This is a genomic window from Actinocorallia aurantiaca, assembly GCF_039533685.1.
In the GTDB taxonomy this organism is placed as follows: Bacteria; Actinomycetota; Actinomycetes; order Streptosporangiales; family Streptosporangiaceae; genus Actinocorallia; species Actinocorallia aurantiaca.
Genome location: NZ_BAAATZ010000018.1, coordinates 15,812 through 129,751, shown reverse-complemented (window position 1 = coordinate 129,751; position 113,940 = coordinate 15,812). Strand labels below are relative to the sequence as shown.

Sequence of the window (113,940 nt, the reverse complement as noted above, 5' to 3'; positions counted from 1 at the left end):
TCCCCGGCCGGGGACACCGCCGGCCGGGCCGCGGGATCTCGGTGGTCACTTCTGGAGGAAGGCCAGCAGGTCCTTTTCGAAGGCGGACCTGTAGTCGCCCGTGATGCCGTGAGGGGCACCGGGGTAGATCTTGAGTGTGGCGTCCTCGAGTAGTTCGGCGGTCTTCGGGGCGGCGGCCTGGACCGGGACGATCTGGTCGTCCTCTCCGTGGGCGACCAGGACCGGGATGTCGATCTTCTTGAGGTCCTCGGTGAAGTCGGTCTCGGAGAACTGGGCGACGCAGTCCAGGGCGGGCTTGAGACCCGCCTGCATGCTCATCAGCCAGAAGGCGTCGCGGGTGCCCTGGGAGACGGTCGAGCCGGGGCGGTTGGCGCCGTAGAAGGCGGCGCTGAGGTCGCGGTAGAACTGGGACCGGTCCTTGCGCAGGCCCTCGCGGATCTGGTCGAACACCTCGATGGGCTGCCCCTCGGGGTTGGCGTCGGTCCGCAGCATCAGCGGCGGGACCGCGCCGGCCAGGACGGCCTTGGCCGCGCGGGACGTCCCGTGCCGGGCCAGGTACCGGACGACCTCGCCCCCGCCCGTCGAGTGCCCGACGTGGACGGCGTCCCGCAGATCGAGCTCCTCGACGAGCCGGGCCAGGTCGTCGGCGTAGGTGTCCATGTCGTTGCCGGTCCATGTCTGGGTGGAGCGGCCGTGCCCGCGGCGGTCGTGGGCGACGGCCCGGAAGCCGTGCTCAGCGACGAGGCACATCTGCTCGTCCCACGCGTCGGAGCTGAGCGGCCATCCGTGGCTGAACACCACGGGCTGCCCGCTCCCCCAGTCCTTGTAGTGAATTCGGGTACCATCAGCAACCGTTATGTAACTCATGGTGACGACTCTAGATCATGCTCGTCCCGGGCCTTGAGCAGGGTGTGGAAATGCTCCGCGGCCCAGGCGCGGGAGGCCTCGATGAGGTCGAGCAGGCTCCGTCCCAGCCCGGTGAGCTCGTACTCCACGCGCGGCGGATTCTCGTCGTGGACGGTGCGGGTGAGGAGCCCGTCGCGCTCCATCGAGCGGAGCGTCTCGGAGAGCACCTTCGGGGTGACGGCGGGGAGGGCGTTCCGCAGTTCGGTGAACCGGCGCGGGCCGTGTTCCAGGCACCGGATCAACATCCCCGTCCATTTGCCGCCGATCTGGATCGGAAAAGCGCTGGACGGACACATCGGGTCGAACATCTCGGGCGACAGCGGCTCCCTCATATCCGCAGGGTAGGCCCGATACCGTTGAAGTAACCGGCGTTCCCGCGGTTACCGTCCACTCCGGATCACGATCACAACGGAGAAAGGGCGGGCCATGAGCAGGATCATCGTCTTCGGGGCGGGTGGCAGGGCGGGACGCGCGGTGACCGGGGAGGCCCTCTCCCGCGGCCACGAGGTGACCGCCGCGGTGCGGAACCCCGATGCCCACCGAACGCTCGAGCGCCCCGGCGTCACCCTCGTACGCGGCGACGTCACGGCACCCGGGGAGGTCTCGTCGCTCGCGCCCGGGCATGACGCGGCCGTCCACGCCGTCTCCCCGTTCAGCGGCCCCGAGGCGGACTTCTCCACGCTCGACCCCGAGTTCTTCGTCAAGAGCGCCGACGCGCTGCTGGCGGGCCTGGAGGCGGCGGAAGCCCCCTCACTGCTGCTCGTCGGCCTGTTCGCCAATCTCGTCACTCCGGACGGCGTCCCGGTGATGGACGATCCCGGCCTGTTCCCCGAGCACATCCGCCCGTTCGCCCTCGCCCACACCGCCGGCCTCGAACGGCTGCGCGCCGCCGGCGCCGGGGTGCGCTGGCTCATGCTCACTCCCCCGGCCGCCCTGGACCCGGACGGCCCCCGCACCGGGCGCTACGCGTTCGGCGGCGAGACCCTGGTCGACGCACCCCTGTCCTACGCGGATCTGGCCGTGGCGATCGTGGACGAGATTGAGTCGCCCACGCGCCGGGGCCGGGTGTCCGTCTTCACCCCGGCCGCCGAAGCCGGGCGCACCACCTGAACCGGACGGGTCGCGCCCGCATCTCAACCGGAGAAGCCCTGACGGCGAGAGAACGGCGGGCGGCCATGAACGACCTCACCTTCCTCTTCTTCCTGATCCCCGGGGTGGTGCTCTCGATCAGTGCGCTCACCCTGGGGCTGGCGCTGCGCTCCCACCGCAGATTCCGGCGCGAGATGTTCGGCGAGGAGAACCTCTCGCTGTTCGCGCCCTTCTTCCCCACCTCGAGCCGCGGACCATGGCACCACCCGGGCGACCACGGCGGCAGCGGCCCGCACCACTTCAGCGGCTCCGCGGACCACGGCGACGGCTCCTCGTACTCCGGGCACGAGACGTCGCACCACGGACACGGGCCGAGCCACGACTACAGCAGCTCGTCCCACGACAGCGGCAGCAGTAGCAGCAGCGACTCCGGATCCAGCAGTTCGTTCAGCAGCGACTCGGGTTCCAGCAGCAGTTTCTGAAGCCCCGCCCGGTGCTCAGGCCTCGCCGTCCTGCTCGGCGAGGAACTGCTCGAACTGGGCGGCGAGCTCCTCGGCGGTCGGCATCGGGGTGTCCTCGGCCAGCAGGGACTCGCGGTCGGCCGCGCCGGTGAAGGCGTCGTACTGCTGCTCCAGGGCGCGGACGACCTTCTGGACCTCGTCGGAGCCGTCCACCTGGGCGGCGATCTCCTTGTCGGTCTCGGCGGCGGCCTCGCGCAGGGCGTCGCCGGGGATCGCCAGCCCGGTCGCGTTGATCAACGTCTCCAGGGCGGTGACGGCGGCCGTCGGGTAGGACGACTGCGCCAGGTAGTGCGGCACGTGGACGGCGAAGCCGATCGCGTCGTGGCCCGCCTCGCCCAGGCGCAGCTCCAGCAGCGCCGCGGCGCTGCCGGGCACCTGGACCTTGCCGAACGGCGACTTGGGCCAGCTCAGCAGCTCGGGCCGGGTGCCGTGCGCGGTCAGCCCGATCGGGCGGGTGTGCGGCACGCCCATCGGGATGCCGTGCACGTTCACGCTCAGCCGGACGCCGAGCCGTTCGATCAGCTGCTGGACGGCGGTGGTGAACCTGTCCCAGGCGCGGTCGGGCTCGGGCCCGTCCAGCAGCAGGAACGACTGGCCCACGGAGTCCTGGACGAGGTGCAGCAGCAGTTCGGGCTTCTCGTAGGACTCCCAGTGGTCCCCGTCGAAGCTCATCATCGGCCGGCGCGCCCGGTAGTCGATCAGTTCGTCCAGCTCGAAGGTCGCGACCACCCGGTGCTCGAGCGTCTCCAGGATGTGATCCCGTACCAGCCTGCCCGCGGATCCGGCGTCCATGAAGCCTTCCAGGCGATGCAGCAGTACCGGACGGTCGAGCTCGGGCAGCCCGTCCTCGAGCCGGTACAGATCCTCGGGGCGCAGCGGACCCACCTCCCAGTCGGCGTATGTTCATATGCCTTTCAGGGACCAACATAGTGCAGGCCGCGTTTCATCCCGGCTGGTGAACGCTCCTCATGTGGACGGCGTGTGAACGGCCCCGTGCGCCGGGGGCGCGCACGGGGCCGTGTCCGAGGACGGTCAGGACGCCACCCGGACCCGGTCGGCGTTGATCAGGTGGTAGAGCAGCAGGAGCTGGGTGATGGCCACCGGGTCACTGCGGTTGCCGTCGTTGAGCCGTCCGAGCCCGTCGGGGAAGGGCGTGTCCACGTCGAGCCGCTCCCAGACGGCCTTCTTGACGATCTCCGCCTCGTCCGGCGGGACGTTCCCGTGGACGTGCAGGGAGTCCACCGGGCGCCCGTCCGTGTCGCGCAGCAGCCGCAGGTGCAGGGCGTCCGCTCCCCGGACGATCTCGTCCAGCTCCGGGTGGTCGATGGTCGGCCGCAGCAGCAGTTCGGCCGACAGCGGCGAGCCGGCCGGCTCGTCCCGTCCGGCGAGCGATCCGAACCGCACGACGATGTCGGCGTGCCTGCGCTGGGGCCGGATGAACGCGGCGCTCTCCAGTTCGCGGCGCCGCAGCTCCTCCAGCACCTGTTCGGGGGCGTAGCCGCGCTTGGTGGTGTCGCGCTGGATCTTCCAGGCGTGCCGCTGCTCCTCGGGGGGGTCGAGGTAGACGGTGATGTCGAAGCAGGCGCGCGCCATCTTGCTGTAGAGCGGCAGCAGCCCCTCCACGATGACGAAGTCCCTCGGCTCGACCAGTTCCGGCCGCACGAGCCTGCCGGTTCCGTGGTCGTAGACGGGCTTGAGGATGGGCTCGCCCATGGCCAGCAGCTGCAGGTGCTGCTCCATCACCTCGATGTGGTTGCAGTCGGGGTGCAGCGCGGTGAACGGTTTGTTCTTGCGCTCCTCCCTGTCGTAGCGGTGGTAGTCGTCGACGCAGACGGCGGTCATGCGGTCCTCGCCGAGGCACTCGACCAGCCCCCTGGTCAGCGTCGTCTTTCCCGCCGCGCTGTCTCCCGCTATCGCCAGCATGACCGGACGCCGTCCGGTGCCGCGGGCACGCAGCATGTGCACGATCCGATGGGGCACGCTGTCTCCTCGTCTCCTCCTCGACTGCGTCTCTCACCGCGAAGGTAGGCCGATGGTGAGAAGTGTTCGTCCCCCGAGCGTGGGAAGCCGGGGGTGAAGGTCGCCCCCTCTTACTACTCGCCGGTAGCCAAGCTTGTTATGTTGCGGGGATGGCCGCCCCCGTAAGGGTCGTGCTCGTCGACGACCATGAAATGATCCTGGCCGGGCTGCAGGCGATGCTCTCCGGTTTCACCGGCAGAGTGCGCGTCGTCGGCCAGGCCGCCGAGCCTTCCGAGGCGACCCGGCTGGTCACGTCGCTGCGGCCGGACATCGTCCTGCTGGACGTCCGGCTCGGACCGCACAGCGGCCTCGACCTGTGCCGCGCCCTGTCGGCGTCGGCGCCCGACTCCAGGGTCGTCTTCCTGTCCGTCTACGACGACGAGCAGTACGTCTTCGAGGCGCTGCGGGCGGGAGCCGCGGGCTACCTGCTCAAACGGGTCGACGGGATCGAGTTGGTGCGCCGCCTGGAGGAGGTCTCCGTCGGCGAGACGGTCGTCGACCCCACCCTCGCCGGGCGGATGGCCGCCAGCGCCGCGCGCCTCAACCGGGGGGAGTTCTGGCCCGGCGCCAACCGGGGCCTGACCCAGCGGGAGAGCGAGGTGCTGTCCCTGCTGGTCGGAGGCCTCTCCAACCGGGCGATCGCGGCCCGCCTGCACCTGTCGGAGGAGACCGTGAAAAGCCACCTGCGCACGCTCTACCGCAAACTCGAGGTGACCGACCGCTCCGCCGCCATCGCCGTCGCGCTGCGCGAGGGGCTCTTCCGTTGAACGGGCGGGCCCGCGCCCTGAGCCTGCTCGCCGGGAGGGACGTGACCCTGCTGACCCGCGTCGTCGGCGTGGCCTGCGCCGACCGCGAGCTGAACGGCCTGGCCTCCGACCTGGCGGCGCTCACGCTGTCGGCCACCCGGTTCGCCTCGTGCGAGCTGTACGTCCTGGACGACGAGGGCCGGACCCTGGAGTGGACGGGCGGAGCCCCCCGTCCGCAGGACGTCCCCGCCCCCGTCCTGCTCGGCGAGGGCTTCGTCGGCTGGTGCGCCGCGCACGGGATATCCCGGACGTATGAGAACGGCCTGGTCTTCCCCGTCCGCGATGAGAAGTCCCGCACCCTCGCGGTCATCCAGGTGCGCGCCCCGGACGGCGAGCGCCGCACCGAGGACGACGTCGCCCTCGTCAAGGCGCTGGCCGCGCTGTTCTCCCCGGTCGTGTGCTCGGCGCGGCGGCTGCGGATGGCGCGGGAGCGCGAGCACTCCGCCGAGGAGTTCGCCGAACGCGCGGTGGAGGCGCAGGAGGCCGAACGGGGGAGGCTGGCCCGCGAGATCCACGACGGCATCGCCCAGCGGCTGGCCAGCCTGGGGTTCCACCTGTCGGCGGCGCTGCGCGGCCTGCCCGTCGACGATCCGTCCATCGACGAGGCCCGGCGCCAGATCCTCGTCGCCCGAAACCTGTGTGACCTGGCTTCGGCCGAGACCCGGGCCGCGATCGGCGGCCTGCGCCCGCCCGTCCTGGACGATCTGGGCCTGTCCGCCGCGCTGGCGGGCCTGGCCCGCGAGGCGGACGCCCGCAGGCCCTCCCTGGACGTCACCGTCACCGTGGCGGGCGAACTGGACGCGCCGCTGCCCGACCACCTGCAGACCGCCCTGTACCGCATCGCCCAGGAGGCCGTCGGCAACATCCTGCGCCACGCGGACGCGATGTCGGCCGACATCCTGCTGGAGTACGAGCGCGACAGGGTGCGGCTCAGCGTCAGCGACGACGGTTGCGGGTTCCACCCGCACCGGCCCGCCCCCGGCTCGTACGGGCTGCGCGGCATGGCCGAGCGCGCCGAGCTCCTGGGAGGCCGGATGACCCTGCAGTCCCGTCCGGGAGAGGGCACCATGGTCCGCGCCGTCCTGCCTCTGCGTTAGGCGCCGGGCGTCCAGCCCGAATCCACCAGATGCCGCACGAACAGCCTGGTCGTGGCGGCGGGCGCCGGCCCGGCCACCGCGTGCCAGGGCCGGGGCAGGGGGGTGCCGGGCGCGTCCACCACCCGCAGCCGTCCCGCGGCCAGGTCGTGCCGGACCGCGTCCCGGTGGACGAGCGCCGCGCCCAGCCCGGCCGCCGCTCCCGCGATCACCGCCCCGTTGGAGCCCAGGACGAGCGTGGGCGGGGCCGCCTCGTACTCGGCCAGGTAGGCCTCGGCCGCGACCCTGGTGCCCGAACCGGGCTCCCGCATGACCCACGGGGTGGTGCGCAGGTCGAACGGGACGCCGGGGGCGGCCACCAGGACCAGTTCGTTGGAGCGGGTGGCCAGGACCGTGGCCCGCGTGCCCGCGGGAGGCCGTCCGCCGAGCACCAGATCCGCCTCGTGGGCCGACAGCGCCGCCCAGATCCGGCGGCTGGGCCCCACCTCCAGGGCCAGTTCCACCCGGGGCCACGAGCGCCGGAAGTCGGCGAGCAGGCCGGGCAGCACCTGGTCGGCCGCGGTCGTGACGGCGGCCAGCCTCAGCCGTCCCGTGCCCGGTTCGTGTTCGCCGCGCGCAGCGGCGCGCGCCTCCTCGTGCAGGCCGAGCAGCTTCCTGGCGTAGTCGGCGTAGACCCGTCCGGCGGGGGTCAGCACGACGCCGCGACCCGCCCTCTCCACCAGCGGGACGCCCAGGTCGCGGGCGAGCGCGGTGACGGACGCCGAGACCGCCGACTCCGTCACGTAGAGCCGTTCGGCGGCGGCGCGGACCGAGCCGGTGTCGGCGAGCGCAACGAACGTCCGCAACCTGGATTCAGTCATCGCTTGATATTCACCCCGAAACACTTGATGGACGCCACAAGTGTCGAGCCCACATGCTTGCCTCGTCAACGAGAGGAGCTACCGATGGGCAGATGGTCCGCGGGCGTGATCCCCTACGCGGAGATGGGCTACTGGCGGCCCGACTACGTGCCGAAGGACAGCGACATCCTGGCGGCCTTCCGCATCAGCCCCCAGCCGGGGGTGCCGCCGGAGGAGGCGGGCGCGGCGGTCGCCGGAGAGTCGTCCACCGCGACGTGGACGGTCGTATGGACCGACCGGCTCACCTCGTACGAGAACTACCAGGCCAAGTGCTACAAGGTGGAGCCCGTCCCCGGCACCGACGACCAGTTCATCGCCTACATCGCCTACGACCTGGACCTGTTCGAGGAAGGCTCCATCGCCAACCTCACCTCGTCCATCATCGGCAATGTCTTCGGTTTCAAGGCCCTCAAGGCGCTCCGTCTGGAGGACATGCGCATCCCCACGCACTACGTGAAGACGTTCCAGGGGCCCGCGCACGGCATCGTCATGGAGCGCGAATACCTGGGGAAGTTCGGCCGTCCGCTGCTGGGCGCGACCGTCAAGCCCAAGCTCGGCCTCAGCGCCCGCAACTACGGACGCGTCGTCTACGAGGCGCTCCGGGGCGGCCTGGACTTCACCAAGGACGACGAGAACATCAACTCCCAGCCGTTCATGCGCTGGCGTGACCGCTTCCTGTACTGCATGGAGGGCGTCACCCGCGCGCAGGCGGCCAGTGGCGAGATCAAGGGCCACTACCTGAACATCACGGCCGGGACGATGGAGGACATGTACGAGCGGGCGGAGTTCGCCAAGCAGCTCGGCAGCGTCGTCATCATGATCGACCTCACGATCGGCTACACGGCCATCCAGTCGATGGCCAAGTGGGCGCGTGCCAACGGCGTACTGCTGCACCTGCATCGCGCGGGCCACTCCACGTACACGCGGCAGAAGAACCACGGCGTGAGCTTCCGCGTCATCTCCAAGTGGATGCGCCTCGCCGGAGTCGACCACATCCACGCCGGGACGGTCGTAGGCAAGCTCGAAGGCGACCCGTACAGCGTCGCCGGGTTCTACGACACCCTCCGCAAGGACAAGATCGAGGCCGACCCGCGCAAGGGCCTGTACTTCGACCAGGAGTGGGCGTCCATGCCGGGCGTCATGCCGGTCGCGTCCGGAGGCATCCACGCCGGGCAGATGCACCAGCTCCTGCACTACCTCGACGAGGACGTCATCCTCCAGTTCGGCGGCGGCACCATCGGCCACCCCATGGGCATCGCGGCCGGCGCGAGCGCCAACCGCGTCGCCCTGGAGGCGATGATCAAAGCCCGCAACGAGGGCCGCGACTTCCTCCAGGAGGGGCCCGACATCCTGCGGGCCGCCGCCAAGCACAGCCGCGAACTCGACGTGGCGCTGGCGACCTGGGGCGACATCACCTTCACGTACGCGTCGACCGACACCCCCGACGTCCTGGAAACCCCGGTGGTGAGCTGATGAGGATCACGCAAGGCGCCTTCTCCTACCTCCCCGACCTCACGGACGAGGAGATCACACTGCAGATCGCGTACGCGCTGGACAACGGCTGGCCGTGCTCGGTCGAATACACCGACGACCCGCACCCCCGCAACAGCTACTGGGAGATGTGGGGCCTGCCGATGTTCGACCTGAAGGACCCCGCCGGGGTGCTGATGGAGCTGAACGAGTGCCGCAGGACGTTCCCGAACCACTACGTGCGGCTCAACGCCTACGACGCGCGTTACGGACGCCAGACGACGGCCCTCCAGTTCATCGTCCAGCGGCCCGGAAACGAGCCTGGTTTCCGCCTCACCCGTGAGGAGACCGCCGACCGTCAGGTCCGCTACACCATGCACGCCTACGCCACCGACCGCCCCGAAGGCGAGCGGTACTAAGACGAGGAGTTCCGGCAGTGACACCCTTCGGTATGCGCCCTCCCGCCCCCGGGGAAGAAGAGTCGCCGCCGGAACTCCTCCCCCGCGACGCGGTGGTGGACCTGGCGCGGGAACGCGCGGAGTCGAAGATCGACGAGATCCTGGACGCCCTGGACTCCGAGCTCGTCGGCCTCGCCCCGGTCAAGACCCGCATCAGGGAGATCGCCGCGCTGCTGCTCGTCGACCGGGTCCGGGGCCGCTTCGGCCTGGAGGCGGCCCGGCCCAGCCTGCACATGTGCTTCACCGGCAGCCCCGGCACCGGGAAGACGACGGTCGCCGTCCGGCTCGCCGAGCTGCTGCACCGCCTCGGCTACCTGCGCAAGGGCCACCTGGTCAGCGTCACCCGCGACGACCTCGTCGGCCAGTACGTCGGGCACACCGCGCCCAAGACCAAGGAGGTCCTCAAACGGGCGATGGGCGGGGTCCTGTTCATCGACGAGGCCTACTACCTGTACCGGGCGGAGAACGAACGCGACTACGGGCAGGAGGCCATCGAGATCCTGCTGCAGGTGATGGAGAACCAGCGCGACGACGTGGTGGTCGTCCTGGCCGGCTACGCCGACCGGATGGACTCGTTCTTCTCCTCCAACCCCGGCATGAGCTCGAGGATCGCCCACCACGTCGACTTCCCCGACTACACGGCCGGGGAGCTGGAGGAGATCGGCCTGCTCATGCTGGCCCGCGAGGGCTACGGGCTCGCGGCCGAGACCGGGCCGGTGTTCCGCTCCTACATCGAGCTCAGACGCGACCAGCCGCGGTTCGCCAACGCCCGCTCCATCCGCAACGCCATCGAACGGGCCCGGCTGCGGCACGCCAGCAGGCTCATGGCCACCGCGCCGAAAGTCGACCTCGCCGCGCTGACCACGCTCCTGCCCGAGGACTTCCAGGCCTCCCGCGTCTTCGCGGGACAGTGACCGGTTCGGTGACTTTCCCTCGGTGACCGAGCGAATGCGGTTAGCCTCCGACCATGCGAGAGCTTCCGGTGGCGGCGCGGGCCTACGTGATCGCGGTGATCTCGTGCGCGGCGCTGCTCCTGGCGGCGACGCGCCGGGTCGACTGGTCCACCTACGCCGTGCTGGCCACGCTGTTCGTGGTCTGCGACGCGATGTCGGCGCGATTGTGGGTCAAGAGCGCCAGGGTCTCGATGAGCTACGCCGCGACGCTCGCCGCGGTGGTCCTGCTCGGCCCCGACGGCGCCGCGCTCATCGGGTTGTGCGCGCTGGCCAGCCCGCAACGCATCTCCCTGGTCAAGCGCGTCTTCAACGCCGCGCAGTTCGCGCTCTGCGGCTGGATCTCCGGGATCGTCTTCCACTCGATGGACGCCTCGTACCGCGAGTCGCGGTTCGAGGAGCTGATCCTGCCGTTCGCGCTGGCCCTCGTCGTCTTCGTGGCGGTCAACCTGCTGCTCATCGCGGGGGTGCTGCTGCTGGCTGAACGCACCGGCGTGCGGGAGCTGCTGCGGGACGCCGGGACTCTGTCCGCGGGCTGCCTGGGGTTCGGCTGGTTCGGCCTGCTCATCGCCGGCGGCTGGGACACCCTCAGCGTCGCGTCCCCCGTCCTGGTGCTGCTGCCCCTGTTCACGGCGACGTGGGCGATGGCCCAGACCTCCGAGAAGAAGGCGGCGCAGGAGGCCACGCTGGCGGTCCTGTGCCAGGCCGTGGAGACCAAGGACCTCTACACCCGCGGCCACAGCGAACGGGTCTCCCGCGGCTCGATGATGATCGCCGAGGAGCTCGGCATCACCGGCGCCCGTCTGGAGGCCGTCCGCTTCGCCGGGATGCTGCACGACGTCGGCAAGCTCGGCGTCTCCACCCGCGTCCTGCAGAAGGACGGCAGGCCCACCGAGCTGGAGTTCATCGAGATCCAGCTCCACCCGATGCGCGGCCTGGAGATCGTCGGCCACATCGACTTCCTGGACGAGGCGCTCGGCGGCATCATGTACCACCACGAGAAGCTCGACGGGCGCGGCTACCCGCTGGGCCTCGTCGGCGCCGAGATCCCCGAGTTCGCCCGCATCATCGGCGTCGCCGACACCTTCGACGCCATCACCTCCAACCGCTCCTACCGCCGCGCCCGCACCCTCGAGGAGGGCGTCGCCGAGCTCAAGCGCTGCTCGGGCACCGAGTTCGACCCCCGCATGGTCGAGGCGTTCCTGCGCGCCCTGGACACCAGGGGCTGGCAGCCCCCCGCCGCCCCTCCGGTCCTCCCCGTCCCCCTGTCCGCCCCCGTCCCCCGGGACCACGACGACCCCGTCCTCCGCGACCACGACGATCCCGAGGAGCCCGACGCCCCCTGATTTCTTCCACCATGGCGGATATTTCGCTTATCCCCTCCCGTGGCAGGATGGTCGAATGGGCATCGCACGGGAGTTGGAAGAGACCGGCCGTGAACTGCTCGCGGCGCAGCTGGAGCACCCGACGGTGCGCGGCATCGCGGAAGGCACCCTGGACGAGCGGGTCTTCCGATCGTGGCTGGAGCAGGACTACCTCTTCCTGCTCGACTACGTCCGCGTCTTCTCCCGGCTGGCCTGGCAGGCTCCCCCCGCCCACCTCGGCGACCTGGTCGGCCTGGCCCACTCGACGTTCCACGAGGAGCTGAGCCTGCACCGGAGCCTGGCGGCCGAGTTCGACGCCGACCTCGACGGCGCCGTCAAGGGCGCCCCCTGCACCGCCTACACGGCCTTCCTCCTGGAGTCGGCAACGCGGTACTCCGACGGCCTCGCCGCCCTCTACCCGTGCATGTGGGGCTACTCCGAGCTCGGCCGCGTCCTCGCCGAGAACCCCCCGGCCGACCCGCGCTACAAGCGCTGGGTGGACTCCTACGCCGACCCCGCCTTCGCCGCCCTCGCCCGCCGCTGCGCCGCCATGCTGGACGAGGCCGCCCCCGACCCCGCCCGCGCCCGCACCCTCTTCACCGAGGGCATGCGCCACGAACTGGCCTTCTGGTCAGTCCCCTGACCACTCGCCGCACGCACTCCGGCCATGGCTCCAGCGGCTCGCCGCTGGAGAGAGCATCCGTCCCGGGGCGCCGGACCGTCTGAGCACGATCTTCTCCCGACCCGGGGCGGACGGATCGGTTCCAGTATCGGCGGTCCGCTACCCGAGAGACACGAAGCGTCCTGCGCTCTGGGCCGTACCCCATCTCACCCGTTTCTCCCGTCCCGGGGAGGACGGATCAGTCCCTCGCCTCAGCGGTCCGCCGTCAAGGGAGCGGCGAAGTGCCGGCCACGGGCGAGGAGGGCGTCGACGGCCTCGACCGCCCGGGCCAGGCGGGTCTCGGGCGTGCCCTGGACGAGGAGGTGCGGCAGGTTCCGGACCGTCAGTTCCTCGGTGAAACGGGCGTGCATGGCATGGCGGATCTTCTCTCCGTCACGCCAGCCGTCCTGCTCGAACGGGACGTCGCGGACGTCGGTGAGGATCCAGAGGTCGTGGCGGGCGCGGGACGGGACGGGCGGGACGCCGCCCAGGTAGCGCTCGTGCCACAGGGCGGTGGCGAACGCGTCGGTGTCGCAGACCAGGAGCGGCGAGGAGACGCGGGCTGCGGCCTCCTCCCAGGCGAGCTGCCGGTCGGTGATCAGCGCGAACTCCTCCGGCGCCCACTCCAGGTCCTCCAGCCGGGCCTCGGAGTCCCTCTGCCGGACGGCGGCGAGCTTCTCCTCGCAGTACGTGCGCCCGTACTCCGGCACCCAGCGGGTGTCCGCCCAGACACCGCCGCGCGCGGCGAAGGCCCCGGCGAGGTCGCGTGCGAGCGTGGTGGTGCCCGACGACTCCGCCCCCACCACGACGACCCGCTTCACCAGCGCCGCCCGCACGGCCGGGGACAGGAAGCCCCAGTTCCCGGCGGGATCGTCGCGGACGGCGGTGCCGCTGACGGGCACGCGCTCGCGTGCGGGGTCGACGGCGACGGACACCGCGCCGAACCGGCGTGCCAGCTCCGCCCCGTAGGGCTCGGAGCTGAAGACGGCGTCGATGCCCGGCTCGCTGCCCCAGTACTGCCGCAGCCCGTGCCGGAACACCTCGACGTGCCGCGCCCACACCTCGTCCGAGCCGTAGTCGATCTCGACGTCGTCGACGACCGGCGCGAAGTGCACCCGCGCCTGCGGATGGGCCTCCCGCAGCCACGCCGTCCGGTCGGCGAGCGGGATGCTCTCCACACTGGCCGCCGCGACGACGACCGTCACCCGCTCGCACGCCTCGGCCGCCGCGTCGATGAGGTGGTGGTGCCCGGCGTGCGGCGGATAGAACTTCCCGATGACCAGCCCGTGCCCGTACCTCATGCGGCGACCGGTACGCCGGCGCGCCCCGCCAGATCCCGCCACCAGGCCCGCAGCCCCGCGACGCACAACCCGAGAAAGATCACATACAGCGCCCCCGTCAGGTACAGCCCCTTGTAAGCGTAGAGCGGCACGTAGATGAGATCGACGGTTATCCACAGCACCCACGACTCGACGAGCTTCCGGCACTGCCCGTAGGTCGCCGCCAGCGACAGAGCCGTCGTCAGCGCGTCCCAGAACGGCACCGTCGACTCGGTGAAGGACACCAGCACCCAGGTCATCACCCCGGTGGCCGCGACGATCCCCACCGCGACGCCCGCCCACTCCCCGCGGGAGGTCCGCTGCACCAGCCGCTCGGTCCGGTTCTCGCCCCCGTACAGCCACGCCCACCACCCGTACAGCCCGAGCACCACGTAGACGATCTGCAGCGAGGCGTCCGCGTAGAGCCCGCCGTCCAGAAAGATCAGCCCCAGGATCACCACGTTGACGATCCCGACCCCCCAGTTGGCGATGTGCTGCCGCACCACCAGCCACACCGTCAGCACCCCGGTGACGAACCCCAGCACCTCTCCCCAGGACGTCGGCGTCTCCCCCAGCGTGAACGCCGGCTCCAGCAACGGCCCGACCAGATCGTGCAGCATTCGTCCTCCAGAAATCGGAGGAGTGACGATAACAGCCCCAGGGTGTCCGGTCTGCCCCCACTACGCCGCTTTCGCCCTTACTCGGCCAAAGCCCCTCACCCGACAACACAGCGAAGGCGTCGACATCCCTGCCACCTCTGTATTCGGCAGAACCTCGAGTCAGCCCGCCCTGAGATAGTCCTCGAACGCCTCCCGTGCCAGGGCCGAGACGGTCTTCCCCTCCCTCTCAGCCCGTTGCTGCGCCAGTTCGCGCAAGGAGTCCGGCACCCGGAAGGAGACCCGCGGCGAGCTTCCGGCCTCGCCGGTCAGCGAAGGGCGGCCTGCGGTCTTCCGTCTGGCGTCGGCGACGGCTCTCCGCACGTAGTCCTCGTCGATCCTGTTACCGAAGGAGTCCAGGACCTCTTCTGCCTCAAGGTCCACCTCCTCCACCACATACTCGAGGTCTTCCGGCCGGTAGGGCTCGCCGTAGTGCTCTTCGTATGGAACTCCCATCATCTCCTCCTCAAAGCGGTCGGCATGACGTGGATGACCAGAAGCATCTGAGGCAGCAGAAGAGCGATCACCTCAAGCTCGAGCCCACGCTCATCCGCCCCGATCCAGACCCACCGATCATCGAGTTCGCCTTCCGTCGGCGGAACCGCCACCGGCGGCCCCGAGCGCATCACGTGGAGAACATGCGCTTTTCCGATGCGGTGCTTGCGCGCCGATCAAGCGAAGACGAGCTTACGAGCCATGAAACAATTCTGTCCGACAGAATTCTATCCGCGCTGAGGCTCGAACAGACGTCCCATTTATTCGATACCTCCAATTCACCCGGAGACGGGTCCGGCCGGGTCGTCGGTGGACGGGCCCGGCCGGGTGGAGTGCGGGCCTACAGCGGGATGTTGTTGTGGCGGCCTCGGGCAGGGGTTGCTTCGGCGATGGCGCGGGCCAGGGCGGCGCGGGTGGCGGTCGGGGAGATGACCTCGTCGACGACGCCCAGGTCCATGGCGCGCTGCAGGCCGCCGGCGATCTCGGCGTGCTCGTCGGCGAGCTTCTGCTCGAAAGCCGGGCGCTCGGCTTCGGGGACGGCGGCGATCTTCTTGCGGTGCAGGACGCGGACGGCGGCGAGGGCGCCCATGACGGCGATCTCGGCGGTGGGCCAGGCGAAGACCCTGGTGGCGCCCAGGGAGCGGGAGTTCATGGCGAGGTAGGCGCCGCCGTAGGACTTACGGGTCACCAGGGTGACGCGCGGGACCGTGGCCTCGGCGAAGGCGTGCAGGAGCTTGGCGCCGCGGCGCACCACGCCGCCGTGCTCCTGGCCGACGCCCGGCAGGTAGCCGGGGACGTCCACCAGGACGACCAGCGGGACGCCGAAGGCGTCGCACATGCGGACGAAGCGCGAGCACTTCTCGGCGGACGGGCTGTCGAGGCAGCCGCCGAGGCGCAGCGGGTTGTTGGCGATGATGCCGACCGTGCGGCCGCCGAGCCGGCCGAAGGCCGTGACGATGTTCGGGGCCCACTTGGCCTGCAGTTCGATGACCTCGTCGTCGGCGATGCCCTTGACCAGCGGGTGGACGCTGTAGGCGCGGCGCACGTTCTCCGGGAGGATGCCGGAGAGGTCGCGCTCCTCGATCTCGTCGGGGCGGACATGGCCCTGGTGTCCGAGGAGGACGGCGAGCCTGCGCGCCGTCGTGATCGCGGACGTGTCGTCCGGGGTGGTGATGTGCGCGACGCCCGACTTCTTGCCGTGCGCCTCCGCGCCGCCGAGGCCGACCATGTCGATCTCCTCGCCGGTGACGGACCTGACCACGTCCGGGCCGGTCACGAAGATCCGGCCGTTCTCGGAGAGGATGACGATGTCGGTGAGCGCCGGGCCGTAGGCCGCGCCGCCGGCCGCCGGGCCGAGCACCACGGAGATCTGCGGGATGACGCCCGAGGCCCGGGTCTGCTGGGCGAAGATCAGTCCGACGGCGTGCAGCGACTCCACGCCCTCGGCCAGCCGGGCCCCGCCCGAGTGCCACAGTCCGATGATCGGCAGCCGCTCGCGCATCGCCAGGTCGTAGGCGGCGACGATGGCCTGGCAGCCCTCCACGCCCATCGCGCCGCCCATGACCCGCGGGTCGCTGGCGAAGGCGACCACCGGCAGGCCCTCGATCCGTCCCCGGCCGGCGAGTTTGCCGCTCCCCTCACCGCCGAAGAGGGGCCGGAAGCTCCCCTCGTCGAAGAGCGACTCGAGCCGGACCCGCGGGTCGCGCGGATCGGTCTGCGCGGTTTCCGCGGAGACGGCCTTCGCAGAAGCATCAAGGACGGTCACGTGGGCTCCTCAGGCTCTGGGGTCTGTTTCACAGTCACTGAAACAGTCCGGCCGGGCGAAAAATCGACCCGGCCGGGGCTCCCCTACAGTCCTACAGGAGTCCTACACAGAGCAATACCGCCAACACTTACAGTCGTCAAAGTTTTCCGTGACGACCTTCGGACCTGCTCTAAAGCGCCCGCTCGAACGCCAGGGTCACGTTGTGACCGCCGAATCCGAACGAGTTGTTGAGAGCCGCGGCCGGGCCGTCGGGCAGCTTGCGCGGCTCACCGATGACGATGTCGAGGTCGACCTGGTCGTCCAGGTTCTCCAGGTTCGCGACCGCGGGCACCAAGCCCTCCCGCAGCGACAGAATGGTGATCAGCGACTCCAGCGCGCCCGCGCCGCCCAGCAGGTGGCCGGTCATCGACTTGGTCGCGGTGATGCTGATGTTGCGGGCGTGCTCGCCGAGCGCGCCCTTGATGCCGTTGAGCTCCGCGATGTCGCCCTGCGGGGTGGACGTGCCGTGCGCGTTGATGTGGATGATCTGCTCCGGCTTCAGGCCGGCGTCCTTCAGGCAGCGCTGCATGGCCTTGGTCGCGCCGCGGCCGTCCTCGGGCGGCTGCACCATGTCGTGGCCGTCGGCGGAGTAGCCGACGCCGGAGGCGTAGGCGTGGATCCGGGCGCCGCGCGCACGCGCGTGCTCCTCGGACTCCAGGATCAGGACCGCCGAGCCCTCGCCGAGCACGAAGCCGTCGCGCGCCTTGTCGTACGGGCGCGAGGCGAGCTCGGGGGCGTCGTTGCGGGTGGACATGGCGCGCATCGCGCCGAAGGAGGCCATCTGCAGCGGGTGGATGCACGCCTCGGTGCCGCCCGCGATGACCACGTCGGCCCGGCCGTTGCGGATCATGTCCATGCCGTAGCCGATGGCCTCGGCGCTGGAGGAGCAGGCGGAGACGAGCGCGTGGATGCCGGCGGTGGCGTTGAACTCCAGGCCCACGTGTGCGGCCGCGCCGTTGGGCATCAGCATCGGCACGGTGAACGGGGAGACGCGGCGCCAGCCCTTCTCGCGGAAGACGTCGTAGCTGTCGAGGGCGGAGTGCAGGCCGCCGATGCCGGAGGAGATGACGACGCCGAGGCGGTCGGAGTCGATGGTCTCGCCCGGGGTGTCCTTGTGCGCGTAGCCGGCGTGCTTCATCGCCTCGGCCGCGGCGATCAGCGCGAACTGCTGACAGCGGTCCATCCGGCGCATCTGGGGCTTGGTCAGCAGCCCCGTCTCGGCGGGCTCGACCGCGGCCTGCGCGGCGAACTTGACCGGGAGCTCGTCGACGTTGTCCCAGGGCAGCGGACGCATGCCTGATTTACCGGTCAGAAGGGCATCCCACGTCGATGCGACGTCTCCCCCCAACGGGGTGGACGCTCCCAAACCGGTCACGACAATACGAGTCTTGCCCATTGCACTTGCTCCTCTTACCTGGGGGGGTTTCCGTGACGTGCGGGCCTCTGCAGCGGCCCGCACGTCACACAGGCTCGGGTTCCGGATCCCGGAGCCTCGGAATCAGGCTCAGGCCTTGGCGGCCAGGCCCCGGACGTAGTCCACGACGTCCTGAACGGTGCGCAGGTTCTTCAGCTCGTCGTCGGGGATCTCGACGCCGAACTTGTCCTGGGCGGCCACCGCGATCTCGACCATCGACAGGGAGTCGATGTCCAGGTCGTCGATGAAGTTCTTCTCGGGGGTGACGTCGGCGGCCGGGATGCCGACGATCTCCTCGACGATCTCGCCGAGGCCGTCGAGGATCGTCTGGGTGCTGACTTCAGCCATGCTAGGTACTCCTGTATCGGTTTTTCGGATGTTGTGCCCAGACCCTAAGGGATCTGGATGACCTGGGCAGCGTAGGTCAGACCTGCGCCGAACCCGATGATGAGGGCCGGTTCGCCCGAGGGTATGTCGCCGCGCTCGATCATGCGGGACAGTGCCATCGGGATGGAAGCGGCCGACGTGTTCCCGGCATTGACGATGTCCTCGGCGATCACCGCGTTGGGTGCGTTCAGCTTCTTCGCTATGCCGCGGATGATCCGGAGGTTCGCCTGGTGTGGCACGAAGGCGGCGAGTTCCGACGGGGCGACACCGGCCCGTCGGCATGCCTCCAGTGCCACCGGGTGCAGCGCGGTGGTCGCCCACCGGAAGACGGCTTGGCCGTCCTGGTGGAGGAAGGAGTTGCGGTCCTCCACCTTGATCTTGTCGGCGTTCTCGCCGTCGCTCCCCCACACCACCGGGCCGATCTCCGGCACGTCGGCGCCCGTCACCACCGCGGCACCCGCGCCGTCGGCGAAGATGATGCAGGTGGTGCGGTCGGTCCAGTCGATCCAGGGGGAGAACTTCTCGGAGCCGATCACCAGCACGTTCCGCGCCGAGCCGGCCCGGATCGCGTCGCTGGCGGCCGAGAGCGCGTAGGCGAAGCCCGCGCAGGCGGCGTTCACGTCGAACGCGCCCGGGGCCTTGATGCCCAGCCGGAACGCCACCGTCGCCGAGGCGTTCGGCACCTGGGTCTCGGCGGTGCAGGTCGCGACGATCACCAGGTCGATGTCCTCGGGGACCAGCCCGCTGGCGGCCAGGGCCTTGCCCCCCGCGGCGACCGCGAGGTCCTCCATGGACTCGTCGGCCAGGGCCAGGCGCCGTTCGGCGATGCCCACCCGGGAGCGGATCCACTCGTCGTTGGTCTCCACCCCCTGGGCCTGGAGGTCCGCGTTGGTGACGACGTTGTCCGGCTGGTAGTGGCCGAAGGCCATGATGCGGGCGCCGGGGCGTCCGGCCGCGAGCTGGATGCTCATGATGCCAGCTCCCGTGCCTTCTCGAGGTCCTCGGGAGTCTTCAGGGCGAGCAGCTGCACGCCCTTCAGCTCCCGGCGGGCCAGGCCGACGAGGGTGCCGGACGGGGCCAGCTCGATCATCGCGGTGACGCCCAGGCCGGCGAAGGCGCCCATGCACAGGTCCCAGCGGACCGGGGCGCTCACCTGGCCGACGAGCCGGCGCACGAACTCCGCGCCGGAGTCGACGACCGCGCCGTCCTTGTTGGACACCAGCTTGATCTTCGGGTCCCGGGGTTCGACCGACGCGGCCGCGGCGTCGAGCGCGGCGACGGCGGGGGCCATGTGCTCGGTGTGGAAGGCTCCCGCGACGGCCAGGGGCCGCAGCCGGGCCTTGGCCGGAGGCTCCTCGGCGAACTCCGCGAGTTGCTCCAGCGTGCCGGCGGCGACGATCTGGCCCGCGCCGTTGATGTTGGCGGGGGTGAGCCCGTGCTTGTCGATCGCGGCGAGCACGTCGTCGGTGTCGCCGCCCAGGACGGCCGTCATGCCGGTCTCGGTGACCGCGGCGGCCTCCGCCATGCCCCGGCCGCGGACCGCGACCAGGCGCATCGCGTCCTCGGGCGTGAGCACGCCCGCCATCGCGGCGGCGCCGAGCTCGCCGACGCTGTGGCCGGCGACCGCGCCGGGCGTGAGCCCGAGCGCCTCGAACGTCACCAGCGCGGCGGCCACCAGCAGCGGCTGGGCGACGGCGGTGTCCTTGATCTCGTCCGCCTCCGCGGTGGTCCCGTACCGGACCAGGTCCAGGCCGGCGATGTCGGACCAGGCGGTGAGCCGGTCACGCACACCGGGGACCTCGAGCCACGGGGCGAGGAAGCCTGGAGTCTGGGCGCCTTGGCCGGGAGCTGTGATGAGAAGCACGGTCTAACCATGCCGTCCGCACCCCTGTCGGAGTCATGCCGAGAGGGACGAAGTTTGATCGCTCCCCTTTGTAGGACTCTCACAACAGTGACGTGCGCCGCTTCGCCCCGCGCCCCCCGTCCTCATCCCGAATGAGGACGTTCGGCGAACCTTCCCAGCACCAGCGCGATGCGGAGCGTGAACGCCCCCCGGCCGTCCGTGGGCGTCAGGCCGGTCAGCTCCGCCACCCTTCTCAACCGGTAGCGGACCGTGTTGGGGTGGACGTACAGCAGCCGGGCCGTGGCCTCCAGCGAGGAGCCCTGCTCGAGGTAGGTGGTGAGGGTGTCCAGCAGCGGCGCGCCGGCCGCCTGGGTCGGCGCGTAGACCTCGTTCACGAGGTACTCGCGGGCGGCGAGGTCGCCGTCCAGCGCGCGCTCGGGCAGCAGCTCGGACGCGAGGACGGGGCGGGGCGCGTCCGGCCAGCCGACCGCCGAGCGCAGCCCGGCCAGCGCGGCCTTGGCCGACGTGGTGGCGCCGTACAGGTCCGGCGCCTCGGGGCCGACGACCACCGGCCCGTGGCCGAACTTGGAGGACAGCAGGTGGGAGGCGGCCAGCGGGTCCTCGGCCCCGCCGACGATGACGATCAGCCGGTGCCCCTGCACCCCTGACAGCACGTCCACGCGCAGCCGCCGCGCCGACAGCCGGATCTGGTCGGCGATCGACTCCGGGTCCTCCTCGGGAGCGTGCCCGGCCAGCACGTAGACCGGCTTGGTGGTCCAGCCGAGCGCCGCGGCCCAGGAGTGCAGCCCGTCGTCGCCGTCGCCGCGCAGCAGCGAGTCGACGACCAGCGCCTCCAGCCGGGCGTCCCAGGCGCCCCTGGTCTCGGCGGCGCGCGCGTAGACCTGGGCGGCGCTGAAGGCCACCTCGCGGGTGTAGCGCAGGATCGCCTCGCGCAGCTGGGCCTCGCCGCCGGGGGCGGCCAGGTCGTGCAGCCGGGTCTCCACCACCTCGCTGATCACCCGGATCATGTCCACGGTGTGCTGCAGCCGGATGGTGCGCATCATCTCGCGCGGCGCGGTGGCGAAGACCTCGCCGCCGAGCGCGACCCGGGTCTTCTCGCCGTGGCGGAACCAGTCGACGAACGCCGCGATGGAGGTCTGGGCGACCAGGCCGATCCAGGAGCGCTGCTCGGCGGGCATGCGCCGGAACCACGGCAGGCGCTCCTCCATCCGGGTGAGCGCGGCGTTGCCGAAGGTGCTCAGCGCGGTCTCCAGCCGCCGGGTCGTCTGCTCTCGCAGGTCCCGGTCCCTTCCCACGGCGTCGTTGCTCACGGAACAAGAGTGCCATCCCCCGCCCGTTCCCCGAACACCTCCACCGGTGCTCTTCGCCGGTGTCGCGCGCTCAGAGCGCTCCCGCGACCGCCGCATCAGGCCAAGGGAGGGTCAAATCTTTCCCAGCTGCCGTCACAATGGGCATTCGGGCCGTGACACTCCGACATCTTGGGGAGGCGCGTATCAGAAGGGAACGGAATGGAACGGCCGATCTTCGTCGTCGGATGCCCTCGTTCGGGCACCACCCTCCTGCAGCTCATGCTGCACGCCCATCCCAGGATCGCCATACCCCCGGAGACCCGTTTCCTGCTGCCCGCCTACTACCGGCGCGCCGAGTTCGGCGACCTGCGGGTACGGGCCAACCGCCGCGCGCTGGGCGAGTGGATCACCGGTACCCGCGGTCACAAGTTCCCCGACCTGGGCCTGGATCCGGCCGAGACCGTGCGGCGGATCGAGGCGGCCCCGCCCACGCTGGGTTCGGCGCTGGGCACCGTCCTGCAGGAGTACGCGCGCCGCCACGGAAAACCCCGCTGGGGGGACAAGCGGCCCGCCTACATCCAGTACCTGCCCGAGATCTTCCGCCTCTTCCCCGACGCCCAGATCGTGCACCTGATCAGGGACGGCAGGGACTGCGTGGGCTCCCTGAAGGGCATGAAGTGGTGGGAGCACGACAGCCTCCACTCCGTGGTCACCTGGGCCAGCGCCATCGACGCCGGGCACGAGGCGGCGCGGCACTGCCCCGACGGCTCCTACTACGCGCTGCAGTACGAGCACCTGGTCGCCGACCCCGCCCCGCAGCTCTCGGCCCTGTGCGAGTTCCTGGGCGAACGGTACGACCCGGCCATGCTCCACCCCGAGACGGTGGCCTCGGTGAACCCCAAGCGCAAGAAGCACCACGCCAGGACGCACAAGAACGTCGACATGGCGGTGGTGCGGGCCTGGGAGGAGCGGCTGGAGCCGTGGGAGGTCCAGCTGTGCGAGTACGTGCTGGGCGAGCGGCTGCGGGCCTACGGCTACCATCTGTCGGGCCTCGGGCGGCCTCCTGCCGCCGTCCTGGGCCGGTACGCCCGCACCCTGGCCCGGTACAGGCAGGCGGCTCTGCGTCGCGGTTTCAAGGACGGCTGGCACCGGCTGGTGTCCGACGACGACCTGGCCTGCCGGCCGGGCGGCAGCGACCACGGCCTCCTGACCGCCAACTGACCCGGTTCCGCCGAGGACCGACAAGGCCGAAGGGGCCGGTGACCGTCACGGTCACCGGCCCCTTCGCCGTTCGTCGAGGCGGGAGCGTCAGGCGGCTCCGCCGGACTCCTCCGGAGCGTTCGAGCCGGAGACGGCGGCCACGCCCTGGTCGAGGCCGTAGCGGGAGACGGCCTGCTGCAGCACCTCGTGCTTGAGCTCGCCCCGCTTGACCAGGATGGTGAGCACCGCCAGCACGATGGACTGGGTGTCCACGTGGAAGAAGCGGCGGGCCGCGGCGCGGGTGTCGGAGAAGCCGAACCCGTCCGCGCCCAGGGAGGTGTAGTCACCCGGCACCCACGGCGCGATCTGGTCCTGCACCGCGCGCATGAAGTCGCTGACCGCCACGATCGGCCCCTGGACGTCCGCGAGGCGGCGCGTCACGTACGGGACCGTCTGCTCCTTCTCCGGGTTGAGCATGTTGAAGGTGTCGCAGTTCATGGCCTCCCGGCGCAGCTCCGTCCAGGACGTCGCCGACCAGACGTCGGCCGACACGCCCCACTCCTCGGCCAGGATCTGCTGGGCCTCCATCGCCCAGCGGCCCGCGACGCCCGAGGCCAGGATCTGGGCGCGCGGGGCGTCCTCCTCCAGAACCGGGCCGTCCGCGAACTTGTAGAGGCCCTTCAGCAGGCCCTTGACGTCCAGGTCCGCCGGCTCGGCGGGCTGGACGTAGGGCTCGTTGTAGATCGTCAGGTAGTAGAAGATGTTCTCGGACTCGGGCCCGTACATCCGCTTCAGGGCGTCCTTGACGATGTGCGAGAGCTCGAAGGCCCAGGACGCGTCGTAGGCGACGCAGGCCGGGTTGGTCGAGGCCAGCAGCGGGGAGTGGCCGTCGGCGTGCTGGAGGCCCTCTCCGGTGAGGGTGGTGCGGCCCGCGGTGGCGCCGAGCATGAAGCCCCGGCCCATCTGGTCGCCCATCGCCCACATCTGATCGCCGGTCCGCTGGAACCCGAACATCGAGTAGAAGATGTAGATCGGGATCATGTGCTCGCCGTGCGTGGCGTACGCGGTGCCCGCGGCGATCGTGGAGGCCATGGAGCCGGCCTCGGTGATGCCCTCGTGCAGGATCTGGCCCTGCTCGGACTCGTTGTAGCTGAGCATGAGCTTGCGGTCGGCCGACTCGTACGTCTGCCCGTGCGGCGAGTAGATCTTCGCCGTCGGGAACATGGCGTCCATGCCGAAGGTGCGGGCCTCGTCGGGGACGATCGGCACGAAGCGCTGGCCGATCTCCTTGTCCTTCATCAGGTCCTTGAGCAGCCGCACGAAGGCCATGGTGGTGGCGACCTTCTGCTTGCCCGAGCCCCTCTGGAGCTCCTTGTAGACCTCGTCGCCGGGCAGCTTGAGCGCCTTGGCCCGGACGACGCGCTTGGGCAGGAAACCGCCGAGGGCCGCCCTGCGCTCCCGCATGTACTGGATCTCCTCGGAGTCCTCGCCCGGGTGGTAGTAGGGCGGGAGGTCGGCCTCCAGGGCCGAGTCGGGGATCTCCAGGAAGAGCCGGTCGCGGAACTCCTTGAGCTCGTTCTTGGTGAGCTTCTTCATCTGGTGGCTGGACATGCGGGCCTCGAAGTCCGGCCCGAGCGTCCAGCCCTTGATGGTGTGGGCCAGGATCACGGTCGGCTGGCCGGTGTGCTCGCGGGCCGCCTTGAACGCCGCGTACAGCTTGCGGTAGTCGTGGCCGCCGCGCGAGAGCTTGGTGAGGTCGTCGTCGCTGAGGTGCTCGACGATCTTGCGCAGTCGGGGGTCGTCGTCGAAGAAGTGCTGGCGGATGTAGGAGCCCGGCTCGACGGAGAAGGTCTGCATCTGGCCGTCGGGCATGGTGTTCATCTTGTTGACCAGCACGCCGTCGACGTCCTTGGCCAGCAGCGGGTCCCAGTCGCGGCCCCAGATGACCTTGATCACGTTCCAGCCGGCGCCGCGGAAGAACGACTCCAGCTCCTGAATGATCTTGCCGTTGCCCCGTACCGGCCCGTCGAGCCGCTGCAGGTTGCAGTTGATCACGAAGGTGAGGTTGTCGAGCTCCTCGCGCGCGGCCAGGCCGATCGCGCCGAGCGACTCGGGCTCGTCCATCTCGCCGTCACCCAGGAACGCCCACACGTGCGAGCGGGAGGTGTCCTTCATCTCGCGCGACAGCAGGTAGCGGTTGAAACGGGCCTGGTAGATCGAGTCGATGGCGGTCAGGCCCATCGAGACAGTGGGGAACTCCCAGAAGTCCGGCATGAGCCGGGGGTGGGGGTAGGACGACAGGCCGCCGCCGGGGTGGGAGACCTCCTGGCGGAAGCCGTCCAGCTGCCCCTCGGACAGCCGCCCCTCCAGGAAGGCGCGGGCGTAGATGCCGGGGGTGGCGTGGCCCTGGATGAAGACCTGGTCGCCGGACTCGCCGTGGTCCTTGCCGCGGAAGAAGTGGTTGAAGCCGACCTCGTAGAGGGACGCAGCCGAGGCGTAGGTGGCGATGTGGCCGCCGACGCTGAGCTCCGGGCGGTTGGCGCGGGAGACCATGATCGCCGCGTTCCACCGGATGTAGGCGCGGATGCGACGCTCGATGTGCTCGTCGCCGGGGAACCAGGGCTCCATCTCCGGCGGGATCGTGTTGATGTAGTCGGTGCTTCGCAGGCCGGGCACGCCGACCTGCTGCTCACGGGCTCGTTCCAGCAGGCGGAGCATCACGTAGCGGGCCCTGGTACGGCCCTCGGTCTTGATGACCGTGTCCAGTGATTCGAGCCATTCCCGAGTTTCGTCAGGGTTGATGTCCGGGAGCTGACTCGGCAGGCCGTCGCTAATGATCGAGAAGCGTTGGCGTCCGGAAGGCACTGGGGTCCCCTTGTCACGCGCGGGTTTCATCGACTGTTTGTCGATGCTCGTCCTCCATCCTCCTCCCTGGCGAGCGTGCTCGCATCTCTACTGTTGAGTAACAAACCGCAGGTCACGACGGTTTCCAGCCTGCTCAACAACGCCTTCGTGGCACGGTAAATTCCCGCCCCCGGCGATTCAAGGAATCCCACACCCCTCCCGGCGCTGGCCGCGGTGGTCTGGACCTGTGATGATCGTCTCATGAAGAGCACGGTGATTTCCGTCTCCACCGGCCGCGAGGAGGCCGTTCTCGACCTCACCCGGCACTGCGCCGACTTCGTCGAGGGAGAGGGGGACGGGCTGCTGCACGTCTTCGTCCCCCACGCCACCGCCGGGGTCGCGATCATCGAACTCGGCGCGGGCAGCGACCGGGACCTGCTCGGCGCGCTGCGCGACCTGCTCCCCGCCGACGACCGGTGGATCCACGCGCACGGATCACGCGGACACGGGCGCTCCCACGTGCTTCCCGCGCTCGTCCCGCCCTATGCTTCGGTGCCCGTCCTGGGAGGGCGGCTCGCCCTCGGCACCTGGCAGTCGATCGCCCTGGTGGACCTCAACCTCGACAATCCCGACAGGCAGGTGCGGATGTCCTTCCTGCGGGGAACGTGAACACCATGGGGGCCATCCAGGGCCATACGGATGAGGCATGGCACTTGCGCAGGGGCCGTCCTTTGTGTGGACTGTCCCGCAATACCTTGGGGTACGCCGGAAAGACAGTACGGTGCATTCCATGAAGACGACACAGGGAGGACGTCAGTGAGCGCGACCGCGGGTCAGGCGCAGACGGAGCGCGGCCTGGCCGAACGGCTCGGTTTCAAATCCGGCCAGGTGGTGCAGGAGCTCGGCTGGGACGAGGACGTGGCCGAGGAGCTGAGGGTCTCGATCGAGACCGTCACCGGCAACGAGCTGGTCGACGAGGACTACGACGAAGTCGTGGACGTCGTGCTGCTGTGGTGGCGCGAGGACGACGGAGACCTGGTCGACGGCCTGGTCGACGCCCTCACCTCGCTGACCGGCGGCGGGCACATCTGGCTGCTGACCCCTAAGGCCGGCCGCGAGGGGCATGTGGAGCCGAGTGACATCGGCGAGGCCGCTCCGACCGCGGGGCTCTCCCAGACCAGCAGCGTCAGCGCGGCGCCCGAGTGGTCGGGCACCCGCCTGGTCGCACCCAAGGGCCGCAAGTAGCCGCGGGCAGCAGGGCGGCCGAGGCGTTCGGCCGTGCCCTGCCGGGTGGCAGACTGGAGGCGCCCGAGGTTTCCAGTCTCCTCCGAAAGGGAACAAGACATGGCCGTTGAAGTCGGCGACAAAGCCCCTGACTTCGAACTGAAGGACCAGCACGGTACGCCCGTCAAGCTGTCGGACTTCGCGGGCAAGAAGGACGTCGTTCTGGTCTTCTACCCGCTCGCGTTCAGCGGGATCTGCACCGGTGAGCTCTGCGCGATCCGCGACGAGCTCCCCACCCTCGGCGGGGACGACGTCCAGGTCCTGGCGGTCTCCGTCGACTCCGTCTTCGCCCTGCGGGCATGGACGGAGCAGGAGAAGTACCAGTTCCCGCTGCTCTCGGACTTCTGGCCGCACGGCGGCGTCGCCCAGTCCTACGGGGTCTTCGACGCCGAGAAGGGCCTGGCCCGACGGGGCACCTTCATCATCGACAAGGCCGGCGTCGTCCGCTGGAAGGTCGACAACGCCATCCCCGAGGCCCGCGACCTCGAGGCCTACCGCAAGGCTCTCACCGAGCTGTCCTGAGGCAACACCTTCTCCGGCCGGGCCCCGCGGGGCCCGGCCTCTCCTTTTCCGGCGCCCGGACGCGTTCGTCATCTGACGGCCCACGCCTCTTCACCGGGAGATCATCGGACGTTCTCCTCTCCGGGGGAGCCTCGGCCGTCTGATGACCATGAGAAAAGTGCTCACCACGACCCTGGCCGCCCTGCTGCTGGCGGGCGGCTGCTCCTCCCCCGGCCCCGAAGGCGGGAAGGACGTGCTGCGGGTCCTGGCCGGCAGCGAGCTGGCCGACCTCGCCCCGATCCTGAAGGAGGCGCGCGAGGAGACCGGAGTGTCCGTCGAGCTCGACTACGCGGGCACCCTGGACGGCATCGACCAGGTGGCCTCGGGCGAGGGCGCCCGAGACCACGACGCGATCTGGTTCTCCTCCAACCGCTACCTGGAGCTGCATCCGAACGTCGAGATCGGCACCGCCACGCCGGTCATGTCCTCTCCGGTGGTGCTGGGCGTGCGGCCCGAGGCGGCCCGGCGGCTCGGCTGGGACGCCTCACGCCCGTCCTGGAGGCAGATCGCGGAGGCCGCCGCCCGGCGCGAGTTCACCTACGGCATGTCCGACCCGGCCTCGTCCAACTCGGGCTTCTCCGCGCTGGTCGGGGTGGCGATCGCGCTCAACGGAGGCAGCGACCTCGACCCCTCCGGGATCGAGGCGATCTCCGGAGACCTCCGGAGGTTCTTCTCCGCCCAGCTGCTCACCGCCGGCTCCTCCGGCTGGCTGTCGGAGTCCTTCGTCCGCAACGGCGCCGAGGTCGACGGGCTGGTGAACTACGAGTCGGTGCTGAAGTCGCTCAACGCCTCCGGGAAGCTCGCCGAGCCGCTCACGCTCGTCTACCCGTCCGACGGGGTGGCGACCGCCGACTACCCGCTCACCCTGCTGGGCACCGCCTCCCGGGAATCGCGGGAGAAGTACGGCGAACTCACCGCCTACCTTCTGAGACCCGAGGTACAGCAGCGGATCTCCGCGCTCACCCACCGCCGCCCGGTGGCCGCGGACGCCGGCGGCGACGGCCCCTCCGATCTGAGGGAGCTGCCGTTCCCCGGCGCGCTGGAGACGGTCGACCGGCTGGTCGCGGCCTTCTTCGACCGGCTGCGGCGGCCGTCCCGCACGGTCTACGTGCTGGACGTGTCGGGCTCCATGCGCGGCGACCGCCTGGACGACCTGAAGGCCGCGCTGGTCTCCCTGACCGGCGCCGACGAGGGGTTCCGGCGCTTCCACAACCGCGAGGAGGTCACGCTGCTGCCCTTCAGCACCAAACCGCAGCCCGCCCGGCGGTTCACGGTGCCCGACGACGAGCCCCGGCCCGCCCTGCGGCAGATCCGGCAGGTCGCCGAGGGGCTGCGGGCGGGCGGCGGCACCGCGATCTACGACAGCCTCGCCCAGGCCTACGAGGCGACGAAGCGGCAGGTGGCCGACGATCCCGATCGGTTCACCTCGATCGTCCTGATGACCGACGGAGAGAACACCCAGGGGCTGGAGTACTCCGGCTTCGAGGACCGGTACCGGAAAGGGCTGGCCGTCCCCGGCGTGCCGGTCTTCCCCGTCCTGTTCGGCGAGGCCGAGGAGCGGGAGATGAACGACCTCGCCTCGCTCACCGGGGGCCGGGCGTTCGACGCGCGCGAGCAGTCTCTGGAGACGGTCTTCAAGGAGATACGCGGATATCAATAGCCGATGCGACAGAATGTGAGACAGCCGACACCTAACGTAGGGGGAGCTGTTGAACATCGTGGTGACCGGCGGTGCGGGGTTCATCGGAGCGCACCTGTGCCGCGCCCTGGCCGCCCGGGGAGACCGGGTGACCGTGTACGACGATCTGACGGCCGGGTTCGCGGTCAGCCTCTCGGGGTCGGGCGCCTCCCTGGTGGTCGGTTCGACGTCGGACCGGGACCTGCTCACCGAGACCGTCGCCCCTGCCGACGCGATCGTCCACCTGGCGTCGCGGCCCTCGGTGCCCCGCGCCGTGGAGGACCCGGCGGCCGCGCACGAGGTGAACGTCACGGGCGCGCTGAACGTACTGGAGGCCGCGCGGCACTGCGGGGCGCACGTCGTCCTCATGGGCTCGGCGGCGGTCTACGGCGAGCACGAGGGCCCCTCCCGCGAGGACCTGCCGGCCCGCCCGCTCAGCCCGTACGGCGCGAGCGAACTCGCGGCGGAGGCGTACACGCTGGCGTACGGCCACAGCTTCGGTGTGCCGGCCCTGCCGTTCCGCCTCTTCAACGTGTACGGCTCGCTCCAGACGGCGGGACGCGCGCACAGCGCGGTCGTCCCGGCGTTCCTCGATGCGGCGCTGCGGAACAGGCCGCTGCAGATACACGGAGACGGGCGGCAGGTTCGTGACTTCGTCCATGTGAGCACGGTCGTGGCGGCCGTCCTCGACGCGCTCGACCGCCGCGTGACCAGTTCCGTGCCCGTCAACCTCGCGCTCGGCGCCGGCCGCACCCTGCTGGAGCTCGTCTCCCTGCTGGAGAACCTGCTGGGACGGCCCCTGGAGGTCGTGCACACCCACCCCCGCCGGGCGGAACCGCGTGTCTCACTCGCCGACCCCTCGCGGTTCCGCGCGCTGTTCCCCTCCGTCCCGTCCGTGCCGCTGGAGCACGGGCTGGCCGAGACGCTCGCCTGGTTCAGGTCCGAGGAGACCCTGCCCGTCTGAGTCCCTCGCCCCGATGAGTGCTTCGCCCTCCGGGTCTCCCCGGAGGGCGGAGTCGCGTTCGGACCGCCCCGAGCCCGCCGCTCACACCGCCGCGTGCAGCCAGCGCACCGGCGCGCCGTCGCCGGCCCGCCGGAAAGGCTCCAGCTCGTGGTCCCACGGCGTGCCCAGCAGACTGTCGAGCTCGTGCTCCAGAGTCGTCTTGCCCGAGGCCGCGTTGGCCATCACATGCCGCAGCCTGTCCTCGGGGATCATGATGTCGCCGTTCGCGCCGATCGTGGCCGAGAAGACGCCCAGGGACGGGGTGAAGCAGTAGCGGATGCCGTCGGAGCCGGGCGACGCCTCCTCGGTGACCTCGAACCTCGCCAGTTTCCAGGCGCGCAAAGAAGAAGTGATGGCAGCGGCGATACCGGGCTTGCCCTCCCAGCACAATTCAGCCCGCTGGCTGCCGGGAGCAGCGGGCTGATCGGTCCACACCAGCTTGACGGGTACGCCAAGCACACCCGCGGCCGCCCACTCGATATGCGGGCACAGCGCAGGTGGCGCGGAGTGGACGTAGAACACACCACGTACGGTCACTCGGTCCTCCTGGTAGTGCTGGTCGAGGCGCGTCTTCCCCTACGGCCTCTCGCTAGCCCTCTCAGGCGGTCCGTGCGTCCCTCATTGTGCCCGATGGGCATCCTCCACACCAGCGTGATTGACGAACGGAAACGCCCCGGCAACAATGCGCGACCTGTCCGTCCCGCGGCCGGCGCCGTCGTCGTGCTCATGAAATGAAAGCGCTCCCCCTGAGGTATCCGTCTATCTCGGCGGTAAGACGTTCTTTGCCCTCTTTCCCCATGAATGATGCACGAACGGCACTCTTCGCGAGTTCCCCGACCCCCTTTTCGTCCAGACCGAGCAGCCGGGCCGCGACGAGGTACTCGCGGTTGAGGTCGGTGCCGAACATCGGCGGGTCGTCGCTGTTGACGGTGACCGGCACCCCTGCCTCGACCAGCCGCGGGAGCGGGTGCTCGGCCAGGGTGGCGACCGCGCGGGTCGCGAGGTTGGAGGTGGGGCAGACCTCCAGCGCGATCTCATGCTCGGCGAGGTACTCCATCAGGCGCGGGTCCCGGACCGCCTGGATGCCGTGCCCGATGCGCTCGGCGCCCAGTTCGCGGATCGCGTCCCAGACCGTCTCGGGCCCCGTCGTCTCGCCCGCGTGCGGCACGCTGTGCAGGCCGGCCGCGCGCGCCTCGTCGAAGAACGGCTTGAACACCGGACGCGGCCAGCCGGCCTCGGGCCCGCCGAGCCCGAAGCTCACCAGGCCGTCGGGGGCCTGGTCTACGGCGATGCGCACCGTGCGCTCCCCCGCCGGCAGGCCGGCCTCGCTCGGGATGTCGAAGCACCAGCGCAGCACGACGCCCAGGTCGCGTTCGGCGCCGTGGCGCGCGTCCTCCAGCGCCTCGACGAACTCCTCGTCGCGGACGCCCTTGAGCAGCGTGAAGTAGGGCGTGACCGTCAGCTCCGCGTACCGGATGTTCTGGCGCGACATGTCCTCGGCGATGCCGTAGGTGAGCACCCGCACGTCCTCGGCGTCGCGGACCAGGTCGACCACCGAGACGTAGACCTCGATGAAGTGGTCGAAGTCACGGAAGGTGAAGTACTCGGCGAGCAGGGCGGGGTCCGCCGGGACCGGGGTGCTGCCCTCGTGCCGCGCCGCGAGCTCGGCCACGATCCTCGGGGAGGCCGATCCCACATGGTGGACGTGCAGTTCGGCCTTCGGCATTCCGGCGATGAAATCCTCAAGCGACACTCTGCTCCCCCTTGGTCATGGCCAAGATCCTATGTGTTCGGCGCGACCCTCGATCGGGGCTGTGGACGGGCCCTCACACTGGACCCATGCCCGATCCAGGTGCCCGGCTGCAGAGGCTGCTCTCCCGTCACGAGGACGCCCGCCTCGTCGAGCCGGGGACGCTGCTCAGACGCGACCAGCTGCTGGTCGCCGACCGCGACCTGCCCCGCGTCGAGGAACTGCTGCGGCACTGGTGGCGCTCCCGGGAGGCGGGGCCCGGAGTGACGCGGCTGCGGCTGGCCCCGTCCGCGGGCGTCGACGTGTGCGAGGTGAGCCTGCTGGCGCGCGCCCGCGGGCTGAGCGCCGGCCCCAACCACCTGGTGCACGGGCAGCCGATGTGGTGGGCGGGACCCGCCGACCGGCCCCGGCCCGCCCGCGCGGTTTTGCTGCCGCGGCGCGGTCCCGTCCGCCGGGAGGTCACGGTCGCGGTCCTGGACACGGGACTCGACCCGCACCCCTGGTACTCCGCCTCCGACTGGTTCGCGGGCCAGCGCGCCTCCGTGGGGGAAATGCTGGACGCCGACCTGGACTACGCGCTCGACGCGCAGGCCGGGCACGGCACGTTCGTCGCGGGCGTGGTGCTGCGGCACGCGCCGTCCGCCCGGATCCTGGCTCGGCGGGTCATCGGCGGGGACGGCGTCGGAGACGAGCTCACCCTCATCCGCGCGCTGCGCGGCCTCGGCCGGGTCGACCTGGTGAACATCTCCCTCGGCTGCCACACCTTCGACGACCGCCCCTCCCCTCTCGTGGAGGAGGCCGTCAACGCGCTCGGCCCGGACACGGTCGTGGTGGCCTGCGCGGGCAACACCGCCGCGGACCGCCCGTTCTGGCCCGCGGCGCTGCCGGGCGTCATCGCGGTGGCGGCCCTGGACGGGGAGGAGCGCGCCTGGTTCAGCAACCACGGGCCGTGGGTGGACGCCTGCGCTCCGGGGGTCGCGGTCCACAGCAGCTTCGTGCGGTTCGGCGAGTTCGACGGCTACGCCCGCTGGTCGGGCACCTCGTTCGCCGCGCCCGCCGTCACGGGGGCGATCGCGGTGCGCGCCGCGGCCGGAGAGGACAACGCCGGGGCCGCAGAGGCGGTGCTGGCGTCGGGTCCCGTGCGTCCGGGACTGGGAACGATCATCGCGATCTGATAACTCTGCGCGTTCCAACCATTACTTTAAGCACCTGCCCCTCTAGCGTCTGCGCGAGCGGCACGCAGGGGCACGGGAGGGGCGCGAAGTGAGAAGTGAGGTCGATGTCACCGCCGGGGAACTGGTGGTGCGCGCTAGAGAGGGAGACGCCGAGGCCTGGAACGCGCTCGTCGGGCGGTACACGCCGATGCTCTGGTCGATCGCGCGTTCCCGCGGACTGGACGGGCCCGTCGCGGAGGACGCCGTCCAGGCGACGTGGCTGCGGCTGGTCCAGCGGATCGACGCCCTCTGGGAGCCCGAGAGCGTGGGCGCCTGGCTGGCCACCGTCTGCCGCAACGAATGCCATGCCCTCTTCAGCGCGCCCTTCGCCCCGCCGCCGCGCACGCCCCAGGACGACGCCGACCCCTCCCCCGGCCCCGAGTCCCGGTCGGTCGACCGGGACCGGCTGGAGCGGCTGGCCGCGGCCCTGCGGGCGATGCCCGAACGGTGCCGCACCATGCTGCGGATGCTGGCCGTGTCCGCCACCTACACCGAGATCTCGGCCGCGCTGGAGCTGCCCGCGGGCAGCGTCGGCCCGATCCGGGCCCGATGTCTGAGACGTTTGCGGGGTTCCCTCGATGAATGAGGCGAATGAAGTGGATGAACTGCTGCACGAACTGCGGCGCGCGTTCGAACTGCTCGATCCGCCGCCGCGGGCGTTGTTCGAGGCCGCGCGGGCCGCGTTCGCCTTCCGCGACCCGGACGCCTCACTGGCCGAGCTGACCCGCGAGGCCACCCCGGCGGGAGCGGGACTGCGCGGCTCGTCCCGGCTGCTCACCTTCACCGGCGACGACGTCACGGTGGAGCTCCAGGTCTCCCCCGCCGGAGGCGTCCGGGTGCTCACCGGACGGCTGTCCCCGGCACGGCCCGCCACCCTGTGCGTCCGCCACAGCCGCGGCGAGACCCGCACCCACGTGGACGAGAGCGGGCACTTCGTCGCGGGGGACGTCCCTCCGGGCCAGGTGATGCTGCATTTCACCCTGCCCGACGCCACCACCGTCGTCACCAGCTGGAGCCGTCTGTGATCGACACCCTGCTCTCCGCCGCGCTGGCCGCCAAGGAGTCCGGCGAGCCGGCCCGCGGCCTGGCCGCCCTGGACCGGGCGCTCGAGCTGGGCCGGGACGACGCGCGGAGCACCGCCCGGGTCCGGGCCACCATGATCCCCCTGCTCACCGCGCAGGGCCGGACGGGGGAGGCGCTGCGGCTGGCCGCGCTGGCCGAACCCCATCTGGACGGCCCCGACCTGGAACGGCTGCGGATCAACCTCAGCTACGCCCGGGCCAGCCGGGGGCGGCTGGACAAGCCCGCGCCGCCGCGGCGGGGGGATCCGGCGGCCCGGGTCGGGCGGCTGATCGCCAACGGGCTCACCCACGCCTACTCCGGGCGCTTCGAGGACGCCGACAGCGCCCTGCACGCGGCGGCCGCTCTCGCCGCGCGGCACGGCCCGCGCGTCCTCGAGCTGATGGTCAGAAACAACCAGGCGTTCCTGGCCGCGCGCCGGGGCGACCTTCCGTGGGCGCTGAGCCTGTTCGCCGAGGTCGAGCCCGAACTGGTCGGCGAGCGGCTCGTCCAGTGCAGGCTGGACCGGGCCGAGGCCCTGCTCTCCGCCGGACTGGCCGGGGAGGCCAGGGAGCTGCTGGAGGCCGCGGTCCCGGCGGCGTCCGCCAGCGGTCTCGCCGCCGACGCGGCCAACGGCCTCTACCTGCGCTCCCTCGCGGAGCTGGCCTGCGGGGACGCCCGAGCCGCCGCCTCCTCGGCCCGCCGCGCGGGTGCGGACTTCGCCGAGCAGGAACGTCCCGGCTGGGTGCTCAAGGCCGAGCACGCCCTGGTGCGCGCCCGCGCGGCGGGCGGCGAGCGCTCGCCCTCGCTGCTGGCCTCGGCGCGCCGCACCGCCGACGGGCTGGAGCGGCTCGGCTGGCCCGAACCCGCCGCCCACACCCTTCTGGCCGCCGCCCTGGCCTTCCCCGACGAGGCCGGGGAGCTGCTGCCGCGCCCCACGGCCCGTACCCCCGCCTCCCTGCGGCTGGCCCTGGACCTGGCCACCGCCCAGGTCCGCGCCGCCCGGGGCGAGCGCGCCCCCGCCCTGCGCTCGGTCCGCGCGGCGCTGGAGACCGCGGACAGGCTCACCCGGGGCCACCTGTCCCTGGAGCTGCGCGCCCACACCGCCCGGACCTGCCAGGAGCTGATGGCCCTGGCGGCCGGCCTGGTCCGCGCCCCCCGGGAGCTGCTGGCCTTCGAGGAGCTGCGCCGCCGGATCCTGCGGCCCCCCTCTCCCCCGCGGCCGCCCGCCGGGGCGCCGGAAGGCGAACGGGAGCGGCGCGAGCTGGCCCGGACCGCGTCACTGGCCGAACCACGGGCGCACATCACGATGCCCGACCTGCTGTCGGCCCTGGACGAGACGGTCCTCGTGGAGTTCGTCCGGGCGGGTGACGGTCTCATCGCGGTCGTCGCCCGTGACGGCCGCTGCCACCGGCTGGAACTGGGTTCCTACCAGGAGGCCGTCAGGGAGGCGCGAATCCTGCGGTTCTCCCTGACCCGGGCGATGCTGGACGGAAGCACGCCCGAGCTCGGGCCCTCACGCGCCCGTTTCGCCGACGTCCTGGCCGCGGCGTCGGGCCGGGAGCTGGTCCTCGCCCCCGCCGGAGAGCTCTACGCGATGCCGTGGGCGGCCCTCACCGAGGTCCCGTTCACCGTCGTCCCCTCGGCGACGGCCTGGCTGACGGCCCAGCGGCGGCGCCCGGTCCGCGGCCACGTCGCCCTGGTCCACGGGCCCGGCCTCGCCCACGCCCGGGAGGAGATCGACGCCCTGGCCGGGCTCCACCCCGACGCCAGGATCGGGACGTCCTCCGAGCTCCTGTCCGGGGCGCGGCTGGCCCACCTCGCCGCCCACGGGACCTTCCGGGAGGACGACCCTCTGCTGTCGGCGATCGACCTGGAGGCGGGGCCCCTGTCGGGCTACGACCTCGATGCGCTCGCCCCGCCGCCCGAACTGGTCGTCCTGTCCGCGTGCGACGCGGGCCAGGGGCACGACCTCCTGGGACTGCCCGGCGTCCTGCTCTCCCTGGGGGTGCGCACGGTGATCGCCTCGGTCACCCCGATGCCGGACGCGTCCGCGGTCGCCCTGATGCCGGAGCTGCACCGCCTGCTGACCGAGGGCACGCCGCCCGCCGCCGCCCTGGCGGCGCTTCCCCGGGACGCCGCGGCCCTCGGCCTGCAGTGCTTCGGCGCGGGCTGAGCGCCCGCGGGCCCGGACCCCTCCGGGCCGGCTCAGAACCCGGTGGCCACCGGGTTCATCGCGTCGGCGACCCAGTTGGACCAGGACCCGACGTACAGGGCCGCGGGGACGCCCGCCAGGGCCAGGGCCAGGACCTCGTGGGCGGCCGTGACGCCCGAACCGCAGTACACGCCCACCTCGGCGGCGTCCGTGGCTCCCAGGACCGCGAACCGCTCGCGGAGGACCCGGCCGGGCAGGAACCGCCCGTCCACCCCGACGTTCCCCCAGGTGGGGGCGTTCACCGCGCCGGGGATGTGGCCGGCCACCGGGTCGACGGGCTCGATCTCGCCCCGGTACCGTTCGGCGGCACGGGCGTCCAGCAGGATCCCGGACTTGGCCACGGCCGCGGCGCCCTCGGCGTCCAGGACGGGCAGCCCGCCCGGCCTGGCCTCGAAGTCCCCGGGAACCGGGCTCGGCGCCTCGGTCTCCAGGGGCAGGCCCGCCTCCGTCCAGGCGCGCAGACCGCCGTCCAGGACCCTGACCCGCTCGTGGTGGAAGTAGCGCAGGCACCACCAGGCGCGGCCCGCGGCGGTGGCGTCGGCGTCGTCGTACACCACGACCTGGGAGCCGGAGTTCACGCCCGCCCGGCGCATCGCCGCCTGGAACGCCTCGGGTGAGGGAAGGGGATGGCGTCCCGGGGGGCCGGGCTCGCCGGCCAGCTCCCGGTCGAGGTCGACGAACACCGCGCCGGGCAGGTGTCCCGCCCGGTAGGACTCGATCCCCGGAGGACCGGTCAGCCGCCAGCGCACGTCGAGGATCACGAGGTCGTCGTTCCCGCGGGCGCGGGCCAGGGTCCGCGCGTCGATGAGAGGATGCACTCCGCCAGTCTGACCGCTGAATCCCCCTACGGGGAGGGGCTGGTGTCCCGGTTTCACCGTGTCATCTCCAGCAGCGGCACCAGCTGCTCCTCGGGCACCAGTGACCCGTGCATCCCCACCATGAGAGCCTCGATCGGGTGCTCCCGGCCCGCGATCACCGCGAGGTCGCCGTACGGGACCGCGATCACGTCGCCGATGCGGGGCAGCATGGCCGGGTCTACGCCGCCGAAGCAGCCCTCCTCGATCGCCTGCTCCCTGGTCATGATCCACGCCCGCCCGTCCAGGACCTCGCTCCAGCAGGCGAGCACGTCCGCGGCGGCGCCGGGCTCGGCGTACACGTGCCTGGCCCGGGGCTCGCCGCCCAGCAGGGAGACGCCCTCGCGCAGCTCGGTGCGGACGTCGGCGTCGACCTTGTCCGACGGGTTGCTCATGCCGTGGTCCGCCGTGACGTACAGGGCCGTCCCCGCCGGGAGGACCTCGGCGACGCGCTCGGCCAGCAGGTCCACGAACCGCAGCTGGTGCCGCCAGGCCTTGGAGCCCGACCCGAACATGTGGCCGGTCGTGTCGAGATCGGAGTGGTAGACGGTCACGTGGGCGCGCTCGGACTCCCGCAGGACCTCCTCGGCTCGGGCCACGAGCTGCCCCATGCTGTCGGCCGGGACGTACCGGGAGCCGCGGGTGATCGCCTGGTTGAACCCGGTGTTCGCGTAGGCGCCCGAGGCCAGGTAGCTGGAGGCCACCCCGGCGGCCTCGGCGCGGGCGTAGACCGTCTCCCTGGCCTGGAAGGCGTTCGGGTCGGTGCGGCCGTCGTCCCAGCGCAGGCAGTTGAGCAGGCGGCCCTCGCCGGGGATCGAGACCAGGGTGCCGAGCATGCCGTGGGCGCCCGGCGGCAGCCCCGTCGCCAGCGAGCTGAGGCTGGTGACGGTGGTCGCGGGGAAGCCCGCGGTGAGCGGGCGGCCCGCCAGCGAGCTGAGGAACGGGGCGTCCTCGGGGTGCTCGCGCAGCAGCTCCCAGCCCATCCCGTCGATCAGCAGGACGCAGGCGCGGGGAAGCTCGGGCAGGCCCAGGACGTCGACCTGGCCGGGCACTCCCAGCGAGGCCAGGACCGAGGACGACAGGTCGGCGAGGCTCGCCTCGCCGTAGCGCGGTGCAGGGATCATGTCTCGATCATGCCTTGGAGCCGTCCCGCTCACACAGGTCTCATGTCCCTGTCCCTCCGGGTCATGCCGTCGTCATCGCCGAGAGCGCGCGGGCGAAGGCCAGGACCTGGACGACGGCCTCTCCCCCGTCCGCGGCCTCGCTGACCCGCAGGGACAGGTCGTCGGCGGTGACCGCGCCGGTGTAGCCGTGGTCGGCGTCGCAGTTCTCGTCGCCGCAGCCCGCCGGCTCCAGGTCGATCCGGGAGTTGACGCCCCAGGCCAGGGTCAGCACCACCTCGGTGGGCGGGTTGCCCGTCACGTACTTCTCCGGCCGGGGCACCACCCGGGTGACGGCGACCGAGCTGATCCTGTCCAGCCGGACCGTCTCCGTGGTGGTGGAGCAGTGCGGCTGGGGCACCAGATCACTCGGCGGGTGCTCGTCGGTGTGGCAGAACAGCAGCCTGGTGGGCGACAGGACCAGGACGGTCACATGCCGCCGCACCTCCATGCCCGGATCGAACGCCGCTTCGTGGTGGACGACGTAGGCCAGCACCTCCTCCGCGCCGAGCGCGGACTCGACGGCGTCGGCGACCAGTTCCGGGTAGTAGCCGCTGCGTTCGATGGCCGTACGCAGCGCCTGGTCGCTCTTCGCTCGGGTTTCCCTCATCCCCCCATCCTGCCCTGTCCCCGGCGCCCGTCGCACCCTGAGAGGGCTCGCACGTGGAGAGTTTTCGCGCTCACAGCCTCCTCGGCTCCAGCTCCGGCCGGTGGCCGATGGGCGACGCCAGGGTCAGCCGGGCGGCCGCGACGGTCACGCCGGCGGAGTCGGCGAGCACCGGCTCCAGCTCCAGCCGGGCCGCCTCGGGAAGGTCGGAGGCGAGCAGCGACACCCTGATCAGGAGTTCCTCCACGGCGGGCAGCGCGATCGGTTCCGAACCCCGGTGGCCGAACAGGAGGGGGGCCATCCGGATGGCGCGGACCATGTCGGCGGCCTCCAGGTCGGTGAGGGGGGCGAGCCGGTAGGCGCGGTCGTCGAGCAGCTCGGCCGCCACGTCCGACAGCCGGAAGGAGATCACTCCGCCGAAGGACGCGTCCTCCTGGGTGACGATGTGCAGGGCCAGGCCGTCGCGGGAGCCTCCGACCTTCACCCCGTAGCAGGACAGCAGCTCGGCGGCGTCCCCTTCCTCGCCGTTCCGCATCCACTCGGCGACCAGGTCCTTGGCCCGTTCGCGGTCCAGGCCTTCCAGCTCGGGGGTCCTGCCGCGGGGGCGGCGGCGCCAGGAGGCGTACCGGGTGGCGTAGGCGAGGGCGCGCATGGCGTCCTCGGGGCCGAGGTAGGAGGGGACGGAGCCCGGGCCCGGTGCCCCGTCGGGGGCGGGGGTGCGCAGCGCGTGCGGCATGCCCTTGGCGCCCAGATAGGTGGCCAGTACCGGCTTCTCCGATCCCCCGGCCAGCCGGACGATCACCTCGGCCACCGGGTCGACCTTCCGCCCGGAGCCGAGGACCAGTTCGGCTCCGCCGATGACGGGCGGGGTGTAGAGGACGGCCACCGAGTCCGTCGACGGGTCGGCGAGGGCCTCTCCGAGGGCGCGCTCGTAGTCCTGCGCCCGGGCGAAGGGGCCGAGGCCGACCGGGGAGTGCACCACCAGGCCGAGCGAGGCGGCCGCGTCCTGGGCGAGCAGGCCGAGCGAGTCGGCGTTGTGGATGATCGAGACCCGGTTCCCCGGCGGCAGCGGCTGGTAGGCCAGCATCTGGGCGACGTCGAACAGCTCCGACAGGCTCTCCACCCGCAGCACGCCGGCCTGCTCGAACAGGGAGCTGACCGCGTGGTCGGGCAGCGCGATCTTCCGGACGGCGTGGCCGAGCGGGACGCCCTGCAGGGTACGGCCGGTCTTCACCGCGACGATCGGCTTGATCCGCGACAGCCTCCGGGCCAGCCGCGTGAACTTGCGGGGGTTGCCGATGGACTCCAGGTGGAGCATGACGGCGTTGGTGGAGGGGTCCTCCTCCCAGTACTGCAGGAGGTCGTTGCCCGACACGTCCGCCCTGTTGCCCGCGGAGACGAACGTCGACAGGCCGAGGCCGCGCTCGGCGGCGCGCTGCAGGATCGCGATGCCGAGCGCGCCGGACTGGGAGAAGAAGCCGACGGGGCCGCGTCCTGGCATCACCGGGGCGAGGGTGGCGTTGAGCCGGACGTCCGGGTCGGTGTTGGCGATGCCCAGGCAGTTGGGTCCGACGACCCTCATGCCGTTGGCCCTGGCCATCCGGACGAGTTCCTGCTGGCGTTCGCGGCCTTCCCCGCCGGTCTCGCCGAACCCGGAGGAGACGACGATCAGCCCGTGCACGCCCTTGGAGGCGCACTGGTCGAGCACCTCCTTGACCTTGGCCGCGGGGACCGCCACCACCGCCAGGTCCACCTCGTCCGGGATGTCGAGGACCTGGGCGTAGGCGCGGACGCCCGCGACGGCCTTGGCGGTGGGGTGCACCGGGTAGACCGGTCCGGTGAAGTCGCCGCCGAGCAGGTTGCGCAGGACCGTCTGGCCGACGCTGTGCGCGACCCGGCTGGCGCCGATCACCGCCACCGAGCCGGGGAAGAGCAGACGCTCGATCGAGCGCCCCTCGGCCCGGTGCTCGCGGGCGGCCATGACCTCGCGGGAGGTCTCGGTCGGCGACAGGTCCAGGGTGAGCTGGATGATGCCGTCCTCGAAGCGCTGCTGCGCCGCGTACCCGGCGTCCCGGAAGACCTTGGTCATCTTCCGGTTGTCCGGCAGGACGTGGGCGACGAACCGCTCCACGCCCCGCTCGCGGGCGGCCGCGGCGATGTGCTCCAGCAGGACGGAGCCGACTCCGCGCCCTTGGTGCGCGTCTTCGATGAGAAAGGCGACTTCCGCCTCATCCGGCACATTCGTACGGTCGTAACGGACGATACCTACCATTTTACTGCCGATAGTGGCGATCAAAGCGACACGATCGGAATAATCAACCGTCGTGAAATGTTGAATCTCCCGCTCGCTCAACCGGGGTCGGGGCGAGAAGAAGCGGTAGTAGATCGACTCGGCGGAGACCCGGGCGTAGAAGGTGCGCAGCAGTTCAGCGTCCTGCTCTCGGATCGGGCGCAGGTGGGCGGTCCCGCCGTCGGAGAGGACGACGTCGGCCTCCCAGTGGTCGGGGTAAGGAGAATCGGTCACGTCCCCGAGCGTAGGCGACATCGCAATCATGGTCACGGGAGAGTCACAGTCACCCCGGCTCCCGTCCGTTACCTGTTTCGCTGCGAGTTCGAGACCAAATCCGAGGGTTGAAGCTGTTACGGTCAACGACACGCCCAGGCAGAATGGTGCGGACCAGTCAGGTACGAGCGAGGTGACAACGTCATGACACGCGTGGTCGTGGTCGGCGATCTGATGACCGACGCCGTGGCCCGCGCCGCGTACCCCCTGGCCAAAGGGAGCGACACCCCGGCCAGCGTGACGATGCACGGCGGGGGATCCGGGGCCAACGTGGCCGCCTGGCTCTCCGTCGAGGGGGTCGAGGTCGCATTCGTGGGCCGGCGCGGTTCGGACGTCACGGGCCGCAACCGGGACATGGAGCTGATGGGCTACGGAATCGACGCCCGTCTCGTCATGGACCCCGAACGTCCCACCGGGACCTGTGTGGTGCTGGTCACCCACAAGGGCGACCGGACCATGATGTCCGACCCGGGGGCCAACGCCGCGCTGCTGCCCGACGACATCCCCGCCGACCTCTTCACCGCCGGGGCCCACCTGCACCTGTCGGGGTACTCGCTGTTGAACGAGGGGTCCCGCAACGCGGCGCTGCACGCGATGCGCATGGCCCGGGGCGCGGGCATGTCGATCTCCGTGGACGGCGGCTCGTCCTCGCCGCTCAAGCGGGCCGGCGCCGAGCCGTTCTTCGAGTGGACCCAGGGCACCAAGCTGCTCCTCGTCAGCGCCAGCGAGGCCGAGGCGCTCACCGGCCGGGAGGAGCCCGAACTCGCCGCCAAGGTGCTGACCGCCTGGTACCCCCAGGTCGTCATCAAGATGGGCGAGGACGGCGCGCTCTGGTACACCAACGGGCGGCCCGATCCGATCATCGTTCCGGCCGAGCCCGTCAAGAAGGTCGTGGACGGCACCGGCGCGGGCGACGCGTTCGCCGCCGGGTTCCTGCCGGCCTGGCTGGACGGCAAGCCCCCCGCCGAGGCTCTCGCCGCGGGCTGCCGGCTGGCCGCCAAGGCGGTCGACCACCTCGGAGCACGTCCGGCGCTCTGACGCGGGAAACAACGAAGGCGAGACCCTGGGGGTCTCGCCTTTTTTGCTACGTGACCCAGTTAACACTCCGTCATTTTTCGTTACTTAGTGATTTGTCAGTCATGAGCTATTTGTGATTAGCTCATGACATGACCGCACCCAGGGCGCCCATGGCCGTCCTCCCGCCGCGCACGCGCCTCCCGCGCGCCGGGTCGTGTCGTCGCGCGCGCGACTGAGAACCGCCCCCTCCCAGCGCATCCCCTCCGGCCTTTTCCGGTGTCCGCGCCCCGCACGGTTCAGCGGACGGCTCACCTCTGGAACAAAAACCCATGATTCATATCGAAAATATCCGGAAGGTCTACCGCACCCGCGGCCGTACCGTCACCGCGCTCGACGACGTCAGCCTCCACGTCGCCCCCGGCGAGGTGTACGGGGTGATCGGCCGCAGCGGCGCGGGCAAGAGCACCCTGCTGCGCAGCGTCAACATGCTGGAACGACCCGACCGCGGACGCGTCGTCGTCGACGGCGCGGACATGCTCGCCCTCTCCGAGCGCGACCTGCGGGTGGCCCGGCAGCGGACCGGCATGATCCACCAGCACTTCGGCCTGCTGTCCTCAAGGGACGTCGCGGGCAACGTCGCCTTCCCGCTGGAGGTCACCGGCACGCCCGCCAAGGAACGGCGGCGGAAGGTCGCCGAACTCCTCGACCTGGTCGGGCTCGGCGACCTCGGCCGGGCCTATCCCGCCCAGCTGTCCGGCGGGCAGAAGCAGCGCGTCGGCATCGCCCGGGCGCTCGCGGGCTCCCCGTCCGTACTGCTGTCGGACGAGGCGACCTCGGCGCTCGACCCGGAGACCACCGGCTCCATCCTCGCGCTGCTGCGCCGCCTCAACCGGGAACTGGGGCTGACCGTCCTGCTGATCACCCACGAGATGGACGTGGTCAAGCAGATCTGCGACTCCGCCGCGATCATGAGCAACGGGCGGATCACCGAATCGGGGAGCATCCCCGAACTCCTGGCCCGGCCGGACTCCGAACTCGCACGCGGACTGTTCCCCCTGCCGCCGCCGCCCGTCCGGCCCGGCACCACGATCGTCGACGTGACGTTCACCGGAACCGACCCGGCCCGGTTCGTCTCCGCCCTCGCCCGGACCTACGCCATCGACGCCGACATCCTCGCCGGAGCCGTCGAGGACGTCGCCGGATCCCTGGCCGGACGCCTGCGGCTCGGACTGCCCGGCTCCCCCGACGCCAACGCCGCTCCACTCGCCCACCTGCGCGAGCACGGGCTGGCCCTGGAGGTCTCGGCATGAGCGAGATCCTGATCCAGGCGCTGCGGGAGACCTTCCAGATGCTCTGGGTCTCCACCCTCCTGACCGCCGTCGGCGGCCTGCTCGTCGGCGTCCTGCTCGTCCTCACCGACCGGGGCGGCCTGCTGCCCTGCACCCCGGTCAACCGGGTACTCGGGCTGATCGTCAACATCGGGCGGTCGCTGCCGTTCATCATCCTGATGGTCGCGATCCTCCCCTTCACCCGGGCGGTCATCGGCACCACGATCGGCACCACCGCCGCGATCGTGCCGCTGGTCGTCGGAGCCATCCCGTTCTACGCCCGGCTCGCCGAGACCTCCCTGCGCGAGGTCGACCCCGCGGTGGTCTCGGCCAGCCGGGCGATGGGCGCGTCCCGCCGGCAGATCGTCTGGAAGGTGCTGCTCCGCGAGGCCAGGCCCGGACTGGTCGCCGGCCTGACCGTCACCGTCATCGCGCTCATCGGCTACTCCGCCATGGCCGGGGCGGTCGGCGGCGGCGGGCTCGGAGACCTCGCGATCCGGTACGGCTACCAGCGGTTCGAGACCGACATCATGATCGCCTGCGTGGTCGTGCTGATCGTCCTGGTGCAGCTCATCCAGATGCTGGGAGACCTCCTCGTCCGACGGCTCTCGCACAGATAACCCACCCCTGAAAGGCACCACCGTGTTCAAGAGGATCACAGTCGCCCTGTCCGCCGCTGCGCTGGCGCTCACCGCCGCCTGCGGCGGCGACTCCGGCTCGTCGGACAAGCTCGTCATCGGCGTCAGCCCGGCGCCGCACGGAGAGATCCTGACCTACGTCAAGGACGAGCTCGCCGAGGAGGCCGGGCTCGAACTGGAGATCAAGGAGTTCTCCGACTACGTCCAGCCGAACATCGCGCTGAACGACGGCCAGCTCGACGCCAACTACTTCCAGCACAAGCCCTACCTGGAGGACTTCTCCTCCGAGAAGGGCCTGAAGCTCTCCTGGGTCGGCAACGTCCACCTGGAGCCGCTCGGCGCCTACTCCAAGAAGATCAAGGCGCTGGACGAGCTGGCCTCCGGCGCCACCGTCGCCATCCCCAACGACGCCACCAACGGCGCCCGCACTCTCCAGCTGCTCGCCGACAACGGCCTCATCACCCTGAAGGACGGGGCGGGCACCGCCGCGACCGAGCGGGACATCACCGGCAACCCCCAGAACCTGAAGTTCACGGCCCTGGAAGCCCCCCAGCTCCCCCGCTCCCTGGAGGACGTCGACGCCGCGGTCATCAACGGCAACTACGCCCTGGAAGGCGGGCTGACCCCGGCCGAGGACGCCCTCGTCCTGGAGAAGGCCGACGGCAACCCCTACGCCAACGGCCTCGTGGTGAAGGCGGGCGACGAGTCCGACGCCAAGATCAAGAAGCTCCTCGAGCTCCTCCGGTCCGAGAAGGCCCGGAAGTTCATCAACGACAAGTACAAGGGCTCGGTCCTCCCCGCCTCCTGACCTCCAGCCCGTTCCACGGCTCCCGACGGCCCCGCCGCCGGGAGCCGTCGCCTTTCCGGGGCCCCCGCGCCCCTGAAGAGGGCCCACGGGAGCGCGGCGCCCGCTCGGAGCGGCTCTGCGCCGGGGCCTCCTGTGGCTCCCAGGAGGGCTGGGATGCGCCCATCTCGGGCGGCCTGACGCCGGGGCGGGGCCTCCTGGCCCGCAGGAGGGCCGGCGTGTATCCGCTCGACGCATGGCACTGACGCCGCAAGCTCCTCCCAGCTCGCAGAAGGGCTGGGATGCGCCCGTTCACGGATGCCCTGACGCCGGGGCGGGGCTCTCCCGGCTCACAGGAGGGTGGGGATGCGCTCCAGGATGCCGTCGGTGAAGACCTCGTAGAGGCGCAGCGGCTCGAAGTGGACGTAGCCGATGTGGCAGTCGCACCAGGTGTTGGGGCAGGCGGGAGGTTCGGGGGCGAGCCGGAAGGTGCCGTCGTAGAGGTTGCCCAGCGGGGTCCTGACGAAGTGGCAGCGGGTCACGGTGCCGTCCCCCGCGACGGAGACGACGTCGTGGCCGGTGCGGCAGGGCAGGCCCAGGGTGCGGTGCGGGTGGCGGCTGTGGGAGAACAGCGGGTCCAGGGCCGTCCAGTCGGCGGCCTCGGCGTCGGAGTAGGTGCGGCCCTCCGCGGCGTTGACCCACAGGTAGACCGATCCCGGCAGCTCGGCCCGCAGACGGCGGGCGGCCTCCAGGTGTTCGGGCAGGCCGACGACGCCGACGCTGTGCCGCACCCCCCGCTCGGCCAGCTCCCGGGACTTGGCGAGGAACCGCTCATGCGTCACCTGGCCCGGGTGGAAGGTCGTCCACAGGGCCAGCTTCGCCAGATCGGCCCGGGAGGTCCACTCCGTCCGGCCGCTGAGGTTGGTCTGGATCGCGGCCCTGCGCACCCGGGGCATCAGGCTCAGCTCCACCAGCGCCTCCCGGTACCAGGAGCGCACCAGCCCCTCCCCCCAGGGTGTGAACAGCACGGAGACCTCCTCCTCCCGGGCCGCCACCCAGGAGGTGAACCTCTCCAGGGCGGCCCGATCCGCCCGCAGCCGCTCGGGGCTGTCACGCCGCTTGGCGAAGGGGCAGTACGGGCAGTCGTAGTCGCAGCTGGCCAGCGGTCCTCGATACAGCAGGGTCAGCATCCGGCCGCCTTTCGGTGACTCATCGGAACGCGCTCCGGTCCGCGGGGAAAAGAACGGAGGGTGTTCTGGAGAAGGGAATTGCCGCGACTGCGTGGCTTGACACAGTAAGGCTGTTGTCGCCGCAGGAGAGGACCGCTCGGGAGGACGGACATCAGCGGGCCTCGTAGGCGTCCATGAGGGCGCGGACCTCGGGCGAGAAGAGGGCCGGGCCGACGGCGTCGGAGTGGGCCAGTCCCTCAGGGGTGAGGGCGAGCGCGCCGGACGTCTCCTCCAGCCAGCCGAGGGAGGCGAAACCCGAGAGATCGAAGTCCGCGAGGACATCCGCGCCGAAACGGGCGCGGTAGGCCGACCTGTCCAGGCCCTCGGCCTGGAGGAGGGACTGCAGCAGATGACGGCGGCGGCGCTCGCCGTCGGTCAGGCGGAAGCCCACGGGCGCGCGGGTGAAGTCCTCGGTGCGGACGTAGTCGTCGATGATGGCCCGGACCTCGGTGGCGTGGACCGCGTACTCGAAGGAGTAGTGGAGGTTCGCGGTGTAGGAGCGGGCGCCGCACCCCAGACCGACCATCCCGTCCTCCTGGCAGGAGTACTCCCCGCTCCCGGCAGCCCCCGGAAGCCGGAACATGCGCATCGAGACCTGCTCGTAGCCCTGCTCCAGCAGGTGGTCCCGGCCCAGCCGGTAGAGCCGCAGCCGCTGGTCGTCCCAGTCCCCCGCCCGGCGTTCCAGCCCCGTCAGCGGCCGGACGTACAGGGGGTACAGGTAGAGCTCCTCGGGCTTCCACTCCAGCGCACGGTCGATCGACCCGAGCCACGACGCGTCCGTCTGCCCGTCGATCCCGTAGATCAGATCGATGTTCAACGTGGGGAACCCGACGTCCCGGATGGTGTCGAGCGCGCGGACCACCTCCTCCGCCTTCTGCGGCCGCACCGCCGCCCGCGCCTCGTCCTCCACGAAACTCTGCACCCCGATCGAGATCCGGGTGGTCCCGTGCTCCCGCAGCACCTCCAGCCTGTCCCGGGTGGCCGTCCCCGGCGACGTCTCCACCCCCAGCGGCACGAACGACCCCCTCTCCGCTCCCGGATCCTCGCCCGCGACAGGGCCTCCGGGATCGGGGAGCCGCCGCCGAGGGGAGAGCAGCCGGGCGGTGATCTCGCAGAGGCGGTTCAGTTCGGGAGCGGTGAGGTAGGTGGGAGTGCCCCCGCCGAAAGCGGCCTGAGCGAAGCGGGCACCGGGACCCAGGGCGTCCAGGACGGCTTCGGCCTGGCGTTCCAGGGCGTCCAGGTAGGCGGTGGTGAGGGACTCGGGCGCGCCGGTGCGGGTGAAGAGGTTGCAGAAACCGCAGCGGATCTCGCAGAAGGGGATGTGGAGGTAGAGGAAGAGACGGGACCTGTCCTCGTGGCGCCAGACGTCCCGCAGGGCGGGTGCGGGGTTCAGCGGACGGTAGGCGGTCTTGTGCGGGTAGGCGTAGACGTACCCCTGGTAGGGCTTCAATCGATCACGAACTCCGCGTAGGGAACGGTCCAGACGACCTCGTGGCCGAGACGGTGACCGATGTGGCCGTCCTCGCCGTAGGCGGTCCCGTGGTCCGAGCAGACGATGACGAAGGTGGGGCGGCGCAGCGCGGCGAAGAGCCTGCCGATGCGCGAGTCGACGTACTCCAGGGCCGCCGCGTGGGTCTCCAGGGTGTCCCCGTCCGCGCCGGGGAGGTAGTGGTGGTTGGGCTGGTGCAGGGCCGAGACGTTCAGCAGCAGGAACAACCGCTGCTCCGTCCGCCCCAGGACCTCCGCCACCCGGTCGATCTGGTGGTCGAGGCTCTCGGGGCAGGTCACCCCGAACTCGGGTTCCCAGTGGGCTTCGGCGAACATGCCCGGCAGCACCGACCCGAGCGCCGTCCGCCGGTTGAAGAAGCCCACTCCCCCGACGCACACCGTGTGGTACCCGGCCTGCTCCAGCCCCGAGGGCAGATCCGGCGCGTCATACGTCCAGGTCGAAGGGATCGTCGTCTCGCTCCCGGGAAACGCCGAGGCGAACAGGCGGGGATGCGTCCCGGGCGCGGCGGGCGTGGGCAGAAAACCCGCCAGCATCGCCAGGTGCGACGCGAAGGTGAAATTTCCCGGCGCATGCCGTTCCTCCCACGTGAACCACCGCGAGAACTCCGGTGTCCGCCCCGCCGCCTCCAAACTCACCGCCACGTCGTAACGCAACGTGTCCAGCGTCACCAGCACCACATCATGCGTACCGACGACCCCGTTCATGTCCCGCATAGCGCGGCCCCTTCCCCGATGTTCCTCATACTGCCGCTCCCGGCGCGCGGCCGGAGCGGCGGAACCCGGACGGCACGAGCTCTCGAGGTTCCCGCATCACATCATGCGCACCAACGGCCCCGTTCATGTCCCGCACAGAGAGGCCCCTCTTCCGGTATCCCGCGTGGCGTCTCCCTCTCGCGCGGCCAGGACGGCGCGGATCTGGGCGGTGTAGGTGTCCAGGCCTTCGGCTCGGGTGCCGGGGAGGCCGGTGAGACCGGGGAGCAGGTCTCCGAAGGCGTTGACCTCGGCCACGGCCAGGCGGCGCCAGTCGAGGCCGATGAGGAGGTCCACGGCGACCATGAGGCTGCGGGGGAAGCAGGCTGCGGCACGAGCGCAGACGTCCATGGCCCCGGACCAGTCCAGGCGGGCCCGGACGTCCTCCAAAGGGCCTCGGGTGCCGCCCAGGTGGAGGTTGGTCATGGGGGCGGTGCTGGTGCGGACCACGGCGTGGGCGGGCTCACCGGCGATCACCACGACGCGCAGGTCCAGGAGGCGGCCGTTCAGGCCCGCCTTGGGGAACCACTTCTCGACGTGCAGGCCGTCGGGGGCGAGCGCGTCGATCAGGCGGGCGGTCTCCGCCTCGGACGTCGACGTTCGCACCCGCAGCGAGTTGCGCCATCCGCTGCCGTCGGGGACCGCCGAGCTGACCGCCTTGATCCGGCCGGGGGCCGTCTGCAGCGCGATCACACCGGAGGCCGAGGAACCATGCGCGGGTTTCACGAACACGCGGCGGACGCCATGCTCCGCCATCCGCTCACGGAGCTCCCGGTAGCCGCCGACCGGGCCGAGCGAGGCCGGGACCGGGACCCCGGCCGCGCTCAGCCGGGCGTGGCAGGCCCGCTTGTCGAACATGACCGCGATCTCGTCCACGTCGCCGGCCGAGGGGAACGGCCGGAGCCTTTCCAGACCCCGCCGCAGCGTGCGGTACCAGCGGGCGCCCCCGCCGACCCGCGCCGGATCCCCGGGCCCGCGCAGCAGGGCGTCGGCCGCGGCGTCCTCTCCTGGCGAGTCGACGCGCAGCAGCCCGTCCACCTCCAGGGGAGCGCCGCTCAGCACGTCCGTCCAGGGCAGGACCCCGGGCCGGGACAGCCCGGACGACGCGCAGGCGGCGGCGAACGCCTCGACCCGGCGTTCTCCCGGCGTCCCCACGACCGTGAACCTCATCGCCGCCGTCCTACTCGGCCACGGCCACGTAGCGCCAGTCGTCCTTCTGCCGGTCGCCGAGGTCGAGCTCGACGTCGGGGAGCGCGGCGCGGATCCGTTCGGCCATCTCGTCGGACAGGTAGTGGTGGTGCAGGTCGAGCCGCTTCAGGTGGGTGAGCGCCCGGCCTGACAGCAGGGCTTCGGCGCCCTCGTCCGTCAGCACGCCCATCGACAGGCTGAGCGACTCCAGCCGCGCGACGACGGGCGCGCCGGCGGCGGCCGCGGCGATCTCGTCCTGGATCTGGGCGTTCTGGAGCCCGAGGTGGCGCAGTGCGGGGAGGCGCTCCCCGGTCAGCAGCGGGCCCAGGTCGTCGACGGTGGTGTCCCCTCCGTACTCCTCCACCCCGAGCCACAGCTCCAGCGACCGCAGCGCCGGAAGGTCGGACGCGCCCAGCGCCCTCGCGACCGAGCCGGGCAGTCCTCCGGTCTCCAGCCGCAGTTCGCGCAGCACGGGACTGTCGAGGGGGGACAGCTCCATCCCGCTGCCGCCTCTGATGACGACGGTCTCCAGGCCGGGGAAGGCGGTGAACAGCGGGGTGACGTCCCCCTGCTCGATCCAGGAGATCTCCGTCTCCTCCTGCAGCCACTCGCCGAAGAACAGCGCCTTCAGCGCCGGGAACCGCTCCGACGCGCCGGTCAGCAGCTCCAGCGGGCGGACGGCGGGCACCTCGTGGGTGGCTCCCCAGTTGCCCACGATCAACGCGGTCACGGACGTGGTGTCGACGGCCTCGAGGAACCGGGAGAACAACTCCTGGAAGGGGGCGAAGTCCTCGATGAAGTCGTCGAGCCGCACCCGCCAGGCGGCCTCGGCCGCCCCGGGCAGCCCGTCCGCTCCGGTCTCCGGGGTGAAGTCGAACACGGGAAGCCCCGCGAAGGATTCCACGTACTCGTAGTGGGACATCTTCGTCCTCTCGCTGGCCGTTTCCGGTGATCCGCCGTGATGGGACTGTCCTATCACCGCCGACCGACAACCCGAGAGTCGTCCACAGCCCCCTACCCGGGGTTGCGCTCGTCCACAGCCCGGCTCGAACCGGACCGGGACGTCCGCGGGCGGTGATAGGGATGGGGCATGGACTTGCGGACGGAAGCCGAGCGGTGCCTGCGGGCGCTGGCGGGAGAGCACGCCCGGTTGCGGGAGGACCAGTGGACGGCGATCGCCGCCCTGGTGGAGGAGCGGCGCCGTGCCCTGGTCGTGCAGCGCACCGGCTGGGGCAAGTCCGCGGTCTACTTCGTGGCCACCGCGCTGCTGCGGGCGCGCGGCGCGGGCCCGACGGTGATCGTCTCGCCGCTGCTGGCGCTGATGCGCAACCAGATCGACGCCGCGGCCCGCGCGGGCATCGCCGCCCGGACGATCAACTCGGCCAACCCGGAGGACTGGCGGCAGGTCTACGCCGAGGTCGCGGCGGGCTCCGTCGACGTCCTGCTGGTGAGCCCAGAGCGGCTGAACAACCCGGAGTTCCGGGACCTGGTGCTGCCCGAGCTCGCCGCCACGGCGGGTCTGATCGTGGTCGACGAGGCCCACTGCATCTCCGACTGGGGCCATGACTTCCGGCCCGACTACCGGCGGCTGCGCACCCTCTTCGACGAGCTGCCGCAGGGGATCCCCGTGCTCGCGACGACGGCCACCGCCAACTCCCGGGTCACCACCGACGTCGCCGAGCAGCTCGGCGACGGCACCCTGGTGCTGCGCGGCACCCTGGAGCGCGACTCGCTGCGCCTGGCCGTGGTCCGGCTGAGGACGGCCGAGGAGCGGCTGGCCTGGCTGGGCGAGCGGCTGGAGGAGCTGCCGGGCTCGGGGATCATCTACACCCTGACGGTCGCCGCCGCCCACGAGGTGACCGCGATGCTCCGCGACCGGGGCTTCTCCGTGGCGTCCTACTCGGGCCAGACCGAGCCCGCCGAACGGCTGCAGGCCGAGCAGGACCTGCTGGACAACAAGCTCAAGGCGCTGGTGGCCACCAGCGCCCTGGGCATGGGGTTCGACAAGCCGGACCTGGGGTTCATCGTGCACCTGGGCGCGCCGGCCTCACCGGTCGCCTACTACCAGCAGATCGGGCGAGCGGGCCGCGGCGTCGAGCGGGCCGAGGTGATCCTGCTGCCCGGCCCCGAGGACCGCGACATCTGGGCCTATTTCGCCTCGCTGGCCTTTCCGCCCGAGCCCGTCGTCCGGAACGTGCTGGCGGAGCTCGGCGAGCGTCCCCTCTCGACGGCCGCCCTCGAGCCGCGGGTCGACCTCTCCCGCAACCGCCTGGAGATGATGCTCAAGGTCCTCGACGTGGACGGCGCGGTCCGCAGGGTCAAGGGCGGCTGGATCGCCACCGGCGAACCCTGGGAGTACGACGCCGACCGCTACGCCCGGGTCCAGGCCGCCCGGCGGCACGAACAGCAGGCGATGATCGACTACCAGGGCACCGACGAGTGCCGGATGCTCTTCCTCCGGCGCTGCCTGGACGACTCGGCGGCCGAGCCCTGCGGCCGCTGCGACAACTGCACCGGCGAGCACTGGCCTTCCGAGCCCTCCTCCCAGGCCGTCACCCGGGCCAGGGAGCGCCTGGCCCGCCCCGGCGTCGAGCTCTCCCCCCGCCGCATGTGGCCCACCGGCCTCAAGGACGAGCTGGGCCTGTCCGGCCGCATCCCGCCCTCCCTGCAGGCCGAGCAGGGCCGTGCCCTGGGCCGCCTCACCGACATCGGCTGGGGCCCGCGTCTGCGCGCCCTGCTCGCCGACGACTCCCCCGACCAGCCCGTCCCCGAGGAGATCGCCGCCGCCGTCGTCCAGGTCCTCGCCGCCTGGGGCTGGTCCGAACGGCCCGTCGCGGTCGCCGCGATCGCCTCCCGCACCCGCCCCGTCCTGGTCTCCAGCCTCGCCGAGCACATCTCGCGGGTGGGCCGCCTCCCCTACCTGGGCGCCCTCACCTCCCAGGGCCCGCCCTCCCCGCCCCAGCACAACAGCGCCCAGCGCCTCCGCACCGTCCTGCACTCCCTAAGCCTGGACTTCCCCGTCCCCCAGGGCCCCGTCCTCCTGGTGGACGACCGTGCCGACTCGGGCTGGACCCTCACCGTCGCCGCCAGGCTCCTGCGCGAGGCCGGTGCCACCGCCGTCCTCCCCCTGGTCCTGGCCACCCCCACCTGACCCTCCCGTCCGGTCGGCGGGATCCCTCCGATCCCGCCGACCGGAGGCGGAACCCCTTCGCCGAGCCGTTCCGGCAGGAGCGGCACGCCCCGAGGGCATGCCGCCGGGTTCTCCTGGCAACCGGGCCGTTCACGGCATCTGTGACGTGGTGACCGGTTAAAACACTTCGGCTTCGGTCGCCGCCGGGCGGTGCTCCGCCGCGGGTCGCCGGGAGCGGAAGGCGGTGAGGAGGCCGGCGGTGGTGGCGCCCAGGAGGCCGAGGGCCTCGTCGCCGAGGGTGTCGCGGTAGATGTCGACGGATTCGGGGGTGTCCAGGATGAAGGCGCCGTATTCGGCGACCTCCCAGGCGATGGCGGCGATGGCTCCGATGCCCGCCACCAGGAGAACGGTCACCCAGCGGGGCAGGGCGGGGCCGCGGAGGAGGGCCGCGCCCGCGGCACCGCCGAGCAGCGCCCAGTTGCCGAAGTGGCAGGCGTCGTCGAACCAGACCACCGAGTCGTACAGGTCGAGGGCGTTGCCCGCGACGTCGATGACGAAGGGGGCGGTGAGCAGCGCGTCGACGTCCCAGGGGTAGGGGCCCGACCGGCCGGTCCTCCGGCGGACCGTCCAGATCGCGAACACCAGCAGCACGGCGAGGGGATAGGCGACGGCCCGCGCGCCCATGGCCTTGTCGGCGAAGCGGTCCCATTCGGGGAAGGCCAGCGCCAGTGCCAGCAGCACGGCCAGCGCGACCTTCAGGAGGATCGCGGTAGAACGCCAGAGGGTGCGGTGTGCCAGTTCCATGAGGCACAGCCTGATGCACCGCCCCTCCCGGACCAAAGGGACGGAGTACTCAATTCCGAGGAGAAGGTACTCAGCACGGCGCGTCAGAGCCAGCCGCGGTCCCGGGCTGACTGCACGGCGGCGTGGCGGTTGTCGACGCCGAGCTTGGTGACGGCGGAGGACAGGTAGTTGCGGACGGTGCCTTCGGAGAGGCTGAGGGCGCGGGCGATGCGGCTGACCGGTGAGCCTCCGGCGGCGGCGCGCAGGGCGTCCAGTTCGCGGGGGGTGAGGGGGCACTCCTCGGCGGCCAAAGCGTCGGCGGCGAGCTGGGGGTCGATGTAGCGGGCGCCGTCGTGGACCTGCCTGATGACCTCGGCGAGGCGGGAGCCGGGGGTGTCCTTGCCGAGGAAGCCGCGCACGCCGGCGGCCATGGCGCGGCGGAGGTTGCCGGGGCGGCCGTGGCCGGTGACGATGACGACACGGCAGGACGGCAGGGCCGCGGAGATGCGCTCGGCGGCGGACAGCCCGTCCAGGCCGGGCATGTCGATGTCGAGGACCGCCACGTCCGGCCGGTGCGCCAGGACCCTGTCCACGGCCTCGTCGCCGCGCCCCACGTCGGCGACGACCTCGATGCCGTCCTCGGTGCCCAGCAGCAGCGCCAGCGCCTCCCGGACGAGATGGTGGTCGTCGGCGAGCAACACCCTGATCGCGGTCAACGCGCCTCCTTCTGTCCCGCGCCGGCGGCCAGCGGGACTGTCGCCAACACCTGGAACGTACCGTCAGCGATCAACCCCGACTGCAGCCGCCCTCCCACCGCGGCGAGTCTCTCCCTCAGCCCGGCCAGCCCGCTGCCGACCCCCTCGGAGCGGCGGGCGCCGTCGTTCACGATCTCCAGCCGGGCGTCCGCGCCGTCGGCGCGCAGGCTCATGCGGCACTTCGTGGCGCCGCTGTGGCGCAGCACGTTCGTGACGGCCTCGCGCGCGACCCACCCCAGCGTCTCGTGCACGTGCCTCGGCAGCTCCTCGGGCAGGGACGGCGTCTCGCAGGCGATCCCCGCCGCGCGCAGTACGGCCGTCGCTCCGTCCAGTTCCGTGCGCAGCGACGTGACGCGGTATCCCCGGACCACGTCGCGGACCTCCTGGACGGCTCCGCGCGCCATCTTCTGGATCTCCGCCAGCTCCTTGGCCACCCGTCCCGGATCGCGGTCGAGCAGCCGCTCCGCCAGCTCCGCCCGCAGGGCCACGGCCTGAAGGCTGTGGCCGAGCACGTCGTGCAGGTCCCGGGCGAAACGCATCCGCTCCTCCCCCACGGCACGGCGCGCGAGCTCGGCGCGGGCGTCACGCAGTTCCTTCACGGCCAGGCTCAGCCAGACCGTCGTGTACGCCGACAGGCCCGCGACGGGGAAGCTCAGCGCCAGCAGCACCGCCTGCGGTCCGCTCGCGCCCGTCAGCACCGCGATCCCCGACCCCAGCAGCGCCGCGCCCCCCACCAGCGGCGCCGACCAGCGCTCCGGAAGGGTCACCGCGATCATCCCGGAGACCGCGACCATCGCCGAGAGCCAGGCGGGCCCGAGCAGCAGCGGCAGGGGGAGGCACACCAGCGCGATCACCCCGAGCACGACGCGGCTGCCCCGCGTGATCTCCCTCCGCGCCGACTGCCACATCAGCCGTCCCTGAAGGCCCGCGACGAGCAGCGCCGCCATCGTCCCCACGACGAACCGCCAAGGTTCGCGTCCGGCGGACTCGATGACCCCCTGCGAGAAGAGCCCGCACGTGGCGACGACCGACAGGAGCACCACGAACGTGACGATCAGTGCCTCGCCGGGAAGCCGCGGCTGCATCGACCACCTCCTCGTCCGGGGTTCCACAGCGTATGCGCTGCTCCACCGGGCGGAGGCCGTCATCCACAGGCTCAAGCCGCGAGCAGGTCGACCACCGAGTCCAGCAGTACCGTCCGGTCGGCCTTCAGCGCCTCGGCCGGGCACCGCGCCGCGACGAGGACGGGGATGCGGAGGGATTTGACGAGCCGCCACACCGCCCGCGCCTCCTCGGGGTCGAGCCCGGTGGCCGGTTCGTCGATCACCAGCGCGTCCGGCTGGGAGATCAGCACGAGCGTCAGGTCGAACCTGCGCCGCTCCCCCGAGGTCAGCCGCGAGTAGGGGACGGACTCCCGGCCCTTCAGCGCGGCCAGGGCGGTGACGGTGTCCCGGTCCAGCGGCCGCGACGACCAGTTCCGCCAGGCGCCGATGATCTCGTCGAGGGTGAGCTCTCCGTAGAGCCCGCCGTCGGCCCACAGCGCGCCGACGCTCACCCGGGCCCGCTGCCTGTAGGGGTCGAGCCCGCCGACCGTGATCCGCCCTCCGGCGGGGAGCCTGTCCCCGCTGACGGCCTCCAGCAGGGAGGTCGCGGCGTCTCCGCACACCGCGACCACCTCGCCGGCCTGGACGGTGAACGCCGTCTTCCCCGAAACCTCGATCATTCCGACCTCCTCGGCACCGATCCTCACCTTGGCCAAGAGTGCCTCGGGCGGGGGCCGTACGGTCAGTGCCGGGCGTCAGGAGCCGGCGATGAGAACCTCACCCGAGTCCAGTGACAAATGTCATGCCAGCAGGTCGCGGCCGATTTCCCCGACCCGGCTCACGCCGCAGAGCGCCAGCGTCAGCTCCAGTTCGGCCAGCAGGCAGCGCAGGACGTGACGTACGCCCGCCTCGCCGCCGAGACCCAGCCCGTAGGCGTACTGCCGTCCCACGAGCACGGCCTCCGCCCCCAGCGCCAGGGCCTTGGCCGCATCGGAGCCGGTGCGGACGCCGCTGTCGAACAGCACGCTCAGCCCGTCCCCGACCGCGTCGACGATCCCGGGGAGCCGGTCGAGCGCCGCGACGGCCCCGTCCACCTGTCGTCCGCCGTGGTTGGAGACGACGATCCCGTCCATGCCGGCGTCCGCGGCGCGGCGGGCGTCGTCGGGATGCTGGATGCCCTTCACGACGATCGGCCCCGCCCAGCGCTCGCGCAGCCAGGCCAGGTCGTCCCAGGTCAGGGACGGGTCCCCGAAGTTGGCGACCCAGTGCAGGATCGCGTCGATCCGGTTCTCCTCCGTGATCTCCCCGCCCACCGCGGCGAGGAAGACGGGGTCGCTGAAGTAGTTCTGCACGCCGATCCCGCGCAGGAACGGAAGGTAGGCGGTGTCGAGATCACGCGGGCGCCACGCCAGTTTGAAGGTGTCCAGGGTGACGACGAGAACGCCGTACCCGGCAGCCTCGGCACGCCGCAGGAAGCTCTCCGCCAGGTTCCTGTCCTTGGGCCAGTACAGCTGGTACCAGCGGGGCCCGGCGGCTTCGGCGACCTCTTCCATGGTGCGCGAGGCGGCCGTACTGAGGATCATGGGGACGTCCAGGGCCGCCGCGGCGCGCGCGACCGCCATCTCCCCTTCCGGGTGCAGGATCGACAGGACGCCGACGGGCGCGAGCATCACCGGAGCGGGCATCCTCGTGCCGAGGACGGTCACCGAGAGGTCGGGCTCTGAGACGTCACGCAGCATGCGGGGCACCAGCCGCCACCGGTCGAAGGCCTCCCGGTTGGCGCGCGCGGTGGCCCCGCTCCCGGCGGCCCCCGCGACGTAGCCGAACGCCCGGGGGTCCAGCCGCTCCTCCGCCGCCGCTTCCAGGGTGGAGAGGTCGGTAGGAAATTCAGGCGTCACATCCCCCAAACCCCCCAGGTAGATCTCGTTCTGGAAGTCCGAGAGGCCCATGGCGCCCCCTCCTGGTACGAAAGTGTCGTCGGAACCCGCGAGAATGGCGAGCATGGCACGTCGGACTGGTCAGACTCCACCCTCGGAAGACTTCGAAGAGAACATCATCGACATCGATGTGGCCGAGGAGATGCGGGGCAGTTTCCTCGAGTACGCGTACTCGGTGATCTACTCTCGCGCTCTTCCGGACGCGCGCGACGGCCTCAAGCCGGTGCAGCGCCGCATCCTCTACTCGATGAGCGCGATGGGGCTGCGGCCCGACCGCGGGCACGTCAAGTGCGCCCGGGTCGTGGGCGAGGTGATGGGCAAGCTGCACCCGCACGGCGACACCGCCATCTACGACACCATGGTCCGGATGGCCCAGCCGTGGGCGATGCGCATGCGCATGATCGACGGCCACGGCAACTTCGGCTCCCTCGGCGGTGACGACGCGCCCGCCGCCATGCGGTACACCGAGGCCCGCATGTCGCCCGAGGCGCTCCTCATGGTCACCGGCCTGGACGAGGAGACCGTCGACTTCAAGCCCAACTACGACGGCCAGGAACTGGAGCCCGAGGTCCTGCCCGCGGCCTTCCCGAACCTGCTGGTCAACGGCGCGACGGGCATCGCGGTCGGCATGGCCACCAACATGGCCCCGCACAACCTCGGCGAGGTCGTCGCCGCGGCCCGGCACCTGCTGTCCCACCCGGACGCCACCCTGGACGACCTGATGAGGTTCGTCCCCGGCCCCGACCTGCCCACCGGCGGCAAGATCGTCGGCCTGAACGGCGTCCGCGACGCCTACGCGGCCGGCCGCGGCACGTTCAAGACGCGCGCCACCGTGCACATCGAGAACGTCACCCCGCGCCGCAAGGGCCTGGTCGTCACCGAGCTGCCCTACAACGTGGGTCCCGAGCGGGTCGTCGCCAAGATCAAGGACATGGTCCAGGCGAAGAAGATCAACGGGATCGCCGACCTCAAGGACCTCACCGACCGCACCGTCGGCCTGCGCCTGGTCATCGAGATCAAGAACGGCTTCCACCCCGAGGCGGTGCTGGAGGAGCTCTACCGGCTCACCCCGATGGAGGAGACCTTCGGCATCAACAACGTCGCCCTCGTCGACGGCCAGCCCAAGACCCTCGGGCTGCGCGAGCTGCTGCAGGTCTACGTCGACCACCGCATCGAGGTCGTGCGCCGCCGCTCCGCCTACCGGCGCCGCCGCCGCGAGGAGCGCCTGCACCTCGTCGAGGGCCTCATGGTGGCCCTGCTCAACATCGACGAGATCATCCAGGTGATCCGCAACTCCGACGACTCCGCGCAGGCCAAGTCCAAGCTGATGCAGGTCTTCGAGCTGTCGGAGATCCAGTCCCAGTACATCCTGGACACCCCGCTGCGCCGGCTCACCCGCTACGACCGGCTGGAGCTGGAGAAGGAGGACGAGGTCCTCCGCAAGGAGATCGCCGCCCTCACCGAGATCCTCGAGTCGGAGAAGAAGCTGCGCTCCCTGGTCTCCAAGGAGCTGGGCGAGGTCAGCAAGAAGTTCGCCACCCCCCGCCGCACCCTGCTGCTGGAGGCCGACGGGCAGCCCAAGCCGGTGATCCCGCTGGAGGTCGAGGACGACCCCTGCATGGTGCTGCTGTCCACCACCGGCCTGGTGGCCCGCACCACCGACGCCTCCCCCCTGCCCGACGACGGCCCCCGCGCCCCGCACGACGTGCTCCAATCTGTGATCGCCACGTCGGTGCGGTCGGAGTTCGGCGTCGTCACCTCCGCGGGGCGGCTCCTCAAGGTCGAGGTCGTCGACCTTCCGCTGCTGCGCCCCTCGGACGCCCCGCCCTCCCTGGCGGCGGGCGCTCCGCTGGAGGAGTTCGTCACCCTCGCCGAGGACGAGCGGGTCGTGGGCCTGGCGAGCCTGTCCGAGGAGGGGCCCGGCCTGGCGCTGGGCACCGAGCAGGGCGTCGTCAAGCGGGTCGCCAACGACTATCCGGCCAACCGCGAGGAGTACGAGGTCATCACCCTCAAGGACGGCGACAGCGTCGTGGCCGCGGTCCAGCTGGAATCCGAGGAGCAGGACCTCGTCTTCATCACCGACGACACCCAGCTGCTGCGCTACCCGGCGTCCGTCGTCCGCCCCCAGGGCCGTCCCGCGGGCGGCATGGCGGGCATCAAGCTCGCCCAGGACGCCAAGGTCATCTGGTTCGGCGCGGTCGACTCGTCCCGCCCCTCCGTGGTGATCACCGTCTCGGGCTCCGCCACCGCCCTGCCCGGCACCCAGGCGGGCAACGTCAAGGTCAGCGACTACGCCGACTACCCGCCGAAGGGCCGCGCCACCGGCGGCGTGCGCTCCCACCGCTTCCTGAAGGGCGAGGACGTCCTGATCGCCGCCTGGGCCGGCCCCGCCCCGGCCAGCGCCACCGACATCGCGGGCGAGCCCGTCGACCTCCCGGAGGACCTGGGCCGCCGCGACGGCTCCGGCGTCCCCCTGGACGCCCCCGTCGGCGCCCTGGGCGGCTCCATCGGCCCCCGCATCGAATAGGCGGGCGACGCACGGTTCCGACGGCCGGTGCCCCTCCCCTTTCGGGAGGGGCACCGGCCGTCTCGCTCTTCCGGGAGCACCGGCCGTCCCGCCATGCTCCTGACGCCCCCGCGAACCGCAGGACCTTCCTTCTTCGGCCCGAACCGCCGAAATCCCGCGGATCCGGGGCACCGGAAATCCCGCTCATCCAGCCCTCGCCCCACCGGTCCCGGCGCCCGCGCCGCCCCGGCGGGGAGCACAGCACGCCGCGCCGGTCAACGGTCAACGGAACAGGCCGGCGGGTCCGTGAGGGCTGAGCTTGACGCGGGGAGGGGTGGCGAACCAGGGAGCCTCGCGGATCGCGCGCAGGGCCGCTTTGCGGCGGGTGGCGTCCATGCGGTCGAGGAAGAGGACGCCATCCAGGTGGTCGGTCTCGTGCTGGAGGCAGCGGGCCAGGTGGCCTCTGCCGACGACCTGCAGAGGGCGGCCGTGCATGTCGTAGCCCTTGGCCACCACGTTCCGGCGGCGTCTGGTGTCGAAGTACAGGCCCGGCATGGACAGGCAGCCCTCGGGTCCGTCCTGCTCCTCCTCGTCGGGGAACCGGAGCACGGGATTCACGAGGTGGCCCGAGGCGTCCTCGTCGCGGAAGACGAACACCCGCAGTCCGACGCCGAGCTGGGGCGCGGCCAGGCCGGAGCCCCGCTGGTCGACGAGGGTCTCGTCCAGGTCCTTCACGAGCCTGCGGAGCCGGGCGTCGAAGTCGACGACCTCGGCGGCGGGCGTGGTGAGCACCGGATCGCCGAACAGACGGATCGGCATGACGGTCACAGGGACTCCCTCCTCATGGGATCTTTGCAAAGAGTACTCTTTGCAAAGTGACCAAGGCGCATCGACCCATGGGCGAACATCCCGTCCGCACGGCCCTGCTGGAACTGATCGGCCGCGAGGGGGCCGCGACGGCCACCGACGCCGCCCGCGAACTCGGCGGCAGCACCGGCCTCTATTCGTTCCATCTGCGCCGACTCGCCGAGGCCGGGCTCATCGAGGAGATCCCCAAATCCGGCGGACGCGCCAAGCCCTGGCGCCTCGCCGGCGACTCCGCCGAAACCGCTTTCCCCGCACCCGCCGGATCGTCCGCACCCTCCGACAACGAGATCGCCCCCATCACGCGCGGCCTGGAGGACGAGAGCTACCGGCAGTGGCTCGAGCGGCGCGACGAGGCCCCCGAGGAGTGGCGGCACGATGAGGCGTTCAGCCAGATCGTCTACCTGACTCCCGAGGAGATGGAAGGCGTGGCCGACGTGTTCCGCGCCGTTATCGCACAATTCCGGCACCGCGAGACCAATCCGCCTTCCCGTCCCGAAGACGCCGAGCCGGTGGCCATCATGGCCAGGCTTTTCCCGCTTCTCTGAAACGTTTTCGCGCGCCGATCTTCGGATAGACACTGAGGGAGAAAGCCCTGCGGCTTCACTGCGGGGATCATTTCTTCAAATCAGACAATATCCCGGATGGCAGCATAAATCAGAAAAGTCGCAAAGAATCCCAAGCTCCATATCACAAATCAAGCCATAACAATGCAGGCAAAACGTCCAAAAAGTTAGCGAAGCGAGAGTATGTCTAAATTTATACCTCTCGTTTTTTGCCCACACCTTATGCGACTTGACTTGATCTTTGCCCCAACCTGACGAGACCGGGAGTGACTGCAAGCGCTCATCTGACTACGGTACGTGACAGCCGGTTGTCGACAACGGAACCCAATACCTACTGGGGGAACACTCAATGCGATTCACCGCTCGGGCACTCGGCGCCCTCGCCGCCGCCGGAATTCTCGCCGTCACCATCCCCGGAGCCGCCTATGCCGCAGACGGGGACCTCTACATCGGAAAGAAGAGAATCGAGAATCCGTCCAACTCCCGCTGCTACCCCTACAACCGCAGCCCCATCAAGAACGCCACCGATGGAATCGTCGTCATCTACTCCGGCTACGGCTGCAAAGGCAGGGCCACGGTGATTCTGCTGCCGTACGGGTCCGTCCTCCGCGCCTACGGCAGGAGCCTCGCCGTCTTCGGTTACGGCACTCTCAGCAGTGGCATCCCCAGGCCGTAGAAGGAAGAAATCTCACCGGCCCTCGAACGGGCCGCTTCTGAGAAACGGTAACTGAAGAGGAGCCTGCCACCGGTTCGCGGCGCCGCCCCTGAACGGACCGGTCGGCAGGTTCCCCGGCTCACGGTCGAAAATCCATTGAGTTCCAAAGCGTCCTGCGGCTATCAATGGAACACGTGGAACGGACACTGGACAAACGAGTCGCGCTGGTCACCGGTACGAGCCGACGGCAGGGCATCGGTTTCGCCGTCGCGCGCAGGCTGGCCGCCATGGGCGCCGACCTCTTCCTCACTCACTTTCAACCGCACGACTCCCTCCAGCCGTGGGGCGCCGATGAGATCCCCGAACTGCTCGCGGAGCTGCGCGGGGAGGCACCGGAGACATCCGTCGCGGACATGAGCGCCGATCTCGGTGAGGCCGATGCGTGCCAGGCGGTCGTCGACGCCGCCGTCGAGAGGTTCGGGCATGTCGACATCCTGGTCTGCAATCACGCGCGCAGCGGTGGTGACGGCTCCCTACTGGAGCTCGACGCGGATCGGCTGGACGGGCACTGGCGGATCAACACGCGCGCCACGCTGCTGCTCACCCGGGCCTTCGCGCATCAGCACGACGGGCGGCCGGGCGGCAGGGTCGTCTGGATGGTCTCTGGACAGCAGCTCGGCCCGATGCGCGGAGAGGTCGCCTACGCGGCGTCCAAGGCGGCTCTCGCCGGAGTGCTCGCCACCGTCTCAGACGAACTCGTCGACCGGGGCATCCTGGTGAACGCCGTCAATCCCGGTCCCGTGAACACCGGTTATCTGGACTCCGAGACCGCCGACCGCGATCAGCGCGTCCTGGACGAGGTGCTCCAGGCCTTCCCCCAGGGCAGGTACGGCGAGCCGGACGATCCCGCCCGCCTGATCGCCTGGCTGGTCTCCGACGAGGGCCGCTGGATCACCGGGCAGGTGATCGACTCCGAAGGCGGCTTCCGACGTTACCGCTGGTAATGGCCGGAAGCGGACGGGGCGCCGGAAGGGTGAGACCTGTCTTTTGTTCGAATCCGTCGCCGTCCGAATGGTTAGGCTCGGGGGGACAACGGGTGCTCGAGAAGGGCCGCTGCGTGGTCTCGTCATCGCTTCCGGAACCACCCGAACAGTTGAGAACCGACGACCCCCGGTTCCTGGGACGCTACCGCCTGCTGGGGCGGCTCGGTACGGGCGGCATGGGGGTGGTCTACCTGGCCTCGGATCCGGCCGCCGCGATGCCGCGACCCGTGGCGATCAAGGTGATCGCGCCGGAGCTGACCGAGGACGCGACGTTCACCGTCCGGTTCCGGCGCGAGGTGGAGGCCGCCCGGCGGGTCCGCCCGTTCTGCACCGCGCCCGTCCTGGACGCGCAGCTCGAGCATCCGCCGCTGTTCGTGGTCACCGAGTACGTGCCGGGGCCGACCGTCCGGCAGGTCGTCACCGAGCACGGCGCACTGCGCGGGGCGGACCTGGACGCGCTGGCCGTCGGGGTCGCCACCGCGCTGACCGCGATCCACGCGGAGGGCATCGTCCACCGCGACCTCAAACCCGCGAACGTGCTGCTCTCTCCCATCGGTCCTCGCGTCATCGATTTCGGGATCGCCCGCAACACCGACTCCTCCACCCGGCTGACCGCCGCCGAAGGCTCCGTCGGCACCCCGTCGTTCATGCCCCCGGAGTCCTTCCGGCACCAGCAGGTGGGCCCGGCCGGCGACGTCTTCGCCTGGGGCGCGCTGATCGCCTACGCCGCCTCGGGGCACCCGCCGTTCGGCACCGGCACCCTGGCCGAGATCGCCTACCGGGTCGTCCACCTGCCGCCCTCGCTGGACGGCCTGCACGGTCCCCTGCACGGCCTGGCGGCGCGGGCCCTCGACAAGGATCCCGAACGCAGGCCCACCGCGCAGGCCCTTCTCGACGAACTGGTCAGCCGGCGCGGGACCGCGAACGGAGAGCAGAGCGTGCCGCCGACGGAGCCCAGCGGTCTGCATCGATCGCCCCGCCCCTTCCGCGGCAAGAGCCTGCCGGGCAGGCCGCTGCTCGCGGCCGCCGCCGCGGTCGCCCTGCTGGCGGTCACCGCCGTGGCGGGCCTGACCAGCGGCCTCCTGGACGGCGGGGAACGGCCGCCCGTCCGGAACGCGGCGGTCGTGGAGGACCTCGACATCCCGCCGCGTTCCCTGGAGCCCGTCCTGCCGGCCACGGCCTTCCCTCAGGAGGCCTACGGCTGGACCCAGGGTGCGCAGAGCCGGTCCAAGGACGGCACCTACACCATCTCCACCGCCCCGGGGTACCTGATCTTCTTCTCCGGTCCCACGGTCGGTACCCTGCCGGACCGCCTGCTGGTGACGGCCCGCGCCCGGTTCGTCAGCACACAGGAGTCCGGTCAGATCGGCGTCTACTGCCGGGGCCAGGGCTTCGACGGCGGCTACGGGTTCACGGTCCGCAGAGACGGCGCCTCCACCGTCTACAAAGCGGGCGGCGGCAGCCGCGTCTCCCTGGCCTCGGGCTCCTCCCCCGGCCTCGGCGACAGCTACCACACCGTCCAGGGACTGTGCTGGGCCCTCTCCGACACCGTCCGGCTCGTCATGTGGGTCGACGGGCAGAAGGTCGCCGACGTCACCGACGCCGACGACCCGGACACCTCGGGCGCCGTGGGCGTCCTGGTCGGCCACGACCCGCCCGACTCCCCCGACACCGTCGCCGTCTTCAGCGAGTTCGCCCTCGCCCGCGTCTGACGCGGGGCGGCGCGGGCGTCAGCCCTGGGTGATCTCGTCGGGGCCCCAGTAGGCGCGCATGCTCGTCACCTTGCCGGCCTCGTCGAAGGTGAAGACGTCGATCACGGAGATCTTCATGCCGGGCATCTCGACGGTGAAGGGCATGGCGGCGGAGGATCCGTGGGAGCCGCGGATGGGTCCTTCGAGGACGAGCTTGGCACCGCCGGCCACGGCGTTGCGGTAGAACTCGGCGACCTCCCCGCCGCGCTTCTCGGGAGTGCCGACCGGGTCCTCCACGATCGCGTCCTCGGCGAAGAGCGCGATGACGGAGTCGGCGTCGCCCTTGGCGAAACCGTCGACGTAGGCCTGCAGGGCCGCCTTCATCTGTTCCTGGCTCGGCATGGGGTCTCCTTCTCGAGGGGTGGGCCTGCAGGCTACCAAGCGTTAGGGCAAACGATCTCGAGGGGACGGGATGGCACCATGGAGCCATGGCCATTTCCTCGTTCCTCGTCCCGCTGGGGACGCCGAGCCCGGACTTCACGCTGCCCGCGACCGACGGGACACCGGTCTCCCCGGGCGACTTCGCCGACGCCCCGGCGCTGCTCGTGGTCTTCCTCTCCAACCACTGCCCCTACGTCAGACGCATCGAGAAGGGCCTCGGGACGCTGACCGCCGAGTACGCGGCCAGGGGGCTGGCGACGATCGGGATCGGCTCCAACGACGTGAAGAACTATCCGGACGACTCGCCGCACAACCTCGCTCAGCAGGCCGAACGAGCCGGATTCGTCTTCCCTTACCTGTACGACGAGTCCCAGGACGTCGCCCGCGCCTACCGTGCGGCCTGCACGCCCGACTTCTTCCTGTACGGAGCGGACCGGAGGCTCGCCTACCGGGGCGAGTTCGACGGCGCCCGGCCGTCCAACGACGTACCGGCGGACGGCCGGAGCCTGCGCGCAGCCCTCGACCTCGTCCTGGCGGGGCGGCCCGTGCCCGAGCCGCACCACCCCAGCCTGGGCTGTGGGATCAAGTGGAGGCCCGACGAGTTCGAGGACTGACGCGGCTCAGGTGTCGAGGCGGCTCTCGTCGATCTCGGAGGCGCCGGCGATGATGAACTGGCGGCGCGGCGGCACCTCGCTGCCCATGAGCAGGGCGAACATGCGCTCGGCCTCGGCCGCGTCCTCGATGCGGATGCGGCGCAGGGTGCGGTGGCGCGGGTCCATGGTCGTCTCGGCCAGCTGGTCGGCGTCCATCTCGCCCAGGCCCTTGTAACGCTGCGGGGGTTCCTTCCAGCGCACGCCCTTGCGCTCCAGCTCCACCAGCTTGCGGCGCATCTCGGCGTCGGAGTAGCAGTAGACGTACTTCTCCTGGCCCCGCTTGGGGTTGATCAGCTGGATCCGGTGCAGGGGCGGGACCGCGGCGTAGATCCGGCCCGCCTCGACCATCGGCCGCATGTAGCGGAACAGCAGGGTCAGCAGCAGGGTGCGGATGTGGGCGCCGTCGACGTCGGCGTCGGCCATCAGGATGATCTTGCCGTAGCGGGCGGCCTCCACGTCGAACGTGCGGCCCGAGCCCGCGCCGACCACCTGGATGATCGCGGCGCACTCGGCGTTCTTCAGCATGTCGGCGACCGACGACTTCTGCACGTTGAGGATCTTGCCCCGGATCGGCAGCAGCGCCTGGAACTCGGAGTTGCGGGCCAGCTTGGCGGTGCCCAGCGCCGAGTCCCCCTCGACGATGAACAGTTCGCTGCGGTCGTCGGTGGTGCGGCAGTCGACCAGCTTGGCGGGCAGCGCCGAGGACTCCAGCGCGGTCTTGCGACGCTGGGTGTCGCGCTGGGTGCGGGCCGCGATCCGGGCCTTGGCCGCCGCGACGATCTTCTCCAGGACGGTGCGCAGCTGCTGCTTCTGCGCCTTGCCGGGGTTGTCGAAGATGTCCTTGAGCTGTTTTCCGACGACCTGGTTGACGATCCGGGTGGCGTCGGAGGTGCCCAGGATCTCCTTGGTCTGGCCCTCGAACTGCGGCTCGGGCAGCCGGACCGTCACCACGGCGGTCAGGCCCTCGAGGATGTCGTCCTTGACGACGTTGTCGTCGCTGTTGCGCAGCAGCTTCACCGCCCTCAGCTGCTCGTTGACCACGCGCACCAGCGCCTTGTCGAAACCCTGCACGTGGGTGCCGTGCTTGGGGGTGGCGATGACGTTGACGAAGCTGCGCACCACGGTGTCGTAGCCCGTCCCCCAGCGCAGGGCGACGTCGACCTCCAGGTCCCGCTCGACGTCGGTGGGCACCAGGTGGCCGAGGTCGTCCAGGACCGGCACGGTCTCGGTGAAGTGGCCCCGGCCCTGGATGCGCAGGACGTCGCAGATCGGCGGGTCGGCGGCCAGGAAGGTGGTGAACTCGCTGATGCCGCCGTCGAACCGGAACTTCTCGTGCAGCGGCTCGGCGGGCCGCTCGTCGGTGACGGTGATCTCCAGCCCCGGCACCAGGAACGCCGTCTGGCGCATCCGGTCGAGCACCAGGTCGGTGGTGATCGTGGCGTCCTTGAGGAAGATCTGGAAGTCCGGCCAGAACCGCACCCTGGTGCCGGTGCGGGTGCGCGGGATCGCGGCCCCCTCGTGCACGCCCGACTTCTTGCGGAACGACGCGCCGGGGCCCTCGGCCGAGAAGACGCCGGGCAGGCCCCGCCGGAAGGAGATGTGGTGGGTGTGGCCCGAGCGGTCGACCTCGACGTCCAGCCGGGCCGACAGTGCGTTGACCACCGACGCGCCCACGCCGTGCAGGCCGCCCGAGGCGGTGTAGGAGACCCCGCCGAACTTGCCGCCGGCGTGCAGCCTCGTCATCACCAACTCGACGCCGGGCAGCTTGGTCTTGGGCTCGAGGTCCACCGGGATGCCGCGCCCGTTGTCGGCCACCGAGCAGGAGCCGTCGGCGTGCAGCACCACGGCGATCTTGGTGCAGTGGCCGGCCAGCGCCTCGTCCACGCAGTTGTCGACGATCTCCCACAGACAGTGGATCAGGCCTCTGCTGTCGGTGGAGCCGATGTACATGCCGGGCCGCTTGCGCACGGCCTCCAGCCCCTCCAGCACCGACAGGTGCCGGGCGGAGTACCCGGTAGCGTCCACGTTTTCCTCGACAGCGGTGGTCAACGGTGCTCCTCAACACATTCGAACATGCTTTGCAGTGTTCGTCGCAAGACTGTACCCCGTCGGACGGACACAGGAGCGTCAGAACGGGGCTCATCGCCTACCAGAAAGGCTCCAGCGCTTCGTCCTAAGCTGCACCCTATGGCCATCTCGCGCTTCAGGGATCTGCGTGTCGACGTGGGCGCCCTCCTTCTCTGAGCGGCGCCCTTCCGGCCTCTGTGATGATGGTCTAGACCGCTCACCCCCCGGAAGGACGAGCACATGGCCCTCGATCCGCTCTCCCAGAAGATCGTCGACGTGCTGAGCGCCGGCTTCCCCAGAGTCGGTGAAACGGTGTTCGACGCCGCCGAGGCCCGAGCGAGCCTCGCGGCCCTGCCGGCGAAGGCCGAGATTCCCCGGACGCCGGTCGCCCGGATCGAGGACCGGACGGTCCCCGGCACCGCCGGGCCGATCCCCGTCCGCCTGTACTGGCCGGGTGAGGACGCGCGGAATCTGCCGGTCGTCGTCTTCTTCCACGGAGGCGGTTTCGTTTTCGGGAATCTCGACGGCCACGACGCCATGGCCCGAGACCTGTGCGCGGGCGCGGGCGCGATCGTCGTCTCCGTCGACTACCGGCTCGCCCCCGAGCACCCCTGTCCGGCCGCGGCCGAAGACGCCTATTCCTCGCTGCTGTGGGTCCACGAGAACGCCGTGTCCCTCGGGGGCGACCCCGCCAGGATCGGTGTCGCCGGGGACAGCGCGGGCGGCAACCTCGCCGCGGTGACGTGCCTGCGCAGCCGGGACGAGAAGGGGCCCGCCATCTCCCACCAGCTGCTGATCTACCCCGCGCTGGACTCCGCCCAGAGCACCGCCTCCTACACCGCCCACGCCGAGGGCGGATTCCTCACGGCCAGGGCAATGGCCTGGTTCTGGGAGCAGTACCTGGGCCCGGAGGCCGACGGGGGCCACCCGTACGTCTCCCCGCTGCGCGCCCCCGACCTGTCCGGTCTTCCCCCCGCCTGCGTGATCACCGCCGAGCACGACCCGCTCCGCGACGAGGGCGAGGCCTACGCCATCCGGCTCGCCGAGTCCGGGGTCGGCGCCGAGGTCCACCGTTTCGACGGCGCCTTCCACGGCTTCCTGTCCGTGAGCCATATCCTCGGATACGCCCGCGAGGCCCTGAGCCTGGCCGCTTCAGCACAGCGCAAAGCCCTGGGCACGGAGTGATCATCAATGGATGTGACCCGGGTCACGTTCTGGGGCGTTCTGCTTTCGGCGTAGCGGAAGAGGTTTTGGGAACGCCCAGGTCGGGTTAGATGTTCTCCTAAGTACCGACCCCCGAGTACAGAGGAAGGTGCCGTGACTGGAACCCTTGCCCCGACCAAGCCGCTCACCGCGCAGGACCGCTGCGACCGTTGTGGGGCCCAGGCGTATGTTCGCGCCACCCTCACCGGTGGCGCAGACCTGCTGTTCTGCGCCCACCACGGCCGCAAGTACGCGGAAACGCTCCGTGCATCGGGGGCGGACATCCAAGACGAGACAGACAAGCTGATCGAGAACCGGCTTCGTGGTGAGGACCATTCCTGATCCGTCGGCCTCCTGACCGAGTACGAGGAAGGAGGGTCGCCCCTGGTGGGCGGCCCTCCTTCCCGTCTCTGCGGGCGGTCCTCCACCGGTCCGCCGGCTTCTGACGCCCGCCGGGGCGAAGGCCCGGCATAATCACCGGGTGCTCATCCTGCTTCCGCCCTCCGAGGGCAAGGCCGCCGCCGGCGACGGCCCCCGTCTGGACCTGGAGACCCTCTCCCGCCCCGAGCTGACGCCGGTACGGGAGCGCGTGCTCCAAGCCCTCGTCGACCTCTGCCGGGGCCCGGAGGGGACGGCTCTGGAGGTCCTCGGCCTCTCCGAAGGCCAGAAGGACGCTCTGACCCGCAACGGCGCGCTGCGCGAGGCGCCCGCCCTGAGGGCCCGGGAGCTCTACACGGGTGTCCTGTACGACCATCTGCGCCTGAACGAGCTCGACGACGCCGCGCGCGCCAAGGTGGTGATCTTCTCAGGCCTGTGGGGGGCGCTGGGCGCGGACGATCGCGTGCCGCCCTACCGGCTGGCCATGGGAGTGAGGCTGCCGCCCCTGGGAGCGCTGGCGGGCGTGTGGCGCCCCGCCCTGACCGAGGCGCTCCGACCGGACGGCCTGGTGGTCGACATGCGCTCCGCACCGTACGCGGCCGCCTGGAAGCGGCCCTCCGTGGGCGTACGGGTGCTGAAGGAGCGGATCGTCGACGGCGCGGCCAAGCGCTCGGTGGTGAGCCACATGGCCAAGGCCACCCGCGGCTCGATCGCCCACGACCTGCTGACGCACGGAATCGAGGCACGCACTCAGGAAGAGCTGGCCAAGGCACTGGGCGAACTCGGCCACACGGTGGAGTCCCCCCGTGTTGGAACGATCGAAGTGATTATCAGCGATGAATGAGCTACTGTCAGTGGCCGATGATGTTCAGGTGCTTGCACGCCTTGACGTACTGATCGACCTCGTTGCCGCCCAGGTAGCTCCACGGCAGTGAGGAAGGCCGCCCCTGGGTGCGCAGCAGGTGGTTGCGGGCCGGACGGCGGGCGTCGGCCAGATGGAAGGCGGCGCCGAAGAGGTTGTGCGCCTCCAGCGTCCGCGGGTGCGGGCGATGTCCTTCGTGCCAGCCGCGGGCGGCGGCCTCGACGTCCCGGATCTCCTCCACGCTGAACCAGGAGGACGAGCCCTTGATCAGTCCGGAACGTTCCTGGACGAAGTACTCGAAGTAGGCGAGCGGTATCAGCGCGGCCCGGGGGTCCTCCCGGCTCGACATGCTCATCGCCACCCGGGCGAAGTCGAACATCTCCTCGGCGACCCCGCCCCACTGGGGCGAGAGGCTGATGACCCGGGCGACGTGGGCCCCGTAGAGGGTGGGCCAGCGTTCGGACGCCCTGTTCCAGAGCGTCTCCTTGTCGGCGGTGTCGGTTTCCAGGCCCAGGGCCAGCCACTGCATGGACTCCCAGGGCACCGGATCGTCCCCGAACAGCTCGGCGGCGGTCTTCAACGGAGCCCGCGCGTTGTGCAGTGCCTTGGTGAAGGCCTGGTAGCCGCCGGCCTGCTGCGATCGTGAGCGGGCGGCGGGACGGATCCGCCAGGCCTCCTCGATCAGGGTGCGGCCCAGCCACAGGTGCAGGTCGGGATTGTGGGGATCCTGCGTCAGCAGCGCCTCGATGCCCTTGCTCAGGCCGACGGCGGCCTTGGCGAGGTACTCGACGCGGAGCGAGCGCAGTTCGAAATCGGTTCGGGTCTCCCAGAGGGCTGAGACCGCGACTCTCAGGTAGCGTTCGCGGACGGCGTCGCAGGCCCGGTCCAGTACCGGATCCCGCCAGGGGCGTCCGCTGATCACGCGTGCCGCGCGCGGGCGGTGGCCACCCGTCGTCAGCACCCGGTCAACCTCCATCACTCCCATGTCCTGGAGAGTAGGGAAGGACGGCGCAGCGGTAGCTACCTATAGGTAAATACCGTGTTAAGTGGCGACGTTTCGAGGGGCAAAGCGGTCAAAACACAACGGACCGCCTGTAAGAGACGGTCCGTTGTGTTCGAATCGAGTTCTAGTCGAGATAGTCGCGCAGCACCTGGGAACGCGACGGGTGGCGCAGCTTCGACATGGTCTTGGACTCGATCTGCCGGATCCGCTCCCGGGTCACCCCGTAGACCTTGCCGATCTCGTCCAGCGTCTTGGGCTGGCCGTCGGTCAGGCCGAACCGCATCGACACCACGCCCGCCTCACGCTCCGAGAGCGTGTCGAGCACCGAGTGCAGCTGCTCCTGCAGCAGGGTGAAGCTCACCGCGTCCGCCGGGACGATCGCCTCGGAGTCCTCGATCAGGTCACCGAACTCGCTGTCGCCGTCCTCGCCCAGCGGGGTGTGCAGCGAGATCGGCTCCCGGCCGTACTTCTGCACCTCGACGACCTTCTCGGGCGTCATGTCGAGTTCCTTGGCCAGCTCCTCCGGGGTGGGCTCGCGGCCCAGGTCCTGGAGCATCTGCCGCTGCACCCGGGCCAGCTTGTTGATCACTTCGACCATGTGGACCGGGATGCGGATGGTCCGCGCCTGGTCGGCCATGGCCCGGGTGATCGCCTGCCGGATCCACCAGGTGGCGTACGTGGAGAACTTGTAGCCCTTGGTGTAGTCGAACTTCTCGACCGCGCGGATCAGACCGAGGTTGCCCTCCTGGATCAGGTCCAGGAACAGCATGCCGCGGCCGGTGTAGCGCTTGGCCAGCGAGACCACGAGCCGGAGGTTGGCCTCCAGCAGGTGGTTCTTGGCCCGGCGGCCGTCCTCGGCGATCCACTCGAGGTCTTCCAGGTCCTCCTCCGAGAGCCTGCCGGCCTCGTTGGCCAGGCGCTCCTCGGCGAACAGGCCGGCCTCGATGCGCTTGGCGAGCTCGACCTCCTGCTCGGCGTTGAGCAGCGGGACCTTGCCGATCTGCTTGAGGTAGTCCTTGACCGGGTCGGCGGTGGCGCCGGCCGCGACGATCTGCTGGACGGGGGCGTCCTCGTCGTCGTCGGTGTCGGTGAGGACGAAGCCCTCCTCGGCCCCGGCGGCGGCACGCGGCTTGGGCACCCCGGTCTGGGGGCCGTCCTCGTCCTCGGTCTCCTCGGCGACCACGACGGGGGCGACGTCCTCGACCTCGAGGTCCTCGAGGTCGATCTCGATCTCCTCGAGCTCCTCGGCCTCGTCGTCCGCGCCCGCCTTCTTGGCGGAGGCGGGCTTGCCGGGAGCCGCCTTCTTGGCTGGGGCCGCCTTCCTGGCGGCCGCGGGCTTGGCCGCAGCGGCTCTCGGCTTGCGCGGGGCGGCGGCACGGGCGGGCTTGGCGGGGGCCTCTTCCTGCCCCTCCTCCACCACCGAGGTCACCGTCTCGGGCTTGTCCTTGGCGGCGGCCGCGGTCTTGGTCTTGGATCGGCCGGGGGTGGCGGCGGTCTTCCGCGGGCGCTTGGGCGCCGCGGAATTAGCAGCTGTCACCATGACGGTCACACCCTCCTTGCTGAGGCTCCGCAGGATGGCGGGGGCCTTCGACACCGGAATGTCGGCCTCCTCGAAGGTTCGGCGTACATCATCGGCCTCGATGTAGCCCTGCGTCCTGGCACGTTCGAGGAGCTGCTCGATCACGATGTCATGCAGCTCGGACGGCTTCGAGGTAGAACTGGCAGGCGACACAAATACCTCTCGAACGAACGTGTGGCTTCTACGGCCCGACCCCCGGGGCAGGGGGCGCGAGCCTCAGGCCCGTAAGGGAAGGAGCATCGTACCCGGAGCCCGCTAACACACCACCTTAGGGGGAGTCCAGTGGTCCTTCGTACGGACTACGCCGAGTTTCTGGGTGGAACATGGAGCGCGAGTACCGTGACGTCGTCGTCCTGGTCGTACCCCGCGAGCATCTGATCGACCAGATAGTCCACCAGAATCTCCGGATCCCTGACCACTTCGGACGGGGCGTTCCCGGCTACCGCGACCAATTCGTCGAGGCCCGCGTCGACCCCCCGCCGACGGTTCTCCACCAGTCCATCGGAATAGAAGACCACAGTGTTGCCGGGTTCCACGGAAAAACTTGACTGTTGTCTCTGACTGGGCCATCCCAGCGGGGTTCCGGGCTCGGAGAGGCCGAGCGTCGGCGGCCCGTCGGGACGGACCACCAGGGCGGGCGGATGGCCGGCGACGGACACCACGCCGGCCCCCGTGTCGGGGTTGATCACCGCGTAGGCGAGGGTCGTGAACTGCTCCTCGTCCTCCGTGGCGCTGAAGACGCGGTCGAGCCCCGCCAGCACCGCGGCGGGGCGCGGGTCGTTCAGGGCCAGGGCGCGCAGGGCGTTGCGGACGCGGCCCATGACCGAGGCGGCCAGGACGCCCTTGCCCATGACGTCGCCGACGGCTATCGCGAGCCTGTCGTCGGCGAGCTTGAAGGCGTCGTACCAGTCCCCGCCGACCTGGACGTGCCGGGTGGCGGGGTGGTAGCGGGCCGCCAGCTGCATCTCGGCGAGCTGGGGCAGGCTGTCGGGCAGCAGGCTGCGCTGGAGCTGCTCGGCGGTGCTGTGCTCCTGCTCGTACAGGGTGGCGCGGCCCACGGCCAGGGCGCACTGGCCGGCCAGCGCCTCCAGGAAGACCCGCTCCTCCTCGGTGATCTCCCGGGGCCGGGTGAAGGCGAAGCGCAGCGCGCCGATCGCCGAACCCGCCATGAGCAGCGGCAGGCCGACCCAGGCTCGCTCGTCGGTGCGCTCCAGGTAGCGTTCCAGCTCCTCCTCGCCGCCGAGCTGGCGGCGCAGGCTGTCGGGGGTCCCCGCCAGGAACGGGCGGCTCTCGCGCACCGCCACCGACATCGCGGTCGCCGCGCTGACCGCGACGACCTGGGAGTTCTCCCCCTCCTGCTCGGTCCCCGGCGTGATCACCGAGAGCTTGAGGCGGTTGTGGTCCAGCAGCGCGACCGCCGAGCGGTCGGCGCCGATCGCGGAGCGGCCCACCTCGGTGATCACCGAGACGACCTGGCCGACGGTCAGCGCCTCGGCCAGCATCGAGGTGGCCTGCTGCAGCCGCGCGGTGCGCAGAGCGGCGGCGGACAGCTGCTCGGTCAGGCGACCGCGCATCTCGTCGGCCTCGCGCTGGCCGGTGACGTCGGTGTTGGCGCCGACCCACTCCACCACCCGCTCGCCGCGCTTGATCGGCACGGCCCGCACCTCGTACTGCCGGTAGGCGCCGGTCCTGGTGCGCACCCGGTAACCGCTCTGGAAGGTCCGCACGTCCTCCAGGCACTCCCGCCAGGCCGCCTCGACGCGCTGGCGGTCCTCCTCGTGCACCACCGCCAGCCAGCCGCCCTCGCGGTACTCCTCGATGCTCTGGCCGGTGATCGCGCGCCACTCCGGCGCGTCGTCCACGGCCTCGCCGGCCGGGGACGCCACCCACACGACCTGGGAGCTGGCCTCCACCAGGGAGCGGTAGCGCTCCTCCTTGCGGCGGATCTGCTCCTCGTCCAGGCGCCGCTCGGTGACGTCGACGGCGATCAGGGCCACGCCCAGGAGCTTGCCGTCGGGCCCGTGCGAGGGGAACCAGCTCGTCGCCCAGCAGCGGACCTCCGCGGGTCCCGAGGAATCCGGCTCAGCGGGCCCTTCGGGCCCGCCCTCGCCCCCGTCCCGCGGAGGCACCTCGAATCTGAGGTCCTTGTCGATCACCGACCGGTCGGTGGAGATCACCTCCCGCAGGCACGCCGCCGCCGTGGCGGCGGGCTCCTCGGGCATGATCTCCCCGGGGACGCGGTCGACCAGCTCGGCCACGGGGCTGCCCAGCAGCCCGGCCAGCGTGTCGTTGATCCGGTGGCAGCGGAGTCCGGTGTCGAAGAACGCGAAGCCCATGGGGGCTTCCTTGATCAGGGTCGCGAACAGCGCGGAGTCCGAGGCGGCCAGGCCCGAGACACGCGGGCCGGGCACGGATGTATCAGTGCTCATCGCCGCCACCTCCGGCGCCCCTCAGGCCCTACTGCGAGGCAAATGGTCATCACTATGGGTGAATGGGGGCAGGCTAGTGCCCCCGCCTCCATCACAACAGCGGTCGGAGTCAGGTCTCATCATTCCGGGGTCGACACGGTTTCCACAACCGTCCGCCCCCTTCAGCTCAGCCTGCAAGGAACACCCTATGCGTCCCCTTCTCCAGGCGTCCATGGTGCGAGCCGCCTCGAGATCCTAAAGGCTGGGACCGCTCCGTGGCCCCTAACTCGCCGGTATCCCTTTCCTGGCCCGCGAGGCGGGGACCCCTTCCGGACCTCGACCAGCGCCTCGAGCCCCGCGAGGTCGGCGGCCGGGCGGCAGGAGGCCCTTCCCGCAAGGCCCCGGCCCTCCGGAGCGTCTCCCGCCGCCCACCCGGCGGTGCCAGGAAGATCCATACCTTCTGTTTGCCGAATCCTGTCGGCGCGCCGAACCTCGCGATCGGCGCCTCTTCGGCGGGCGCGTCCTTCCGGACCGGCTCGCCGGCGCCTCGTAGCGCTCGACGGGGCGCCGGCATTATGGATCCCTTACGATCCGCGTCCTCTGCTGGCCATGGGGATGACCACCTGGTGGAATGCCGGAATGGACCTGGAAGGCACGGAACCCACGGAACCCGCAGCGCATGCGAGAGGCGCACCGGTGGGGCGCCGGATAGTGCTGGGCATGCTGGGCCTCGGCGCCTTCGGCGTCGCGACGGGCGCGCACCTGCAGAAGGGCGTGAACGAGGCGCTCGAGCCGATCGGCGACTTCGTACCGGTGGGCGGCGGGTTCCGGTACTACTCGGTCGTCTCGTCGGTGCGGCGGCGCACGGCGCAGGACTACCGGCTGAAGGTCTCGGGACGGGTCGAGCGGCCCCGGACGTTCACCATGGCCGAGCTGGCGGCGCTGCCGCAGACCTCGCTGACCAGGGACTTCCAGTGCGTGACCGGCTGGCGGGTCCCGGATGTGGAGTGGGGCGGGGTCGCGCTGCCCGACCTGCTGGACGCCTGCGGCGCCGACCCGGACGCGGCGGCGTTGACGATCACCTCCTTCGACGGGGTCTACACCGAGTCGCTGACCATGAAGCAGGCCCGGCGCAGGGACGTCCTGGTCGCGACCTCCATGTACGGCAAGCCCGTCACGCACGACCACGGCGGGCCCGTACGGCTCCATGTGACCCCCATGTACGCCTACAAGTCCCTGAAGTGGCTGGGCGGCATCGAGGTGGTCGACAAGGTCGAGCCGGGCTACTGGGAGCTGCGCGGCTACGACGTGGACGCCTGGGTGGGCCGGTCGAACGGGCGGGCCGATGTCCCGACTGCCTAGGTTCGGGGTGCCGGAGCGCACCGCCCACCACGTCACGGCCCTGCTGATGCTCGTCTGCCTGGCCACCGCGGTGTGCCTCTACCTCCCCGCGGTCTCCACGCTCGTCGGCCGCAGGAACCTGCTGAAGACGATCCATATATGGACGGGCTTCTCGTTGCCACTCCCCGTCCTCCTCGGCGTGATCTCACGCGGATTCCGGGAGGATCTGCGGCGTCTCGACCGCTTCGCCCCCGTCGACTGGCAGTGGCTGCGCCGCCGCGACCGCCGCGACGTCCGGGACGGAGCCGGCGTGCTCCCCGTGGGGAAGTTCAACGCGGGCCAGAAGATCAACGCCGCGTTCGTCGCCGGCTCCGTCCTCGTGATGCTGGCGACCGGGACGATGCTGGCCTTCCCCGGCCCGTGGCCCGTGTCCCTGCGCACCGGGGCGACGTTCGTCCACGACTGGCTGTTCCTCGCCGTCGCCGTGATGACCTGCGGCCACCTCTGGTACGCCCTGCGCGACCGTGAGGCGATGCGCGGCATGATCACCGGGTCGGTGTCCGCCCGGTGGGCCGCCGAGCACCACGCCGGATGGTTCGCGGAGGCGTCCCGCCAGGCGGACCGCGAGGAATCCCCCCGGAATGAACGGACATCCGGGCGGGTTCGTCCCTAAGGGTCCCCGCTGCGTGCGGGTAAGGTGGCTGAACGTGAGTCCGCGCCCCACCGAGGAGATCTCCGGGATCTTCGACGACATGCTCCTGCACGCACGGGAGCTGCTGGCAGTCCGCAGCCCCCTCGACGCCGAGCTGATCGTCAGCGAGATCCTCGGCGCCTGGTACGGCCGCCGGACGGGCGGCGGCGACGTCGAGGAACTCGTCGGCGAGGCCCTGCTGGACCACGCGTCCGAGAAGGGCACCCCGGCCTCGCTGGCCCTGCTGGCGGGAGTCGCCTACCTCGGCACGCCCAGGCAGGCCGCGACGGCCGAGCGCAAGGCGCTCCGGCTGATCGACGAGGGCGTCGCCCGCCCGCCGTGGGCCCACAAGGTGGGGCTGATCCAGGCCGGGGAGTGCTACGTCTCCCGCGACGCCTACGGCGACCAGGACTCGGTGGTCTGCACCTACACCTACGCGGGGAGCGAGCGCCACGCCCTCGTCGTCGTGGTCGACAACAACCTCGGCGGGCGCTGGGACGTGCCCTGCGAGAGCGGCCTCGTCCGGGACGCCTGGGTCACCTCCAAGGTCGACAGGCTGCTCGACCACTGCCGCACCGAGGCGGCGGGCGAGCTCACCGAGTTCACCGAACTCACCCCGGCCCAGGCCAGGGCGCTGCTGGAACCGGCGCTCGCGCTGACCGACTCGCTGGCCGACGCCCCCGTCAGCGACACCTTCGCCTCCTACCACGCGTTCCTGCGCGCCCGGGTGCGGGCGCTCCCGCCCGGCGGTCGCAGGCCGCCGTCCCCCGTCTACAGCGCCGACCGGCGGGCCACGCTCGCCGCCCGGTTCCTGGCCTCCCGCGAGGCCGAGGAGCTGTCGGACCTGTCGGCCGCGGGCAGGTGCGTCGACCGCATCATCGACTACGGCTGCACCCGGGACTTCGGCAGGCCGCTGCGGGTCAGCCCCGTCAAGTGCGAGATGTTCCTGCTCGACTGGCTGCCCCGGAAGATCTTCCTCACCCCGCCGGAGCAGGAGGCCATGCCGCACGTGCTGGCCGCCTGGGTGCGCTGGGCGGGCCGCCGCACCGGCCTGCCCGAGGCCGGGGTCCGCGTCACCCTGGACGCCGTGTGGGACGCCACGCACAAGTTCGGCGAGGCCTACCGCGACCCGGTCACCTTCGGGCTGGACCGCACCCTGGTCGAGAAGCTCCTCCCGGACGGCGACCTGGAGGCCCTGCCCCGCCGGGCGTTCGCGCTGCCCTTCCTGACCGGCTCGCTGGCCTCGCTCGACCCGTCCGACCCGTCCGACCGGCGGGAGCTGCTGTCCTTCGAGCACCCCGGCGCCACCGAGGCCGAACTCGAGGGCTACGAACGGCTGGCGGTCCGGCTGTGGCGCGGCGACCCGCCCGACCTGTGGGAGACCGCGCAGCACCTCCTCGACCAGGGGGCCGAACGCCATCTGCTGGTGCACCGGCTGATGCTTCTCGTCGTCGAGCACGACCTCGACCGGCGGGCCCTGTGCAGAGCTCTCCGAGACCTCCGCGCCGACGGGCTCTAGACTGTGTCCTCTGCCCGCCCCGTCGTTTGCGAAGGCGCGGACGGACAGGGATCATGCGCAGGAAGACCGGGGGGCTCCCCGCTACGGAAAGTGGAGTTTCACCTTGGAGTGGTCGGAGTTCGCCCAGCGGTTCGCCCTCGAGCTCGCGAACCTCGACCGCGACACGATCCTGATCGTCCGGGAGCGTGAGGAGAGCAGGCACTACGTCCAGGCGATGCGCGAGCCCGACCGGCTGTACGCCGAGGCGGTGAGCAACAACTTCCTGGAGGGCCCGCTGCTGCTCGGCCCCTCGGACGAGGAGGTCCTCACCGAGGCCGGCTGGCTCCCGCCGACCGCCGACTGGTCGCCCGCCAACTGGTGGACCGAGCTGCCGCCCGACACCGGGCCCGCCGGGTTCGCCCTGCTCTCCGACATGATGGTGACCGCGCTGCGCGACGTCCAGGGCGTGCGTCGGCCGCTGGACCTGGTGTACGAGTCCTTCCACCGGCACGGGTCAGGGCTGATCGAGCTGACCGGCTTCGGCATCGAGCCCTCCGACCCGCAGCGGGTCGCCGACCGCAGGCCCAGCCCGATCGCCGCGCCGGTGAACGGCTCCCCGCCGGCCGCCCCGCCCTCGCTGGAGGACAGGCTCGCCGACGCGCGGACGCGCGGCGACCACCTCGGCTACTTCGACCTGCTGCTCGGCGCCGAGCTGCTGCTCCCGTCGGGCGGCACGGCGCCGGCGGAGTTCCAGACGATCCAGCGCGACGGGGTCGTCCACGTGCTGGCGTTCACCTCGGTGCAGGCGCAGGGCGCCGCCGGGTACGCCGGGCTGCACGGCAGGACGACGTTCGCCGCGCTCGCCAAGGCCTGGCCCGACCCTTCCTGGCACCTGACCATCAACCTCGACCTGCCCAGCGAGATCCAGCTGGACGCGGCGATGATCCTGCGACTGGACACCATGCACCGCACATCCGCGCAGGCCGCGCCGGTCGAGCCCGTCACCGTCCCGCCCGTCCCGCAGGTCCCGCCCGTCCCCGCGCTCTCCGCGGCCTGGGCTCCCGACCCGCTCCCGCCCGCTCCTCTCCCGCCCGCTCCGCCCGCTCCCGTGGCCGCTCCCGGCCAGGCGATCCGGCTGCCGCACGGCGCGCAGCTGTGGTCGGGTCAGGGCCTGCTCGCGGTGTTCGACGCCGTGAGCGGCCGCTGGGCTCAGGCCGGCCGGACCGACTGATCACCATGGACTGGGCGGAATTCACCGAGCGGCTGGCCCGCGAGCTGGCCGGGCTCCACCCGCAGATGGTGCTCGTGGTGCACCGCAGGGTGCAGGGCAGCCACTACGTGCAGGCGTTCCGGACCGGGGACGGCGTGCACGCCGAAGCGGTCAGCAGCGAGGTCCTCGTGGCCGACCTGCGCTTCGACCCCAGGAGCGAGGAGCGGCTCGCCGAACTGGGCTGGGACCGGCCGGAGTCGTACGGGAACTGGACGTTCGACCTGCCCTTCCACTCGCCCCCGGACGCGTTCCGGCGGCTCGCCTCGATCATGGTGATCGCGCTGCGGGACGTCCAGGGGGTGGCCCTGCCGTCCGAGCTCGTCTACGAGTCCTTCCGGGACTCCACCTTCCTCGACCTCACCGAGCTGGGCCTGGACCAGTCGGATCCGCTGCGGCCCGTGGAGAAGCACGTTCCGCCGCTGCTCTCCCCGGTGCCCCCGCCCACTCCTCCCGCCGAGCCCCCGCCGTTCGCGCCGCAGACGCAGCCCCTGCCGGAGCGGTTTCCGGCCGAGCCTCCGCTCCCGCCCGGGCCGGCCTTCGAACCCGAGCCGGAGCAGCTCCTCCAGCCTCCGCCGGCCGAACCGCCGCCACCGCCGCGGCCCGCGGGCCCTGACGTCTCGGACCCGCACGGCTACGGCCCCGACTCCTCGGGTCCGTACGGAACCGACGCCGCGCCGTCCGGCTCCTACGACTACAGCCCGGACATGTCCGGTTCCTACGGATACGGCGCGGACATGTCCGGCTCGTATGGAACCGGCGCGGGCGCGTTCGACCCGCGGGAATCCGACCCCGGCGCGTTCACGCAGGCGGAGCCCCCCTCCGTCAGGCCCACGGCCGGAGGGCTTGAGGCGTCCGGGCCCGCCGCGCTCGAGCCCGCGAGGCCCAAGCCCAACAAGACGGCGCTCCGGCTCGCCGAGGCCAAGGCCAACGGGGACAGGGAGAGCTACCTGGCGGTCCTGCTGAAGGCCGAGCTGTACGTGGCCGGAACCGTCGTCTACTCGGACGGCGTCTACGTGCGGGCGTTCACCGCTCCGCCGTCCGAGCCGCACCAGGCCACCGACCTGAAGACGCTGGCGTCCGGGTGGCCGCAGCCGCACTGGCAGCTGGCGATCGACGACGGGCATCCGGACGCGGGCTACCTCGACCCCCTCACCATCGCCAGGGTCGGCGGCGCGCCGGTCCGGCCCGTCATGCAGAAGGTGCTGCCGCACCCGCTGGTCGTGCACTACCTGGAAGGGGGATACGACCGGGTAGCCGGGTATGTCCACAGGGTGTCCGACATCCTGCCGTTCGCCACCCCCAAGCAGCTGTACTCCGCCCTCGGCCTCGGCCACGGCGGCTCCTCCTCCTTCTCCGCCGACGACGAGTCGGTGCACGTGCTGCGCTGGCACGCCCGGTTCGCCGAGGCGCTGCGCCCGCCCTACGGCGGGACGGACGAGGCGGCGATGGCGGCCGCGCCCGGCGGCTGGGTGGTCGAGCACCCGCCGTTCGACGGCACCGGGTTCGCGCCCGGCACGGGCCCCGCCGTCCCCGAGTTCAAGATCGACAGCCAGCGGCTGCCGCACGGTGCGGAGATCTACCGTTTCGACAGGTCGGGACGGCGCAGGCTGGTCGCGCTGTTCGACGCCGACGGCACCCGATGGGTGGCGGTCTGAGATGAGAGACGGCTACTACGCCCGGTGGATGGGCGAGGAGTTCCCCTGCGGCCCCGCCCACGAGGAGATCAGGCTGTACTCGGCCGACCCCAGGATGGGCTTCGTCGCCGCCGCCCCCGGCAGGTTCGTGAAGGTCGTCCCCGAAACCGAGGTCGAGGGTCTCTACTACGTGGTGACCCGCTGCCGGTGGCGCGACGAGCCGTTCCTCATCATCGGCGAGCACGAGGGCTGGCTGCGGGTGGAGTACACCGGCGGGCGCGCCCCGGTGGCCGAGGCGCTCGGGCTCGAGCACTTCGACCGCGGCGTCTACCAGGCCTGGGCGCCGGTCACCGAGGTGAGCGACGTCCGCGAGGAGGTCTACCGATGACCGACCGGCCGGTGGCCGGATCCGCCGCGGACCAGGGAAGGAGGCCCACCGTCATGGACCTGCGCACCATGGACCTCAACGCCGACCTCGGCGAGGGCTTCGGCGTCTGGCGGCTCGGCGACGACTCCGCGCTCATGTCGGTGGTCACCAGCGCCAACATCGCCTGCGGCTTCCACGCGGGGGACCCGCTCATCATCCGGCTGACCTGCCGCGCCGCGGTCGCGCACGGGGTGGCGATCGGCGCGCAGGTCTCCTACCGCGACCTGGCCGGGTTCGGGCGCCGCGCGATGGACGTGCCGTTCGACGAGCTGGCGGCCGAGATCCTCTACCAGCTGTCCGCGCTCGACGGCATCGCGCGCAGCTGCGGCGGCCGGGTCTCCTACGTCAAGCCGCACGGCGCGCTCTACAACCGCGTCGTCCACGACCGGGGGCAGGCCGCCGCGGTGGCCGAGGCGGTGCTGTCGTTCGACCCGTCGCTGCCGGTGCTGACCCTGCCGGGCTCGGTGCTGGCCGAGGTCGATGACGAGCTCCAGGTCGTCTCCGAGTGCTACGCCGACCGCGCCTACACCCCGGAGGGCACGCTGGTGCCGCGGCGCTCGCCGGTCGCCGTCGTCACCGACCCGCAGGAGGTCGCCGAACGGGCCGTCCGGATGGCGGTGGCCGGCGAGGTCGAGGCGATCGACGGGACGGTCGTCCCCGTCTCGGCCCGGTCGATCTGCGTGCACGGAGACACTCCGGGCGCGGTCGAGCTGGCCAGGTCGGTCCGGGGGGCGCTGAGCGACGCGGGCGTCCAGATCATCCCGTTCGTATGAGGGAGATCCGGCGGGCCGGCGACCGGGGGCTCCTGGTGGAGACCTCCTCCCCGCACGCGCTGCGGGCCGCGATCCTGGCCGCGGGGCTGCCCGGCGTGACCGACGTGGTGCCGGGCGAGACGACGGTGCTGGTCGTCGCGTCGGACGGGCTGGAGCTCGTCGAGCGGCGGCTGCGCTCGCTGGAGCCCGGCGAGGCCGGGCCGCCAGGCCGGGAGGTGGAGGTCCCCGTCGTCTACGACGGGGCCGACCTCGCGGAGGTCGCGGAACTGACGGGGCTGACCGTGGACGAGGTCGTCGCCCGGCACAGCGCCGCCGAGTACACCGTCGCCTATCTGGGGTTCTCCCCCGGTTTCGGCTATCTGACGGGGATCGACCCCGTGCTGCGGGTGCCGCGCCGGCGGACGCCCCGCACGTCCGTCCCGGCGGGGTCGGTGGCGATCGCGGGCCCGTACGCCGCGGTGTACCCGTCGGCGTCGCCCGGTGGTTGGCGGCTGCTGGGCCGCACCGATCTGGTGCTGTGGGACGTGCGCCGCGACCCGCCCTCGCTGCTGGGCCCCGGCGACAGGGTGCGGTTCTCCCCCAGCCGGTGATCTTCTCCGGCCGGACGGTGACGCGCCCGGCGGGAAATGTCGGCGGAGTGGCGTAGCGTCACGGGCATGCGGAACCTCACCTGGCCGCAGGTGCTGGCCTGGCGGATGCGCCGGCAGTTCCTGCTCGAACCCGAGGAGCACGGCGATCCGGTCGTGATCACCCGTCGGCTGGCGGGGGTGCAGGCCCAGGTGGCCTCCGCCGCCGCGCAGGCCCTGGTGGTGCGCGGCGCGGCCCCGCCCGGCGAGGCGGGGAGGAACGGCCCGACCGAATCGGGGCTGGTCAGGACGTGGGCGATGCGCGGCACCCTGCACCTGCTCCCCCGTGACGACGCTCCCGCCTACCTCGCGTTGTGCGCCACCGTCCGCAACTGGGAGAAGCCCAGCTGGACGAAGGCCTTCGGCGCCACCCCCGCCGACCTGGAGGCGATCGCCGAAGCCGCCCGCGAGGTCCTCGACGGCGCCGCGCTCACCCGCGAGGAGCTCGCCGAGGCCGTCCTGGAGCGCACCGGCTCCGAGCACCTGCGCCAGGCGCTCGGCTCCGGTTGGGGCACCCTGCTCAAACCGCTCGCCTGGTGGGGCGTGCTCTGCCACGGGCCCTCCCGCGGCGGCAAGGTCACCTTCACCTCTCCCGGCCTCGGCGAGTTCCCCGCGGTGGAGGAGGCCGCACGGGTGGTGCTGCGCGCCTACCTGGGCGCGCACGGTCCGGCGACCCCGCTCATGTTCGACAACTGGCTCATGCGCAGGACCAGCAGGAAGTCCGACGTCAGGCGCTGGTTCGCCGCCTTGGACGACGAGCTGTCCGCGGTGGACGTGGAGGGCGAGGAGATGTACGCCCTCACCTCGGAGCTGGACGGGCTGCTGGAGACGGCGCCCACCTCCGCGGTCCGCCTTCTCGGCCCCTTCGACCAGTACGTCCTGGGCGCCGGCACCGACGCGGCCCGTCTCATCCCTCCCGGCCGCAGGCCCGAGGTCAGCCGCGCCGCGGGCTGGATCGCCCCGGTCGTCCTCCACCAGGGCCGTGTCGCGGGCACCTGGGATCCGCAGACCGGCGAGACCTCCCTGTGGGAGGAGGTGCCGGCCCTCCTCCTGCGAGACGAACTGGAGCGCTGGAAGCGTCTCGCCTGACTTCCGCCGGGCGGACGCGTCCGCCGTCATGGAGCCGCGCGGCCGGAAAGCGGAGTCGGCGCCCGGTCTCCTCGGCGAGGCGGGTGCTGGGAGCACCTCGGCCGGTCGTGGTCAGGCGAGGCGGAAGCGGACGTGGTCGCCGGGTCTGAGCTGGGCCGCCAGGGGGAGGTCCGGGGTGGTGACGACGGCGAGGACGGGGTAGCCGCCGGTGGTGGGGTGGTCGGCGAGGAAGAGGATGGGCTGGCCGCTGGGAGGCAGCTGCAGGGCCCCGGTGACCATGCCCTCGCTGGGCAGCTCGCCTTCGCGGGCCCGGGTGAGGGCGGGCCCGGACAGCCGGACGCCGACGCGGTTGCTCTGGGCGGTCACCTCATAGGGGGAGCCCGTCAGCAGGGCCAGGGCGCCGGGGGCGAACCAGTCGTCGCGGGGGCCGGGGACGACGCGCAGGACGGGGTCGGCGGGCGGCCCGGGGACGGCGGCGACGTCCACTCCGGGGAAGTCCCCCGCGGGTTCGCCCACGGGGAGCCGGGCGCCGGGGGCCAGCGGGGGCGGGCCGAGGCCCGAGAGCAGGTCGGTCGCGCGGCTGCCCAGCACGGGTTCGACGGCGACGCCGCCCCGGACGGCCAGGTAGCTGCGCAGGCCGGGCGGCGGGACGCCGACGTCGACGGTCGCGCCCGCCGCGACGAAGCAGGGGGCGTTCACCGGGCTCGGGCGCCCGTCCAGCGTCCAGGGGGCGGGGGCGCCGGTCAGCGCGATCCAGGACGGGCGGGTGAAGCGCAGGCTCGCGCCGCCGAAGGTCAGTTCCAGCGCGGCGGCGTCCTCGGGGTTGCCGACCAGCCGGTTGGCGAGGGTGAGGCTCGCCGCGTCGGCGGCCCCCGACACCGGTACGCCCAGCGCCGCCAGCCCGGGGCGTCCCAGGTCCTGGACGGTGGTCAGCGGACCGGAGCGCAGCACCTCGATCATGGCTCGAGACTAACGGTCAGCCCGTCCCGTCGGTGTGGATGTCGGGCTGGGTCAGCGTGACCAGGTCGTCGGTGGTCGGGTCGGCCAGCGAGGAGACCCGCACGTCCCGGGCGGTGCACGCGCGCTCGTAGACGCTCCGGGCGAACCGGGCGTTGCCCAGGCCGTCGATCGCGCCGCGGCCGCACGCGCGCTGGAAGAGCAGCGCCAGGTCGTCCAGCGCGTCGTCGTCCCAGCGGTCGCCGTGCTCGGCGGCGATCGCGACGGCGATCCGCAGCAGCTCGTCCGGCCCGTAGGAGGGGAAGGGGATCCGGGTGTCGAAGCGGGACGCGAGCCCGGGGTTGACGGCCAGCAGCCGTTCCATGTCGGCCGGATACCCGGCGAGGATGACCACCAGCCTGTCCCGGTCGTCCTCGGCCCGCTTCAGAAGGGTCTGGACGGCCTCCTGCCCGAACGCGTCGCCGCCGGAGTAGCCGGTGCCGACCAGGCTGTAGGCCTCGTCGATGAACAGCACCCCGCCGAGCGCGGAGTCGATGACCTTGTTGGTCTTGATGGCGGTCGCGCCCAGGTGCTCGCCGACCAGGTCGACCCGGGAGACCTCGACGACGTCGGGCCGGGCCAGCAGGCCCAGCGCGGCGAAGATCCGGCCGAGGACCCGGGCCACCGTGGTCTTGCCGGTGCCGGGCGGGCCGGTGAAGACGAAGTGCCGCATCGGCGGCTGGGCGGGCAGTCCCTGCGCGGTGCGCAGCCGCCGGACCTGGAGCTGCGCGGTGATCTCGCGGACCTGCCTCTTGACCGGGGCCAGGCCGATCATCGCCTCCAGCGAGGCCAGCGCCTCCTCCAGCGTGGGGGTCTCGGCGTATCCGCGGTAGCGGGCGGTGAGCTCCTCGTAGGCGGTCCGCGTGTCGGCGGCGCGGACCGTCACCAGCTCCGTCGCCGACGGGTGCGCGCTCCGGGAGACCACCCGCAGGTCGCGGGCCCGCGCGGCGCTCTCGGCCAGCGAGCGCACGAACCGCCCGTTGCCGAGCTGGTCGACGATGCCGCGCCGGTAGATCTCCTCGAAGCGGGACTCCAGGTAGGTCCGGGCGTCGTCGGACAGGACGTCGCCCCGGGACTCGACGTTCGCCCGGCAGATCTCCAGCAGTTCGGACGGCCGGTAGCCGGGGAAGAGGATCCGGGTGCCGAAGCGGGAGGCGAGCCCGGGGTTGGAGTCCAGGAGCTCCTCCATCTCCGCCTCGTATCCGGCGAGGATGATCACCAGCCGGTCGCGGTCGTCCTCGGCGCGTTTCAGCAGGGCCTGCACCGCCTCGTTGCCGAAGCGGTCGGGCTGGCCGTCGCCGGTGTTGACCAGCGAGTACGCCTCGTCGACGAACAGGACGCCGCCGAGCGCGGAGTCGATCACCTGGTTGGTCTTGATCGCGGTCGCGCCGAGGTACTCCCCCACCAGGTCGGCGCGGTGCACCTCGACGACCCGGGCGGAGGGCAGCAGCCCGAACGCGTAGAAGATCTTGGCCAGGGTGCGGGCGACCGTGGTCTTACCGGTGCCGGCCGGCCCGGTGAACACCAGGTGCCGCAGGGGCTTCTCGATCGGCACCCCCGCCTCGGCCCGCAGGTGCGCGGCCTCGATCGAGGCCGCGATCGAGCGGACCTGCTGCTTGACCGGGGCGAGCCCGATCATGCCCTCCAGTTCGGCCAGCGCGGCGGCCACCGACGGCGGAGGCTCGGGTTCCGGCTCGGGTTCGGGCTCCGCCGGGGGCCGGGGCTCCTGGCGGGGGGCCGGGGCGGGCACGGGCGCGGCGGCGGGCGGCCCGGCGGGCACGGCCGTCTCCTCCACCCAGCCCGAGTCGTAGGCGTCGGCGGCGGTCATCCGCCTCGCCTGGTCCCACCGGTAGGCCAGGACGAGCAGGGCCGCCGTCCAGGCGGGCGCGACGTGCAGCCGCGGCGCGGGCTGGGCCAGCACCGCCGTCGCCAGTCCCGCGACGCCCAGCGCCCACAGCGCGCTGCGCCAGGGGACGTACCCCCGCAGGTACAGGGAGGCCAGCGCGACGAACGGGCCCAGGAGCGCGAGGAAGGAGACGTGGTAGCCGGGCTCGGGGAACAGTCGGGCGAGCGGGACCGTCACGGCGAGCCAGCAGGCTGTCACCGCGAGGACGGCGATCCCCGCCGGGGAGCGGAACGTCAGATCGACCACCACCAGCAGCAGGAGGGCGCCGGCCAGAACAGACCCCACCGGCAGCCCGGCCACCACCGCGCCGGTGAGGGTGAGCGCCAGCAAGAAGAGCCCAGCAAGTCGCCTTATTCCAGAATGAATCTGAAAATATATGGCTCGAGTGCGCTCGAAAAGCTCCCGCGCCGCACATGTCGGCGGCCGGTTCTTCGGGCGTCCCGACGCTTCCATCTTGAAGGAAAAGACTGACCGGTGAAGGCCGCCGCGTCCAGGGTCCGGCCCGGATCGACAGGTGAAATTCCGGAATCGGGAACCTCACAGCAGGCTCAGTTGGCCCTCTCCGGCGAGCGGGTCGCGATGCCTGCGCAGATGCCGCCAGCGGGGAAGATCGTCCAGGTAGGACCAGGAGAGGCGGTGGTGTTCGGTGGGGCCGAGCCGCTCCAGCGCCGCCTGGTGGCGGGGCGAGGGGTACCCGGCGCATTCGGCGAACCCGTATTCGTCGCAGCCCGTGAGATCCGCCATCAGGCGATCGCGGTGGACCTTCGCCAGAACGGACGCCGCGGCGACCGAGACGGAAGTGCGATCGGCCTTGATCTCGGTGCGCACCCGCCAGGGAGAACCGAGGAAATCGTGCTTTCCATCGAGAATGATCACATCCGGCGGCTCGGGCAGCGCTTTCAGCGCCCGAACCGCCGCCAGCCGCAGCGCCCCCGTCATGCCCAGCTCGTCGATCTCCGCCGCGCTCGCCTCCCCCAGCGCGTGGGAGCTCAGCCAGTCGGGCAGCACCTCGGCGAACGCCTCCCGGTGGGCGGCGCTCAGCAGCTTGGAGTCGGTGAGGCGGACCGGCCCGCGACGGCGTTCCAGCTCGGGGGGCGGGCTGAAGTCGGTGACCGCCGCGCACACCGTGACCGGACCGGCCCAGGCGCCCCGGCCGACCTCGTCCACCCCGGCGATCCGGACGGCTCCGGCGGCCCGCAACCTGTCCTCGAGTTCGTATCCCGCATGACCGGCGGGTCCCGGAACGGCAGCCATGGAAGGCAAGTTACTTGCCGCGGCTGACCGTCCAGCGGAAACCCCAGTCATAGGCCTCGTCCGCCAGCTGTTTGCTGCCCTTGCGCCCCTCGTTGGCGAAGTAGCGGGCCTCGCGGGTGACGACCAGCTCACCACCGACGTTGTCGATCCTGGCGATCACGGCGGTCCGGGCGCCGGGCACGTCGCACTCGTCGAGGAACATCTCGATCGGCGCGCCCTGCTGCGGATAGAGGGTCGCGACGGCGTTCAGGCCCGCGAAGCTGTCGGCCCCCTCGTAGATCGTGGCCAGCACCAGCACCCGCCGGAACTCCCCGCCGCGGTCGAGGTTGATGGTGAGGTTCTCGCCCTCGGCGCGGGCGCCCGTCCGGTCGTCGGCGTCCAGCAGCAGGTAAGGGGGCTTGTCGAGAGCGCCGAAGCTCTTGGCCAGCGGGTCGATCATGCCCTTCCGGCCGTCCTGGAGCTCCCACATGCAGCACAGGTCGAGGTCGAGGTGCTTGGTGACGCCCAGGGAGGCGAAGAGGCCCTTCTTCGGGGCGCTCGTTCCCTGGACCGTCCAGTTGAGGTTCACCCGCATCACGCCGGAAGTCGCGCCTCGTTTGGTGAGCGACACCGAAGGGGCCTGCTTGGTCAGGGTGAGTTTCTGCAGGCTGACCGCGGGAGCGGACGGAGGCGGGGGCGGCGTCGCCGGCGCGTCCTCCACGGTGATGCCGAAGTCGGTGGCCAGCCCGGCCAGGCCGCTGTCGTAGCCCTGGCCGACGGCCCGGAACTTCCAGGTGCCCTGCCGCCGGTAGAGCTCGCCCAGCACGAAGGCCGTCTCGGTGGTCGCGTCGGACGGGTCGAAGCGGGCGATCTCCGCGCCGCCGCCCGCGTCCAGCACCCGGATGTTCAGGTCCCGGTACTGGCCGAAGGCGCCGCCGTCGACCGAGGCCACGACGGCGATCGTGTCGATCTGGGGCTCGACCGCCGCGAGGTCGACCGACAGGGCGTCCACCACCTCCCCGCCGGGCGTCCGCCGCTTGCCCTCGTGCCGGACGGCTCCGGACGGGTGCGACGGCTGGTTGTAGAAGACCATGTCGTCGTCGCCGCGGACCCGTCCTCCGGCCAGCAGAAGGGCGGTGGCGTCGGCGTCGGGCCCCGTCGTCCAGCTCAGTTCCACGCGGACCGAGGTCGCGGGGACGGGGACGTTGGCTCCTTTGGGCAGCTGCATCGCGGGCTCCAGTGGCGGGGGCGGGGTCACGTCGGGCTGGGGAGCGAAAAGGACAGGGGGCGCGGACACCCACGCCCCCCACTGTCGAGCCCGGAACCGAAGCGCGCCATGCACGATCCCGCGCCTTCACGGTGAATCATACGGCTTATCATTCCCGAGCCCCTGTAACGACACTCTCCGCCGGAGCGATCTCTGTGATGCGGGACATCTTGAAAGTAACTGGTTACTTATGTAACCGTAGGCGAGATCCCGACGGCGCACCCACCCCGCGCATGAAGTGAGGCCCCCCATGACGAGCGCAGTGGCTCCCACTCCCCCCGAACAGCGCAAGACCTTCCAGGACGAGCCCATCCCGAAGGTGGCCCGGGACACCCTGAACTGGTTCTCGATCGCCCTCGCCATGTCCAACGTCCTCATGCAGCTCTCCAACATCAAGGTCGGCTACGGGGTGGCCGAGAGCAAGGTCGAGAGCGGCCGGCTCGACAAGCACCCGATCAAGCGTGGACGCACCACCCTGACCTTCCTGGCGATCGCCAGCAACGGGACGGCGGCCGAGCGCGAGTACCTGCGCAAGGAGGTCAACCGCGCGCACCGCCAGGTCCACTCCGCCCCCGGCGCGCCGGTCAGGTACAACGCCTTCTCCCCCGACCTCCAGCTGTGGGTCGCCGCCTGCCTCTACAAGGGCGCCGTGGACCTGGCCGAGGCGCTGGACCTCCCGCTGAGCCGGCAGGACTGGGAGGACTTCTACCACCACTCCGCCCGGTTCGCCACGACCCTCCAGGTCCCCCAGGAGATGTGGCCGGCCGACCGCGAGGCCTTCGAGGAGTACTGGAACGATTCAGTCAAGAAGCTCGAGCTCGACGACTACGCCCGCGAGTTCCTGCACGACCTCGCGAACATGGCCTTCCTCCCCACTCCTCTCCGCCAGACCGTGGGCCCCGTCATCTTCTTCCTGAGCGCCGGCTTCCTCCCCCAGGAGTTCCGCGACCTGCTCGGCATGAAGTGGAACCGCCGTCAGCAGTTCCTCCTCAACCGCGTCGTCCGCACCGCCGCCGCCGTCAACCGCTTCATGCCGGCCGTCCTCCGCGAGTTCCCCTTCAACCTCTTCCTGTGGGACTTCCGCCGCCGCATGCGCAGAGGCCTCCCCGTCGTCTGACCCGTCCCTCACGCCGGGAGGGGCCGGGTCGCCCCGGTTCCCCCCGGCCGCCGCAGGAACACCGCGAGCAGGACGGCGGCCGCGACGCAGACCGCCGTGTTCACCGCCACCGCGGTGCTGACCCCGCTCAGCACGGTGTGCGCGGCCTGGTCTCCCAGGGCGTGGATCCGCGCGGTGGCGATCGCCGACATCACCGGGATGCCCATCGTGATGCCCACCTGCTGGCTCATCGTCGCCAGGCCCGTGGCCAGGCCCTGCTCGTCGTCGGGCAGCCCGGACGTCGCGGTGACCATGAAGCCGACGATCACCACCAGATTGGCGACCCCTCCGGTGAACGTCGCGACCAGCAGCACGGCGATCCACCAGGGGCGGTCGCCGAGGAAGACCAGCGGGAGGGTCGCCGCCGCCTGGACCAGGAAACCGCCCACGAGGGCGTTCCTCCCGCCGAACGCGGCGATGGCCTTGGGGCCGAGGATTCCGCCGAGGACGGTGCCGGCGCCGAGGACCGCGAAGGACAGGCCCGCCGCCAGCGGGGAGTAGCCCAGGACCTCCTGCAGGTAGAGGGTCAGCAGGAACACCAGCGAAGTCTCGGTCGCGAAGGCCAGCATCCCCGCGAGGTTGCCCCATCTGACGGTCCGGCGGCGGAGCACCCGCACCGGGACCAGCGGCTGCGCCACCCGCTTCTCGATCTGCCAGAACGCCGCCAGGAGCACCGCGCCGGCGAGGAGCGCACCGTAGGCGTGCGGGCTGCCCCAGCTCCTCTCCCCCGCCTGGGTAAGCCCGTACACCAGCGCCAGCAGGGCCGCGGTGACCGTCACCGCCCCGGGCAGGTCCAGGCCGGTCCGCCGTTCCGGCCTGCTCTCGGCGAGCACCGCGGGGCCGACCGCCAGGACGGCGACCGCGACCGCGACGTTGATGAAGAACGCCCACCGCCAGCTCAGCAGGTCGGCGAGCACCCCACCGAGAACGGCGCCCGTCGTGAACCCCGCCGCCATCAGCGCGCCGTTCAGGCCCAGCACCCTGTCCCGCACCGGGCCTTCCGGGAACGAGGTCGTCATCAGCGACAGCGCCGCGGGTGTCACCGCGGCGGTCGCCAGTCCCTGCGCGACCCGGGCGACCAGCAGCACCCAGGGCGTGTCGGCCAGCCCTCCGGCCAGAGAGGAGAGGCCGAGGAGGAGGATGCCCGCCAGGAACAGTCGGCGTCGGCCGAACAGGTCCGCGACCCGCCCGAACAGGAGCGTGAACCCCGCGGCGCACAGCGCGAAGGACGTCGAGATCCACTGCAGGTTCCCCAGGGAGAACCCGACGTCGGCGCCGATGGCGGGCAGCGCGACGTTGAGAAGGGAGAAGTCGACGGCCAGGGTGAAGTTGGCCGTCAGCAGCACGCCCAAGGCCAGGCGTTCACGGCCGCCGACGGCGGGTCGTTCCAGAGTCGTCATGTCAGACGGTCCTTTCCAGAGTCGGAGGGGGACGCCTCATGTCGTCCCGCTCCGACTCTGGAAGAAGCCCGGATCCGCTGCCACACCACGCTGAACCGAGCACCGCGCTGCCTATCACTGACAGTGCCAGGCGCCGTCCGGAACTCCGACGCACAATGGACGCATGAACAAAGCGGACATGTCGGCAGGAGCCGTCCTCGGTGAGTTCCTGCGCAGCCGCCGGGCGCGGCTGAGCCCCCAGGACGCCGGCATCGTGTCCTACGGAGCCCGGCGCGTGCCGGGGCTTCGCCGGGAGGAGCTCGCCCAGCTCGCGGGCATCAGCGCCACCTACTACACCCGCCTGGAGCAGGGGCACAGCGTGAACGCCTCCGAGTCCGTCCTCGACGCGATCGCCAGGGCGCTCGGCCTCGACGACGACGAGCGCACCCACCTGCACGACCTGGCGAAACCGGCCGGAGCCGGGCGGCGGCGCCCGGCGCGTCCGGACACCGCCCGCGCGAGCACGGTGCGCCTGATCGAAGCGATGACCGACGTCCCCGCCCTCATCCTGGGCCGCCGCACCGAGGTCCTGGCCTGGAACCGCCTCGGCCACGCGCTGCTGGGCGGCCACTACGACTTCACCGCGCCCGGCCAGCCCGCCGACCGCCCCAACCTCGCCCGCATGCTGTTCCTCGACTCCCACACCCGGGAGCTGTACGCCCGCTGGGACGAGGAGGCCGCGCGCGCCGTCGCCTCCCTCCGCCTGGTCGCCGGCCGCTACCGCGACGACCGGGCGCTGGCCGACCTGGTCGGCGAGCTGACCCTCAAGAGCGACGACTTCGCGCGGCTGTGGGCCCGGCACCCCGTCCACACCTGCCAGTCCGGGCGCAAGTGGTTCCGCCACCCGGAGGTCGGCGACCTCGACCTCGAGTTCGAGGTCCTGCACCTGCCCGACGACACCGGCCACCGAATCCAGACCTACACCGCCCTCCCCGGCACCGCGTCCGACGCGGCCCTACGCCTCCTCGCCCACTCGCTTCCTTCAGGCGCTAATGAGCTCTCAACGCCGCGATCAGCCACTCGAAGGCCGGAACGCCCGGAGGGTTCGGCTGCTCGCCGTTGATGACCGCCAGCAGGTGCCAGTAGCGCTCGACCCTCGCATCGGTGAACGTCTCCAGCTGTTCGAGCATCCGGGCACGCCGCTCGAGCGGAAGGTCCGGGTCGACGATACGGTCCAGAACCGCCCGTCCCTCTTCCGAAGCGGGGTCGACGTCCTCCGCCAGCGCCCGTCCGGCGTGCTCGAAAACCTGGTGGTAGTCAGGCCCCTGGTCGGGTTCGTCGGTCCCTTCCCCGGCCACCGCCATGGCGCGGACCTTCTGCCGGAAGCTCTCGTCGGTGACGAGCTCCCCGAGTTCGATCCAGGCGTCGACCTGTTCGGGCGCGGGGTCGTCCGGCAGCTCCGCGGGCATTCGCCGCATGCTCCGGACGATGCCCATGGCAGGCGCCTCGGGGTCGATCCCCTCGGCCACCTCGGCCAGGAAATCGTCGATCATCTGCTGCCGCTCCCGCGCGGACAGCCTGGCCAGTCTGTGCATCAGCACCGTCTCCTCTATCGTGCTCTCCCGCGCGGCGACCGTGCTGAGCACCGCCCGACGCAGCCGCAGCACGCGGATCTCGACGTCCAGCGCCGCGACATGGGTCCTGGCGACCTCGGCCAACGTGGTGCCGCGCGCCAGCACCTCGCGGACGGCCTCCAGTCCCAGTCCCAGTTCCCGCAGCGTCCGGACGAGCTCGAGCCGGGCGACCGCCTCGGCGTCGTAGAGCCGGTAGCCGCCCGCCGACCTCCCGGCCGGCGGCACGACCCCCAGGTCCGACCAGAACCTGATGGTCCGCGCCGCCAGCCCCGTACGGCGGGCGAGCTGTCCGATGGTGAACAACTCCGTGCTCGTGCTCATGCGCCGACCCTCCACCTTCCACCCGGTGGAAAGTCAACCGGGAAAGAGGGGACCGGTCCGATCCTGCACTCGGGCAAAGATTGCACTAGTGCATAATCTCCCCATGCAGGAAAATCTCCCCGGGCTCAGGGAACGCCAGCGCCGCCGGACGACGAAAGAACTGCACGACGCGGCGGTTCAGCTCGTGTCGGAACAGGGGTTGGCCGCGGTGACCGCGGAGGCGATCGCCGACCGCGCCGGCGTCTCCAGGCGCACCTTCTTCAACTACTTCGCCTCCAAAGAGGACGCGGTGCTGGGCGCGCGGCCGCCGTCGATGTCGGAGGCGGAGCTGGCGCGGTTCCTCGACGAGGACTCGGCGGACCCGTTCACCCGCACGGTCCGCCTGATCGTGTCCATCATCCGCTCGAGCTTCGAAGCCGGTTCGACCTTCGACGAGCGCCGGATCCTGGTGCACCGGTTCCCGGAACTGCGCCAGCGGCTCTCCCAGCACGTCTCCACGGCGGAACAGCTGGTCGAGTCCGTCCTGAAGGAGAAGCTGTCCTCCTCGGGGGAGACCGCGGGCGAGTCCTCCCGCGCCCTGCTCATGCTCGCCGGAACGGTGCTGCGCTACGTGTACACGCACGACCCCGGAGCCGTCGAAACCGATCCGACCGCCGCGATCGAGTCGGCCATCGCCACCTTCAAGAAGGTTCTGGAGGACATCTCTTGACCGCGACCATCCCGAACACCGTGCCCGAGAAGGGGGACGAGGCCAAGCGCATCCGGCTGCTGTTCGCCGGCCTGATAGTGGCGATGCTGCTGGCCTCCCTGAACCAGACGGTCCTGTCGACCGCCCTCCCGACGATCGTCGGGGAGCTCCACGGCGTCAACGACATGGCCTGGGTCATCACCTCCTACATCCTCGCGTCGACGATCGTGATGCCCGTCTACGGCAAGGTCAGCGACCTGTTCGGCCGCAGGCCCGTCCTGCTCGCGGCGATCCTGCTGTTCACGGCAGGCTCCGTGGTCGGCGGCCTGTCTGGAACGATCCAGTGGCTGATCGCGGGCAGGGTCGTCCAGGGGCTCGGCGGCGGCGGGCTGATCATCCTGTCGCAGGCGGCGATCGCGGACGTCGTCCCGGCACGCGAACGCGGCAAGTACATGGGCATCATGGGCGCCGTCTTCGGCGTCTCGTCCATCGTCGGCCCGCTTCTCGGCGGCTGGTTCACCGAAGGGCCCGGCTGGCGGTGGGCGTTCTGGATCAACCTCCCGCTCGGCGCCCTCGCCGTCCTGGCCACGGTGTTCCTGCTGCGCCTGCCCCGGCCCGCGAACGACGGGCGCCCCAGGCTCGACTACCTGGGGATGGCCCTCATGTCCACCGCGACGACCGCGCTCGTGCTCGTCGGCACCTGGGGAGGGTCCCGGTACGACTGGGGCTCGCCCCAGATCGTCGGGCTGACCGCCTTCGCCGTCGTCACGGCCGCCCTGTTCATGTTCGTCGAGTCGAGGGCGAGCCAGCCGATCATCCCGCCGTCCCTGTTCAAGGACCTCAACTTCAACCTCACGACGGTCGCGGCGCTGTTCGTGGGCGTGATGATGTTCGGCATCCTCGGGTACATGCCGACCTATCTGCAGATGGTGACCGGCGCCAGCGCCACGCACGCCGGCCTGCTGATGGTCTCGATGATGGGCGGCATGCTCGTCGCGTCGATCTCCTCCGGGCAGGCCGTCTCACGGACCGGGAGGTACAAGTGGTCGCCGCTCCTGGGCTCCGTCGTCATGGGCGTCGGCCTCGGGCTCCTGTCGACCCTGCACACCGACTCCCCCACTCCGCTCACCTGCCTCTACCTGTACGTGTTCGGCACCGGCCTCGGCATGTCGATGCAGACCCTGATCCTGATCGTGCAGAACTCCTTCCCCGTCAGCCAGGTGGGAACGGCGACGGCGGCGACCAACTACTTCCGCCAGGTCGGCGCCACCCTCGGCTCCGCGGTCGTCGGCTCGGTCTTCACCGCGCGCCTCACCTCGCTCCTCGCCGAGCGGCTGCCCGAGGACGGCGGTGCGGCGGCGCACGTCGACTCGCTCACCCCGGCGCTCGTGAACGCGTTCCCGGACGAGGTGCGGACCCCGGTCATCGAATCCTACAACGAGGCGCTCATGCCGATCTTCCTGTGGATGGTCCCGCTCGCGTTCCTCACCACGGCCGTCCTCTGCTTCCTGGTCGAGAAGCCCCTCGCCACCAGGATCGAGCGCGACCTCCCCGTCAGCGCCATCGCCGACGAGCAGCTCCTCCCCCCGAATCCCGGCAAGGCGTGACCGCGGCGCCGACTCATACGGAGAGGGGGATCCGAGCAGGCTCGGATCCCCCTCTCACGCTCTGGCCCTCACATCAGCTGCAGCCGCTGGTGGAGCCGCAGCCTTCGCAGACGTAGCAGCTGCCCGCGGGGCGCATGCCGGTGCCGCAGGTCATGCACATCGGGGCGTCGGCGGTACGGCGGCCATGGCTCTCGGTGGCGTCGACGCGGGCCGGGGCCGACTGGACGACCGGGAGCGGCTGGGCCGGGAGCTCGATCTCCGCGGACTGGGCCAGGCCCTCGACGTCCTCGCCGTGCAGGGACGCGGGGTCCTCGCCCGCGGCCTGGAGGGTGCGCTCCTCGGCGGAGAAGATGCCGAGCTCGGCGCGTGACTCGTACGGCAGGTGGTCCAGCGCCAGCCGGCGGAAGATGTAGTCCATGAAGGACGTCGCCATGCGGATGTCGGGGTCGTCGGTCATCCCGGCGGGCTCGAAGCGCATGTTGGTGAACTTCTCGACCCACGTCTCCAGCGGAACGCCGTATTGGAGGCTGATGGAGATGGCCATCGAGAAGGCGTCCATGACGCCGGCCAGGGTGGAGCCCTGCTTGCCGAGCTTGAGGAACACCTCGCCCAGGCCGTTGTCCGGGTAGGACGAGGCGGTCATGTAGCCCTCGGCGCCCGCGACGGAGAAGCGGGTGACGGTGGCCGGACGCTTCTTCGGCAGCCGGCGGCGGACCGGGGGCACCGGCCCCGCGGGAGCGGCCGCGACGACCGGAGCGGCCTCGGGCTCCTCCTTCTTGGCGTTCTTGGCGATCGACAGCGGCTGGCCGACCTTGCAGTTGTCGCGGTAGATGGCCAGCGCCTTCAGGCCCATCTTCCAGCCCTCGAAGTAGACCTTCTCGATGTCCTCGACCGTCGCGCTCTCGGACATGTTGACGGTCTTGGAGATCGCGCCGGACAGGAACGGCTGGACGGCCGCCATCATCCGGACGTGGCCCATCGGGCTGATGGACCGCTCGCCCATCGCGCAGTCGAAGACCTCGTAGTGCTCGCGCTTGAGACCCGGGGCGTCCACGACGTGGCCGTGCTCGGCGATGTACTCGACGATCGCCTCGACCTGCTCGGGCTGGTAGCCGAGCTTCCCGAGGGCGCGCGGCACGGTGTGGTTGACGATCTCCATGGAGCCGCCGCCGACCAGCTTCTTGTACTTCTTCAGCGCCAGGTCGGGCTCGATGCCGGTGGTGTCGCAGTCCATCATCAGGCCGATGGTGCCGGTCGGCGCGAGCAGCGACGCCTGGGCGTTGCGGTAGCCGTTCTTCTCGCCGAGCTTCAGGCACTCGGCCCACTCGCGGGTGGCCTCGAGGTGGAGCGCCTTGTCCACCTCGTCGAGGGTCCGGATCGTGTCGTTGGCGGCCGCGTGCTTGCGCATGACGCGCTTGTGCGCCTCGGCGTTGCGGGCGTAGCCGTCGTAGGGGCCGACGGCGGCGGCGAGCTCGGCCGAGCGGCGGTAGGCGGTTCCCGTCATCAGCGAGGTGATGGCCGCGGCGACGGAGCGGCCGCCCTCGGAGTCGTAGGCGTGGCCGCTCGCCATGAGCAGCGCGCCGAGGTTGGCGTAGCCGATGCCCAGCTGGCGGAACGCGCGGGTCGTCTCGGTGATCTTCTCGGTCGGGAAGTCGGCGAAGGTGATCGAGATGTCCATCGCGGTGATGATCAGCTCGACCAGCTTGACGAACGGCGCGACGTCGAAGGTGTTGTCGGCGCGCAGGAACTTCAGCAGGTTGATGCTGGCCAGGTTGCACGAGGAGTTGTCCAGGTGCAGGTACTCCGAGCAGGGGTTGGACGCGGTGATGCGGCCGGACTCGGGCGAGGTGTGCCAGTCGTTGATGGTGTCGTCGTACTGGACGCCGGGGTCGGCGCACTCCCAGGCGGCCTGGGCCATCAGCCGGAAGAGGTCCTTGGCGCGGACGGTCTCGATGACCTCCCCGGTCAGCCGGGCGCGCAGCCCGAACTCGCCGCCGGTCTCCACCGCGCGCATGAACTCGTCGGAGACCCGGACGCTGTTGTTGGCGTTCTGGTACTGGACGGAGACGATGTCCCTGCCGCCGAGGTCCATGTCGAACCCGGCGTCGCGCAGGGCCCGGACCTTGTCCTCTTCGCGGGCCTTGGTCTGGATGAACTCGGCGACGTCGGGGTGGTCGACGTCCAGGACGACCATCTTGGCGGCGCGGCGGGTGGCGCCGCCGGACTTGATGGTGCCGGCCGAGGCGTCGGCGCCCCGCATGAAGGAGACGGGGCCGCTGGCGGTTCCGCCGGAGGAGAGCAGCTCCTTGGACGAGCGGATGCGGGAGAGGTTGACGCCGGAGCCGGAGCCGCCCTTGAAGATCACCCCCTCTTCCTTGTACCAGTCCAGGATCGACTCCATCTGGTCGTCCACGGAGAGGATGAAGCAGGCGCTGACCTGCTGCGGGGACTTGGTGCCGACGTTGAACCAGACCGGCGAGTTGAAGCTGAAGACCTGGTGGACCAGGGCGTACTTGAGCTCGTGCTCGAAGATCTCGGCGTCCTCGTCGGACGCGAAGTAGCCGTGCTCGCGGCCGGTGTCGGTGTAGACCTTCACGACCCGGTCGACGAGCTGCTTGAGGCTCCACTCGCGCTGCGGGGTGCCGACCGCGCCGCGGAAGTACTTGGTCGTGACGATGTTGGCGGCGTTGATCGACCAGAAGGCGGGGAACTCGACTCCGCGCTGCTCGAAGTTGATCGAACCGTCGCGCCAGTTCGTCATGACGACGTCACGACGCTCCCAGTCGAGCTCGTCATAGGGGTGCACTCCGGGCTTGGTGAAGATGCGCTCCATCTTCAGGCCCTTGCGCACCGCGGCCTTGCCACGACGAGCCGGTCCGCTGACCGTCTCGGTCATGTCTCCCCCTCACTGGGCCCCCTTCGTCAGGGCCCCTTCTCACGCATGACTGATCACACCCTTCTCCCGGTACGCCACCGGGAGGGGTGTGGTTTCTGACTGTGCGCCCGCGGTCGTTACAGCGAGTTCGCCGGCTTCCTCATTCCGGCGAGCCCTTGCCACGCAGAGCGTCTATTTCCTTCTCGAAGTCGTCGATCGACTCGAAGCCCCGGTAGACCGAGGCGAAACGCAGGTAGGCGACCTCGTCGAGCTCCCGCAGGGGCCCCAGGATCGCCAGGCCGATCTCGTGGGACTGGATCTCGGCGGCACCGGTGGCCCGGATGGCCTCCTCGACCTTCTGTCCCAGTAGGGCGAGCGCGTCCTCGTCGACCGGGCGGCCCTGGCAGGCCCTGCGCACCCCGGCGATGATCTTCTCCCGGATGAAGGGCTCGGTCACCCCGCTGCGCTTGGCCACCATCTGGAGCACGCTCTCCTGGGTGGTGAACCTCTTGCCGCATTCGGGACAGGAGCGACGGCGCCGGATGGCGGCCCCGTCCTCGGTGGACCGGCTGTCTATCACCCGGCTGTCGGGGTGACGGCAGAATGGACAGTGCACGTCCCTGCTCCTTCCCGTGAACCGGGGTCAACTATTCACCAGGAGACCACAACTTATGGCGAGTTACATCCATGTAACTACTAGATGTTGTGGTCCAAACCTAAGCCCCCGGCACTCCCTTCGCAAGCCGGAACGACCGCCCCGAGGGTAGACCCTGGTCACACGGCATCCCCCGGCGTGTCGCGCGGCGGGCGGCGGCGCGCCCGCCCCCGCGGACCCTTCCCCGGCCCCTCTCCGGCGGGCGGGCGGCTCAGAAACACCCATTTCTTGACACATTCCTCGAATCAATTTTCGATAGAACGGGTGTACGATATTCACGGGCCGACCCGCCAGATCGATCACACCAATCTCGAACAATTGTTTGATCATCACCCGGGAACACGCTAACGTTCTGTGGCGCGAGCCACTACGACGAGAGCACACGAGACAGGAGGCGAAGGCGCCATGGGCAAGGTCTCTCAGACGCCTGAGGAACCCTTGGACGAGACCGGCCTCACCCAGCGCCAGCGCATGGTGCTCGAAGTGATCCGGGACTCGGTCCAGCGCCGCGGCTACCCGCCGTCGATGCGCGAGATCGGCGAGGCGGTCGGGCTGACCAGCACCTCCAGCGTGTCGCACCAGCTGCGCACCCTGCAGCGCAAGGGCTTCCTGCGCCGCGACCCCAACCGCCCCCGCGCGGTCGAGGTGCGCGTGCCCGGCGGCGGGAGGGCGGCGCGGCCCGCCGGCGCCGCGGAGCCCTACGAGGAGGGCCCCGTCCCGGCGTACGTGCCCCTGGTGGGCCGGATCGCGGCCGGCGGCCCGATCCTGGCCGAGGAGTCCGTCGAGGACGTCTTCACCCTCCCCAAGCAGCTCGTCGGCGAGGGCGACCACTACCTGCTGCGGGTCCAGGGCGACTCGATGATCGAGGCGGCCATCACCGACGGCGACTGGGTCGTGGTGCGCCAGCAGCCCGACGCCGACAACGGCGACATCGTGGCCGCGATGATCGACGGCGAGGCGACGGTCAAAACGTTCAAGCGCCAGGACGGGCATGTCTGGCTGCTGCCGCAGAACCCCGCCTACGAGCCGATCCCCGGCGACGCCTCCAGCGTCCTGGGCAAGGTCGTCGCGGTCCTGCGCAAGATCTGACGGCCGTCTCGGCCGTCACTCCGCGAGCACGACGAAGCGCCGCCCCGGTGGAAGAGGGGGCGGCGCTTCGCTGTGCTTCCTTTCCCGGGGGGCGACCCCCGGACCCCCGAAAGGGAACAGGCGATCCTCGCTTCGCTGCGGTCACCTGTTCCCTGCGGCTCAGGCGGCCCAGCCGAGGTTCCGCATGTCCCGGTGGGCCTCCTTGAGGTCCTTGGCGGTGTCGATCCCCTTCCAGTACCCGTCGATCTCGTAGGCGCCGAGGCGCCCCTGCTCGGCGAGCCGGGGGAAGGTCGCGGTCTCGTGGTCGCCCAGGTCGGGCAGCAGGTCCCGCATGCCGGGCTCGAAGAGGTACACGCCGGCGTTGATCCAGTGCGGCAGCACCGGCGACTCCTTGAAGCCCGTGATGCGCCCGTCCTCGGCGATGCCGACGATCCCGTAGGGCGACTTCAGCGCGGTGACGCCCAGGGTCGCCAGCGCTCCGGAGTCGGCGTGGTGGCGCGCCAGGTCCGCCAGCGGGAAGCGGGTGAGGATGTCCCCGTTGAGCCCCAGCCAGGGCTCGTCGGGGAAGGGAAGGGCACGGGAGGCGTACTTCAGCCCCCCGCCCCTGCCGAGCGGCCGCTCCTCCACCGCCACGCTCACCTGGAGCGGGAAGGACCGGCCCAGGACGTGCCGCCGCATCATCTCGCCCAGGTGGCCGCAGGAGACGACCACGTGCTCGACGCCCTCGGCCGCCAGCCACTCGACCTGGTGCTCGAGGATGGGCTTGCCTCCGACGTCGACGAGCGCCTTGGGCACCCGGTCGGTGTACGGCCGCAGCCGGGTGGCGTTGCCTCCGGCCAGGATCACCGCCTGCCTCACCTGAGTCACGGGGGAACCTCCTCTTTCGGGACGGCTCCAGCGTGCCGCACGTAAGTTACGCCAGAATGACCTGTACCTGACGCTTTGTTACGTTCAGTTCAGATCTGTCTGAGAAAGGGTCAGGCCTCCGCCCAGATGGACCGGCGGCCCGGGAACTCCACGTACCGCCGCAGCTGCGCCACTCCCGAGAGCGAACCGCACCAGGCCGCGAACGGCGGGTCCTCCCGGTCGAAGCCGCTCTGGACGAACGTCAGCCTGGTTCCGCCGTCGGAGTCGGCGAGCTCCCAGGTGGTGACGCCCGGGACCCCCCAGTCGACGCTCGCCTTCCGCCCCGGCTCCAGCTCCACGATCTTGGCGCCCACCGGGTCGTTCTCGAAGCCCCCCATGGAGTAGCGCCCGCCCACGAACGGCTCGATGTCGATGGGGAAGCCGAACCATTCGGTGACCTTCGCACCGTCGGTGAGCGCGTCGAAGACCTCGTCCCGTCCCGCGGCGATCAGCACCTCGCTCCGCAGCTCGCCTCCGGCGAAGTCGCACCAGCCGGTGACGGCCCGCCCCTCCACCTGGTCGACGAGGTTGGCCACCGCCAGGTACCAGAAGGTGAACAGGACGTTCTGGATCCCCTCGCCGCGCCGTGCCGCGTCGGGGTCGACGCCGGTCTGGACGACCGTGATCAGCGTGCCCCCGTCCTCCTCGGCCAGCGAGAACTCGGTGGTCGTCTCGACTCCTCCGAGCGGCCAGGCGAAGCGGATCGTGCGGTCGTCGGCGTGCAGGAGCCGCTGGTGCGGCGCGTCGCCCTCGGGGGTGTAGCGCCCCCAGAACTCGTAGCGTTCGGGCAGCTCCACCCGGGCGTGCTCGGCCAGCCACCCGCGCATGAGCTCGGGGTCGGTGAGCGCCTGGTGGACCTCCTTGATCGGGGCGGAGGTCCGGGCGGCGATCTTCATCGGTTCAAGCATCCTCTTGCTCCTTCGGGTGGTCTTTCGGGTAGCACGCCACGGCGAGCTTGAAGGCGTCGCCTTCCGCCCCTCCGTAGCGCGTGAAAAGGTCCTGCAGGGTGTGCCGCAGCTCGTCCAGGAACTCTCCCCGCCGCTCCGGCGCGATCCGGATCTCGCCGGAGACGCCGAAGGAGGGGAGCTCGGAGGCGGCGGGGTCGAGCTTGGCGACGTCCTCCTGCACCTCCTCCATCAGGTCGAGCAGGTAGCCGAGGCTCATCGCGTCCCGCGCCTCGCGCAGCCCGCCGAGCCGGCCGACCAGTCGCGGGGACATCCAGTACGACCGGGCGGTCGCCTGGTAGACGCCCTCGTGGACGGCGCGCACCTTCCGTTCGGCCACGCGCGTGACCAGCCCGGCCTCCTCCAGCAGCTTGACGTGGTAGTACACGCGCTGTTTGGACTGGCCGAGCCGCTGCGCGACCTCCCCGCAGGTGCGGGGTTCGGCCAGCAGCCGCAGCACCTCGATGCGCTGCGGCTTGAACAGGATCTCGGCCTGTTCGATCTGCTCCAGGTACAGGATGTCTCTCATGGCAAAATCAGTTTTTATGTAAAAACGGATTTTGTCAATAGGGCCGCGAGAAGGGCCGCCCCGGGTGGGACGGCCCTTCGGGCGAGCTGACCGCAGCGAAGCGAGGATCGGCTCGCCCGCCCTCGGGGGCCTGGGGGTCGCCCCCCAGACCGACACGTGTCAGACGACGATGTTGACGATCTTCGGCGCGCGGACGATGACCTTGCGGACGGTGCCGTCACCGATCGCGGCCTGGACCTTCTCCGAGGCCAGCGCCAGCTTCTCCAGCTCGTCCGCGGAGATCTCCGGAGAGATCTCCAGCCGGTCGCGGACCTTGCCGGCGACCTGGACGACGCACGTCACCGACTCCCGGACCAGCAGCGCCGGATCGGCGACCGGCCACGGCACGCGGGCGATGGAGCCGCTGTGGCCCAGCTTCTCCCAGCCCTCCTCGGTGATGTACGGAGCGGTGATCGACAGCAGGACGGCCAGGGTCTCGGCGGCCTCGCGGACCGCCGGGTCGGCCGCGCCGGGACCGGAGTCGATGGCCTTGCGCGCCGCCGACGTCAGCTCCATCATGCGGGCGACCGCCACGTTGAAGCGGTGCCCCTCGACCAGGCGGGTGACCTCGTCGATCGTCCGGTGGGTGACCCGGCGCAGGTCCACGTCACCGGCGGCGAAGTCCACGCCCGGCTCACTGGCGACCTCCGACATGACCCGGTAGGCGCGGGCCAGGAACTTCTGGGAGGCCGCCGGCGAGACGTCCGCCCAGTCGATGTCCTCCTCCGGCGGGCCGGCGAAGACCATGGTCAGCCGGACCGCGTCCACGCCGTAGGCGTCGATCTGCTGGCCCAGGTCGATGCCGTTGCCCAGCGACTTGGACATCGCCTTGCCCTGGTTGATCACCTGGCCCTGGTTCAGCAGCCGGGTGAACGGCTCGGTGAAGTCGACCATGCCCAGGTCGTGCAGGACCTTGGTGAAGAAGCGCGCGTACAGCAGGTGCAGGACCGCGTGCTCCACGCCGCCGACGTACTGCTCGGCGGGCATCCACCGGCGCACCTTCTCGACGTCGAACGGGCCGTCGGTGTAGCCCGGCGAGCAGTAGCGCAGGAAGTACCAGGACGAGTCCACGAAGGTGTCCATGGTGTCGGTGTCGCGCTTGGCCTCTCCACCGCAGGCCGGGCACTTGACGTTGACCCAGTCGGCGGCACCGGCCAGCGGGGACACGCCCTTGGGCGCCAGGTCGGCGCCGCGCAGGTCGTCGGGCAGCCGCACGGGCAGGTCCTCGTCGGGAACGGGGACCTCGCCGCAGGACGGGCAGTGGATGATCGGGATCGGGGTGCCCCAGAACCGCTGGCGGGACAGCAGCCAGTCGCGCAGCCGGAAGTTGACCGTGCCGTGGCCCAGTCCCTTCTCCTCCAGGATCCCGATGATCGTGGAGATGGCCTCGGCCTTGCCCAGCCCGTCCAGCGGCCCGGAGTTGATCAGCCTGCCCTCGCCGGGAGTGGCCGTGCCGGTGACGGCCGGGTCCTCGGCCCCGGTCTCCAGAACGACCTTGACCGGCAGGTCGAAGGCCTTGGCGAAGTCCAGGTCGCGCTGGTCGTGGGCGGGGACGGCCATGATCGCGCCGTGCCCGTAGTCGGCCAGGACGTAGTCGGCGGCCCAGACGGGGATGCGCTCGCCGTTCACCGGGTTGATCGCGTGCACGCCCAGGAAGACGCCCGTCTTCTCCTTGTCGGTGGACAGGCGGTCGATGTCGCTCAGCTTGGCGACCTCGGCCTGGTATGCCTCCAGCGCCGGACGCTGCTCGTCGGCGACAATCCGGGAGGCCAGCGCGGCGTCGGCGGCGACCACGAAGAACGTCGCGCCGTACAGGGTGTCGGGGCGGGTGGTGTAGACGGTGACCGGCCCGTGGCCCTCGATCTCGAAGGTGACGTCGGCGCCCTCGGAGCGGCCGATCCAGTGGCGCTGCATGGTCAGCACGCGCTCGGGCCAGCCGCCCTCCAGCTGGGCCATGTCGTCCAGCAGCCGGTCCGCGTAGTCAGTGATCTTGAAGTACCACTGGGTCAGCTCCCGGCGCACGACGTCCGCGCCGCAGCGCTCGCACCTGCCCGCGACGACCTGCTCGTTGGCCAGCACCGTCTGGTCGTTGGGGCACCAGTTGACCAGGCCGCCCTTGCGGTAGGCCAGGCCCCGCTCGAAGAACCGGGTGAACAGCCACTGGTTCCACCTGTAGTACTCCGGGTCGCTGGTGTGCAGCCGCCGGGACCAGTCGAAGGAGATCCCGTAACGCCGGAAGGAGTTCGCCTGCGTCTCGATGTTGGCGTACGTCCACTCCGCGGGGTGGGCGTTGCGCTTGATCGCGGCGTTCTCCGCGGGCAGGCCGAAGGAGTCCCAGCCGATCGGGTGCAGGACGTTGTAGCCCTGGTGCAGCCAGTACCGGGCCACCACGTCGCCGATGGCGAAGACCTCGCCGTGGCCCATGTGCAGGTCCCCGGACGGGTAGGGGAACATGTCCAGCATGTAGCGCCGCTCACGCGGGTCCGCGGGGTCGTCGCTGGCGGCGAAGGTCCCGAGCTCCGCCCAGCGGGCCTGCCACTTCTCCTGGACGGCGCGGGGATCGTACTGCTGCTCTTCGTCGCTCACTGGGCTTCCTTTTCCGGTTCGCTGCCTTCAGACAAATGAAGAAGCCCCTCACGCAGGGAGGGGCGGCCACGCTGGTTTCGAGATCAGCGTGGCTGGCTGAGAAGCAGCCTCGATCGCATACCTTAAGAATAGCGCAGGAGCAAGCCGGACAAGGCTCGTTGAGACGGACGCCTCACTCCCCCTAGACGTCCCCCGCCGATGCCGGTTGGATGGTTACCCGCACGTAAACACCCAGACGACCACCTTCGGCGAGGAGAGAAACACGATGCTCAACCTGTCCGTGCTGATCGAAGACGCGGCCCGCGAGACGCCCGATCGCGACGCCCTCGTCTTCGGGGACATGCGACTGTCCTACTCGTTCGTCAACACGGTCGCCAACCAGGTCGCCAACCTCCTGGTCTCCTGGGGCATCCGCCCCGGGGACAAGGTCGCCCTCTCCAGCCCGAACCTGCCCTACTTCCCGATGGTCTACTTCGGGATCCTCAAGGCCGGCGCGGTCGTCGTCCCGCTGAACGTGCTGCTCAAGCCCCGCGAGGTCGCCTACCACCTCGAGGACTCCGACGCCAAGGCGCTCTTCTGCTTCGAGGGCACCCCCGAACTGCCGATCGGCGAGTCCGGGCACGCCGGGTTCCAGCAGGCCGACGGCTGCGAGCACTTCGTCGTGCTGCCCGCCAACCCCGCCGCCTCCGAGTCGCCGATCGAGGGCACCGAGCTGTTCTGGGCCGCGCTGAACGGCCTGCCCGGCACCTTCGAGCCGGTGGTCACCGAGCCGACCGACACCGCCGTCGTGCTCTACACCTCCGGCACCACCGGCCAGCCCAAGGGCGCCGAGCTGTCGCACGCCAACATGCTGATGAACGCGATGGTGGCGGACGGCCTCTTCGCCAAGACCCTGCACGACACCTTCATGGTGACGCTGCCGCTGTTCCACATCTTCGGCCAGACGTGCGTGATGAACGCGGGCATCTACCGCAGGGCCACGCTGGCGCTGGTGCCGCGGTTCGAGCCGAAGGCCGCCGTCGCGCTGCTGGTCAAGGAGAAGATCAACATGTTCGCGGGCGTGCCCACCATGTGGTGGGCGCTGCTCATGGACGACACCTCCGAGGACGACGTCAAGGAGATCACGGCGAACCTGCGGGTGGCCGTCTCCGGCGGCGCCGCGCTGCCGCTGGAGATCATCAAGGGCGTCAAGAAGAAGTTCGGCGTGGACGTCCTCGAGGGCTACGGCCTGTCGGAGACCTCCCCGGTCGCCTCGTTCAACCGCCCCGACCGGCCCACCAAGCCCGGCTCCATCGGCCTGCCGATCTGGGGCGTCGAGATGAAGCTGATCGACGACGAGTGGAACACCGTCGAGGGCGAGGGCCCCGGCGAGATCGCGATCCGCGGCCACAACGTCATGAAGGGCTACTACAAGCGGCCCGAGGCGACGGCCGAGGCGATCAAGGACGGCTGGTTCCGCACCGGCGACCTGGCCCGACGCGACGACGAGGGCTACTACTTCATCGTCGACCGGTCCAAGGACATGATCATCCGGGGCGGCTACAACGTCTACCCGCGGGAGATCGAAGAGGTCCTCATGACCCACGAGGCCGTCTCGCTGGCCGCCGTCGTGGGCGTCCCGCACGACAGCCACGGCGAGGAGATCAAGGCGTACGTCATCCGCAAGCCCGGCGCCGAGGTGACCGAGGAGGAGCTGGTCTCCTGGGGCAAGCAGCAGTTCGCCAACTACAAGTACCCGCGGATCGTGGAGTTCCGCGACGAGCTGCCGATGACCGCCAGCGGCAAGATCCTCAAGCGCGAGCTGCGCTGAGACCCGCTTCCCGGCTCCTGCCGGAGTGAAGGGNNNNGCCGCTCCCCCCCTTCGCCGTCCTCAGCCCCTGATCAGGTCGGCGGCCTTCTCGCCGATCATGACGGCGGGGGCGTGGGTGTGGCCCCGGTTGACCCTCGGCATGATCGAGGCGTCGGCGACCCTCAGGCCGCGCACCCCGCGCACCCGCAGCTGCGGGTCGACGACCGAGGTCTCCTCCACTCCCATGTGGCAGGTGCCGACCGGGTGGTAGAGCGTCTCGCCGTTCTCCCTGACATGCCTCTCGAGCAGCTCGTCGCTCCCGGCTCCCGGGTAGGGCGGGTAGTCCTCCCCCGCGTACGGCCGTAGGGCCTCGGCGTTCATCAGCTTCTCCGCCTCGCGGATGCCGAAGACCAGGCGCTCGAGGTCGCTCTCCCCCGTCAGGTAGGCCGCGTCGATCCTGGGCGCCTCCGCCGGGTCCGCCGAGGCCAGGGTGAGGGAGCCGACGCTGTCGGGCTGCAGCAGGACGACGCCGATGGTGATGCCGTCCTCCTTGGCCGCCTCCTTGTCCAGGCCGTGCTTGATGAACGGGCCCGGCGCGAAGATCAGTTCCAGGTCCGGGGCGGGCAGCGCGGGGTCGCTGCGCAGGAAGACCACAGCCTCCCCCACATTCGTGGTGAAAGGGCCCTTACGCGTCGCGAGGTACTTGAGGAGGTTGGCGACGGTCTCGGCACTGGCGAGGGTGACCTTCTTCGGACACTTGCGGAAGACGCCGACCGACAGGTGGTCCTGGAGGTTGCGGCCGACGGCCGGAAGCGGGTGCACCACGTCGATGCCGTGCTCGGCCAGATGCTCGGGATCGCCGATGCCCGAGAGCATCAGCAGGTGCGGGGAGCCGATCGTCCCGGCGCACAGGACGACCTCCTCAGCCGCGCGGACCTCCTGGCCTCCGTGGACGATCCCGACGGCGCGGCCGTCCTCGATCAGCACCCTGGAGACCTGGACATCGGTGATGACGGTGAGGTTGGGCCGGTTCAGGACGGGCTTGAGGAAGGCGTCGTAAGCACTCCAGCGGCGGCCCTTCTTCTGCGTGACGGGCGTCTGCGCGTACCCCTCGTTCGACGGGCCGTTCAGCTCCGCCAGCCTGTTGTGGCCCAGTTCTTCGCAGGCCTTCAGGAACGCCTTGGTGGTGACGTTCGGGTCGCGCTGCTCCTCGACGTGCAGGGGGCCTTCGGTGCCGTAGACGCTGCCCGCGTTGGAGCCGACGCGGCGCTCGGCCCTCCGGAAGTACGGGAGGACCTCCTCGTACGACCAGCCGGGGACCTCCCAGTCGTCGTAGTCCTCCCTGGTGCCGCGCACCCACATCATCGCGTTGATGCTGGAGGAGCCGCCCAGGACCCGTCCGCGCGGCCAGTACAGCTCCCGTCCGGCCAGTGCCTCCTGCCCGGTGGTGGAGAAGTTCCAGTCGGCCTCGGTCCGGAAGAGGTTGGGGAATCCCGCCGGAACGTGGAACTCCTTCTTGTCGTCCTGCCCTCCGGCCTCGATCAGGGCGACGGTGACGCCGGGATCCTCCGACAGCCTCGCGGCCAGGACGCATCCCGCCGAACCGGCTCCGACGATCACGTAGTCGTAGTGCACAGCGCTCCTCCGAGGGCCTGGGGGGTCGTCCCCGGACTATCCACCCTCGTGGGAGGCACTGTCCAGCATCCGGGCGGCCCGGCTCCCGGTTCCGCGCCGCCCGTCCCGCCATGGCCGGAGGCGGGACGGGCGGGCAGCGCTCAGATCTTCGTCCAGGCCTCGGTGAGGACGGAACGCAGCTTTTGCTCGATCTCCTCGAAGTGCTCAGGACCGCAGATCAGCGGCGGGCTGAGCTGGATGACCGGGTCGCCCCGGTCGTCGGCACGGCAGTACAGGCCCGAGTCGTACAGGGCCTTGGACAGGAAGCCGCGCAGCAGCCGTTCGGACTCCTCCTCGTCGAAGGTCTCCCTGGTGGCCTTGTCCTTGACGAGCTCGATTCCGTAGAAGTAGCCGTCGCCCCGCACGTCGCCGACGATCGGCAGGTCGAGCAGCTTCTCCAGGGTGGCGCGGAAGACTGCCTCGTTGCGCTGGACGTTGCCGAGCAGGTCCTCCCGCTCGAACAGGTCGAGGTTGGCCAGCGCGACCGCGGACGAGACGGGGTGACCGCCGAAGGTGTAGCCGTGGGCGAACATCGTCTCGCCCGTCTTGAACGGCTCGAACAGCCGGTCGCTGACGAGCATCGCGCCGAGCGGCGAGTAGCCGGAGGTCAGGCCCTTGGCGCTGGTGATGATGTCGGGCTGGTAGCCGTACTTCTGGGCGCCGAACATGGTGCCCAGCCGCCCGTAGGCGCAGATGACCTCGTCGGAGACCAGCAGCACGTCGTACTTGTCGCAGATCTCGCGGACCCGCTGGAAGTAACCGGGCGGGGGCGGGAAGCAGCCGCCGGCGTTCTGGACGGGCTCGACGAAGAACGCCGCGACGGTGTCGGGGCCCTCGAAGAGGATGGCCTCCTCGATGCGGTCGGCGGCCCAGCGGCCGAAGGCCTCCACGTCGTCGGCGTGGGCGGTGGCCCGGTAGAAGTTGGTGTTGGGCACCCGGAAGGTCGAGGGCACCAGCGGCTCGTAGGGGGCCTTGAACGCGGGCACCCCCGTGATCGACAGCGCGCCCTGGGTGGTGCCGTGGTAGGCGGTGGCCCGGCTCAGCACCTTGTGCTTGCCGGGCTTTCCGGTGAGCTTGAAGTAGTGCTTGGCCAGCTTCCACGCCGACTCGACGGCCTCGCCTCCACCGGAGGTGAAGAAGACCCGGTTCAGGTCTCCGGGCGCGGCGAGCGCCAGCCGCTCGGCCAGTTCGACGGCCTTGGGATGGGCGTAGGACCAGAGCGGGAAGAAGGCCAGCTCGGAGGCCTGCTCCGCGGCGGCCCTGGCGAGCTCCGCGCGGCCGTGCCCGGCCTGGACCACGAACAGCCCGGCCAGGCCGTCGAGGTACTTCCTGCCCTTGTCGTCGTAGATGTAGGCGCCGTCACCGCGGACGATCATCGGCACCTCGCCGCCGTTCTCGTAGGTCGAGTGGCGGGTGAAGTGCAGCCACAGATGGTCCCGGGCTGCTGCTTGAGGGTCGGTCATCGCTTCTTCCTCGTACGGTCCGGACAACTTATTCCGTTGATTCACTCAATCAAGAGCACTGAATCACGCACAAATACACTTTAAGTCAACGATATCCGAAGGTCACGTCACATGCGAGACCCGACGGAGAACTCCGGGCCCGGGCGGGCGGAGTAGCGTCACGGGCCATGAGTGAGATCACGACGGTCCGGGCGAACGGGCTGGAGTTCGGCTGCCTGTCCGCAGGCCCCTCCGACGGGCCGCTGGCGCTGCTGCTGCACGGCTTTCCCGACACCCCGCACAGCTGGCGCCACCTGAGCGCGGCCCTCGCCGGGACGGGCCACCGGGTGGTCGCTCCCTACATGCGGGGATACGCCCCGACCTCCCTCGCCCCGGACGGCGCCTACCAGACCGGCGCGCTCGCCGCCGACGCCAACGCCCTGCACGAGGCCCTCGGCGGGGACGGATCCGCGGTCCTCATCGGCCACGACTGGGGCGCCGCCGCCGTCTACGGGGCCCTCTCCGCGGCGCCCGAGCGCTGGCGGCGGGCGGTGACGATGGCCCTGCCCCCGGTGAGCGCGCTGTTCGGGGGGTTCTTCTCCTATGAACAGCTCAAGCGGTCGTTCTACATCTTCCTCTTCCAGACCCCGCTGGCCGAGACGGCGCTCGACGACGGGTTCGTCGCGGGCCTGTGGAGGGACTGGTCCCCCGGGCACGAGGAGGACCTCTCCCCCGTCCTCGCGGCACTGGGCGCTCCCGAGAACAAGGCCGCGGCGATCGGCTACTACCGGGCGATGCTCGATCCGTCGCTTCACCTTCCCCGCTACGCCGCCGAGCAGGAGGCCGCCGGCGCGGTCGGACGCGTCCCCCTGCTGTATCTGCACGGAGCCGACGACGGATGCCTCGGCGCGGATGTGATCGGCCTGGACGGCGGGCTGCTCGACCACCTGCCGCCTGGATCTAAGACCGAGCTCATCCAGGATGCGGGACACTTTCTGCAGGTGGAGCAGCCCGAGAAGGTCAATGAGGCGGTACTGAGCTGGCTGTGACCCAGGTCACATACAGCGTACGTCAGATCTTTGGCATGATGGACTGACCGAATATCGTTCTAGTGAGGGTCGAGACATGCTCGAAGTCGAGGAGATCAACCTGACCGACTGGTCGTTCTGGGAGCGGCCACTCGCTGAGCGAAACGAGGCGTTCAAACGGCTGCGCGAGCACCCCTCGCTGATCACGTTCGAAGAACCGAAGATCGAGATCATGCCGCAGGGCCCCGGCTACAAGGCCCTCGTCACCCATGCCGACGTCGTCGAGGCCTCGCGCCGCCCGCAGGACTTCTGCTCCGGCAAGGGCTCGATCAGCATCCCGGACATGCCCGGCGACGTGCACGAGTACTTCGGCTCGATGATCGTCATGGACGACCCGCGGCACGCCAAGATCCGGCGCATCGTCTCCCGCGCCTTCTCGCCGCGGATGATGATGCAGCGGTTCGAGGATCAGATCCACACCGTCGCCGGAGAGATCATCGACGACCTCAAGGCGGGCAAGGGCACCGGCGACTTCGTCCTGGACGTCGCCGCCCGGCTCCCGCTGCAGATCATCTGCAAGATGATGGCCATCCCGGAGTCCGCCTACCAGACCGTCTTCGACGCCTCCAACGTCATCCTGGCCGGCAACGACCCCGAGTACCTGCCGACCGGCGACGCCATGGGCGTGCTCACCAAGCTCATGGAGGCCGGCGAGGCCCTGCAGAACCTGGTGCAGGAGCTGGCCCGCGAGCGCAGGGGCGGCGACGGCGACGACCTGGTCTCCCAGCTCATCAACGCCAACATCGACGGCGAGTCGCTGACCGACCAGGAGATGGGCTCCTTCTTCATCCTGCTGGCCGTCGCGGGCAACGAGACCACCCGCAACGCCATCGCGCACGGGCTGCACCTGTTCACCAGCTTCCCCGAGCAGCGCGCCCTCCTGCTGAGCGACTACGACACGCACATCCCCGGCGCGATCGAGGAGATCGTGCGGTTCGTCTCCCCGGTGATCTGGATGCGCCGCACCGCCACCTGCGACACCACGCTGAACGGGCACGAGATCAAGGAGGGCGAGAAGCTCGTCCTCTACTACAACTCGGCGAACCGCGACGAGTCGGTCTTCACCGACCCCGACAAGTTCGACATCACCCGCTCCCCGAACCCGCACGTCGGCTTCGGCGGCCCCGGCCCGCACTTCTGCCTGGGCGCCCACCTGGCCCGCCAGGAGGTCAACGTGATGTTCCAGCGCCTCTTCACCGAGTTCCCCGCCATCACGTCCGGCACCCCGGACCGCCTCTTCTCCAACTTCGTCAACGGCATCAAGCACCTCCCCTACACCCTCGGCTGACCCGCCCGGGCCCTTCCGCCCGCCGCCGATCCC

At 71.0% G+C, this 113,940-nt stretch carries 100 protein-coding genes and 1 pseudogene; 50 read left to right on the top strand and 51 right to left on the bottom strand.

Features of this window, described 5'->3' with window-relative positions; all coding sequences use genetic code 11:
* Positions 1–45: 45 nt before the first annotated feature.
* The gene (locus tag ABD327_RS22075) at positions 46–867 is read right to left on the bottom strand and encodes an alpha/beta fold hydrolase (RefSeq protein ID WP_344452492.1); all 822 of its coding nucleotides are present in this window, start codon (positions 865–867) and stop codon (positions 46–48) included.
* Complete coding sequence (locus ABD327_RS22070) at positions 864–1,238, bottom strand: winged helix-turn-helix transcriptional regulator (protein ID WP_344452491.1); 375 nt, start codon at positions 1,236–1,238, stop codon at positions 864–866. Before ABD327_RS22070 ends, ABD327_RS22075 begins: the two co-directional genes overlap by 4 nt.
* Before the next feature lie 94 nt (positions 1,239–1,332).
* Here ABD327_RS22070 and ABD327_RS22065 point away from each other — a divergent pair, with 94 nt between their 5' ends.
* Positions 1,333–2,016, top strand: coding sequence for an NAD(P)-dependent oxidoreductase (locus ABD327_RS22065; protein WP_344452490.1), 684 nt, complete (start codon positions 1,333–1,335; stop codon positions 2,014–2,016).
* Between the two features lie 65 nt (positions 2,017–2,081).
* Positions 2,082–2,477: a hypothetical protein gene (locus tag ABD327_RS22060; protein WP_344452489.1), complete on the top strand. Its 396-nt coding sequence runs from the start codon at positions 2,082–2,084 to the stop codon at positions 2,475–2,477.
* A gap of 15 nt (positions 2,478–2,492) precedes the next feature.
* Here ABD327_RS22060 and ABD327_RS22055 read toward each other — a convergent pair whose 3' ends face one another.
* Both ABD327_RS22055 and ABD327_RS22050 read right to left on the bottom strand, forming a co-directional pair.
* Entirely contained in the window at positions 2,493–3,401 is a 909-nt protein-coding gene (locus tag ABD327_RS22055) for a proteasome assembly chaperone family protein (RefSeq protein ID WP_425547176.1), read from the bottom strand.
* 147 nt (positions 3,402–3,548) lie between these two features.
* Positions 3,549–4,496, bottom strand: a complete 948-nt coding sequence (locus tag ABD327_RS22050; RefSeq protein WP_344452488.1) for a phosphoribulokinase — start codon at positions 4,494–4,496, stop codon at positions 3,549–3,551.
* 149 nt (positions 4,497–4,645) lie between these two features.
* Here ABD327_RS22050 and ABD327_RS22045 point away from each other — a divergent pair, with 149 nt between their 5' ends.
* Entirely contained in the window at positions 4,646–5,302 is a 657-nt protein-coding gene (locus ABD327_RS22045; protein WP_344452487.1) for a response regulator, read from the top strand.
* Entirely contained in the window at positions 5,299–6,438 is a 1,140-nt protein-coding gene (locus ABD327_RS22040) for a GAF domain-containing sensor histidine kinase (protein WP_344452486.1), read from the top strand. Before ABD327_RS22045 ends, ABD327_RS22040 begins: the two co-directional genes overlap by 4 nt.
* Here ABD327_RS22040 and ABD327_RS22035 read toward each other — a convergent pair.
* Complete coding sequence (locus tag ABD327_RS22035) at positions 6,435–7,295, bottom strand: LysR family transcriptional regulator (protein WP_344452485.1); 861 nt, start codon at positions 7,293–7,295, stop codon at positions 6,435–6,437. The two genes, ABD327_RS22040 and ABD327_RS22035, sit on opposite strands and share 4 nt — an antisense overlap.
* 84 nt (positions 7,296–7,379) lie before the next feature.
* Here ABD327_RS22035 and ABD327_RS22030 point away from each other — a divergent pair, with 84 nt between their 5' ends.
* From ABD327_RS22030 to ABD327_RS22010, 5 genes are read left to right on the top strand one after another with little or no spacing between them, the layout of a single operon-like run.
* Entirely contained in the window at positions 7,380–8,807 is a 1,428-nt protein-coding gene (locus tag ABD327_RS22030; RefSeq protein WP_344452484.1) for a form I ribulose bisphosphate carboxylase large subunit, read from the top strand.
* Positions 8,807–9,223, top strand: a complete 417-nt coding sequence (locus ABD327_RS22025) for a ribulose bisphosphate carboxylase small subunit (RefSeq protein WP_344452483.1) — start codon at positions 8,807–8,809, stop codon at positions 9,221–9,223. The genes ABD327_RS22030 and ABD327_RS22025 overlap by 1 nt, the downstream gene beginning before the upstream one ends.
* Before the next feature lie 17 nt (positions 9,224–9,240).
* Complete coding sequence (gene cbbX / locus ABD327_RS22020) at positions 9,241–10,176, top strand: CbbX protein (RefSeq protein WP_344452481.1); 936 nt, start codon at positions 9,241–9,243, stop codon at positions 10,174–10,176.
* A 53-nt stretch (positions 10,177–10,229) separates the two neighbouring features.
* Complete coding sequence (locus ABD327_RS22015) at positions 10,230–11,558, top strand: HD-GYP domain-containing protein (protein WP_344452480.1); 1,329 nt, start codon at positions 10,230–10,232, stop codon at positions 11,556–11,558.
* A gap of 55 nt (positions 11,559–11,613) precedes the next feature.
* Positions 11,614–12,219, top strand: a complete 606-nt coding sequence (locus ABD327_RS22010; protein ID WP_344452479.1) for a TenA family protein — start codon at positions 11,614–11,616, stop codon at positions 12,217–12,219.
* A gap of 230 nt (positions 12,220–12,449) precedes the next feature.
* Here ABD327_RS22010 and ABD327_RS22005 read toward each other — a convergent pair whose 3' ends face one another.
* The 9 genes from ABD327_RS22005 to ABD327_RS21965 all read right to left on the bottom strand — a co-directional run bounded on the left by ABD327_RS22005 (position 12,450) and on the right by ABD327_RS21965 (position 21,486).
* Entirely contained in the window at positions 12,450–13,538 is a 1,089-nt protein-coding gene (locus ABD327_RS22005; RefSeq protein WP_344452478.1) for an AAA family ATPase, read from the bottom strand.
* Positions 13,535–14,176, bottom strand: a complete 642-nt coding sequence (pnuC, locus tag ABD327_RS22000) for a nicotinamide riboside transporter PnuC (RefSeq protein WP_344452477.1) — start codon at positions 14,174–14,176, stop codon at positions 13,535–13,537. The genes ABD327_RS22005 and pnuC overlap by 4 nt, the downstream gene beginning before the upstream one ends.
* Positions 14,177–14,335: 159 nt before the next feature.
* A complete protein-coding gene (locus ABD327_RS21995; protein ID WP_344452475.1) occupies positions 14,336–14,668 on the bottom strand; it encodes a ribbon-helix-helix protein, CopG family in 333 nt (110 codons plus the stop codon).
* A gap of 379 nt (positions 14,669–15,047) precedes the next feature.
* Positions 15,048–16,472 (bottom strand): acyl-CoA carboxylase subunit beta, encoded by a 1,425-nt coding sequence (locus ABD327_RS21990; RefSeq protein WP_344452474.1) that lies wholly within the window; start codon positions 16,470–16,472, stop codon positions 15,048–15,050.
* A 169-nt stretch (positions 16,473–16,641) separates the two neighbouring features.
* Positions 16,642–17,907, bottom strand: coding sequence for a beta-ketoacyl-[acyl-carrier-protein] synthase family protein (locus ABD327_RS21985; RefSeq protein ID WP_344452473.1), 1,266 nt, complete (start codon positions 17,905–17,907; stop codon positions 16,642–16,644).
* Between the two features lie 108 nt (positions 17,908–18,015).
* Positions 18,016–18,273, bottom strand: a complete 258-nt coding sequence (locus ABD327_RS21980; protein WP_344452472.1) for an acyl carrier protein — start codon at positions 18,271–18,273, stop codon at positions 18,016–18,018.
* A gap of 44 nt (positions 18,274–18,317) precedes the next feature.
* A complete protein-coding gene (locus ABD327_RS21975; protein WP_344452470.1) occupies positions 18,318–19,283 on the bottom strand; it encodes a beta-ketoacyl-ACP synthase III in 966 nt (321 codons plus the stop codon).
* A complete protein-coding gene (locus tag ABD327_RS21970; RefSeq protein WP_344452469.1) occupies positions 19,280–20,176 on the bottom strand; it encodes an ACP S-malonyltransferase in 897 nt (298 codons plus the stop codon). Before ABD327_RS21970 ends, ABD327_RS21975 begins: the two co-directional genes overlap by 4 nt.
* Before the next feature lie 122 nt (positions 20,177–20,298).
* On the bottom strand, positions 20,299–21,486 hold the full coding sequence (locus ABD327_RS21965) for a PucR family transcriptional regulator (RefSeq protein WP_344452468.1): 1,188 nt from the start codon (positions 21,484–21,486) through the stop codon (positions 20,299–20,301).
* A gap of 198 nt (positions 21,487–21,684) precedes the next feature.
* On the opposite strand from ABD327_RS21965, the gene ABD327_RS21960 reads away from it, so the two are divergent.
* Positions 21,685–22,686, top strand: coding sequence for a sulfotransferase family protein (locus tag ABD327_RS21960; RefSeq protein WP_344452467.1), 1,002 nt, complete (start codon positions 21,685–21,687; stop codon positions 22,684–22,686).
* An 87-nt stretch (positions 22,687–22,773) separates the two neighbouring features.
* Here ABD327_RS21960 and aceE read toward each other — a convergent pair whose 3' ends face one another.
* Positions 22,774–25,530, bottom strand: coding sequence for a pyruvate dehydrogenase (acetyl-transferring), homodimeric type (gene aceE / locus ABD327_RS21955; RefSeq protein WP_344452466.1), 2,757 nt, complete (start codon positions 25,528–25,530; stop codon positions 22,774–22,776).
* A 240-nt stretch (positions 25,531–25,770) separates the two neighbouring features.
* On the opposite strand from aceE, the gene ABD327_RS21950 reads away from it, so the two are divergent.
* The 5 genes from ABD327_RS21950 to ABD327_RS21930 all read left to right on the top strand — a co-directional run bounded on the left by ABD327_RS21950 (position 25,771) and on the right by ABD327_RS21930 (position 29,996).
* Positions 25,771–26,178, top strand: a complete 408-nt coding sequence (locus tag ABD327_RS21950) for a YjbQ family protein (protein WP_344452465.1) — start codon at positions 25,771–25,773, stop codon at positions 26,176–26,178.
* 147 nt (positions 26,179–26,325) lie between these two features.
* The gene (locus ABD327_RS21945; protein WP_344452464.1) at positions 26,326–26,754 is read left to right on the top strand and encodes a DUF3052 domain-containing protein; all 429 of its coding nucleotides are present in this window, start codon (positions 26,326–26,328) and stop codon (positions 26,752–26,754) included.
* Positions 26,755–26,853: 99 nt separating this feature from the next.
* Positions 26,854–27,315, top strand: coding sequence for a peroxiredoxin (locus ABD327_RS21940; RefSeq protein WP_106401960.1), 462 nt, complete (start codon positions 26,854–26,856; stop codon positions 27,313–27,315).
* 142 nt (positions 27,316–27,457) lie between these two features.
* Entirely contained in the window at positions 27,458–29,014 is a 1,557-nt protein-coding gene (locus ABD327_RS21935; RefSeq protein WP_344452463.1) for a substrate-binding domain-containing protein, read from the top strand.
* A gap of 58 nt (positions 29,015–29,072) precedes the next feature.
* Entirely contained in the window at positions 29,073–29,996 is a 924-nt protein-coding gene (locus tag ABD327_RS21930) for an NAD-dependent epimerase/dehydratase family protein (RefSeq protein WP_344452497.1), read from the top strand.
* Positions 29,997–30,077: 81 nt separating this feature from the next.
* Here the strand turns inward: ABD327_RS21930 and ABD327_RS21925 are convergent, their stop codons facing one another.
* Positions 30,078–30,572, bottom strand: a complete 495-nt coding sequence (locus ABD327_RS21925) for a DUF3145 domain-containing protein (protein ID WP_344452462.1) — start codon at positions 30,570–30,572, stop codon at positions 30,078–30,080.
* Between the two features lie 187 nt (positions 30,573–30,759).
* On the bottom strand, positions 30,760–31,788 hold the full coding sequence (locus tag ABD327_RS21920; RefSeq protein ID WP_344452461.1) for an adenosine deaminase: 1,029 nt from the start codon (positions 31,786–31,788) through the stop codon (positions 30,760–30,762).
* A gap of 86 nt (positions 31,789–31,874) precedes the next feature.
* On the opposite strand from ABD327_RS21920, the gene ABD327_RS21915 reads away from it, so the two are divergent.
* From ABD327_RS21915 to ABD327_RS21900, 4 genes are all read left to right on the top strand, one after another.
* Positions 31,875–32,960: a S8 family peptidase gene (locus ABD327_RS21915; RefSeq protein WP_344452460.1), complete on the top strand. Its 1,086-nt coding sequence runs from the start codon at positions 31,875–31,877 to the stop codon at positions 32,958–32,960.
* 88 nt (positions 32,961–33,048) lie between these two features.
* Positions 33,049–33,585, top strand: a complete 537-nt coding sequence (locus tag ABD327_RS21910) for an RNA polymerase sigma factor (protein WP_344452459.1) — start codon at positions 33,049–33,051, stop codon at positions 33,583–33,585.
* Between the two features lie 10 nt (positions 33,586–33,595).
* On the top strand, positions 33,596–34,024 hold the full coding sequence (locus ABD327_RS21905; RefSeq protein WP_344452458.1) for a hypothetical protein: 429 nt from the start codon (positions 33,596–33,598) through the stop codon (positions 34,022–34,024).
* Positions 34,021–36,234 carry a CHAT domain-containing protein gene (locus ABD327_RS21900; RefSeq protein ID WP_344452457.1) on the top strand — a complete coding sequence of 738 codons (2,214 nt, stop codon included), beginning with the start codon at positions 34,021–34,023 and terminating at the stop codon, positions 36,232–36,234. Before ABD327_RS21905 ends, ABD327_RS21900 begins: the two co-directional genes overlap by 4 nt.
* A gap of 32 nt (positions 36,235–36,266) precedes the next feature.
* Here ABD327_RS21900 and ABD327_RS21895 read toward each other — a convergent pair whose 3' ends face one another.
* The 4 genes from ABD327_RS21895 to ABD327_RS21880 all read right to left on the bottom strand — a co-directional run bounded on the left by ABD327_RS21895 (position 36,267) and on the right by ABD327_RS21880 (position 41,439).
* Positions 36,267–37,091 (bottom strand): sulfurtransferase, encoded by an 825-nt coding sequence (locus ABD327_RS21895; RefSeq protein ID WP_344452456.1) that lies wholly within the window; start codon positions 37,089–37,091, stop codon positions 36,267–36,269.
* Positions 37,092–37,144: 53 nt separating this feature from the next.
* Complete coding sequence (locus tag ABD327_RS21890) at positions 37,145–38,251, bottom strand: alkaline phosphatase family protein (protein ID WP_344452455.1); 1,107 nt, start codon at positions 38,249–38,251, stop codon at positions 37,145–37,147.
* 61 nt (positions 38,252–38,312) lie between these two features.
* The gene (locus ABD327_RS21885; RefSeq protein ID WP_344452454.1) at positions 38,313–38,897 is read right to left on the bottom strand and encodes a DUF5998 family protein; all 585 of its coding nucleotides are present in this window, start codon (positions 38,895–38,897) and stop codon (positions 38,313–38,315) included.
* 70 nt (positions 38,898–38,967) lie between these two features.
* Positions 38,968–41,439 (bottom strand): bifunctional acetate--CoA ligase family protein/GNAT family N-acetyltransferase, encoded by a 2,472-nt coding sequence (locus ABD327_RS21880; RefSeq protein ID WP_344452453.1) that lies wholly within the window; start codon positions 41,437–41,439, stop codon positions 38,968–38,970.
* 162 nt (positions 41,440–41,601) lie between these two features.
* On the opposite strand from ABD327_RS21880, the gene ABD327_RS21875 reads away from it, so the two are divergent.
* The 4 genes from ABD327_RS21875 to ABD327_RS21860 all read left to right on the top strand — a co-directional run bounded on the left by ABD327_RS21875 (position 41,602) and on the right by ABD327_RS21860 (position 45,248).
* Positions 41,602–42,495, top strand: a complete 894-nt coding sequence (locus ABD327_RS21875; protein ID WP_344452452.1) for a carbohydrate kinase family protein — start codon at positions 41,602–41,604, stop codon at positions 42,493–42,495.
* Positions 42,496–42,803: 308 nt separating this feature from the next.
* A complete protein-coding gene (locus ABD327_RS21870) occupies positions 42,804–43,784 on the top strand; it encodes a methionine ABC transporter ATP-binding protein (RefSeq protein ID WP_344452451.1) in 981 nt (326 codons plus the stop codon).
* Positions 43,781–44,422 carry a methionine ABC transporter permease gene (locus ABD327_RS21865; protein WP_344452449.1) on the top strand — a complete coding sequence of 214 codons (642 nt, stop codon included), beginning with the start codon at positions 43,781–43,783 and terminating at the stop codon, positions 44,420–44,422. The genes ABD327_RS21870 and ABD327_RS21865 overlap by 4 nt, the downstream gene beginning before the upstream one ends.
* 22 nt (positions 44,423–44,444) lie before the next feature.
* Positions 44,445–45,248: a MetQ/NlpA family ABC transporter substrate-binding protein gene (locus ABD327_RS21860; protein WP_344452447.1), complete on the top strand. Its 804-nt coding sequence runs from the start codon at positions 44,445–44,447 to the stop codon at positions 45,246–45,248.
* A gap of 326 nt (positions 45,249–45,574) precedes the next feature.
* Here the strand turns inward: ABD327_RS21860 and ABD327_RS21855 are convergent, their stop codons facing one another.
* The 5 genes from ABD327_RS21855 to ABD327_RS21835 all read right to left on the bottom strand — a co-directional run bounded on the left by ABD327_RS21855 (position 45,575) and on the right by ABD327_RS21835 (position 50,822).
* Positions 45,575–46,414, bottom strand: coding sequence for an STM4011 family radical SAM protein (locus ABD327_RS21855; protein WP_344452446.1), 840 nt, complete (start codon positions 46,412–46,414; stop codon positions 45,575–45,577).
* Between the two features lie 151 nt (positions 46,415–46,565).
* Entirely contained in the window at positions 46,566–47,903 is a 1,338-nt protein-coding gene (locus ABD327_RS21850; protein ID WP_344452445.1) for an STM4012 family radical SAM protein, read from the bottom strand.
* Positions 47,900–48,676: an STM4013/SEN3800 family hydrolase gene (locus tag ABD327_RS21845; protein ID WP_344452444.1), complete on the bottom strand. Its 777-nt coding sequence runs from the start codon at positions 48,674–48,676 to the stop codon at positions 47,900–47,902. The genes ABD327_RS21850 and ABD327_RS21845 overlap by 4 nt, the downstream gene beginning before the upstream one ends.
* Before the next feature lie 123 nt (positions 48,677–48,799).
* A complete protein-coding gene (locus tag ABD327_RS21840) occupies positions 48,800–49,882 on the bottom strand; it encodes an STM4014 family protein (RefSeq protein ID WP_344452443.1) in 1,083 nt (360 codons plus the stop codon).
* Between the two features lie 10 nt (positions 49,883–49,892).
* Positions 49,893–50,822 carry an STM4015 family protein gene (locus ABD327_RS21835; protein WP_344452442.1) on the bottom strand — a complete coding sequence of 310 codons (930 nt, stop codon included), beginning with the start codon at positions 50,820–50,822 and terminating at the stop codon, positions 49,893–49,895.
* Between the two features lie 168 nt (positions 50,823–50,990).
* Here ABD327_RS21835 and ABD327_RS21830 point away from each other — a divergent pair, with 168 nt between their 5' ends.
* Complete coding sequence (locus ABD327_RS21830) at positions 50,991–53,051, top strand: RecQ family ATP-dependent DNA helicase (protein WP_344452441.1); 2,061 nt, start codon at positions 50,991–50,993, stop codon at positions 53,049–53,051.
* A gap of 156 nt (positions 53,052–53,207) precedes the next feature.
* On the opposite strand, the gene ABD327_RS21825 is transcribed toward ABD327_RS21830, so the two are convergent.
* The 5 genes from ABD327_RS21825 to ABD327_RS21805 all read right to left on the bottom strand — a co-directional run bounded on the left by ABD327_RS21825 (position 53,208) and on the right by ABD327_RS21805 (position 57,560).
* A complete protein-coding gene (locus ABD327_RS21825; RefSeq protein ID WP_344452440.1) occupies positions 53,208–53,834 on the bottom strand; it encodes a DUF2238 domain-containing protein in 627 nt (208 codons plus the stop codon).
* Positions 53,835–53,917: 83 nt separating this feature from the next.
* Positions 53,918–54,529 (bottom strand): response regulator, encoded by a 612-nt coding sequence (locus ABD327_RS21820; protein ID WP_344452439.1) that lies wholly within the window; start codon positions 54,527–54,529, stop codon positions 53,918–53,920.
* On the bottom strand, positions 54,526–55,653 hold the full coding sequence (locus ABD327_RS21815) for a sensor histidine kinase (protein WP_344452438.1): 1,128 nt from the start codon (positions 55,651–55,653) through the stop codon (positions 54,526–54,528). The genes ABD327_RS21820 and ABD327_RS21815 overlap by 4 nt, the downstream gene beginning before the upstream one ends.
* 71 nt (positions 55,654–55,724) lie before the next feature.
* A complete protein-coding gene (locus ABD327_RS21810; RefSeq protein ID WP_344452437.1) occupies positions 55,725–56,291 on the bottom strand; it encodes an ATP-binding cassette domain-containing protein in 567 nt (188 codons plus the stop codon).
* Between the two features lie 120 nt (positions 56,292–56,411).
* Entirely contained in the window at positions 56,412–57,560 is a 1,149-nt protein-coding gene (locus ABD327_RS21805) for an alpha-hydroxy-acid oxidizing protein (RefSeq protein ID WP_344452436.1), read from the bottom strand.
* 52 nt (positions 57,561–57,612) lie between these two features.
* Here ABD327_RS21805 and ABD327_RS21800 point away from each other — a divergent pair, with 52 nt between their 5' ends.
* Entirely contained in the window at positions 57,613–60,075 is a 2,463-nt protein-coding gene (locus ABD327_RS21800) for a DNA gyrase/topoisomerase IV subunit A (protein WP_344452435.1), read from the top strand.
* A gap of 261 nt (positions 60,076–60,336) precedes the next feature.
* On the opposite strand, the gene def is transcribed toward ABD327_RS21800, so the two are convergent.
* Positions 60,337–60,873: a peptide deformylase gene (gene def / locus ABD327_RS21795; RefSeq protein WP_344452434.1), complete on the bottom strand. Its 537-nt coding sequence runs from the start codon at positions 60,871–60,873 to the stop codon at positions 60,337–60,339.
* A gap of 77 nt (positions 60,874–60,950) precedes the next feature.
* On the opposite strand from def, the gene ABD327_RS21790 reads away from it, so the two are divergent.
* From ABD327_RS21790 to ABD327_RS21775, 4 genes are all read left to right on the top strand, one after another.
* Complete coding sequence (locus ABD327_RS21790; protein WP_344452432.1) at positions 60,951–61,466, top strand: ArsR/SmtB family transcription factor; 516 nt, start codon at positions 60,951–60,953, stop codon at positions 61,464–61,466.
* Between the two features lie 367 nt (positions 61,467–61,833).
* A complete protein-coding gene (locus ABD327_RS21785) occupies positions 61,834–62,160 on the top strand; it encodes a hypothetical protein (protein ID WP_344452431.1) in 327 nt (108 codons plus the stop codon).
* 164 nt (positions 62,161–62,324) lie between these two features.
* Positions 62,325–63,143, top strand: coding sequence for an SDR family oxidoreductase (locus ABD327_RS21780; RefSeq protein WP_425547175.1), 819 nt, complete (start codon positions 62,325–62,327; stop codon positions 63,141–63,143).
* Positions 63,144–63,292: 149 nt separating this feature from the next.
* On the top strand, positions 63,293–64,894 hold the full coding sequence (locus tag ABD327_RS21775; RefSeq protein WP_344452429.1) for a serine/threonine-protein kinase: 1,602 nt from the start codon (positions 63,293–63,295) through the stop codon (positions 64,892–64,894).
* Positions 64,895–64,912: 18 nt separating this feature from the next.
* Here ABD327_RS21775 and ABD327_RS21770 read toward each other — a convergent pair whose 3' ends face one another.
* A complete protein-coding gene (locus tag ABD327_RS21770) occupies positions 64,913–65,275 on the bottom strand; it encodes a nuclear transport factor 2 family protein (protein ID WP_344452428.1) in 363 nt (120 codons plus the stop codon).
* Between the two features lie 86 nt (positions 65,276–65,361).
* Between ABD327_RS21770 and ABD327_RS21765 the strand changes: the two genes are divergently transcribed.
* Positions 65,362–65,928 (top strand): thioredoxin family protein, encoded by a 567-nt coding sequence (locus tag ABD327_RS21765; RefSeq protein ID WP_344452427.1) that lies wholly within the window; start codon positions 65,362–65,364, stop codon positions 65,926–65,928.
* A gap of 6 nt (positions 65,929–65,934) precedes the next feature.
* Here the strand turns inward: ABD327_RS21765 and ABD327_RS21760 are convergent, their stop codons facing one another.
* Positions 65,935–68,016 (bottom strand): DNA gyrase/topoisomerase IV subunit B, encoded by a 2,082-nt coding sequence (locus tag ABD327_RS21760; RefSeq protein WP_344452426.1) that lies wholly within the window; start codon positions 68,014–68,016, stop codon positions 65,935–65,937.
* Between the two features lie 258 nt (positions 68,017–68,274).
* On the opposite strand from ABD327_RS21760, the gene ABD327_RS21755 reads away from it, so the two are divergent.
* The 3 genes from ABD327_RS21755 to ABD327_RS21745 all read left to right on the top strand — a co-directional run bounded on the left by ABD327_RS21755 (position 68,275) and on the right by ABD327_RS21745 (position 70,459).
* A complete protein-coding gene (locus ABD327_RS21755; RefSeq protein ID WP_344452425.1) occupies positions 68,275–69,219 on the top strand; it encodes an alpha/beta hydrolase in 945 nt (314 codons plus the stop codon).
* A gap of 132 nt (positions 69,220–69,351) precedes the next feature.
* Positions 69,352–69,579 (top strand): DUF7455 domain-containing protein, encoded by a 228-nt coding sequence (locus tag ABD327_RS21750; RefSeq protein WP_344452424.1) that lies wholly within the window; start codon positions 69,352–69,354, stop codon positions 69,577–69,579.
* Between the two features lie 139 nt (positions 69,580–69,718).
* Entirely contained in the window at positions 69,719–70,459 is a 741-nt protein-coding gene (locus tag ABD327_RS21745; RefSeq protein ID WP_344452423.1) for a YaaA family protein, read from the top strand.
* 7 nt (positions 70,460–70,466) lie between these two features.
* Here ABD327_RS21745 and ABD327_RS21740 read toward each other — a convergent pair whose 3' ends face one another.
* The 3 genes from ABD327_RS21740 to ABD327_RS21730 all read right to left on the bottom strand — a co-directional run bounded on the left by ABD327_RS21740 (position 70,467) and on the right by ABD327_RS21730 (position 75,488).
* A complete protein-coding gene (locus ABD327_RS21740; RefSeq protein WP_344452422.1) occupies positions 70,467–71,462 on the bottom strand; it encodes a hypothetical protein in 996 nt (331 codons plus the stop codon).
* 142 nt (positions 71,463–71,604) lie between these two features.
* Positions 71,605–73,164, bottom strand: a complete 1,560-nt coding sequence (locus tag ABD327_RS21735) for an RNA polymerase sigma factor (RefSeq protein WP_425547173.1) — start codon at positions 73,162–73,164, stop codon at positions 71,605–71,607.
* 194 nt (positions 73,165–73,358) lie between these two features.
* Positions 73,359–75,488, bottom strand: a complete 2,130-nt coding sequence (locus tag ABD327_RS21730; RefSeq protein WP_344452420.1) for a SpoIIE family protein phosphatase — start codon at positions 75,486–75,488, stop codon at positions 73,359–73,361.
* A gap of 675 nt (positions 75,489–76,163) precedes the next feature.
* Between ABD327_RS21730 and ABD327_RS21725 the strand changes: the two genes are divergently transcribed.
* The 9 genes from ABD327_RS21725 (at position 76,164) to ABD327_RS21685 (ending at position 84,816) form a co-directional block, all read left to right on the top strand.
* Complete coding sequence (locus ABD327_RS21725) at positions 76,164–76,829, top strand: molybdopterin-dependent oxidoreductase (protein WP_344452419.1); 666 nt, start codon at positions 76,164–76,166, stop codon at positions 76,827–76,829.
* The gene (locus ABD327_RS21720) at positions 76,813–77,481 is read left to right on the top strand and encodes a cytochrome b/b6 domain-containing protein (protein WP_344452418.1); all 669 of its coding nucleotides are present in this window, start codon (positions 76,813–76,815) and stop codon (positions 77,479–77,481) included. Before ABD327_RS21725 ends, ABD327_RS21720 begins: the two co-directional genes overlap by 17 nt.
* Before the next feature lie 34 nt (positions 77,482–77,515).
* The gene (locus ABD327_RS21715; protein ID WP_344452416.1) at positions 77,516–79,018 is read left to right on the top strand and encodes a hypothetical protein; all 1,503 of its coding nucleotides are present in this window, start codon (positions 77,516–77,518) and stop codon (positions 79,016–79,018) included.
* A gap of 103 nt (positions 79,019–79,121) precedes the next feature.
* The gene (locus ABD327_RS21710; RefSeq protein ID WP_344452415.1) at positions 79,122–80,228 is read left to right on the top strand and encodes a TY-Chap domain-containing protein; all 1,107 of its coding nucleotides are present in this window, start codon (positions 79,122–79,124) and stop codon (positions 80,226–80,228) included.
* Between the two features lie 5 nt (positions 80,229–80,233).
* Positions 80,234–81,922, top strand: coding sequence for a TY-Chap domain-containing protein (locus ABD327_RS21705; protein ID WP_344452413.1), 1,689 nt, complete (start codon positions 80,234–80,236; stop codon positions 81,920–81,922).
* A gap of 1 nt (position 81,923) precedes the next feature.
* On the top strand, positions 81,924–82,289 hold the full coding sequence (locus ABD327_RS21700) for a hypothetical protein (protein ID WP_344452412.1): 366 nt from the start codon (positions 81,924–81,926) through the stop codon (positions 82,287–82,289).
* Between the two features lie 68 nt (positions 82,290–82,357).
* Positions 82,358–83,101 carry a LamB/YcsF family protein gene (locus tag ABD327_RS21695; protein WP_425547177.1) on the top strand — a complete coding sequence of 248 codons (744 nt, stop codon included), beginning with the start codon at positions 82,358–82,360 and terminating at the stop codon, positions 83,099–83,101.
* Positions 83,098–83,691, top strand: a complete 594-nt coding sequence (gene pxpB, locus ABD327_RS21690; protein ID WP_344452411.1) for a 5-oxoprolinase subunit PxpB — start codon at positions 83,098–83,100, stop codon at positions 83,689–83,691. The genes ABD327_RS21695 and pxpB overlap by 4 nt, the downstream gene beginning before the upstream one ends.
* Before the next feature lie 66 nt (positions 83,692–83,757).
* Positions 83,758–84,816, top strand: a complete 1,059-nt coding sequence (locus ABD327_RS21685; protein WP_344452410.1) for a winged helix DNA-binding domain-containing protein — start codon at positions 83,758–83,760, stop codon at positions 84,814–84,816.
* Positions 84,817–84,927: 111 nt separating this feature from the next.
* Here ABD327_RS21685 and ABD327_RS21680 read toward each other — a convergent pair whose 3' ends face one another.
* The 4 genes and pseudogenes from ABD327_RS21680 to ABD327_RS37490 form a co-directional block, all read right to left on the bottom strand.
* Positions 84,928–85,776 (bottom strand): 5-oxoprolinase subunit C family protein, encoded by an 849-nt coding sequence (locus ABD327_RS21680; protein ID WP_344452409.1) that lies wholly within the window; start codon positions 85,774–85,776, stop codon positions 84,928–84,930.
* A 16-nt stretch (positions 85,777–85,792) separates the two neighbouring features.
* Positions 85,793–88,171, bottom strand: a complete 2,379-nt coding sequence (locus ABD327_RS21675; protein WP_425547172.1) for an AAA family ATPase — start codon at positions 88,169–88,171, stop codon at positions 85,793–85,795.
* An 84-nt stretch (positions 88,172–88,255) separates the two neighbouring features.
* Entirely contained in the window at positions 88,256–88,972 is a 717-nt protein-coding gene (locus ABD327_RS21670; RefSeq protein WP_344452407.1) for a ribonuclease HII, read from the bottom strand.
* Positions 88,973–89,669: 697 nt separating this feature from the next.
* Positions 89,670–90,179 (bottom strand): annotated as a pseudogene (locus ABD327_RS37490) (TerD family protein); the annotation flags it as partial.
* Positions 90,180–90,468: 289 nt separating this feature from the next.
* Here ABD327_RS37490 and ABD327_RS21660 point away from each other — a divergent pair.
* A complete protein-coding gene (locus ABD327_RS21660) occupies positions 90,469–91,335 on the top strand; it encodes an oxygenase MpaB family protein (RefSeq protein ID WP_344452405.1) in 867 nt (288 codons plus the stop codon).
* An 8-nt stretch (positions 91,336–91,343) separates the two neighbouring features.
* Here the strand turns inward: ABD327_RS21660 and ABD327_RS21655 are convergent, their stop codons facing one another.
* A complete protein-coding gene (locus ABD327_RS21655; RefSeq protein WP_344452404.1) occupies positions 91,344–92,774 on the bottom strand; it encodes an MFS transporter in 1,431 nt (476 codons plus the stop codon).
* A 163-nt stretch (positions 92,775–92,937) separates the two neighbouring features.
* Between ABD327_RS21655 and ABD327_RS21650 the strand changes: the two genes are divergently transcribed.
* Positions 92,938–93,876, top strand: a complete 939-nt coding sequence (locus ABD327_RS21650; protein ID WP_344452403.1) for a helix-turn-helix domain-containing protein — start codon at positions 92,938–92,940, stop codon at positions 93,874–93,876.
* Here ABD327_RS21650 and ABD327_RS21645 read toward each other — a convergent pair.
* Positions 93,803–94,708: a MerR family transcriptional regulator gene (locus tag ABD327_RS21645; RefSeq protein ID WP_344452402.1), complete on the bottom strand. Its 906-nt coding sequence runs from the start codon at positions 94,706–94,708 to the stop codon at positions 93,803–93,805. The genes ABD327_RS21650 and ABD327_RS21645 overlap by 74 nt on opposite strands.
* A 103-nt stretch (positions 94,709–94,811) precedes the next feature.
* Here ABD327_RS21645 and ABD327_RS21640 point away from each other — a divergent pair, with 103 nt between their 5' ends.
* Together ABD327_RS21640 and ABD327_RS21635 are read left to right on the top strand one after the other, a co-directional pair.
* Positions 94,812–95,417 (top strand): TetR/AcrR family transcriptional regulator, encoded by a 606-nt coding sequence (locus ABD327_RS21640; RefSeq protein ID WP_344452400.1) that lies wholly within the window; start codon positions 94,812–94,814, stop codon positions 95,415–95,417.
* Positions 95,414–97,003, top strand: coding sequence for an MDR family MFS transporter (locus ABD327_RS21635; RefSeq protein WP_344452398.1), 1,590 nt, complete (start codon positions 95,414–95,416; stop codon positions 97,001–97,003). Before ABD327_RS21640 ends, ABD327_RS21635 begins: the two co-directional genes overlap by 4 nt.
* 73 nt (positions 97,004–97,076) lie before the next feature.
* Here the strand turns inward: ABD327_RS21635 and ABD327_RS21630 are convergent, their stop codons facing one another.
* Entirely contained in the window at positions 97,077–99,899 is a 2,823-nt protein-coding gene (locus ABD327_RS21630) for a vitamin B12-dependent ribonucleotide reductase (RefSeq protein WP_344452397.1), read from the bottom strand.
* A 139-nt stretch (positions 99,900–100,038) separates the two neighbouring features.
* On the bottom strand, positions 100,039–100,494 hold the full coding sequence (gene nrdR, locus ABD327_RS21625; protein ID WP_344452396.1) for a transcriptional regulator NrdR: 456 nt from the start codon (positions 100,492–100,494) through the stop codon (positions 100,039–100,041).
* 444 nt (positions 100,495–100,938) lie between these two features.
* On the opposite strand from nrdR, the gene lexA reads away from it, so the two are divergent.
* Positions 100,939–101,622 (top strand): transcriptional repressor LexA, encoded by a 684-nt coding sequence (lexA, locus tag ABD327_RS21620; RefSeq protein ID WP_344452395.1) that lies wholly within the window; start codon positions 100,939–100,941, stop codon positions 101,620–101,622.
* A gap of 159 nt (positions 101,623–101,781) precedes the next feature.
* Here the strand turns inward: lexA and ABD327_RS21615 are convergent, their stop codons facing one another.
* From ABD327_RS21615 to leuS, 4 genes are all read right to left on the bottom strand, one after another.
* Positions 101,782–102,489 carry a nucleotidyltransferase family protein gene (locus ABD327_RS21615; protein ID WP_344452394.1) on the bottom strand — a complete coding sequence of 236 codons (708 nt, stop codon included), beginning with the start codon at positions 102,487–102,489 and terminating at the stop codon, positions 101,782–101,784.
* 110 nt (positions 102,490–102,599) lie between these two features.
* Positions 102,600–103,436, bottom strand: coding sequence for an SRPBCC family protein (locus ABD327_RS21610; protein ID WP_344452393.1), 837 nt, complete (start codon positions 103,434–103,436; stop codon positions 102,600–102,602).
* Entirely contained in the window at positions 103,429–104,001 is a 573-nt protein-coding gene (locus ABD327_RS21605; protein ID WP_344452391.1) for a helix-turn-helix domain-containing protein, read from the bottom strand. The genes ABD327_RS21610 and ABD327_RS21605 overlap by 8 nt, the downstream gene beginning before the upstream one ends.
* 159 nt (positions 104,002–104,160) lie before the next feature.
* Entirely contained in the window at positions 104,161–106,626 is a 2,466-nt protein-coding gene (gene leuS, locus ABD327_RS21600) for a leucine--tRNA ligase (protein ID WP_344452390.1), read from the bottom strand.
* Between the two features lie 265 nt (positions 106,627–106,891).
* Here leuS and ABD327_RS21595 point away from each other — a divergent pair, with 265 nt between their 5' ends.
* The gene (locus ABD327_RS21595) at positions 106,892–108,436 is read left to right on the top strand and encodes a long-chain-fatty-acid--CoA ligase (RefSeq protein WP_344452389.1); all 1,545 of its coding nucleotides are present in this window, start codon (positions 106,892–106,894) and stop codon (positions 108,434–108,436) included.
* Positions 108,437–108,496: 60 nt separating this feature from the next.
* Here the strand turns inward: ABD327_RS21595 and ABD327_RS21590 are convergent, their stop codons facing one another.
* The gene (locus ABD327_RS21590; RefSeq protein ID WP_344452387.1) at positions 108,497–110,050 is read right to left on the bottom strand and encodes a GMC family oxidoreductase; all 1,554 of its coding nucleotides are present in this window, start codon (positions 110,048–110,050) and stop codon (positions 108,497–108,499) included.
* Positions 110,051–110,190: 140 nt separating this feature from the next.
* Positions 110,191–111,552 (bottom strand): aspartate aminotransferase family protein, encoded by a 1,362-nt coding sequence (locus tag ABD327_RS21585; RefSeq protein ID WP_344452385.1) that lies wholly within the window; start codon positions 111,550–111,552, stop codon positions 110,191–110,193.
* A gap of 167 nt (positions 111,553–111,719) precedes the next feature.
* Between ABD327_RS21585 and ABD327_RS21580 the strand changes: the two genes are divergently transcribed.
* A complete protein-coding gene (locus ABD327_RS21580) occupies positions 111,720–112,580 on the top strand; it encodes an alpha/beta fold hydrolase (protein ID WP_344452384.1) in 861 nt (286 codons plus the stop codon).
* A gap of 76 nt (positions 112,581–112,656) precedes the next feature.
* Positions 112,657–113,907 (top strand): cytochrome P450, encoded by a 1,251-nt coding sequence (locus ABD327_RS21575; protein WP_344452382.1) that lies wholly within the window; start codon positions 112,657–112,659, stop codon positions 113,905–113,907.
* Positions 113,908–113,940: the final 33 nt, after the last annotated feature.

Bases quoted from the DNA above. Each gene is read 5' to 3' on its own strand.
- ABD327_RS21870 (WP_344452451.1), top strand. From the start codon at position 42,804: ATGATTCATATCGAAAATATCCGGAAGGTCTACCGCACCCGCGGCCGT.
- ABD327_RS21630 (WP_344452397.1), bottom strand. From the start codon at position 99,899: ATGACCGAGACGGTCAGCGGACCGGCTCGTCGTGGCAAGGCCGCGGTG.
- ABD327_RS22065 (WP_344452490.1), top strand. From the start codon at position 1,333: ATGAGCAGGATCATCGTCTTCGGGGCGGGTGGCAGGGCGGGACGCGCG.
- ABD327_RS21845 (WP_344452444.1), bottom strand. From the start codon at position 48,676: ATGCGGGACATGAACGGGGTCGTCGGTACGCATGATGTGGTGCTGGTG.
- ABD327_RS22070 (WP_344452491.1), bottom strand. From the start codon at position 1,238: ATGAGGGAGCCGCTGTCGCCCGAGATGTTCGACCCGATGTGTCCGTCC.
- ABD327_RS21805 (WP_344452436.1), bottom strand. From the start codon at position 57,560: ATGGGCCTCTCGGACTTCCAGAACGAGATCTACCTGGGGGGTTTGGGG.
- ABD327_RS21875 (WP_344452452.1), top strand. From the start codon at position 41,602: ATGACACGCGTGGTCGTGGTCGGCGATCTGATGACCGACGCCGTGGCC.
- ABD327_RS21695 (WP_425547177.1), top strand. From the start codon at position 82,358: ATGGACCTCAACGCCGACCTCGGCGAGGGCTTCGGCGTCTGGCGGCTC.
- ABD327_RS22005 (WP_344452478.1), bottom strand. From the start codon at position 13,538: ATGAGGTACGGGCACGGGCTGGTCATCGGGAAGTTCTATCCGCCGCAC.
- ABD327_RS21720 (WP_344452418.1), top strand. From the start codon at position 76,813: ATGTCCCGACTGCCTAGGTTCGGGGTGCCGGAGCGCACCGCCCACCAC.
- ABD327_RS21705 (WP_344452413.1), top strand. From the start codon at position 80,234: ATGGACTGGGCGGAATTCACCGAGCGGCTGGCCCGCGAGCTGGCCGGG.
- ABD327_RS21825 (WP_344452440.1), bottom strand. From the start codon at position 53,834: ATGGAACTGGCACACCGCACCCTCTGGCGTTCTACCGCGATCCTCCTG.
- ABD327_RS21645 (WP_344452402.1), bottom strand. From the start codon at position 94,708: ATGAGCACGAGCACGGAGTTGTTCACCATCGGACAGCTCGCCCGCCGT.
- ABD327_RS21670 (WP_344452407.1), bottom strand. From the start codon at position 88,972: ATGGCTGCCGTTCCGGGACCCGCCGGTCATGCGGGATACGAACTCGAG.
- ABD327_RS21605 (WP_344452391.1), bottom strand. From the start codon at position 104,001: ATGAGAGACATCCTGTACCTGGAGCAGATCGAACAGGCCGAGATCCTG.
- ABD327_RS21890 (WP_344452455.1), bottom strand. From the start codon at position 38,251: ATGATCCCTGCACCGCGCTACGGCGAGGCGAGCCTCGCCGACCTGTCG.
- ABD327_RS21880 (WP_344452453.1), bottom strand. From the start codon at position 41,439: ATGTCGCCTACGCTCGGGGACGTGACCGATTCTCCTTACCCCGACCAC.
- ABD327_RS21685 (WP_344452410.1), top strand. From the start codon at position 83,758: ATGCGGAACCTCACCTGGCCGCAGGTGCTGGCCTGGCGGATGCGCCGG.
- ABD327_RS21675 (WP_425547172.1), bottom strand. From the start codon at position 88,171: ATGGAAGCGTCGGGACGCCCGAAGAACCGGCCGCCGACATGTGCGGCG.
- ABD327_RS21790 (WP_344452432.1), top strand. From the start codon at position 60,951: ATGGGCGAACATCCCGTCCGCACGGCCCTGCTGGAACTGATCGGCCGC.
- ABD327_RS22025 (WP_344452483.1), top strand. From the start codon at position 8,807: ATGAGGATCACGCAAGGCGCCTTCTCCTACCTCCCCGACCTCACGGAC.
- ABD327_RS21785 (WP_344452431.1), top strand. From the start codon at position 61,834: ATGCGATTCACCGCTCGGGCACTCGGCGCCCTCGCCGCCGCCGGAATT.
- ABD327_RS22045 (WP_344452487.1), top strand. From the start codon at position 4,646: ATGGCCGCCCCCGTAAGGGTCGTGCTCGTCGACGACCATGAAATGATC.
- ABD327_RS21800 (WP_344452435.1), top strand. From the start codon at position 57,613: ATGGCACGTCGGACTGGTCAGACTCCACCCTCGGAAGACTTCGAAGAG.
- ABD327_RS21755 (WP_344452425.1), top strand. From the start codon at position 68,275: ATGGCCCTCGATCCGCTCTCCCAGAAGATCGTCGACGTGCTGAGCGCC.
- lexA (WP_344452395.1), top strand. From the start codon at position 100,939: ATGGGCAAGGTCTCTCAGACGCCTGAGGAACCCTTGGACGAGACCGGC.
- ABD327_RS21815 (WP_344452438.1), bottom strand. From the start codon at position 55,653: ATGCAGCCGCGGCTTCCCGGCGAGGCACTGATCGTCACGTTCGTGGTG.
- ABD327_RS21610 (WP_344452393.1), bottom strand. From the start codon at position 103,436: ATGCTTGAACCGATGAAGATCGCCGCCCGGACCTCCGCCCCGATCAAG.
- ABD327_RS21780 (WP_425547175.1), top strand. From the start codon at position 62,325: ATGGAACACGTGGAACGGACACTGGACAAACGAGTCGCGCTGGTCACC.
- ABD327_RS21865 (WP_344452449.1), top strand. From the start codon at position 43,781: ATGAGCGAGATCCTGATCCAGGCGCTGCGGGAGACCTTCCAGATGCTC.
- ABD327_RS22060 (WP_344452489.1), top strand. From the start codon at position 2,082: ATGAACGACCTCACCTTCCTCTTCTTCCTGATCCCCGGGGTGGTGCTC.
- ABD327_RS21655 (WP_344452404.1), bottom strand. From the start codon at position 92,774: ATGACGACTCTGGAACGACCCGCCGTCGGCGGCCGTGAACGCCTGGCC.
- pxpB (WP_344452411.1), top strand. From the start codon at position 83,098: ATGAGGGAGATCCGGCGGGCCGGCGACCGGGGGCTCCTGGTGGAGACC.
- ABD327_RS21770 (WP_344452428.1), bottom strand. From the start codon at position 65,275: ATGCCGAGCCAGGAACAGATGAAGGCGGCCCTGCAGGCCTACGTCGAC.
- ABD327_RS21585 (WP_344452385.1), bottom strand. From the start codon at position 111,552: ATGACCGACCCTCAAGCAGCAGCCCGGGACCATCTGTGGCTGCACTTC.
- ABD327_RS22015 (WP_344452480.1), top strand. From the start codon at position 10,230: ATGCGAGAGCTTCCGGTGGCGGCGCGGGCCTACGTGATCGCGGTGATC.
- ABD327_RS21575 (WP_344452382.1), top strand. From the start codon at position 112,657: ATGCTCGAAGTCGAGGAGATCAACCTGACCGACTGGTCGTTCTGGGAG.
- ABD327_RS21730 (WP_344452420.1), bottom strand. From the start codon at position 75,488: ATGAGCACTGATACATCCGTGCCCGGCCCGCGTGTCTCGGGCCTGGCC.
- ABD327_RS21650 (WP_344452403.1), top strand. From the start codon at position 92,938: ATGAACAAAGCGGACATGTCGGCAGGAGCCGTCCTCGGTGAGTTCCTG.
- ABD327_RS22075 (WP_344452492.1), bottom strand. From the start codon at position 867: ATGAGTTACATAACGGTTGCTGATGGTACCCGAATTCACTACAAGGAC.
- ABD327_RS21740 (WP_344452422.1), bottom strand. From the start codon at position 71,462: ATGGGAGTGATGGAGGTTGACCGGGTGCTGACGACGGGTGGCCACCGC.
- ABD327_RS21640 (WP_344452400.1), top strand. From the start codon at position 94,812: ATGCAGGAAAATCTCCCCGGGCTCAGGGAACGCCAGCGCCGCCGGACG.
- ABD327_RS21995 (WP_344452475.1), bottom strand. From the start codon at position 14,668: ATGGGAGTTCCATACGAAGAGCACTACGGCGAGCCCTACCGGCCGGAA.
- pnuC (WP_344452477.1), bottom strand. From the start codon at position 14,176: ATGCTGCACGATCTGGTCGGGCCGTTGCTGGAGCCGGCGTTCACGCTG.
- ABD327_RS21855 (WP_344452446.1), bottom strand. From the start codon at position 46,414: ATGCTGACCCTGCTGTATCGAGGACCGCTGGCCAGCTGCGACTACGAC.
- ABD327_RS21980 (WP_344452472.1), bottom strand. From the start codon at position 18,273: ATGGCTGAAGTCAGCACCCAGACGATCCTCGACGGCCTCGGCGAGATC.
- ABD327_RS22035 (WP_344452485.1), bottom strand. From the start codon at position 7,295: ATGACTGAATCCAGGTTGCGGACGTTCGTTGCGCTCGCCGACACCGGC.
- ABD327_RS21765 (WP_344452427.1), top strand. From the start codon at position 65,362: ATGGCCATTTCCTCGTTCCTCGTCCCGCTGGGGACGCCGAGCCCGGAC.
- ABD327_RS21580 (WP_344452384.1), top strand. From the start codon at position 111,720: ATGAGTGAGATCACGACGGTCCGGGCGAACGGGCTGGAGTTCGGCTGC.
- ABD327_RS21975 (WP_344452470.1), bottom strand. From the start codon at position 19,283: ATGAGCATCCAGCTCGCGGCCGGACGCCCCGGCGCCCGCATCATGGCC.
- ABD327_RS22030 (WP_344452484.1), top strand. From the start codon at position 7,380: ATGGGCAGATGGTCCGCGGGCGTGATCCCCTACGCGGAGATGGGCTAC.
- ABD327_RS21700 (WP_344452412.1), top strand. From the start codon at position 81,924: ATGAGAGACGGCTACTACGCCCGGTGGATGGGCGAGGAGTTCCCCTGC.
- def (WP_344452434.1), bottom strand. From the start codon at position 60,873: ATGCCGATCCGTCTGTTCGGCGATCCGGTGCTCACCACGCCCGCCGCC.
- ABD327_RS21940 (WP_106401960.1), top strand. From the start codon at position 26,854: ATGGCCGTTGAAGTCGGCGACAAAGCCCCTGACTTCGAACTGAAGGAC.
- ABD327_RS21660 (WP_344452405.1), top strand. From the start codon at position 90,469: ATGACGAGCGCAGTGGCTCCCACTCCCCCCGAACAGCGCAAGACCTTC.
- ABD327_RS21840 (WP_344452443.1), bottom strand. From the start codon at position 49,882: ATGAGGTTCACGGTCGTGGGGACGCCGGGAGAACGCCGGGTCGAGGCG.
- ABD327_RS22010 (WP_344452479.1), top strand. From the start codon at position 11,614: ATGGGCATCGCACGGGAGTTGGAAGAGACCGGCCGTGAACTGCTCGCG.
- ABD327_RS21950 (WP_344452465.1), top strand. From the start codon at position 25,771: ATGAAGAGCACGGTGATTTCCGTCTCCACCGGCCGCGAGGAGGCCGTT.
- ABD327_RS21885 (WP_344452454.1), bottom strand. From the start codon at position 38,897: ATGAGGGAAACCCGAGCGAAGAGCGACCAGGCGCTGCGTACGGCCATC.
- ABD327_RS21680 (WP_344452409.1), bottom strand. From the start codon at position 85,776: ATGATCGAGGTGCTGCGCTCCGGTCCGCTGACCACCGTCCAGGACCTG.
- ABD327_RS21985 (WP_344452473.1), bottom strand. From the start codon at position 17,907: ATGGGCAAGACTCGTATTGTCGTGACCGGTTTGGGAGCGTCCACCCCG.
- ABD327_RS21915 (WP_344452460.1), top strand. From the start codon at position 31,875: ATGCCCGATCCAGGTGCCCGGCTGCAGAGGCTGCTCTCCCGTCACGAG.
- ABD327_RS21935 (WP_344452463.1), top strand. From the start codon at position 27,458: ATGACCATGAGAAAAGTGCTCACCACGACCCTGGCCGCCCTGCTGCTG.
- ABD327_RS21960 (WP_344452467.1), top strand. From the start codon at position 21,685: ATGGAACGGCCGATCTTCGTCGTCGGATGCCCTCGTTCGGGCACCACC.
- ABD327_RS21835 (WP_344452442.1), bottom strand. From the start codon at position 50,822: ATGTCCCACTACGAGTACGTGGAATCCTTCGCGGGGCTTCCCGTGTTC.
- ABD327_RS21830 (WP_344452441.1), top strand. From the start codon at position 50,991: ATGGACTTGCGGACGGAAGCCGAGCGGTGCCTGCGGGCGCTGGCGGGA.
- ABD327_RS21595 (WP_344452389.1), top strand. From the start codon at position 106,892: ATGCTCAACCTGTCCGTGCTGATCGAAGACGCGGCCCGCGAGACGCCC.
- ABD327_RS21810 (WP_344452437.1), bottom strand. From the start codon at position 56,291: ATGATCGAGGTTTCGGGGAAGACGGCGTTCACCGTCCAGGCCGGCGAG.